The sequence below is a fragment of the Micromonospora sp. NPDC007230 genome (genome assembly GCF_042869115.1).
GTDB lineage: Bacteria > Actinomycetota > Actinomycetes > Mycobacteriales > Micromonosporaceae > Micromonospora.
The window spans coordinates 160756-270737 of sequence record NZ_JBIAFE010000003.1; the positions used below are offsets into that span (position 1 = coordinate 160756).

At 73.7% G+C, this 109982-nt stretch carries 116 protein-coding genes and 2 pseudogenes (1 of these 118 running past the window's edge); 55 read left to right on the forward strand and 63 right to left on the reverse strand.

From position 1 onward, the window contains the following. Positions 1–184: 184 nt before the first annotated feature. On the forward strand, positions 185–868 hold the full coding sequence (locus tag ACFYML_RS05935) for a response regulator (RefSeq protein WP_387419517.1): 684 nt from the start codon (positions 185–187) through the stop codon (positions 866–868). 83 nt (positions 869–951) lie between these two features. On the opposite strand, the gene ACFYML_RS05940 is transcribed toward ACFYML_RS05935, so the two are convergent. Both ACFYML_RS05940 and dnaE read right to left on the reverse strand, forming a co-directional pair. Continuing rightward, positions 952–2121, reverse strand: a complete 1170-nt coding sequence (locus ACFYML_RS05940) for a YncE family protein (protein ID WP_387419518.1) — start codon at positions 2119–2121, stop codon at positions 952–954. A gap of 43 nt (positions 2122–2164) precedes the next feature. Then, positions 2165–5698, reverse strand: coding sequence for a DNA polymerase III subunit alpha (gene dnaE / locus ACFYML_RS05945; protein ID WP_387419519.1), 3534 nt, complete (start codon positions 5696–5698; stop codon positions 2165–2167). A gap of 184 nt (positions 5699–5882) precedes the next feature. Between dnaE and ACFYML_RS05950 the strand changes: the two genes are divergently transcribed. After that, positions 5883–6224: a PadR family transcriptional regulator gene (locus ACFYML_RS05950; protein WP_387419520.1), complete on the forward strand. Its 342-nt coding sequence runs from the start codon at positions 5883–5885 to the stop codon at positions 6222–6224. After that, entirely contained in the window at positions 6221–7165 is a 945-nt protein-coding gene (locus ACFYML_RS05955; RefSeq protein ID WP_387419521.1) for a permease prefix domain 1-containing protein, read from the forward strand. Before ACFYML_RS05950 ends, ACFYML_RS05955 begins: the two co-directional genes overlap by 4 nt. 52 nt (positions 7166–7217) lie before the next feature. Here the strand turns inward: ACFYML_RS05955 and ACFYML_RS05960 are convergent, their stop codons facing one another. Next, positions 7218–7787: a GNAT family N-acetyltransferase gene (locus tag ACFYML_RS05960; RefSeq protein WP_387419522.1), complete on the reverse strand. Its 570-nt coding sequence runs from the start codon at positions 7785–7787 to the stop codon at positions 7218–7220. A gap of 64 nt (positions 7788–7851) precedes the next feature. Here ACFYML_RS05960 and ACFYML_RS05965 point away from each other — a divergent pair, with 64 nt between their 5' ends. After that, positions 7852–8850: a hypothetical protein gene (locus tag ACFYML_RS05965; protein WP_387419523.1), complete on the forward strand. Its 999-nt coding sequence runs from the start codon at positions 7852–7854 to the stop codon at positions 8848–8850. A 79-nt stretch (positions 8851–8929) separates the two neighbouring features. On the opposite strand, the gene ACFYML_RS05970 is transcribed toward ACFYML_RS05965, so the two are convergent. The 9 genes from ACFYML_RS05970 to pgsA form a co-directional block, all read right to left on the reverse strand. Then, positions 8930–9325: a PIN domain-containing protein gene (locus tag ACFYML_RS05970; protein ID WP_387419524.1), complete on the reverse strand. Its 396-nt coding sequence runs from the start codon at positions 9323–9325 to the stop codon at positions 8930–8932. Continuing rightward, the gene (locus ACFYML_RS05975; RefSeq protein WP_073839675.1) at positions 9322–9534 is read right to left on the reverse strand and encodes a type II toxin-antitoxin system VapB family antitoxin; all 213 of its coding nucleotides are present in this window, start codon (positions 9532–9534) and stop codon (positions 9322–9324) included. Before ACFYML_RS05975 ends, ACFYML_RS05970 begins: the two co-directional genes overlap by 4 nt. Positions 9535–9657: 123 nt before the next feature. After that, positions 9658–10407 (reverse strand): YebC/PmpR family DNA-binding transcriptional regulator, encoded by a 750-nt coding sequence (locus ACFYML_RS05980; RefSeq protein WP_387419525.1) that lies wholly within the window; start codon positions 10405–10407, stop codon positions 9658–9660. Between the two features lie 286 nt (positions 10408–10693). Beyond that, on the reverse strand, positions 10694–11302 hold the full coding sequence (gene pdxT / locus ACFYML_RS05985) for a pyridoxal 5'-phosphate synthase glutaminase subunit PdxT (RefSeq protein WP_073839472.1): 609 nt from the start codon (positions 11300–11302) through the stop codon (positions 10694–10696). An 86-nt stretch (positions 11303–11388) separates the two neighbouring features. Beyond that, the gene (pdxS, locus tag ACFYML_RS05990; RefSeq protein ID WP_387419526.1) at positions 11389–12306 is read right to left on the reverse strand and encodes a pyridoxal 5'-phosphate synthase lyase subunit PdxS; all 918 of its coding nucleotides are present in this window, start codon (positions 12304–12306) and stop codon (positions 11389–11391) included. A gap of 148 nt (positions 12307–12454) precedes the next feature. After that, entirely contained in the window at positions 12455–12958 is a 504-nt protein-coding gene (locus tag ACFYML_RS05995) for a hypothetical protein (protein ID WP_387419527.1), read from the reverse strand. Between the two features lie 82 nt (positions 12959–13040). Further along, on the reverse strand, positions 13041–14201 hold the full coding sequence (locus tag ACFYML_RS06000; RefSeq protein ID WP_357446081.1) for a glycosyltransferase family 4 protein: 1161 nt from the start codon (positions 14199–14201) through the stop codon (positions 13041–13043). A 14-nt stretch (positions 14202–14215) separates the two neighbouring features. Then, positions 14216–15157: a phosphatidylinositol mannoside acyltransferase gene (locus ACFYML_RS06005; RefSeq protein ID WP_387419528.1), complete on the reverse strand. Its 942-nt coding sequence runs from the start codon at positions 15155–15157 to the stop codon at positions 14216–14218. Continuing rightward, positions 15154–15774 carry a phosphatidylinositol phosphate synthase gene (pgsA, locus tag ACFYML_RS06010; RefSeq protein WP_387419529.1) on the reverse strand — a complete coding sequence of 207 codons (621 nt, stop codon included), beginning with the start codon at positions 15772–15774 and terminating at the stop codon, positions 15154–15156. Before pgsA ends, ACFYML_RS06005 begins: the two co-directional genes overlap by 4 nt. A 252-nt stretch (positions 15775–16026) precedes the next feature. On the opposite strand from pgsA, the gene ACFYML_RS06015 reads away from it, so the two are divergent. Next, positions 16027–18189, forward strand: a complete 2163-nt coding sequence (locus tag ACFYML_RS06015) for an elongation factor G-like protein EF-G2 (protein ID WP_387419530.1) — start codon at positions 16027–16029, stop codon at positions 18187–18189. 184 nt (positions 18190–18373) lie between these two features. On the opposite strand, the gene ACFYML_RS06020 is transcribed toward ACFYML_RS06015, so the two are convergent. After that, positions 18374–19006, reverse strand: coding sequence for a hypothetical protein (locus ACFYML_RS06020; RefSeq protein WP_387419531.1), 633 nt, complete (start codon positions 19004–19006; stop codon positions 18374–18376). An 82-nt stretch (positions 19007–19088) separates the two neighbouring features. Between ACFYML_RS06020 and ACFYML_RS06025 the strand changes: the two genes are divergently transcribed. Then, positions 19089–19625 (forward strand): hypothetical protein, encoded by a 537-nt coding sequence (locus ACFYML_RS06025; protein WP_387419532.1) that lies wholly within the window; start codon positions 19089–19091, stop codon positions 19623–19625. A 75-nt stretch (positions 19626–19700) separates the two neighbouring features. Here the strand turns inward: ACFYML_RS06025 and ACFYML_RS06030 are convergent, their stop codons facing one another. The 3 genes from ACFYML_RS06030 to ACFYML_RS06040 all read right to left on the reverse strand — a co-directional run bounded on the left by ACFYML_RS06030 (position 19701) and on the right by ACFYML_RS06040 (position 23546). Beyond that, positions 19701–20258 carry an HIT family protein gene (locus tag ACFYML_RS06030; RefSeq protein WP_387419533.1) on the reverse strand — a complete coding sequence of 186 codons (558 nt, stop codon included), beginning with the start codon at positions 20256–20258 and terminating at the stop codon, positions 19701–19703. Between the two features lie 146 nt (positions 20259–20404). Next, positions 20405–22411, reverse strand: a complete 2007-nt coding sequence (gene thrS, locus ACFYML_RS06035; protein WP_387419534.1) for a threonine--tRNA ligase — start codon at positions 22409–22411, stop codon at positions 20405–20407. A 205-nt stretch (positions 22412–22616) separates the two neighbouring features. Beyond that, the gene (locus ACFYML_RS06040) at positions 22617–23546 is read right to left on the reverse strand and encodes an ADP-ribosylglycohydrolase family protein (RefSeq protein ID WP_387419535.1); all 930 of its coding nucleotides are present in this window, start codon (positions 23544–23546) and stop codon (positions 22617–22619) included. Positions 23547–23619: 73 nt separating this feature from the next. Between ACFYML_RS06040 and ACFYML_RS06045 the strand changes: the two genes are divergently transcribed. Next, the gene (locus ACFYML_RS06045) at positions 23620–24309 is read left to right on the forward strand and encodes a response regulator transcription factor (RefSeq protein WP_089155714.1); all 690 of its coding nucleotides are present in this window, start codon (positions 23620–23622) and stop codon (positions 24307–24309) included. A gap of 29 nt (positions 24310–24338) precedes the next feature. Further along, entirely contained in the window at positions 24339–25727 is a 1389-nt protein-coding gene (locus tag ACFYML_RS06050) for an ATP-binding protein (protein ID WP_387419536.1), read from the forward strand. Positions 25728–25975: 248 nt separating this feature from the next. On the opposite strand, the gene ACFYML_RS06055 is transcribed toward ACFYML_RS06050, so the two are convergent. After that, entirely contained in the window at positions 25976–27001 is a 1026-nt protein-coding gene (locus ACFYML_RS06055; RefSeq protein ID WP_387419537.1) for an adenosine deaminase, read from the reverse strand. After that, the gene (locus ACFYML_RS06060; RefSeq protein WP_387419538.1) at positions 26998–27828 is read right to left on the reverse strand and encodes a trans-aconitate 2-methyltransferase; all 831 of its coding nucleotides are present in this window, start codon (positions 27826–27828) and stop codon (positions 26998–27000) included. The genes ACFYML_RS06055 and ACFYML_RS06060 overlap by 4 nt, the downstream gene beginning before the upstream one ends. 84 nt (positions 27829–27912) lie before the next feature. On the opposite strand from ACFYML_RS06060, the gene ACFYML_RS06065 reads away from it, so the two are divergent. Together ACFYML_RS06065 and ACFYML_RS06070 are read left to right on the forward strand one after the other, a co-directional pair. Next, on the forward strand, positions 27913–28896 hold the full coding sequence (locus tag ACFYML_RS06065; protein ID WP_387419539.1) for an aldo/keto reductase: 984 nt from the start codon (positions 27913–27915) through the stop codon (positions 28894–28896). A 91-nt stretch (positions 28897–28987) separates the two neighbouring features. Then, a complete protein-coding gene (locus ACFYML_RS06070; protein ID WP_357446116.1) occupies positions 28988–29185 on the forward strand; it encodes a hypothetical protein in 198 nt (65 codons plus the stop codon). Positions 29186–29277: 92 nt separating this feature from the next. Here the strand turns inward: ACFYML_RS06070 and ACFYML_RS06075 are convergent, their stop codons facing one another. From ACFYML_RS06075 to ACFYML_RS06105, 7 genes are all read right to left on the reverse strand, one after another. After that, positions 29278–29481: a cold-shock protein gene (locus ACFYML_RS06075; protein ID WP_011905669.1), complete on the reverse strand. Its 204-nt coding sequence runs from the start codon at positions 29479–29481 to the stop codon at positions 29278–29280. Between the two features lie 290 nt (positions 29482–29771). Next, a complete protein-coding gene (locus tag ACFYML_RS06080) occupies positions 29772–30044 on the reverse strand; it encodes a DUF4235 domain-containing protein (RefSeq protein WP_387419540.1) in 273 nt (90 codons plus the stop codon). Then, the gene (locus ACFYML_RS06085) at positions 30041–30403 is read right to left on the reverse strand and encodes a DUF3618 domain-containing protein (protein ID WP_073839489.1); all 363 of its coding nucleotides are present in this window, start codon (positions 30401–30403) and stop codon (positions 30041–30043) included. The genes ACFYML_RS06080 and ACFYML_RS06085 overlap by 4 nt, the downstream gene beginning before the upstream one ends. Then, a complete protein-coding gene (locus ACFYML_RS06090) occupies positions 30400–30834 on the reverse strand; it encodes a phage holin family protein (protein WP_387419541.1) in 435 nt (144 codons plus the stop codon). Before ACFYML_RS06090 ends, ACFYML_RS06085 begins: the two co-directional genes overlap by 4 nt. A gap of 298 nt (positions 30835–31132) precedes the next feature. Beyond that, complete coding sequence (locus tag ACFYML_RS06095; RefSeq protein ID WP_387419542.1) at positions 31133–32326, reverse strand: mechanosensitive ion channel family protein; 1194 nt, start codon at positions 32324–32326, stop codon at positions 31133–31135. Between the two features lie 75 nt (positions 32327–32401). Beyond that, a complete protein-coding gene (locus ACFYML_RS06100) occupies positions 32402–33223 on the reverse strand; it encodes a DUF1206 domain-containing protein (RefSeq protein WP_387419543.1) in 822 nt (273 codons plus the stop codon). 63 nt (positions 33224–33286) lie between these two features. Continuing rightward, on the reverse strand, positions 33287–33652 hold the full coding sequence (locus tag ACFYML_RS06105; RefSeq protein WP_387419544.1) for a hypothetical protein: 366 nt from the start codon (positions 33650–33652) through the stop codon (positions 33287–33289). 75 nt (positions 33653–33727) lie between these two features. Between ACFYML_RS06105 and ACFYML_RS06110 the strand changes: the two genes are divergently transcribed. Next, positions 33728–34954, forward strand: coding sequence for a cysteine desulfurase-like protein (locus ACFYML_RS06110; protein WP_387419545.1), 1227 nt, complete (start codon positions 33728–33730; stop codon positions 34952–34954). Beyond that, a complete protein-coding gene (locus ACFYML_RS06115) occupies positions 34951–35238 on the forward strand; it encodes a GNAT family N-acetyltransferase (protein ID WP_387277705.1) in 288 nt (95 codons plus the stop codon). Before ACFYML_RS06110 ends, ACFYML_RS06115 begins: the two co-directional genes overlap by 4 nt. Positions 35239–35276: 38 nt before the next feature. Here ACFYML_RS06115 and ACFYML_RS06120 read toward each other — a convergent pair whose 3' ends face one another. Next, a complete protein-coding gene (locus ACFYML_RS06120; RefSeq protein ID WP_387277703.1) occupies positions 35277–36785 on the reverse strand; it encodes a glycoside hydrolase family 3 protein in 1509 nt (502 codons plus the stop codon). Between the two features lie 131 nt (positions 36786–36916). Between ACFYML_RS06120 and ACFYML_RS06125 the strand changes: the two genes are divergently transcribed. The 5 genes from ACFYML_RS06125 (at position 36917) to ACFYML_RS06145 (ending at position 40183) form a co-directional block, all read left to right on the forward strand. Continuing rightward, a complete protein-coding gene (locus ACFYML_RS06125; RefSeq protein ID WP_387277701.1) occupies positions 36917–37039 on the forward strand; it encodes a hypothetical protein in 123 nt (40 codons plus the stop codon). Positions 37040–37130: 91 nt separating this feature from the next. Continuing rightward, positions 37131–38081, forward strand: coding sequence for a TIGR03557 family F420-dependent LLM class oxidoreductase (locus tag ACFYML_RS06130; protein ID WP_387419546.1), 951 nt, complete (start codon positions 37131–37133; stop codon positions 38079–38081). 118 nt (positions 38082–38199) lie between these two features. Then, positions 38200–38391, forward strand: coding sequence for a hypothetical protein (locus ACFYML_RS06135; RefSeq protein ID WP_387419547.1), 192 nt, complete (start codon positions 38200–38202; stop codon positions 38389–38391). A gap of 75 nt (positions 38392–38466) precedes the next feature. Next, a complete protein-coding gene (locus ACFYML_RS06140) occupies positions 38467–38970 on the forward strand; it encodes a hypothetical protein (RefSeq protein WP_387419548.1) in 504 nt (167 codons plus the stop codon). 169 nt (positions 38971–39139) lie between these two features. Beyond that, positions 39140–40183 carry a helix-turn-helix domain-containing protein gene (locus ACFYML_RS06145; protein WP_387419549.1) on the forward strand — a complete coding sequence of 348 codons (1044 nt, stop codon included), beginning with the start codon at positions 39140–39142 and terminating at the stop codon, positions 40181–40183. Between the two features lie 206 nt (positions 40184–40389). On the opposite strand, the gene ACFYML_RS06150 is transcribed toward ACFYML_RS06145, so the two are convergent. The 8 genes from ACFYML_RS06150 to ACFYML_RS06185 are packed head-to-tail and all read right to left on the reverse strand — an operon-like array spanning position 40390 to position 49138. Then, the gene (locus ACFYML_RS06150; protein ID WP_387419550.1) at positions 40390–41376 is read right to left on the reverse strand and encodes a DNA topoisomerase IB; all 987 of its coding nucleotides are present in this window, start codon (positions 41374–41376) and stop codon (positions 40390–40392) included. Next, complete coding sequence (locus ACFYML_RS06155; protein ID WP_387419551.1) at positions 41360–42331, reverse strand: glycosyltransferase family 9 protein; 972 nt, start codon at positions 42329–42331, stop codon at positions 41360–41362. Before ACFYML_RS06155 ends, ACFYML_RS06150 begins: the two co-directional genes overlap by 17 nt. After that, positions 42328–43035, reverse strand: a complete 708-nt coding sequence (locus ACFYML_RS06160; RefSeq protein ID WP_387419552.1) for an SDR family oxidoreductase — start codon at positions 43033–43035, stop codon at positions 42328–42330. The genes ACFYML_RS06155 and ACFYML_RS06160 overlap by 4 nt, the downstream gene beginning before the upstream one ends. Continuing rightward, positions 43032–44537, reverse strand: a complete 1506-nt coding sequence (locus ACFYML_RS06165) for a PfkB family carbohydrate kinase (RefSeq protein ID WP_387419553.1) — start codon at positions 44535–44537, stop codon at positions 43032–43034. Before ACFYML_RS06165 ends, ACFYML_RS06160 begins: the two co-directional genes overlap by 4 nt. Positions 44538–44548: 11 nt before the next feature. Then, positions 44549–45235, reverse strand: coding sequence for an SIS domain-containing protein (locus ACFYML_RS06170; protein ID WP_387419554.1), 687 nt, complete (start codon positions 45233–45235; stop codon positions 44549–44551). Beyond that, a complete protein-coding gene (locus ACFYML_RS06175; RefSeq protein ID WP_387419555.1) occupies positions 45235–46452 on the reverse strand; it encodes a glycosyltransferase in 1218 nt (405 codons plus the stop codon). The genes ACFYML_RS06170 and ACFYML_RS06175 overlap by 1 nt, the downstream gene beginning before the upstream one ends. Further along, positions 46437–47411 (reverse strand): glycosyltransferase, encoded by a 975-nt coding sequence (locus tag ACFYML_RS06180; protein WP_387419556.1) that lies wholly within the window; start codon positions 47409–47411, stop codon positions 46437–46439. Before ACFYML_RS06180 ends, ACFYML_RS06175 begins: the two co-directional genes overlap by 16 nt. Further along, positions 47408–49138 carry an HAD-IIIA family hydrolase gene (locus tag ACFYML_RS06185; protein WP_387419557.1) on the reverse strand — a complete coding sequence of 577 codons (1731 nt, stop codon included), beginning with the start codon at positions 49136–49138 and terminating at the stop codon, positions 47408–47410. Before ACFYML_RS06185 ends, ACFYML_RS06180 begins: the two co-directional genes overlap by 4 nt. A gap of 145 nt (positions 49139–49283) precedes the next feature. Between ACFYML_RS06185 and ACFYML_RS06190 the strand changes: the two genes are divergently transcribed. Together ACFYML_RS06190 and ACFYML_RS06195 are read left to right on the forward strand one after the other, a co-directional pair. After that, positions 49284–49730 carry an SRPBCC family protein gene (locus ACFYML_RS06190; protein WP_387419558.1) on the forward strand — a complete coding sequence of 149 codons (447 nt, stop codon included), beginning with the start codon at positions 49284–49286 and terminating at the stop codon, positions 49728–49730. A 160-nt stretch (positions 49731–49890) separates the two neighbouring features. Beyond that, positions 49891–50658 carry a polyprenol monophosphomannose synthase gene (locus ACFYML_RS06195; protein WP_357441126.1) on the forward strand — a complete coding sequence of 256 codons (768 nt, stop codon included), beginning with the start codon at positions 49891–49893 and terminating at the stop codon, positions 50656–50658. A gap of 516 nt (positions 50659–51174) precedes the next feature. Here ACFYML_RS06195 and ACFYML_RS06200 read toward each other — a convergent pair. Then, positions 51175–52779 carry a phytoene desaturase family protein gene (locus ACFYML_RS06200; protein ID WP_387419559.1) on the reverse strand — a complete coding sequence of 535 codons (1605 nt, stop codon included), beginning with the start codon at positions 52777–52779 and terminating at the stop codon, positions 51175–51177. A gap of 72 nt (positions 52780–52851) precedes the next feature. Between ACFYML_RS06200 and ACFYML_RS06205 the strand changes: the two genes are divergently transcribed. Continuing rightward, positions 52852–54285: an aldehyde dehydrogenase family protein gene (locus ACFYML_RS06205; protein WP_387419560.1), complete on the forward strand. Its 1434-nt coding sequence runs from the start codon at positions 52852–52854 to the stop codon at positions 54283–54285. Between the two features lie 52 nt (positions 54286–54337). Here the strand turns inward: ACFYML_RS06205 and ACFYML_RS06210 are convergent, their stop codons facing one another. After that, positions 54338–54757: a ChaB family protein gene (locus tag ACFYML_RS06210; RefSeq protein ID WP_387277665.1), complete on the reverse strand. Its 420-nt coding sequence runs from the start codon at positions 54755–54757 to the stop codon at positions 54338–54340. A gap of 140 nt (positions 54758–54897) precedes the next feature. Here ACFYML_RS06210 and ACFYML_RS06215 point away from each other — a divergent pair, with 140 nt between their 5' ends. The 5 genes from ACFYML_RS06215 to ACFYML_RS06235 all read left to right on the forward strand — a co-directional run bounded on the left by ACFYML_RS06215 (position 54898) and on the right by ACFYML_RS06235 (position 57639). Further along, positions 54898–55875 (forward strand): YihY/virulence factor BrkB family protein, encoded by a 978-nt coding sequence (locus ACFYML_RS06215; RefSeq protein WP_387419561.1) that lies wholly within the window; start codon positions 54898–54900, stop codon positions 55873–55875. Between the two features lie 65 nt (positions 55876–55940). Beyond that, positions 55941–56357, forward strand: a complete 417-nt coding sequence (locus ACFYML_RS06220; RefSeq protein WP_387277661.1) for a DUF2795 domain-containing protein — start codon at positions 55941–55943, stop codon at positions 56355–56357. 55 nt (positions 56358–56412) lie between these two features. After that, positions 56413–56874 carry an SRPBCC family protein gene (locus tag ACFYML_RS06225; protein WP_387419562.1) on the forward strand — a complete coding sequence of 154 codons (462 nt, stop codon included), beginning with the start codon at positions 56413–56415 and terminating at the stop codon, positions 56872–56874. A 119-nt stretch (positions 56875–56993) separates the two neighbouring features. Next, a complete protein-coding gene (locus ACFYML_RS06230; protein WP_073839516.1) occupies positions 56994–57254 on the forward strand; it encodes a hypothetical protein in 261 nt (86 codons plus the stop codon). A gap of 172 nt (positions 57255–57426) precedes the next feature. Continuing rightward, entirely contained in the window at positions 57427–57639 is a 213-nt protein-coding gene (locus ACFYML_RS06235; RefSeq protein ID WP_073839517.1) for a hypothetical protein, read from the forward strand. On the opposite strand, the gene ACFYML_RS06240 is transcribed toward ACFYML_RS06235, so the two are convergent. Further along, entirely contained in the window at positions 57636–58085 is a 450-nt protein-coding gene (locus ACFYML_RS06240) for a hypothetical protein (protein ID WP_387419563.1), read from the reverse strand. The genes ACFYML_RS06235 and ACFYML_RS06240 overlap by 4 nt on opposite strands. Before the next feature lie 163 nt (positions 58086–58248). Between ACFYML_RS06240 and ACFYML_RS06245 the strand changes: the two genes are divergently transcribed. The 4 genes from ACFYML_RS06245 (at position 58249) to ACFYML_RS06260 (ending at position 63071) form a co-directional block, all read left to right on the forward strand. Next, positions 58249–58611 (forward strand): DUF6401 family natural product biosynthesis protein, encoded by a 363-nt coding sequence (locus ACFYML_RS06245; RefSeq protein WP_387419564.1) that lies wholly within the window; start codon positions 58249–58251, stop codon positions 58609–58611. Positions 58612–58734: 123 nt separating this feature from the next. After that, positions 58735–60867, forward strand: a complete 2133-nt coding sequence (locus ACFYML_RS06250) for a SpoIIE family protein phosphatase (RefSeq protein WP_387419565.1) — start codon at positions 58735–58737, stop codon at positions 60865–60867. A 41-nt stretch (positions 60868–60908) separates the two neighbouring features. Further along, positions 60909–61586, forward strand: a complete 678-nt coding sequence (locus ACFYML_RS06255) for an HAD family hydrolase (protein ID WP_387419566.1) — start codon at positions 60909–60911, stop codon at positions 61584–61586. 117 nt (positions 61587–61703) lie between these two features. Continuing rightward, positions 61704–63071 carry a cation:proton antiporter gene (locus ACFYML_RS06260; protein WP_387419567.1) on the forward strand — a complete coding sequence of 456 codons (1368 nt, stop codon included), beginning with the start codon at positions 61704–61706 and terminating at the stop codon, positions 63069–63071. Between the two features lie 21 nt (positions 63072–63092). Here ACFYML_RS06260 and ACFYML_RS06265 read toward each other — a convergent pair whose 3' ends face one another. From ACFYML_RS06265 to ACFYML_RS06280, 4 genes are all read right to left on the reverse strand, one after another. After that, positions 63093–64040, reverse strand: a complete 948-nt coding sequence (locus ACFYML_RS06265) for an NAD(P)/FAD-dependent oxidoreductase (protein WP_387419728.1) — start codon at positions 64038–64040, stop codon at positions 63093–63095. A 177-nt stretch (positions 64041–64217) separates the two neighbouring features. Then, the gene (locus ACFYML_RS06270; protein WP_387419568.1) at positions 64218–64718 is read right to left on the reverse strand and encodes a metallophosphoesterase family protein; all 501 of its coding nucleotides are present in this window, start codon (positions 64716–64718) and stop codon (positions 64218–64220) included. 124 nt (positions 64719–64842) lie between these two features. After that, positions 64843–65622, reverse strand: a complete 780-nt coding sequence (locus ACFYML_RS06275; RefSeq protein ID WP_387419569.1) for an SDR family oxidoreductase — start codon at positions 65620–65622, stop codon at positions 64843–64845. After that, complete coding sequence (locus ACFYML_RS06280; RefSeq protein WP_387419570.1) at positions 65619–67454, reverse strand: glycoside hydrolase family 15 protein; 1836 nt, start codon at positions 67452–67454, stop codon at positions 65619–65621. Before ACFYML_RS06280 ends, ACFYML_RS06275 begins: the two co-directional genes overlap by 4 nt. Before the next feature lie 103 nt (positions 67455–67557). On the opposite strand from ACFYML_RS06280, the gene ACFYML_RS06285 reads away from it, so the two are divergent. Further along, positions 67558–68145 carry a general stress protein gene (locus ACFYML_RS06285; protein ID WP_387419571.1) on the forward strand — a complete coding sequence of 196 codons (588 nt, stop codon included), beginning with the start codon at positions 67558–67560 and terminating at the stop codon, positions 68143–68145. 246 nt (positions 68146–68391) lie between these two features. On the opposite strand, the gene ACFYML_RS06290 is transcribed toward ACFYML_RS06285, so the two are convergent. Then, positions 68392–68979 (reverse strand): DUF1684 domain-containing protein, encoded by a 588-nt coding sequence (locus tag ACFYML_RS06290; protein WP_387419572.1) that lies wholly within the window; start codon positions 68977–68979, stop codon positions 68392–68394. 138 nt (positions 68980–69117) lie between these two features. Here ACFYML_RS06290 and ACFYML_RS06295 point away from each other — a divergent pair, with 138 nt between their 5' ends. Together ACFYML_RS06295 and ACFYML_RS06300 are read left to right on the forward strand one after the other, a co-directional pair. Next, a complete protein-coding gene (locus ACFYML_RS06295; RefSeq protein WP_387419573.1) occupies positions 69118–69600 on the forward strand; it encodes a MarR family winged helix-turn-helix transcriptional regulator in 483 nt (160 codons plus the stop codon). Positions 69601–69610: 10 nt separating this feature from the next. Continuing rightward, on the forward strand, positions 69611–70597 hold the full coding sequence (locus ACFYML_RS06300; RefSeq protein ID WP_387419574.1) for a pirin family protein: 987 nt from the start codon (positions 69611–69613) through the stop codon (positions 70595–70597). Between the two features lie 52 nt (positions 70598–70649). Here ACFYML_RS06300 and ACFYML_RS06305 read toward each other — a convergent pair whose 3' ends face one another. Together ACFYML_RS06305 and ACFYML_RS06310 are read right to left on the reverse strand one after the other, a co-directional pair. Beyond that, positions 70650–70778, reverse strand: coding sequence for a hypothetical protein (locus tag ACFYML_RS06305; protein WP_357441187.1), 129 nt, complete (start codon positions 70776–70778; stop codon positions 70650–70652). Positions 70779–71059: 281 nt separating this feature from the next. After that, entirely contained in the window at positions 71060–71800 is a 741-nt protein-coding gene (locus ACFYML_RS06310; protein WP_387419575.1) for a hypothetical protein, read from the reverse strand. A 344-nt stretch (positions 71801–72144) separates the two neighbouring features. On the opposite strand from ACFYML_RS06310, the gene ACFYML_RS06315 reads away from it, so the two are divergent. After that, a complete protein-coding gene (locus ACFYML_RS06315; protein ID WP_387419576.1) occupies positions 72145–72966 on the forward strand; it encodes a SigB/SigF/SigG family RNA polymerase sigma factor in 822 nt (273 codons plus the stop codon). Positions 72967–73113: 147 nt separating this feature from the next. On the opposite strand, the gene ACFYML_RS06320 is transcribed toward ACFYML_RS06315, so the two are convergent. From ACFYML_RS06320 to ACFYML_RS06330, 3 genes are all read right to left on the reverse strand, one after another. Continuing rightward, a complete protein-coding gene (locus ACFYML_RS06320; RefSeq protein ID WP_387419577.1) occupies positions 73114–73704 on the reverse strand; it encodes a GNAT family N-acetyltransferase in 591 nt (196 codons plus the stop codon). Positions 73705–73780: 76 nt separating this feature from the next. Next, the gene (locus ACFYML_RS06325; RefSeq protein WP_387419578.1) at positions 73781–75307 is read right to left on the reverse strand and encodes an APC family permease; all 1527 of its coding nucleotides are present in this window, start codon (positions 75305–75307) and stop codon (positions 73781–73783) included. A gap of 47 nt (positions 75308–75354) precedes the next feature. Then, the gene (locus tag ACFYML_RS06330; RefSeq protein WP_387419579.1) at positions 75355–75981 is read right to left on the reverse strand and encodes a GPP34 family phosphoprotein; all 627 of its coding nucleotides are present in this window, start codon (positions 75979–75981) and stop codon (positions 75355–75357) included. 144 nt (positions 75982–76125) lie between these two features. Here ACFYML_RS06330 and ACFYML_RS06335 point away from each other — a divergent pair, with 144 nt between their 5' ends. The 4 genes and pseudogenes from ACFYML_RS06335 to ACFYML_RS06350 form a co-directional block, all read left to right on the forward strand. Continuing rightward, on the forward strand, positions 76126–76968 hold the full coding sequence (locus ACFYML_RS06335; protein ID WP_387419580.1) for a helix-turn-helix domain-containing protein: 843 nt from the start codon (positions 76126–76128) through the stop codon (positions 76966–76968). 39 nt (positions 76969–77007) lie between these two features. Then, positions 77008–77205 (forward strand): DUF397 domain-containing protein, encoded by a 198-nt coding sequence (locus tag ACFYML_RS06340; RefSeq protein ID WP_387419581.1) that lies wholly within the window; start codon positions 77008–77010, stop codon positions 77203–77205. Positions 77206–77229: 24 nt separating this feature from the next. After that, positions 77230–78055: pseudogene (locus tag ACFYML_RS06345) on the forward strand (DEAD/DEAH box helicase); the annotation flags it as partial. A 68-nt stretch (positions 78056–78123) separates the two neighbouring features. Further along, positions 78124–79899 (forward strand): annotated as a pseudogene (locus tag ACFYML_RS06350) (ATP-dependent helicase C-terminal domain-containing protein); the annotation flags it as partial. A 6-nt stretch (positions 79900–79905) separates the two neighbouring features. On the opposite strand, the gene ACFYML_RS06355 reads toward ACFYML_RS06350, so the two are convergent. Continuing rightward, the gene (locus ACFYML_RS06355; RefSeq protein ID WP_387419582.1) at positions 79906–80631 is read right to left on the reverse strand and encodes a PP2C family protein-serine/threonine phosphatase; all 726 of its coding nucleotides are present in this window, start codon (positions 80629–80631) and stop codon (positions 79906–79908) included. A gap of 214 nt (positions 80632–80845) precedes the next feature. On the opposite strand from ACFYML_RS06355, the gene ACFYML_RS06360 reads away from it, so the two are divergent. Beyond that, a complete protein-coding gene (locus ACFYML_RS06360) occupies positions 80846–83452 on the forward strand; it encodes a glycoside hydrolase family 9 protein (protein ID WP_387419583.1) in 2607 nt (868 codons plus the stop codon). A gap of 199 nt (positions 83453–83651) precedes the next feature. Beyond that, on the forward strand, positions 83652–83972 hold the full coding sequence (locus ACFYML_RS06365; RefSeq protein WP_387419584.1) for a DMT family transporter: 321 nt from the start codon (positions 83652–83654) through the stop codon (positions 83970–83972). 132 nt (positions 83973–84104) lie between these two features. Here ACFYML_RS06365 and ACFYML_RS06370 read toward each other — a convergent pair whose 3' ends face one another. Then, positions 84105–84617: a GNAT family N-acetyltransferase gene (locus tag ACFYML_RS06370; protein WP_387419585.1), complete on the reverse strand. Its 513-nt coding sequence runs from the start codon at positions 84615–84617 to the stop codon at positions 84105–84107. Positions 84618–84689: 72 nt separating this feature from the next. On the opposite strand from ACFYML_RS06370, the gene ACFYML_RS06375 reads away from it, so the two are divergent. Genes ACFYML_RS06375 through ACFYML_RS06390 form a run of 4 tightly spaced genes read left to right on the forward strand, consistent with a single transcriptional unit; the run spans position 84690 to position 87312 of the window. Beyond that, positions 84690–85307 (forward strand): HAD family hydrolase, encoded by a 618-nt coding sequence (locus ACFYML_RS06375; protein WP_387419586.1) that lies wholly within the window; start codon positions 84690–84692, stop codon positions 85305–85307. A gap of 58 nt (positions 85308–85365) precedes the next feature. After that, positions 85366–85494 (forward strand): hypothetical protein, encoded by a 129-nt coding sequence (locus tag ACFYML_RS06380; protein WP_387419587.1) that lies wholly within the window; start codon positions 85366–85368, stop codon positions 85492–85494. Further along, positions 85494–86756, forward strand: coding sequence for an MFS transporter (locus tag ACFYML_RS06385; RefSeq protein WP_387419588.1), 1263 nt, complete (start codon positions 85494–85496; stop codon positions 86754–86756). Before ACFYML_RS06380 ends, ACFYML_RS06385 begins: the two co-directional genes overlap by 1 nt. Before the next feature lie 22 nt (positions 86757–86778). After that, a complete protein-coding gene (locus ACFYML_RS06390) occupies positions 86779–87312 on the forward strand; it encodes a GNAT family N-acetyltransferase (protein ID WP_387419589.1) in 534 nt (177 codons plus the stop codon). Between the two features lie 9 nt (positions 87313–87321). Here the strand turns inward: ACFYML_RS06390 and ACFYML_RS06395 are convergent, their stop codons facing one another. The 4 genes from ACFYML_RS06395 to ACFYML_RS06410 all read right to left on the reverse strand — a co-directional run bounded on the left by ACFYML_RS06395 (position 87322) and on the right by ACFYML_RS06410 (position 90932). After that, the gene (locus ACFYML_RS06395; RefSeq protein WP_387419590.1) at positions 87322–87579 is read right to left on the reverse strand and encodes a UBP-type zinc finger domain-containing protein; all 258 of its coding nucleotides are present in this window, start codon (positions 87577–87579) and stop codon (positions 87322–87324) included. Continuing rightward, positions 87579–89156, reverse strand: a complete 1578-nt coding sequence (locus ACFYML_RS06400; protein WP_387419591.1) for a Na+/H+ antiporter — start codon at positions 89154–89156, stop codon at positions 87579–87581. The genes ACFYML_RS06395 and ACFYML_RS06400 overlap by 1 nt, the downstream gene beginning before the upstream one ends. A 96-nt stretch (positions 89157–89252) precedes the next feature. Next, complete coding sequence (locus tag ACFYML_RS06405) at positions 89253–90665, reverse strand: NADP-dependent succinic semialdehyde dehydrogenase (protein WP_387419592.1); 1413 nt, start codon at positions 90663–90665, stop codon at positions 89253–89255. A 12-nt stretch (positions 90666–90677) separates the two neighbouring features. Then, on the reverse strand, positions 90678–90932 hold the full coding sequence (locus ACFYML_RS06410; RefSeq protein ID WP_387277600.1) for a DUF6343 family protein: 255 nt from the start codon (positions 90930–90932) through the stop codon (positions 90678–90680). A 209-nt stretch (positions 90933–91141) separates the two neighbouring features. Here ACFYML_RS06410 and ACFYML_RS06415 point away from each other — a divergent pair, with 209 nt between their 5' ends. After that, positions 91142–91756 carry an antibiotic biosynthesis monooxygenase gene (locus ACFYML_RS06415; protein ID WP_387419593.1) on the forward strand — a complete coding sequence of 205 codons (615 nt, stop codon included), beginning with the start codon at positions 91142–91144 and terminating at the stop codon, positions 91754–91756. Positions 91757–91775: 19 nt separating this feature from the next. Here ACFYML_RS06415 and ACFYML_RS06420 read toward each other — a convergent pair whose 3' ends face one another. The 3 genes from ACFYML_RS06420 to ACFYML_RS06430 form a co-directional block, all read right to left on the reverse strand. Continuing rightward, positions 91776–92510 (reverse strand): EcsC family protein, encoded by a 735-nt coding sequence (locus ACFYML_RS06420; RefSeq protein WP_387419594.1) that lies wholly within the window; start codon positions 92508–92510, stop codon positions 91776–91778. A gap of 31 nt (positions 92511–92541) precedes the next feature. Further along, positions 92542–92685: a hypothetical protein gene (locus ACFYML_RS06425; protein WP_387419595.1), complete on the reverse strand. Its 144-nt coding sequence runs from the start codon at positions 92683–92685 to the stop codon at positions 92542–92544. Positions 92686–92794: 109 nt separating this feature from the next. Next, positions 92795–93703 carry a peptidase M23 gene (locus ACFYML_RS06430; RefSeq protein ID WP_387419596.1) on the reverse strand — a complete coding sequence of 303 codons (909 nt, stop codon included), beginning with the start codon at positions 93701–93703 and terminating at the stop codon, positions 92795–92797. 436 nt (positions 93704–94139) lie between these two features. Here ACFYML_RS06430 and ACFYML_RS06435 point away from each other — a divergent pair, with 436 nt between their 5' ends. The 4 genes from ACFYML_RS06435 to ACFYML_RS06450 all read left to right on the forward strand — a co-directional run bounded on the left by ACFYML_RS06435 (position 94140) and on the right by ACFYML_RS06450 (position 96891). After that, on the forward strand, positions 94140–95060 hold the full coding sequence (locus ACFYML_RS06435) for a proteasome assembly chaperone family protein (protein ID WP_387419597.1): 921 nt from the start codon (positions 94140–94142) through the stop codon (positions 95058–95060). 93 nt (positions 95061–95153) lie between these two features. Then, positions 95154–95951 carry an exodeoxyribonuclease III gene (locus tag ACFYML_RS06440; RefSeq protein WP_387419598.1) on the forward strand — a complete coding sequence of 266 codons (798 nt, stop codon included), beginning with the start codon at positions 95154–95156 and terminating at the stop codon, positions 95949–95951. Positions 95952–96098: 147 nt separating this feature from the next. Next, positions 96099–96419: an antibiotic biosynthesis monooxygenase family protein gene (locus tag ACFYML_RS06445; RefSeq protein ID WP_387419599.1), complete on the forward strand. Its 321-nt coding sequence runs from the start codon at positions 96099–96101 to the stop codon at positions 96417–96419. Positions 96420–96474: 55 nt separating this feature from the next. After that, positions 96475–96891, forward strand: a complete 417-nt coding sequence (locus ACFYML_RS06450; RefSeq protein WP_387419600.1) for a hypothetical protein — start codon at positions 96475–96477, stop codon at positions 96889–96891. Between the two features lie 11 nt (positions 96892–96902). Here ACFYML_RS06450 and ACFYML_RS06455 read toward each other — a convergent pair whose 3' ends face one another. Continuing rightward, positions 96903–97577, reverse strand: a complete 675-nt coding sequence (locus tag ACFYML_RS06455) for a class F sortase (RefSeq protein ID WP_387419601.1) — start codon at positions 97575–97577, stop codon at positions 96903–96905. Between the two features lie 8 nt (positions 97578–97585). Further along, complete coding sequence (locus tag ACFYML_RS06460; protein ID WP_387419602.1) at positions 97586–98173, reverse strand: hypothetical protein; 588 nt, start codon at positions 98171–98173, stop codon at positions 97586–97588. 285 nt (positions 98174–98458) lie between these two features. Here ACFYML_RS06460 and trmB point away from each other — a divergent pair, with 285 nt between their 5' ends. From trmB to ACFYML_RS06480, 4 genes are all read left to right on the forward strand, one after another. Next, positions 98459–99163 carry a tRNA (guanosine(46)-N7)-methyltransferase TrmB gene (gene trmB / locus ACFYML_RS06465; protein WP_387419603.1) on the forward strand — a complete coding sequence of 235 codons (705 nt, stop codon included), beginning with the start codon at positions 98459–98461 and terminating at the stop codon, positions 99161–99163. 93 nt (positions 99164–99256) lie between these two features. Continuing rightward, entirely contained in the window at positions 99257–101761 is a 2505-nt protein-coding gene (locus ACFYML_RS06470; protein WP_387419604.1) for a DEAD/DEAH box helicase, read from the forward strand. A 120-nt stretch (positions 101762–101881) separates the two neighbouring features. Continuing rightward, positions 101882–102529 carry a hypothetical protein gene (locus ACFYML_RS06475; protein WP_387419605.1) on the forward strand — a complete coding sequence of 216 codons (648 nt, stop codon included), beginning with the start codon at positions 101882–101884 and terminating at the stop codon, positions 102527–102529. Positions 102530–102688: 159 nt separating this feature from the next. Further along, positions 102689–103693 (forward strand): endonuclease domain-containing protein, encoded by a 1005-nt coding sequence (locus tag ACFYML_RS06480; protein ID WP_387419606.1) that lies wholly within the window; start codon positions 102689–102691, stop codon positions 103691–103693. Positions 103694–103797: 104 nt separating this feature from the next. Here ACFYML_RS06480 and ACFYML_RS06485 read toward each other — a convergent pair whose 3' ends face one another. From ACFYML_RS06485 to ACFYML_RS06500, 4 genes are all read right to left on the reverse strand, one after another. Then, positions 103798–104742, reverse strand: a complete 945-nt coding sequence (locus tag ACFYML_RS06485) for an ABC transporter substrate-binding protein (protein WP_387419607.1) — start codon at positions 104740–104742, stop codon at positions 103798–103800. 36 nt (positions 104743–104778) lie between these two features. Next, a complete protein-coding gene (locus ACFYML_RS06490; RefSeq protein ID WP_073839698.1) occupies positions 104779–105624 on the reverse strand; it encodes an ABC transporter ATP-binding protein in 846 nt (281 codons plus the stop codon). A gap of 2 nt (positions 105625–105626) precedes the next feature. After that, a complete protein-coding gene (locus tag ACFYML_RS06495) occupies positions 105627–106697 on the reverse strand; it encodes a FecCD family ABC transporter permease (protein WP_387419608.1) in 1071 nt (356 codons plus the stop codon). A gap of 114 nt (positions 106698–106811) precedes the next feature. Continuing rightward, on the reverse strand, positions 106812–107858 hold the full coding sequence (locus ACFYML_RS06500) for a FecCD family ABC transporter permease (protein WP_387277570.1): 1047 nt from the start codon (positions 107856–107858) through the stop codon (positions 106812–106814). Between the two features lie 129 nt (positions 107859–107987). On the opposite strand from ACFYML_RS06500, the gene ACFYML_RS06505 reads away from it, so the two are divergent. Both ACFYML_RS06505 and ACFYML_RS06510 read left to right on the forward strand, forming a co-directional pair. Continuing rightward, on the forward strand, positions 107988–108920 hold the full coding sequence (locus ACFYML_RS06505; RefSeq protein ID WP_387419609.1) for a MerR family transcriptional regulator: 933 nt from the start codon (positions 107988–107990) through the stop codon (positions 108918–108920). Between the two features lie 37 nt (positions 108921–108957). Beyond that, positions 108958–109317, forward strand: a complete 360-nt coding sequence (locus ACFYML_RS06510; RefSeq protein ID WP_387419610.1) for a YciI family protein — start codon at positions 108958–108960, stop codon at positions 109315–109317. A gap of 6 nt (positions 109318–109323) precedes the next feature. Here ACFYML_RS06510 and ACFYML_RS06515 read toward each other — a convergent pair whose 3' ends face one another. Continuing rightward, positions 109324–109791 carry a cytidine deaminase gene (locus ACFYML_RS06515; protein ID WP_357441281.1) on the reverse strand — a complete coding sequence of 156 codons (468 nt, stop codon included), beginning with the start codon at positions 109789–109791 and terminating at the stop codon, positions 109324–109326. Positions 109792–109953: 162 nt separating this feature from the next. On the opposite strand from ACFYML_RS06515, the gene hrpA reads away from it, so the two are divergent. Next, positions 109954–109982, forward strand: partial view of an ATP-dependent RNA helicase HrpA gene (hrpA, locus tag ACFYML_RS06520; protein WP_387419611.1) — the 5' end (the start) only. Its footprint extends 4018 nt past the window's final position; 29 of the gene's 4047 nt are visible here — the first part of the coding sequence; the start codon lies at positions 109954–109956; its stop codon lies off the right edge, out of view.

Here is a 109982-nt window from a genome sequence, read left to right on the forward strand (position 1 = left end):
GAGCGAGCGCAGCGAGCGAATCATCAGGCTCAGTGCGGTGGAGCCTCATGCGACCGCGGAGCGAAGCGGAGCGGCCGCATGAGCGAGCGCAGCGAGCGAATCATCAGGCTCAGTGCGGTGGAGCCTCATGCGACCGCGGAGCGAAGCGGAGCGGCCGCATGAGCGAGCGCAGCGAGGCGGACGCATGACCGACATCCGGGTGCTGGTGGTGGAGGACGAGCCGCTGCTGGCCGAGGCGCACAAGGCGTACACCGAGCGGGTGCCCGGCTTCGTGGTGGTCGGGGTGGCGCACACCGCGCGGGAGGCGACGGCGGCGCTGCGGCAGCGGGGCGGTACGGGCATCGACCTGGTGCTGCTCGACTTCCGCCTGCCCGATCTGCACGGCCTGGACGTGTGCCGGGCCCTGCGGGCGGCGGGCAGCAGCGTCGACGTGCTGGCGGTGACCTCGGCGCGGGACCTGGCGGTGGTCCGCACCGCGGTCTCCCTGGGAGTGACCCACTACCTGCTCAAGCCGTTCACCTTCGCCGCCTTCCGCGACAAGCTGGAGCGCTACGCGGACTACCGGCGGCAGGCCCTCGCGGAGGGCGAGGTGGCCGCCCAGCACGAGGTGGACCAGATGTTCGCCACCCTGCGCGGTGCGGCCCGGCACACCCTGCCCAAGGGGTTGGACGAGCAGACCTTGCACCGGGTGCTCTCCGCGCTCGGCGGGGGCACCGGGCGGTCCGCGGCCGAGGTCGGCCGGGAGACCGGGATCTCCCGGGTCACCGCCCGGCGCTACCTGGAATACCTGGTGACCAGTGATCGCGCCGTGCGCGCTCCGCGTTACGGCACCCCCGGCCGCCCAGAGTTCGAGTACCGGCCGAGATGATCTGACGGAGTCGTTCGACGCGGCCGGGAACTGACGGACCGCCGGGCGGCCGGACCCGGCCGGCTGCCGCAGCCGGAGCGGCCCTACCGGATGTTCCCGGTGTGGCCGAGGGAGTAGCGGCCGGGTTGGGGCCAGATGGTGAGGCCGTGTGGGCCTCGGCCGACGGGGATTCGGGCTAGTAGTTTGCCGTTGTCGGTGTTCAGGACGTATACCTCGTCGTGGTAGCGGCCGGAGAGCCAGAGTTGTTTGCCGTCGGCGGAGAGGCCGCCCATGTCGGGGCTGCCGCCGCCGGGGATCCGCCAGGTTGTGGTGGGTTTCAGGGTGGTCAGGTCGAGGACGGTGACGCTGCCTTCGTCGCGGTTGGTGACGTAGGCCAGCCGGGCGTCGCGGCTGAAGTAGATGCCGTGGGCGCCTCGGCCGGTGCGGATGAACCCGGTCTGGCGGGTGGCTTGGCCGTCGAAGACGTACACGCCGTGGGCGTGCATGTCCGCGACGAGGAAGTGTTGCCCGTCGGGGGTGAGTCGGGTGTCCTGGGGCATGCCGTCGGAGGCTTCGGTGAGCCGGAAGTCACGCAGCTTGCGGAGGTTGGTGGTGTCCAGGACCAGCATCCGGTTGGCGAACTCGCAGCTGAACAGCATGGTCTTGCCGTCGGCGGTGTAGTCCATGTGGTTGATGCCGCCGCACTCGGGGAACCGGACCGACCGCACCCGCTGCCAGGTGCCCAGGTCGTAGAAGTCGAGCCGCTGGTACGCCTCGGCGACCACGATCGCCTGCTTGCCGTCGGGGGTGAAGTAGAGGTTGTAGACGTCTTCGAGCTTGCGGAACCCGCCCGGGTCGCCGGTGCGCGCGTCGATCGGGACCAGGCCACCGTTGGGGATCTGGCTGGAGGCGACATAGAGGGTGCGCAGGTCGTAGGAGGGCACCACGTGCTGCGGCTCCGGCCCGCCGGGGAACTTCCGCACCACCTTGAACGACGCCGGGTCGATCACCCACACGTCGTTGCTCTTCGTGTTCGGCACATACACCGCCGGCCGGTCCCCGCGCACCGCCGCGGCGAGCTGGCCGGGGCCGGCCGCAGCGTAGACGTTGCCCGCCGCCGGATAGCTCGGCATCCCCGACACCAGCGGCCCGAACGACCCACCCGCCGACGGGCTGGTCACCGCCTCCCGGGTGGGCGCCCGGTCGGTGCAGGCCAGCAGCCCGGCCGACAGAACCAGGACCGGGACGGCAGCCAACACCTGTCGGCGGGACACTCCACGACGATAACGGACAAAAGCTATCGAGTCGCCGGGAACGTCAGCTGACGTTGGCCGGGCCGAGGACGCTCTTCAGGTCGCCCATCAGCGCGGTGGTGGCCGCCACCCGGAACGGCCCGAGGCGCAGCGTGGTGGTCTTGCCGCCGTTGAGCAGCTTGACGTGCACCTCGGTGTCGCCGGGGTGCAGCACCAGGGTCTCCTTGAGCTTCTCCACCAGCGGCGGCGTGCAGCGGTGCACCGGGATGGTCAGCGTAACCGGCTTGTTCGCCGGGTTGCTGCTGATGTCGGGCATGGACATGTCCATCGCCATGATCCGGGGCGTGTCGTCCCGACGGTCCACCCGCCCCTTGACCACCACGATCGCGTCTTCGGCGATGTACTGGCCGATCACCTCGTAGGTGTTGGGGAAGAACAGCGTCTCGACACCACCGGCCAGGTCCTCCAGCGTGGCGGAGGCCCAGGCCCGGCCCTGCTTGGTGACCCGGCGCTGCACACCGGAGAGGATCCCGGCCAGGGTCACCACCGCCCCGTCGGGCACGGTCCCCTCCTCGGAGAGCGCGGCGATGGTGCAGTCGGCCGCCGCGCCGAGCACGTGCTCCAGGCCGAACAGCGGGTGGTCGGAGACGTACAGGCCGAGCATCTCGCGTTCGAAGGCGAGCTTGTCCCGCTTGTCCCACTCCCCTTCGCCGATGGTCGGCATCACCGTGGTGCTGCTGCCGGCGTCCGCGTCGCCGAAGCCGGCGCCGAAGAGGTCGTACTGGCCGACCGCCTCCTTGCGCTTGACGTCGGCGTACGCGTCGATGGCGTCGGCGTGCACGGCGAGCAGGCCCTTGCGGGGGTGGCCGAGCGAGTCGAACGCCCCGGCCTTGATCAGCGATTCGATGGTCTTCTTGTTGCAGACCACCGCGTCCACCTTCGACAGGAAGTCGTAGAAGTCGGCGTAGGCGTCCTTCTCCTCGCGGCACCGCATGATCGAGGTGACCACGTTCGCGCCGACGTTGCGGATGGCGGCCAGACCGAAGCGGATGTCCCGGCCGACCGGGGTGAACGGCCCGGCCGAGGTGTTCACGTCGGGCGGCAGCACCTGGATGCCCATCCGCCGGCACTCGGACAGGTAGAGCGCCATCTTGTCCTTGTCGTCGCCGACCGAGGTGAGCAGCGCCGCCATGTACTCGGCCGGGTAGTGCGCCTTGAGGTACGCCGTCCAGTACGACACCAGGCCGTACGCGGCGGAGTGGGCCTTGTTGAAGGCATAGCCGGCGAACGGGACGAGCACGTCCCACACCGCCTGGATCGCCTCGTCGGAGTAGCCGCGCTCGCGGCAGCCGTCCCGGAACGGGATGAACTCCTTGTCGAGGATCTCCTTCTTCTTCTTACCCATCGCCCGGCGCAGCAGGTCGGCCTGGCCGAGGCTGTAGCCGGCGAGGATCTGCGCGGCGCGCTGCACCTGCTCCTGATAGACGATCAGGCCGTAGGTGGGGGCGAGGATCTCCCGCAGCGGCTCCGCCAGCTCCGGGTGGATCGGCGTGATCTCCTGGAGGTTGTTCTTGCGCAGCGCGTAGTTGGTGTGCGAGTCCACGCCCATCGGGCCGGGCCGGTAGAGGGCGAGGACGGCGGAGATGTCCTCGAAGTTGTCCGGCTTCATCAGACGCAGCAGCGAACGCATCGGCCCGCCGTCGAGCTGGAACACGCCCAGGGTGTCACCGCGGGCGAGCAGCTCGTAGGCGGCCTTGTCGTCCAGCTGCAGGGCCAGCAGGTCCAGCTCCTTGCCGTGGTTGAGCTGGATGTTCTTGACCGCGTCGTCGATGATCGTGAGGTTGCGCAGGCCGAGGAAGTCCATCTTCAACAGCCCGAGCGACTCGCACGTCGGGTAGTCGAACTGGGTGATGATGGCCCCGTCGGCGTCCCGCCGCGTCAGCGGGATGTGCTCGATGATCGGCTCGGCGGACATGATGACGCCGGCGGCGTGCACGCCGGTCTGCCGGATCAGCCCCTCGATGCCCTTCGCGGTCTCGATGACCTTCTTGACGTCCGGGTCGGACTCGTAGAGGCCGCGGATCTCGCCCGCCTCGGCGTAGCGCGGGTGCTTCGGGTCGAAGATGCCCGACAGCGGGATGTCCTTGCCCATCACCGCCGGCGGCATCGCCTTGGTGATCCGGTCGCCCACCGCGTACGGGTAGCCGAGCACCCGGGCCGAGTCCTTGATCGCGGCCTTCGCCTTGATCGTGCCGAAGGTGGCGATCTGCGCGACCTTGTCCTCGCCCCACTTGTCGGTGACGTACCGGATCACCTCACCGCGCCGGCGCTCGTCGAAGTCGATGTCGACATCGGGCATCGAGACGCGCTCGGGGTTGAGGAACCGCTCGAAGATCAGGCCGTGCGGGATCGGGTCCAGGTCGGTGATGCCCAGGGCGTACGCGACCAGCGAGCCGGCGGCCGAGCCACGGCCCGGGCCGACGGCGATGCCCTGGCTCTTGGCCCACTGGATGAAGTCGGCGACCACGAGGAAGTACGACGGGAAGCCCATCTGCACGATGACGCCCAGTTCGTACTCGGCCTGGGCGACGTGCCCCTCCGGGATGCCGTTCGGGAAGCGGCGCTCCAGCCCCCGGAACGTCTCCTTGCGGAACCAGGACTCCTCGGTCTCCCCCTCGGGGATCGGGAACCGCGGCATCAGGTTGTGGAACTCGAACATCCCGGCCGGGTCGACCTTCTCGGCGACCAGCAGGGTGTTGCGGCAGCCCTGCTGCCACAGCTCGGACGAGTCGACCGCGCGCATCTGGTCGGCGGACTTGACGAAGTAGCCGCCGCCCTCGAACCGGAACCGGTTGGGGTCGGCGATGTTGCTGCCGGTCTGTACGCAGAGCAGCACGTCGTGCGCCTCAGCCTGCGCCTCGTGGGTGTAGTGCGAGTCGTTGGTGACCACCGGCGGGATGTCGAGCTTGTGGGCGATCTCGACGAGGCCGTCGCGGACCCGGCGCTCGATCTCGAGGCCGTGGTCCATGATCTCCAGGAAGTAGTTCTCCTTGCCGAAGATGTCCTGGTATGCGGCGGCGACCTTGAGGGCCTCGTCGAACTGACCGAGCCGCAGCCGGGTCTGCACCGCGCCGGACGGGCAGCCGGTGGTCGCCATGATGCCCTCGGCGTGCTCGGCGATCAGCTCCATGTCCATCCGGGGCCACTTGACGTAGTGGCCCTCCATCGAGGCGCGGGAGTTGAGCGTGAAGAGGTTGTGCAGCCCGTTCTTGTTCGCCGCCCACATGGTCATGTGGGTGATCGCGCCGTTACCCGAGACGTCGTCGCTCTTCTGTTCCGGGCGGCCCCACTTGACCCGCTGTTTGTGGAAGCGCGACTCCGGCGCCACGTACGCCTCGACGCCGAGGATGGGCTTGACGCCGGCCGCCGTCGCCTGCTTGTAGAAGTCGTTCGCGCCGTGCATGTTGCCGTGGTCGGTGATCGCCACCGCCGGCATGCCGAGCCGGGCCGCCTCGGCGAAGAGGTCCTTGAGCCGGGCCGCCCCGTCGAGCATCGAGTACTCAGTGTGCACGTGCAGATGCGCGAACGAATCGCCCATGCGTGGCGCCCCCCGGGGTGTGGATCAAGGCTGCGTCGGAGTCGACCGACTCACCCTACCCAGGTCGGCTGACCGGCTCCACCGTCCGCGCCGAGGGTGTTCCGGGTCTCTCTTCCGGCGGTCGCGTGCCGCACGATGATGTACGGGGTTGGAATAGTGTGCGCAACACAGTATCGTGTGCCGCATGGTGAGCGACGAGGTCCTCCGGACCCATCTTCAGGAGCTGCGGCGCGGCACGGTCGTGGTGGCGAGCCTGGTCGCCCTGCGCCGGCCCGACTACGGCTACGCGCTGCTGCAACGGCTGGGCGAGCACGGCTTCCCGGTCGACGCCAACACGCTCTATCCCCTGCTCCGGCGGCTGGAGGAGCAGGGGCTGTTGACCAGCGAGTGGAACACCGAGGAGAGCCGGCCGCGCAAGTTCTACCGCACCAGTGCCGACGGCGAGGCCGTGCTGGACCGCCTGCTGGACGACCTGACCGCCGTGCAGACCTCCGTCGCCGGCCTGATCGAAGGAGCGGACCGATGAGTTCCCTGACCGACCGGTACGTCACCGCCACCCTGCGTACGGTGCCGGCACCCCGTCGCGCGGAGATCGCCTCCGAGTTGCGGGCGTCCATCGCGGACATGATCGACGGCCGGACCGACGCCGGGCAGGACGCCGACACCGCCGAGCGGGAGGTGCTCACCGAGCTCGGCAACCCCGACCAGCTGGCGGCCCGCTACGCCGACCGGCGGCTGCAGCTCATCGGCCCGCGCTACTACCTGGTCTGGTGGCGGCTGCTGCGGACGCTGCTCACCTACATTCCCGCCATCGTGGGTGTCGCGACCGGCGTGGTGAAGGCGACGGTCGACGGCGAGCCCGGCGCGGCGATCGGCGCCGGGGTGGTCGGCGCGATGCAGACGGCGGTGCAGATCGCGTTCTGGCTCACCCTCGTCTTCGCCGTGCTCGAGCGCACCAACACGCCGCTGAACCTGCCCGAGTGGAGCGTCGACCAGCTGCCCGAGGCGCCGAAGGAGCGGCAGGTGCCGCTCGTCGACACCTGCGCCTCGATCGTGTTCCTGCTGTTCGCCATCGCGTTCTTCCCCTGGCAGCACTTCCAGCCCTGGATCTCGGGTGACGGCTCCCGACTGCCGATGATCGACCCGGCGCTGTGGAGCTTCTGGCTGCCCGTACTGCTGGCGGTGCTGGTCGCCGACATCTGCCTGGAGGTCGCGAAGTACCGGTCGGGGCGGTGGACCTGGCCGCTGGTCGCGGTCAAGACGGTGCTCGATCTCGCGTTCGCCGTGCCGCTCACCTGGCTGCTGCTCACCGACCGGCTGCTCAACCCGGAGCTGGTCCAGCGGTTCGAGTGGCTGCGTGAGGGCGGCACGCAGGACCTGGCGCGGGCGACCGTCCTGGTCACCGCCGTCATCGTCGTCCTGGGCTTCATCGACAGCGCCGTCAAGGCGCGGCGGCACGCCGCCTGAAGCGGTCTCGGCCCGGCGCGCACGGGGGCGCCGGGCCGAGCCGTGTTCCCGGTCAGGTGGCGGTCGAGCGGGCCCGCCACTCCCGGCCCAGCATGGCGTAGACCACCTCGTCGGTCCACTCGCCCTTGACGAACTCGTTCTCCCGCAGGTGCGCCTCGCGGCGCATGCCGAGCCGTTCCAGCACCCGCGCCGAGGCGCTGTTCCGGGCGTCGAGCCGGCCGACGATCCGGTGCAGGCCGAGGCCCTCGAAACCGAGCCGCAGCATCTCCCGGGCCGCCTCGGTGACGTACCCCCGGCCGGTGTGGTCCGGATGCAGCACGTACCCGATCTCGCCCTGCTGGTGCTCGCCGCTGGTCCAGGTCAGCAGCACGTCGCCGACCAGCTCGCCGGTCGCCGGCAGCACCATCGCGAGGTTCAACACGTCGCCCGGTGCGCGCACCGCGGTCCGCCCCCGCAGGCGCTCGATCGCCGCCGCGGCGGCGGCCTCGTCGTACGGCTCGTGGTAGAGGTAGCGGGTGACCTCCGGCCGGGAGCGGTAGGCGGTCAGGGCGGCGAGGTCGTCGGCGGTGAACGCGCGCAGCACGAGCCGGTCGGTGCGCAGCGGCAGGTCGGGGACGAGCATCCGGGAAGGGTACGGGCACGACCGGCGACCGGTCAGCTAGGTTTCGAATCGACAGGGAGTGGCCATGCGGATCCGGGGCATCGTCTACGACACGGGCGTCGAACTGCTGCCCGGCCGGCCGTCCCGGCCGGACTTCGACCCCGACCAGGTCCGCGCCGACCTGCGGGGGATCGCCACCGAGCTGCACGCCACCGCGGTACGACTCGTCGGAGAGAACCTGGACCGGCTGCGCCTGGCGGCCGAGGCCGCCGCCGAGGCGGGGCTGGCGGTCTGGCTCTCCCCCGCGCTGCCGGACGCCACGTCGGCCGCCGCCCGCCTCCAACTCGGCAGCTGCGCCGACATCGGGGAGCGGCTGCGTGCCCGGGGCGCCGAGGTGGTGCTGGTGGCCGGCTGGGAGTCGACCCTGTTCCTGCGCGGCATCGTCTCCGGGGCCACCACCACCGACCGGATGGCCACCATGACCAGCCCGCGCCGGCTGCTGTGGAGCACCGTGCGCCACGGCCCGTTCCCGTGGGCGCTCAACCGGCACCTGCGCCGGGCCGCCGCCACGGCGCGGTCCCGATTCCAGGGTCCGGTGGCATACGCCGCGCTCGGTTTCGAGAGGGTCGACTGGCGGCCCTTCGACCTCGTCGGGGTGGACCACTACCGCAGCGGGGAGTCGCCGGAGGCGTGGGCGGCGGCGATCGGGCGGTGGCGCCGGCCCGGCAAGCCGGTGGTGCTCACCGAGCTGGGCTGCGCCACGTACGCGGGCGCCGAGGCCCGCGGCGCGCTCGCCTGGACGGTGGTCGACCGGGACGCGGATCCGCCCCGGCTGCGCGAGCCGGTGGTCCGGGACGAAGGGGCACAGGCCGAGGAAATCGGTCGGCTGCTGGACGCGGCCGACGCGGCCGGGGTGGCGGGCGCCTTCGTCCACACCTACGCGTCGTTCAGCTATCCGCACCGGCCCGAGCCGGAGCTCGACCTGGACACCGCCGGCTACGGCCTGGTCGCGGTGCTGCCCGACGGCTCCGTACGCCGCAAGGCCGCCTTCGACGCGGTGGCCCGCCGGTTCGCCGCCGGCTGACGGCCCGCGGTCGAGGCGGTGGCCGCGCCGCCGCGGCCTCGCGGTCCGTCACGAGCGATCCGATCACCAGCGGCGAACGTCAGCTGATCCGCTCCTGGCTCAGTTGCGGCACGAGCCTGGCCGCGGTCTCGAAGTCGGCGTCCTGATGAAGTACGACCAACTTCAGGCGGATGGCGGTGGCGATCACCAGGTGATCCGCGACGGACAGGCCCTGGTGCGCGCTCTGGCTGGCGAGCTCCTGCCGCACCGCCCGCACGACCTGCCAGGCATCGTCGGGAACCGGAACCCACGGGTACAGGTCGCGCAGCCCCCGCTCAACCCGGTCGTAGGCCTTGGCGTCGGCGATAGTCAGGGTTTCCACGAGCACCGGGTCACAGATGGCGATCAGGCCACGGGCGGCGAGGTCGGACCAGCTCGAATCGACCTGACGACGGACCATGCGGACCAGAGCGCTCGTGTCGACCAGATACTTCACTGGTCGAGCTCGTTGAGCCGCTCGAAGTGGAAGCCCCCCTCGTCGGCGACCTCCTGAAGGTCGGCCAAGGCCCGCTGCCGGCGCTCGCGGCTGGACTCCACAGCCTGTCGGAGGGCCTCCGTCACCGTCTCCTTCTTGGTGGCGGTGCCGAGCGCAGCGGTCGCTTCCGCCAGAAGATCCTCATCGAGATCCAACAGAGTCTTGGCCATGAAATACACCTCCCGCACGATGATATATCCGGGAGGAGCGTATATCCAGACCCGGCGGGTGCCATGGTCTCGCGCCGGACGACGACGTCGCCCGGCGCAAACCGCACCCGGGTCACCGCCGGCTCAGCCGACGGCCGCCATGACCTCGTCGGAGACGTCGAAGTTCGCGTACACGTTCTGCACGTCGTCGCAGTCCTCGAGGACGTCGATCAACTTGAAGATCTTGCGCGCGCCCTCCTCGTCCAGCGGCACGCTGACGCTGGGCACGAGGGAGGACTCGGCGGACTCGTACTCGATGCCGGCGTCCTGCAGGGCGGAGCGCACCGCGATCAGGTCGCCCGGCTCGGAGACCACCTCGTACGCCTCACCGAGGTCGTTGACCTCCTCGGCGCCGGCGTCCAGGACCGCCATCATCACGTCGTCCTCGGTGGTGCCCGCCTTGGGGACGATCACCACGCCCTTGCGGGAGAACAGGTACGACACCGAGCCGGCGTCGGCGAACGAGCCGGCGTTGCGGGTCAGTGCGGTGCGCACCTCGGTGGCGGCGCGGTTGCGGTTGTCGGTGAGGCACTCGATGAGCAGCGCGACGCCGTTCGGGCCGTAGCCCTCATACATGATCGTCTGGTAGTCGGCGCCACCGGCCTCCAGGCCGGAGCCGCGCTTGACCGCGCGGTCGATGTTGTCGTTCGGGACCGAGTTCTTCTTCGCCTTCTGGATGGCGTCGTAGAGGGTCGGGTTGCCGGCCGGGTCGCCGCCGCCGGTCCGGGCCGCCACCTCGACGTTCTTGATCAGCTTGGCGAACATCTTGCCGCGCTTGGCGTCGATGACGGCCTTCTTGTGCTTGGTGGTCGCCCACTTTGAGTGGCCAGACATCTCATACCTCCGTTTGATGATCCACGCCTGCGTCGACTTCCCGCGCCGAATCCACGGTCAACCGGAACGGATGGTGCTGGCCGGGCGGCTCCGCGTGGACGGCTGCGGCGAGCGATGGCCCTGCCGAACCGCGGCAATCCTACCGAGACGGCGTCTCCGCATGTCACACCCGGCACCCGTGCCGGGGCGCGGCAGCGGGCCGGCGGGCCGCCCGGCCGTTGCCGGAGGACAGCAACCGCGGGCCGGTGAACCTGCCGGCGAGGGCAGGGAAGGGCTGCTCCCAGGCTCAGGCCGCGGCCCGGACCAGGTCCACGAAATAGCGGTGCACCCGCAGGTCGCCGGTGAGTTCCGGGTGGAACGAGGTGGCCAGCAGATTGCCCTGCCGGACCGCGACGATCCGGTCGGCCGCCGGCCCCTCGGTGACCCGGCCGAGCACCTCGACGCCCGCGCCGACCCGCTCGACCCACGGGGCCCGGATGAAGACGGCGTGGAACGGCTCGCCGTCGACCCCGTCGATCTCCACCGGCGCCTCGAACGAGTCGACCTGCCGGCCGAAGGCGTTGCGCCGGACGGTCATCCCGATGCCCTGGAAGCCCCGCTGGTCGGGGCGGCCGTCCAGCACCTCGGCAGCCAGCATGATCATGCCGGCGCAGGACCCGTACACCGGCATGCCGGCGGCGATTCGCTTGTCGATCGGCTCGCGCAGCTCGAAGATGTCGGCGAGCTTGCTGATGGTGGTGGACTCGCCGCCCGGGATGACGAGCCCGTCGACGGCGTCCAGCTCGGCCGGACGGCGCACCGGGCGGGCGTGGGCGCCGGCCCCGGCCAGCGCGGCGAGGTGCTCCCGCACGTCGCCCTGCAGGGCGAGCACCCCGATCACGGGTGTGTCGCTCATCGCGTCGTCGCTCCTTCGTCGTCGCGTCGTCGCGGACCGCCGGGCCCGCGGTTGCGGGGCGGGCCGGCCGGCCCGCCCCGCCGGGATCACCAGCCGCGCTCGGCCAGCCGGTGCGGCTGCGGGATCTCGTCGACGTTGATGCCCACCATCGCCTCGCCCAGGCCGCGGGAGACCTTGGCCAGCACGTCCGGGTCGTCGTGGAAGGTGGTGGCCTTCACGATCGCGGCGGCACGCTGGGCCGGGTTGCCCGACTTGAAGATGCCCGAGCCGACGAAGACGCCCTCGGCGCCGAGCTGCATCATCATGGCCGCGTCGGCCGGGGTGGCGATGCCACCCGCGGTGAACAGCACCACTGGCAGCTTGCCGGTCTCGGCGACCTCCTTGACCAGCTCGTACGGCGCCTGGAGTTCCTTGGCGGCGACGAACAGCTCGTCGGCCGGCAGCGACTGGAGGCGGCGGATCTCCTTGCGGATCTTGCGCATGTGGGTGGTGGCGTTGGAGACGTCACCGGTGCCGGCCTCGCCCTTCGAACGGATCATGGCAGCGCCCTCGGTGATCCGGCGCAGCGCCTCGCCCAGGTTGGTCGCGCCGCAGACGAAGGGGACGGTGAAGGCCCACTTGTCGATGTGGTTCTCGTAGTCGGCCGGGGTCAGCACCTCGGACTCGTCGACGTAGTCCACGCCGAGGGACTGCAGGACCTGCGCCTCGACGAAGTGGCCGATCCGGGCCTTGGCCATGACCGGGATCGAGACGGCGTTGATGATGCCGTCGATCATGTCCGGGTCGCTCATCCGGGACACGCCGCCCTGCGCGCGGATGTCGGCGGGCACCCGCTCCAGCGCCATGACGGCGACCGCGCCGGCGTCCTCGGCGATCTTGGCCTGCTCGGGGGTGACCACGTCCATGATCACGCCGCCCTTGAGCATCTCGGCCATGCCCCGCTTGACGCGGGCGGTGCCGACGACGGGGGTGGCGTTGGTGTTCGGGGAGGTGGATTCGGGCACGGGTCATCCTCCTTGGGCGTGCTCGGGGGTGGCTGCGAAAAATGCTACGACGGGGTGAACACCGATCCGACAGCCAATCAGACCCACGGTGGCCTGCTCTGTGGTCGCCGTCACGCCTGGTGGGCGCGGGGCGCGGGGGCCGGGACGGTCAGCCCGTGGTGACGTCGGCCCGGGTGGTGACGGTGGGGTCGTCGATGTCGAAGTACTGCGGCCAGTCGTGCCGGCGCCCCATCCGCAACAGGCGTACCAGGGGGCGGCCGCGGGCCGTCCGGGCGTCCCGGACCAGGTCGGTGTGCACCTGCCGGGCCAGGGCCAGCCGCCGGCTGGCCGCGATCACCGCCTCGCCGGCCGGGTCGTCCGGGTCCAGCTCGACCGCGCGCAGCTGCCGGGTGAGGTCGTTCTCGGCGGCCTCCCGCTCCTCGGGTACGGCGTCCAGGGCGATCCGGGCGGCCGCGTACAGCTCCACGCCGTAGCGCCGCTCGGCCAGCACGGCGGCGGCCGCCGCGCGGCGCAACAGGTGGGCGTCGAGCGCCCGGGTCGCGGACTCCGCGCGGGCCTGCAGCCGCTCGACCCGGCCGGCCGTCCAGATCAGGTACGCCGCGACGAGCCCGACGGCCAGGACCGTGCCCACCACCCACCACATGCCCGGCATCGTAGTGCTGCTCCGTTCCCGTCCGAACCGGCGCGGCCACCGGCCGACGCGCTCGTCACATCGACCCCACCGGCTGGCGGGCTCAGCCCAGCCCCACCCACTCCTGATCCATCACCCGGCCGTCGGTGGCCTCGATCGCCGCCGCGTATACCTCCACCACCCGGCGGGCCACCACGGGCCAGTCGAAGCTCGCCACGACCTGCTCGCCGCAGGCGGTCAGCGCCGCCCGCCGGTCCGCGTCGTCGAGCAGCCCGGCCACGGCGGTGCGCAGCGCCGCCGCGTCGCCGGTCGGGAACAGCTGCCCGGCCCGCCCGCCGTCCAGCACCCGACGGAAGGCGTCGAGGTCGCTGGCCACCACGGTGGTGCCGGCGGCGAGCGCCTCGGTGAGGATCATCCCGAAGGACTCCCCGCCGGTGTTCGGCGCCACGTAGAGGTGCAGGCTGCGCAGCATGCGAGGTTTGTCCGCCTCGGAGACCCGACCGAGGAAACTGACCCGGTCCCGCAGTTCGGCCGGGAACTGCCCGTAGAGGTCGTCCGGGTCGCCCGGCCCGGCCACCAGCAGGCGCAGCCCGGGCCGGTGCGGGGCGAGCGCGACGAAGGCGTCCCGCAGGATCGGGAAGCCCTTGCGGGGCTCGGTGAACCGGCCCAGAAAACCGAGCGTGCCGCCGGTGCCCGGTCCACACTCCCCCGGCCAGCCGGGCAGCGGCTCGACGCCGGCGAACTTCGCCACCGCCACCCCGTTGGGGATCTCCACCGCGCCGCCGTCCATGTGCTCGACCTGCACCTTGCGGGCCAGGGCGCTGACCGCGATCCGGGCGGTGATCCGCTCCAGCAGGATCTGCAGCACCCCCTGGGCCGCCGAGAGCACCCGGGAGCGGGTCATCGCGGTGTGGAAGGTGGCCACCACCGGGCCGCGCGCGCAGAGCACGGCCAGCATCGACAGGCTGGGGGTCAGCGGCTCATGCACGTGCAGCACGTCGAAGTCGCCCCGGGTGATCCAGCGCCGCACCCGCGCGGTGGAGACCGGGCCGAACGCGATCCGGGCCACCGAGCCGTTGTACGGCAGCGGCACCGCCCGGCCGGCCGGCACCACGTACGGCGGCAGCGGCGAGTCCTCGTCGGCCGGGGCCAGGACGCTCACCTCGTGCCCCAGCCCGATCAGCGCCTCGGCCAGGTCCATGACGTGGTTCTGCACCCCGCCGGGGACGTCGAAGGAGTACGGGCACACGATGCCGATCCGCATTTGCGCCCGCTCCCTCAGATGGTCCCGGCGCTGGCCGGCGGCGTTGCCGGGGCGCCCGTGCCGCCGTCGGTCGTCGCGCGCTGGTCCAGCCACATCCGCTGCAACATGTGCCAGTCTTCCGGATGCCGGGCGATGCCCGCCGCCAGACCGTCGGCAATCCGTTGGGTCAGCAGGCGGACCCGCTGGTCCAGCGGGCCACTGTCCGGATCGGGCAGCTCCAACCGGGCCAGGGCGCCGCAGGCGATCTCCGGCTCGTACCACATCGACGTCACGTAGAGCGGCGCCCCGGTCCGGATCGCCAGCAGGGCCGGGCCGGCCGGCATGCGGGTCCGGGCGCCGAAGAAGTCCACCTCCACCCCGCGGGCGGAGAGGTCCCGGTCGGCCAGCAGCGGCACCACCGTGCCCGCCCGCACCCGGTCCAGCAGCACGTCGAACGCCGGCCGGTCGCCGCCCCGGGTCGGCAGGATCTCCATGCCGAGGCCCTGCCGGAAGGCCAGGAACCGCTCGTAGACGGCCTCCGGCTTGAGCCGCTCGGCCACCGTGGTGATCGGCCAGCCGGTGGCGGCCACCCAGGCGCCCGCGGCGTCCCAGTTGCCGGCGTGCGGCAGCGCGATCACCGCGCCCCGGCCGGACGCCACGTCGGCGCCGAGCATGTCCGCACCCTCGAGGCGGAACCCGGCGAGGATCTCCCGGCGGCTCAGGGCGGGCAGCCGGAACGCCTCCATCCAGTACCGGGCGTACGACCGCAGGCCGGCGCGGACCAGCCCGTCCAGGTCCGCCTCGCTCACCTCCGGGCCGACCACCCGGCGCAGGTTGGCGCGGAGTCGGGCCGTACCCCCGCCGCCCTTGCGGTGCGCGCGGTCGGCGCCCGCCCGGAAGGCGGCGGCGACCACCGGCCGGGGCAGCGCCCGGGCCGCCCGCCAGCCGGCGACGAGGCCCAGCTCGGTGAGGTTCACTCGTGGCCGACCTGCTGCGCCTGCCGGTACACGTGGACCATGCGCTGCCCGACCGTGAAGATCGAGACCGCGGCGAGCAGCCAGAGCGCGATCGGCAGCGCCGGTGTGACGTTGAGGCCGGTGAGCAGGCCGCCCACCCCGACGATCAGCAGCCGCTCGGTGCGCTCGGCGATGCCCACGTTGGCGGTCATGCCCAGGCCCTCGGCGCGGGCCTTGACGTACGACACCAGCCCCCCGGCGGCCAGGCAGAGCAGCGCCGCCGCCACCCCCGAGTAGTGGTGCTGGGTGGCCAGCCAGTACGCGACCGCGCCGAAGACCGCGCTGTCGGCGATCCGGTCCATGCTCGAGTCGAGGAAGGCCCCGAACCGGGTGGAGCCGCCGCTCATCCGGGCCATCGTGCCGTCGAGCAGGTCGGTGAGCGCGAAGACCGTGACGATCAGCGCACCGGCGACCAGTTGGCCGCGGGCGCCGAAGCCGAGCGCGCCGACGAGCACGCCGAGGGTGCCGGTCACGGTGACCGCGTTGGGGGACACGCCCGCGCGGAGCAGCCCGCGCGCGACCGGCTCCACGACGCGGGTCATGCCCGCCCGGGCCGTCACTTGGAAGATCTTCGCCATGGCGGTCCCACGATAACGGCCGACGGCCGCGCACGACACGGCTGGTCGTCCCGACCCGCCAGGCAGGCTTGTGCCGGGTCGGCATCAGGTGTGAGATCGAGCGAGGGAGGTGAGCCAACTCACCGTCCCTCCGTCCGAGAACCCGTCGTCCAGGAGACCACCGGAGGATATCGCCGCGGTACCCGCTCGGGCCCGCTTCCCCGTCGCGCGCGGCGGTCGCCACCCACCACCGGCTGAGGGAGGTGCGCCGCGATGGCGCAGAAAAATCAGGAGAAGGGTGTCACCGGCGGCGCGCCGGTGGTGACCGAGCCCGGCAGGGTTCGCAACGTGGTGCTGGTCGGGCACTCGGGAACGGGCAAGACCACACTGGTCGAGGCCTTGCTCGCGGCCAGCGGCACGATCGGGCGGGCCGGCACTGTCACCGACGGCACCACGGTCTGCGACCACGATGCCGCCGCCGTCCGCCAGCAGCGCTCGGTGAGCCTCTGCTGCGCCCCGCTGCTCCACCGCGACGTCAAGGTCAACCTCCTGGACACCCCCGGGTACGCCGACTTCGTCGGCGAGCTGCGCGCGGGGCTGCGGGCCGCCGACGCCGCGCTGTTCGTGGTCTCCGCCGTCGACGGGATGGACGCCGCCACCGCCGCGCTCTGGGAGGAGTGCGCCGCGGTGGACATGCCCCGCGCCGTCGCGGTCAGCCGGCTGGACCACCCACGCGCCGACTTCGACGAGGCGGTGGCGCTCTGCCAGCGCGTCTTCGGCGACAACGTGCTCCCGCTCTACCTGCCGATGCTCGGCGACGACGGCGTGTCGGTCGTCGGCCTGATGGGGCTGATCACCCGGCGGGTCTTCGACTACTCGAACGGGTCGCCGGCCACGGTGCGGGAGCCGGATCCGGAGCACCTGCCGGCCATCCAGGAGGCCCGCAACGAGCTGATCGAGGGGATCATCGCGGAGAGCGAGGACGAGACCCTGATGGACCGCTACCTCGGTGGCGAGGAGATCGACACCGAGGTGCTCATCACCGACCTGGAGACGGCGGTGGCCCGGGGGCACTTCTACCCGGTGGTGCCGGTCTGCGCGGAGACCGGGGTCGGCCTGGACGTGCTGCTCGACGGCTTGGTGGCGGCGTTCCCGTCGCCGCTGGAGCACGAGCTGCCGGCGGTCACCGGGGTGGACGGCTCGCCGCGGCCGCCACTGGCCTGCGACCCGGACGGCCCGCTGGTCGCCGAGGTGGTCAAGACCACCGTCGACCGGCACGTCGGGCGGGTCTCCCTGGTCCGGGTCTTCTCCGGCACCCTCCGCCCCGACCAGGTGATCCACGTGTCGGGGCACGGCATGGCCGAGCGGGGCCACGCCGACCACGACGCCGACGAGCGGGTCGGCCACCTCTACAGCCCCCTCGGCGCGACGCTGCGCGAGGTGCCCGCCGCGGTCGCCGGGGACCTCTGCGCGATCACCAAGTCGGGCAGCGCGGAGACCGGCGACACCATCTCCGCCAAGGAGGAGCCGCTGCTCATCGCCCCGTGGGAGATGCCCGAGCCGCTGCTGCCGGTGGCGATCGTGGCGAAGAGCCGGGCCGACGAGGACGCCCTGGCCCGCAACCTCGCCCGGCTGGTGGCCGGCGACCCGACGCTGCGGCTGGAGCGCAATCCGGAGACCCACCAGCTGGTGCTCTGGTGCATGGGCGAGGCGCACGCCGACGTGGTGCTCGACCGGCTGCGCGCCGGCGGGGTGGAGCTGGAGACCGAACCGGTCCGAGTGGCGCTGCGCGAGACGTTCACCAGCGCCGCCCGGGGGCACGGGCGGCACGTCAAGCAGTCCGGCGGCCACGGCCAGTACGCCGTCTGCGACATCGAGGTGGAGCCGCTGCCGCGCGGCGGCGGCTTCGAGTTCGTGGACAAGGTGGTCGGCGGCGCGGTCCCGCACAACTACATCCCGTCGGTGGAGAAGGGCGTCCGGGCGCAGATGGAGCGCGGCCTGGTCGCCGGCTGTCCGGTGGTGGACCTGCGGGTGACCCTCTTCGACGGCAAGGCGCACAGCGTCGACTCCTCCGACGCCGCGTTCCAGACCGCCGGCGGCCTGGCCCTGCGCGACGCCGCCGAGAAGGGGCAGCCGACGCTGCTGGAGCCGGTCGACGAGGTGACCATCCGGGTACCCGACTCGTCGGTGGGCGCGGTGATGGGCGACCTCTCCGGCCGGCGCGGCCGGGTGCTGGGCACCGAACCGGACCCGGACGCCGAGGGACGGACGCTGGTCCGCGCCGAGGTGCCCGCCACCGAACTGCTCCGGTACGCGGTCGAGCTGCGCTCGATGACCGCCGGCACCGGCACCTTCCGGCGGGAGTTCGCCCGGTACGAGCCGATGCCCGCCCACCTCGCCGAGCAGGTCCGCAAGGAGCACACCGCCCGCTCCTGACCCCGGGGTCGCCGGCACGCCGTGCGCGCACTTTCGCGGGAAGGGTGGCCTCCCGGGCTGTGGAGGCCACCCTTCCCGCGAATCTGCGGCCAGCCCGGCGGCGCGCCGAGGTGCGCGGGGTCCGTCAGGGCGGGCGTCGGGCACCGGGGGCGGGAACGCCAGGGTGCCCGGGCACGGTGGACGGTCAGCGGGGCACGGCGTAGGCCAGCACGAGCGGGGTGGCCTGCCCCGGCCAGGCGCCGGTCAGGCAGGCGTCGGAGGGGGCCTCGCCGGGTACCGGCCGCCGGATGACGGCCAGCTCGACCGGGCCGGTCCGGATCACCGTGGGGTCGCCGTCGACCACCTCCCGGTGCGCGCCGACCACCGGCGGTTCGCCCGCGCCGGCCCGGCCGCCGGTCACGGTCATGTTCGGCGGATGGACCTCCCGGCGCCCGTCCACCTCGAAGTACTCCTCCGCTGGCCCGACGCCGGTCAGGACGGCAGCGGCCAGGGCCGGCGGGTAGACCGGGTCGGCGCAGGCGTCGTACACCCAGCGCGGGCCCAGCACGGAGTGCTCGGTGGTGCCGACCAGCCAGGCGTCGGCACCGGGCAGTGGCGCACCCCGGTAGGTGAGCGGCACCTGCAGGACGGGCCCGTCCCCGACCCGGACGAGCAGGGTCTCGATCCCGACCTCGCCGGCCGGGTCGTCGAAGCGGTAGGTCGCCACCCGGGTGGCGTCGGCGCCCGTCGTACCCGCGAACCACGGGCGGCCGGGCAGCCAGGCGGCGAGCAGGTCGAGCTTCGACGGGCGCAGTTCCGCGCGGTGCAGCAATGCCATGCGGGAGATCGTACTGTCGAAGGGAGGCGCGCCGGCATTTGCCGATCCTGGCGCCGAGGCACTACCGCGGCCTGGAGGAACCATGGGCACGGCGGCGGAACAGCTCCATCGGGCGACGGACGGACCACCGACGCCCCGCTGGGTGGCACCCACCTTCGCGGTGCTGGCGCTGCTCACCCTGCCCTGGATCGGCTACCTGGCCCTGACGCTGCCCCGGCACGCCGTCATCGTGCACTACCGGGCCGCCTGGGTGGGCTTCGACCTGGGGCTGACGGCGATGCTGGCGTTGACGGCGGTACAGGCGTACCGAGGGCACCGGCAGGTCGCCCTGGCGGCCAGCGCCACCGCGACCATGCTGGTGGTGGACGCCTGGTTCGACGTCATCACCACCCCCGCCGGGCCGGACCTGGCGCTGTCGGTGCTGCTGGCCGCACTGGTCGAGCTGCCGCTGGCCGCGGTCTGCGTCTGGATCGCCCGGCACGGCGACCGGATGATGGAGCGGCGGCTGCGCCAGCTCACCGTCCGCGCCGCGCTCGCCACCGACCGGGCCGAGGCGGCCGAGCGGACGGCCACCAGTGCGCGTCGCCGGCCGCGCCGCGGCCGCGGCCGGACACGCTGACGGCCGTTACCGACCGACTCCAGCCGCACCGGCACGCCGGCCGGACCCACGCCCGTCGGCCCGCCGCGCTCCGGATCAGGCGGGCCAGGCCTTGGCGAGCAGGTCGCGGGTGTCGGCGAGCAGCTGGGGCAGCACCTTCGTCCGGCCGATGACCGGCATGAAGTTCGCGTCCCCGCCCCACCGCGGCACCACGTGCTGGTGCAGGTGGGCGGCGATACCGGCGCCGGCCACCCCGCCCTGGTTCATGCCCAGGTTGAAGCCGTGCGCGTTGGAGACGTGGCGGACCACCCGCATGGCGTCCTTGGTGAACGCCGCCAGCTCGGCGGTCTCCGGCGCGTCCAGCTCGGTGTAGTCGGCCACGTGCCGGTAGGGGCAGACCAGCAGGTGCCCCGGGTTGTACGGGTAGAGATTGAGCACCACGAAGACGTGCTCGCCCCGGGCGACCACCAGGCTCTCGTCCGGCGGCAGGCCGGGGGCCAGGCAGAACGGGCAGCCGGCGGGCTTCTCGTAGCCGCCCTCGGGCCGGTCCTCGCCCGAGATGTAGGTCATCCGGTGCGGCGTCCAGAGCCGTTCCAGCCCGTCCGCCAGACCATTGTCGGTGCCGTTCTCGAAGTGCCGATCCGCCCCAGTCACAGCGCCGATCCTACGGTCACCGCACCCCGATCAACCCGGGTGCCTGGTCGCCGGTGCCGAGCGCCAGACGCGGCGAATGGCGGTGCCCCGGCATCGGCACACCGCCATTCGCGGCACGTCACGCCCGGCCGCCGCCGGGCCGGCGATCAGCTCTCCGCCGACGGGCCCGAGTTGGTGCGGGAGTTGACCACGTCGAGCACGTGGGTCACCGCCTCGGCCATCGGCACACCGTTGCGCTGCGAGCCGTCCCGGTAGCGGAACGAGACCGTGCCGGCGGCCACGTCGTCGTCACCGGCGATCACCATGAACGGGATCTTCTGCTGCTGGGCGTTGCGGATCTTCTTCTGCATCCGGTCGGTGCCGGAGTCCACCTGGGCGCGGATCCCCTCGGCGCGCAGCGCGGCCACGAAGCCGTGCAGGTAGTCGGTGTGCTCCTCGCGGATCGGGATGCCGATCACCTGCACCGGGGCCAGCCAGGCCGGGAAGGCGCCCGCGTAGTGCTCGGTGAGCACGCCGAAGAAGCGCTCGATCGAGCCGAAGAGGGCCCGGTGGATCATCACCGGCCGCTGCCGGCTGCCGTCCGCCGCCTGGTACTCCAGCCCGAACCGCTCCGGCTGGTTGAAGTCGACCTGGATGGTGGACATCTGCCAGGTGCGGCCGATCGCGTCCTTGGCCTGCACCGAGATCTTCGGGCCGTAGAACGCCGCGCCGCCCGGATCCGGCACCAGGTCCAGCCCGGAGGCCTCGGCAGCGCTGCGCAGGGCCTCCGTGGCCTCCGCCCAGTCCTCGTCCGAGCCGATGAACTTCGGCGAGTCGTCCCGGGTGGACAGCTCCAGGTAGAAGTCGTCCAGGCCGTAGTCGCGCAGCAGGTCGAGCACGAAGGTGAGCAGGGTGGTCAGCTCGCCCGGCATCTGCTCGCGGGTGCAGTAGATGTGCGAGTCGTCCTGGGTCAGGCCGCGGACCCGGGTCAGGCCGTGCACCACGCCGGACTTCTCGTACCGGTAGACCGTGCCGAACTCGAAGAGCCGCAGCGGCAGCTCCCGGTACGACCGCCCGCGCGCCCTGAAGATCAGGTTGTGCATCGGGCAGTTCATCGCCTTGAGGTAGTAGTCCGCGCCCTCCAGCTGCATGGGCGGGAACATCGTGTCGGCGTAGTAGGGCAGGTGACCGGAGGTCTCGAAGAGCTGCGCCTTGGTGATGTGCGGGCTGTTGACGAACTCGTACCCGGCCGCCTCGTGCCGGCGACGCGAGTAGTTCTCCAGCTCCCGCCGGATGATGCCGCCCTTCGGGTGGAAGACCGCCAGGCCCGAGCCGATCTCGTCGGGGAAGCTGAACAGGTCCAGGTCCGCGCCGAGCTTGCGGTGGTCGCGCCGGGCGGCCTCCTCCAGCAGCTTCAGGTACGCCTTGAGCTCGTCCCGGGTCGGCCACGCGGTGCCGTACACCCGCTGCAGCTGCGGGTTCTTCTCCGAGCCGCGCCAGTATGCGGCGGCCGAGCGCATCAGCTTGAACGCGCCGATCAGCCGGGTGTTCGGCAGGTGCGGGCCGCGGCACAGGTCCGACCAGCAGACCTTGTCCTCGGCGGCGGCGAGGTTGTCGTAGATGGTCAGCTCGCCGCCGCCCACCTCCATCACCTGCGAGGAGTCGAGCCCCTCCCCCTTGACGTCGATCAGCTCCAGCTTGAACGGCTCGTTGGCCAGCTCGGCCCGGGCCTCGTCCAGGCTGTTGAAGCGGCGCCGGCGGAACCGCTGCCCGGACTTGACGATCTCCTGCATCCGCTTCTCGAGCTTGGCCAGGTCGTCCGGCTGGAACGGCTTGTCGACCTGGAAGTCGTAGTAGAAGCCGTTCTCGATCGGCGGCCCGATGCCGAGCTTGGCCTCGGGGAAGACGTCCTGCACCGCCTGGGCGAGCACGTGCGCGGTCGAGTGGCGCAGCACGTTCAGCCCGTCCGGCGAGTCGAGGCTCACCGGCTCGACGGCGGTCTCCTCCGCCGGCTTCCAGTCCAGGTCACGCAGCACGCCCTGCGGGTCGCGGACCACCACGGTCGCCTTCGGGCCCGTGGTGGGCAGCCCGGCCGCCGCCACCGCGTCGGCCGCCGTCGTCCCGGCGGCGACGACGACGGGGTCGGCCACGACGGGGGTACGGGGTGCGGACACGGTGACTCCTGTCGTCGATGGGTTCGAATGTGCCGGGTACCGGCCCCTGCGATGCTATCGGTCGCCCTTTCCGCACCGTCGGCGACGCCGCGCTGTCCCGATCCGTGGCCTGGGCGGCGGCGCGGCGCTCGGCTGGCTGCTCGGCCGCCGGCGGCCCGTGGGCGCCAGGCGCGGATCTTGTGGCGCGCGGTGGGTGCGGGTGAGGTCAGGTGTGGGCGGGGAGCCAGTCGGGCAGGGGTTCGCGGGCGGCGAGCCAGCCGTCCGGCACCCCGCCTGGCGTGCCGATCCCGGTGTACGCGGCGACCACCCCGCCGACGATCGCCGCCGTGGTGTCCACGTCCCCGCCCGCCTCGACGCAGACCCGGATCGCGGTCGGGTAGTCGCCGAGGTGGGTGGCGGCGACCCAGAGGGTGAACGGGACGGTGTCCTGCGCGGTGACCCGGGAGCCGTTGCCGAGCGCGTCGACCACCGCGTCGGCCGACTGGCCGAGCAGCTTGGCGGCCCGGCGTACGCCCCGGTGCACCTCGCCGGCCGGATCCAGGGCGCCGGCCACCGCATTGAGCAGCCGGGCCGGTTCGGGGCGGTCCCCGTCGAGCCGGGCCCGGGCGGCCAGCGAGGCGGCCACCGCCACCGCGATCGACCCGGCGATCCCCTCCGGGTGGGCGTGCGTCACCTCGGCGGAGGCGCGGGCCTGGTCGGCGGCGCGGCGGATCGAGTCGGCGTACCAGGCGCCGAGCGGGGCGACCCGCATGGCGGCGCCGTTGCCGCAGGAGCCCTGCCCGTCGAACGCGGACGCGGCGGCCACCGGCCAGGGCGTACCGGTGCGGATCAGCCGCAGGATGGTCACCGCGCCCGGACCGTAACCGCGGTACGGCTCGCAGTACTCGGCGAAGGCGAGCGCCAGCGCGTCCGGGTCGATCCGCCCGGTGCCGCCCAGCGCGGCCACCACGGAACAGGCCATCTCGGTGTCGTCGGTCCAGGACCACGGCGGCGCGGGCAGCCGGCCGGCGGCGAGGTCCGCGGGGTGCCGGCCGGGGACGAAGAACTGGGAGCCGAGAGCGTCGCCGACCGACAGGCCGGCGAGGGCGTCGCGGGCGAGCGCCAGGCGGGTGTCGGGGAAGAGGGTGAACGTCATCGTCGTCCCAGCTTGCCCGGTTCCCAGATGCGCCGCAACGCGATCAACTTGCCACGCCGAGTACGGTGCTGACGTGGCAACCGTCCTCCTGGTCGAAGACGATCACGTCGTACGCGGCGCCATGCTGCGCTCCCTCACCGACCGGGGGCACGCCGTGCACGCCGTCGGCACGGCGCTGGACGCACTGCGCCGGGTCGCCGCCGAGACACCCGACCTGGTCGTGCTCGATCTCGGCCTGCCCGATCTGGACGGCTCGGACGCGCTGCGGATGCTGCGCGGGATCACCGACGTGCCGATCATCATCGCCACCGCGCGGGACGACGAGCAGTCCGTGGTACGCCTGCTGCGGGCGGGCGCCGACGACTACATGGTCAAGCCGTTCACCGGCGCCCACCTGGACGCCCGGATCACCACGGTGCTCCGCCGGGCGGGCCGGGCCAGCCGTACCGTCCAGCCGGCCGTGCACACGGTGGGTGGCCTGCGGGTGGACGTCGGCGAGCGCAGCGCGGTGCTGGACGGGGAGCCGCTGGCCCTGACCCGTAAGGAGTTCGACCTGCTGGCGTATCTCGCCGCGCGTCCCGGCCGGGTAGTGTCCCGGCGCGAACTCTTGGAGGAGGTATGGCGGCAGCCCTCGGTCGGCGAGGACCAGACCATCGACGTTCACCTATATTGGCTGCGCCGCAAAATGGGCGAGTCCGCAGCGAAGCCGCGCTACCTGCGCACCGTGCGGGGGGTCGGCTTCCGGCTGGTGGCGCCGGACTGAGGCCGGCGCTGGCCTGGCTCACGGCCGGCATGTGCAGCCTCGTCGCGCTCGCCTTCCTCGTTCCGCTCGGGATCACCCTCGGCGACCAGGCGCGCGACGACAAGCTGGCCGACGCGGCCCGGCGCAGCGCCCTGGTCACGGGCGCGCTCGCGGCCAGCACCGACCCGGAGGTGGTCCGGCGGGCGGTGGCGGCGGCCGGCGACGAGCGCGCGCCACGGCCGGTCGTACACGGGATCGGCGCGGACGAGTCCGGCGGTCGGGCCGACGCCACGGCGCTGGACCGGGCCGGCACCGGACGCCGCTCGGTGGTCACCGACGTGCCCGGCGGCGTGTTGCGGCTCGACCCGGTGGTGCTCGGCGACAAGATCGCCGTGGTGGAGGTCTTCGTCCCCGAGACGGTGCTCGACGAGGGCTCCGTCGAGCGGTGGCTGCTGCTGTTCGCGGTGGCCGTGGCGCTGGTCGGGGCCGCGGTGATCGTGGTCGACCGGGTGGCCGCCCGCGCGGTGGACGCCACCGGCGAACTGGTCAAGGCGGCGCTCGCGGTCGGCGACGGTGACCTCGGGGCACGGGTCGACCCGACCGGCCCGCGGGAGCTGGCCGAGGCCGGGCACGCGTTCAACCGGATGGCGGAGCGCCTGGTCGCGCTCCGCGCCGACGAGCGCGAACTCGTCGCCGACCTGTCCCACCGGCTGCGTACCCCGCTGACCGCGCTGCGGCTGGACGCCGAGGCGCTGGAGTCCGACGACACCAGCATCGGCACGTTCAGCGCGGCGGAGCTGGACCGCCGCCGGGGCATCCGGCGGATCCGCCAGGCGATCGCCACCCTGGAGGGCGAGGTCGACCAGCTGATCAAGACGACCCGCAAGGCGGTCAGCCAGGAGACCGGCCCGGCCACCTGCGACGCCAGCGAGGTGGTCCGGGACCGGATGATCTTCTGGGCGGCGCTGGCCGGCGACCAGAACCGCCCGCACCGGGTGGTCGGCGCGCAGCTGCGCATCCCGGTCCCGGTGCCCCGGGCCGAGCTGGCCGCCGCGCTCGACGCGGTGATCGGCAACGTCTTCCGCTACACCCCACAGGGCACCGCCTTCGAGGTGGCGGTCAGCCGGCGGGACGGGTGGGTGGCGCTACGCATCGACGACGCCGGCCCGGGCATCGCCAACCCCGACCGGGCGCTGCGCCGGGGCACCAGCGACCAGGGCTCCACCGGGCTGGGGCTGGACATCGCCAAGCGGGTGGCGCTGCAGGCCAACGGGTCGGTCAGCATCGACCGGGCCCGGCTCGGCGGGGCCAGCGTGGTGATGCTGCTCGCCGACCCCGAGGCGACGCCCCGGCCGGTCAACCGGTTCGGCCTGGTGGGGCGGATGGCGCGGGACGCCCGGGAGCAGAAGACCGGCCGCCGCTGGCGGCGCCCGCGCTGAGGCGCTGGTTGTGCGCCGGCGCAAGTCTTCCTTAGGACTGGATTAACGGCGGTCGACTTGCCCTCGTGGGCTGCCAGGATCAGAAGCCGAACCCATCGGTTCCGTCGGCCGGGACGCCCCGTCACACCATCCGGCCGGTGGGGCCGTGCGCGCGGCGGGAGTCGGTCCCCCCACATCCGCTCCCGCCGCGCGCCACTCCCCGTCGCGTCGCACCGCACCCCGGCTTGACCTGACCGCGGCCGGTGCGCTCAGCGCGTCGCGGTCGCCAGGTACGCGTCGATCTCGCCACTGATCCGGGCCTGCTCCGTGGGCTCCAGGAACGCGGCGGTGACCGCGTTACGGGCCAGCGCGGCGAGCCCGTCCGGGCCGAGGTGCAGCAGCCGGGCGGCGACCGCGTACTCGTCGTTGAGGGTGGTGCCGAACATGGGCGGGTCGTCGGAGTTGACGGTGACCAGCACCCCGGCCTCGACGAACTGCGGCAGCGGGTGCTCCTCGATGCTCGCCACCGCCCGGGTGCGGACGTTGGAGGTGGGGCACACCTCCAACGGGATCTGCCGCTCGGCGAGGTAGGTGAGCAGCTCCGGGTCGAGCGCGGCGGAGACGCCGTGGCCGATCCGCTCCGCGCCCAGCTCCCGCAGCGCGTCCCAGACGGTCTCCGGGCCGGTGGTTTCGCCGGCGTGCGGCACCGAGCGCAGCCCGGCCGCCCGGGCCTGGTCGAAGTACGGCTTGAACTGCGGCCGCGGCACCCCGATCTCGGGCCCGCCCAGGCCGAAGCTGATCAACCCGTCCGGCCGCTGCTCCAGCGCGATCCGCAGGGTCTCCTCGGCGGCCGGCAGCCCCGCCTCGCCGGGTATGTCGAAGCACCAGCGCAGCGCGATGCCGAAGTCCGCCTCGGCCCGCTTGCGGGCGTCCTCGATCGCCTCGCAGAACGCCGGCGCCGGGATCCCCCGCCGCACGTGCGAGTACGGCGTGACGGTCAGCTCGGCGTACCGGACCTGCTGCCGGGCCAGTTCGCGGGCCACCTCGTGGGTCAGGATCCAGACGTCCTCGGGGTCGCGGATCAGGTCCACGACGCTGAGGTAGACCTCGATGAAGTGGGCGAAGTCGCGAAAGGCGAAGTAGTCGGCGAGCCGCTCCGGGTCGGCCGGGACCGGGCTGCGCCCCTCGTGCCGGGCGGCCAGCTCGGCGACGATCCGGGGCGAGGCGGAGCCGACGTGGTGCACGTGCAGCTCCACCTTGGGCAGTCCGGCGATGAACGTGGGCAGGTCGGTCACAGATTCTCCTCGCCGCGGGCGCCGGTACGGGCGACCACGAAGATCCGGCGGAACGGGAAGTACACCTGACCCTGCCGCACCGGGTACGCCTGCGCGAGCCGCACCCCGAGCTCGGCGCGGAAGTCGGCCCAGCCGGCGGCGTCGAGCGCGGCCCGGACCGGGCGCAGCGCCGTCCCCTCCATCCAGCTCAGCACCGGGTGGTCCGCGCCCGCGGCGGCGGGAAGCAGGTGCACGTAGGTAGTTTCCCAGGCGTCGACCGCGCAGCCCGCACCGGCCAGCAGCGCGGCGTAGTCGACCGGGTCGTCGACGGGCGCCTCGCGCAGCAGCGGGGCGAGCGTGTCCCGCCACCGGTCCCGCCCGGCCACCTCGCGCAGCGCGCGGTGCGACGAGGCGGCGAAGTTGCCGGGCACCTGGACCGCGAGCCACGCGCCGGACGGCAGCTCGGCGGCCCATCGGGCGAGCAGCTCCTGGTGGCCGGGCACCCACTGGAGCACCGCGTTACAGACGACCACGTCGACGTCCGGCTCTGGCCGCCAGGAGCGCACGTCCCTGACCGAGAAGGTGACCGCTTCGGCCAGGGTGCCGGTCGCCGCCAGGCTGCGGACCCGGGTCTGGGCGCGGGCCCGCGCGATCATCTCGGCGGAGGAGTCCAGGCCGGAGATCCGGCTGTCCGGCCAGCGGCCGGCGAGGGTCGCGGTCAAGGTGCCCGGGCCGCAGCCGAGGTCGACGACCGCGCGGGGCCGCTCCGCCGGGACCCGGGCCAGCAGGTCGTGGAACGGCCGGGACCGCTCGTCGCCATAGCGCAGGTAGGTGCTGGGATCCCACATGACGGCCTCCAAACCGTACGTACGTCTTGTTAGACCCTACGGCCCGCCGCGAGAACCGGCAAGCCGCTCACTAGGCTCTCCGGCGTGGAACAGCGCAGCTTCGACCGGCTCGGCCGGCAGGTTGGCATCGTCGGACTCGGCGCCTGGCAGCTCGGTGCCGACTGGGGTGAGGTCAGCGAGAGCACGGCGATGGCGGTCCTCGCCGCCGCCGTGGACGCTGGGGTCACCTTCCTGGACACCGCCGACGTGTACGGCGACGGCCGCAGCGAGCAGCTGATCGGCCGGTTCCTGCGCGAGCGCCCCGGGCACGGGCTGACCGTGGCCACCAAGATGGGCCGACGGGTGCCGCAGACGCCGGAGGCGTACACCCTGGACAACTTCCGGACCTGGACCGACCGGTCCCGGGCCAACCTCGGGGTGGACACCCTCGACCTGGTACAGCTGCACTGCCCGCCCACCGCGGTCTTCGCCGACGACCAGGTCTTCGACGCGCTGGACACCCTGGTCGCCGAGCAGCGCGTCGCCGGGTACGGGGTCAGCGTCGAGACCTGCGAGCAGGCGCTCACCGCCATCGCCCGCCCCGGGGTGGCCAGCGTGCAGATCATCCTCAACGCGGTCCGGCACAAGCCCCTGGACCGGGTGCTGCCCGCCGCCGCGGCGGCCGGGGTCGGCATCATCGCCCGGGTGCCGCTGGCCAGCGGCCTGCTCTCCGGGCGGTACGACGAGCACACCACCTTCCCCGCGAACGACCACCGCACCTTCAACCGGCACGGCGAGTCGTTCGACGTCGGCGAGACCTTCTCCGGGGTGGACTACGACCTCGGCCTGGCCGCCGTACGCCGGCTCGCGCCGCTGGTCGGCGCGGACCGGACGATGGCCCAGTTCGCGCTGCGCTGGATCCTCGACCAGCCCGGCGTCACCGTGGTCATCCCCGGCGCGCGCAACGCCGAGCAGGCCCGGCGCAACGCCGCCGCGGCCGACCTGCCGCCGCTGACCGAGGGGGAGCTGGCCGCCGTCCGCGAGACCTACGACGAGCTGATCCGGCCGCAGGTGCACGGGCGGTGGTGACCCGGCCCGTGGGCGGCCTCGGCGCGGCGTCGCCGCGGACCGCCGCCGGCGGGCATCCTGGAGTCGGGCAGGCGTCGTCGGAGGGGGAACGATGAAAGGCTGGTTCCGGCTCACCCTGGGGCTGCTGGCCGTCGTGCTGGGTGCGGTCTGGACGCTGCAGGGACTGGGCTACGTGGACGGCAGCATGATGACCGGCGAACGGATCTGGGTGGTCATCGGCCCGATCGTCGTCCTGATCGGACTCGTCGTGCTCTGGTACGGGTTGCGGGCCCGGCGCCGGCGTACCTGAATCCGAGGAACGCGTCCAGATGCGGAAAGCCCCGCGTCCCGGAAGCGGGAAGCGGGGCTTCGTGCCGGCCGGCGCGGCCGGCAATTCGTCGCTCAGAGGGGGCGGACCTGCTCGGCCTGCGGACCCTTCTGACCCTGGGCGATCTCGAACTCCACCCGCTGGTTCTCCTCCAGCGTGCGGTAGCCGCTGGTCTGGATGGCCGAGAAGTGGACGAACACGTCAGCACCCCCGCCGTCGACGGTGATGAAGCCGAAGCCCTTGTCAGCGTTGAACCACTTCACGGTTCCCTGCGCCATGTGTATCTCCTTCTAAAACTGGCGGCCGAGCACGCCGTGCGGCCGGTTGGCCGTTTTCGAGCAGCGGCGCCTGAGGCGGCCCCCGGTGAAGGAGACTTCTCTCAACCCACGCGTCTCTCAACAGCGTGAGACAGCAAACCACGTACGCAAAAACTCTGCACAGCCTACCCGACGAAATTCTCCGACATGTGACCTGACGGTTGTCAAAGGTCCACTGGCCGGGCTGTGCGAGCCGTGCGAAAGGCCCCCTTCCCGCGCTGGCGAAAAGAGGGCCTGCCGTGCGTAACTGATCAGTCGGGCCAGTGGCCGGTGAGCCGGCGTACGCCGACCGCCCCGCCCCGGGCCACCGCCGAGTGGACGACCGCGAAGATGGCCCCCTGCAACGCCGCGGCGGCCAGGATCTCGCCCCAGCCCCGCTCCTCGTCGGTGGCGCTCGGCGCGTCGCCCTCGCCCGCCGCGATCCGCCAGACCTGCCGGAAGATGGCCCCGGCGACCGTACCGGCGGCCACCCCGAGCAGCACCCCGACGGGCTTGTACGCCACCTTGCCGATCCTGTTGCTCACCTACGCCTCCCGCGCACGATCAGCAGCACCACCACGGTCGCCACCGCGCCGGCCGCGACGGCCGCCCAGGGCGCGACCGCCCTGCCCTTCCCGGACGCCCGGGCCCGGGCGATCCGGGCCTTCCCGGCCGCCTGCTCCCGGGCGAACCGGGACTTCGCCGTCGCCTGCCCGCGCACCCGAGCCACGGCCTGGGCGGCCTGCTCGCGCACGCGTCCCTTCGCCTGCTCGGCAGACTCCCGCAGCCGGGCCTTCACGTCGGCCCGGGCGGCCAGCAGCTCCATCGTCTCACCGAGTTCCACCCGCGTGCGGCGGATCTCCTCACGGAGCGCCTCCACATCGCCGCGTCCGTTGCCGGTCATCCCCGTCTCCCGTCCTTCACCGCGGCGGCGACGGTGTCGACGTCCGCCCGGACACTGCGGACCGTCGCCTCCGGCACCGGTGGGACGGCACGGCTGACCTGCGTCTTGCCCACCAGGGCGAGAGTCCCGGCGAGCAGGAAGAGCGCCACGGCCACGATCAGGGCGGCCAGCCACGCGGGCAGGACCAGCGCGAGCGCCAGGATCACCGTGGCGACCAGCGCCCCGGCGCCGTAGAGGGCCATCACCCCGCCGCCGCCGAACAGGCCGATCCCGATGCCGGCGTGCTTGCCCTTGCGGGTGAGTTCCACCCGGGCCAGCGCCAGTTCGTCCCGGACCAGGCGGGAGACCTGCTCGGTGGCCCGCTGGATGAGCTCCGCGGTGGACGGCTCGCTCCCGTTCCGGGACGTGCTGCGACTCGCGACGTCAGCCATGCTGTCCTCCTTTCATCATCCCCGCGCTGTATGCCCGAAGTCGCCGGCCGTCAATCCTGCGCGGAGAACGGCCGGTCGGCCCGGCCGCGCACCACCGGACGTCGGGCCGCCGGGATGGCGAGCCCGAGCCGGGGCGTGCGCCGCGGGTCCCCCGAAACGCGCCGGACAAACGCAGCGGGCGGAATGTCTTGCGCGGAGGCGACGCCCCGGTGGCTGCCCCGGGCACCGAGGTCGCCGCCCGCGGACGCGAGGGAGCCCCCGGCACCGGGGGCGGCCGGGGGCTCCAGGAGCGGTCCGGTCAGCGGTGGGCGTCGACGGGCTCCTCCGGGCCGACGAAGACCTCGCTGCGGGCCTCGCCGTCATCGCTTCCGCCGAAGACCCGCGCGTCGTCGGGCACGTCTTCGGGCAGCCGGGGGGCCGGTCGCCGGGACCGCACCGCCTGCCACGGCAGCGCGCCGGAGGCGTCGCCCACCTCGGTACGCAGCCGGGGCAGCGCGGCCGGGCGCTGGTCGCGTACCCAGGCCACCAGGTGCTCGCGGACCAGGCAGCGCAGGTCCCACAGGCTGCCGGCGTCGGCGGCGCTGACCAGGGCCCGCACCTTGACCAGGCCGCCGGTGGCATCGGTCACCTGGAGTACGCAGACCCGGCCGTCCCACAGCTCGGTGCTCTCGCAGAGCCGGCGCAGCTCCTCCCGCATCGCCTGGACCGGGATCGCCCAGTCCACGTCGAACTCGGCGGTGCCGAGCACGGCCGCCTCGGTACGGGTCCAGTTCTGGAACGGGGTGCGGGTGAAATAGGAGGTGGGCAGGATCAACCGCCGGTCGTCCCAGATCTGCACCACCACGTAGCTGAGGGTCAGCTCCTCGATCCGGCCCCACTCCCCCTCGACCACCACCACGTCGTCGAGGCGTACCGCGTCGCTGAAGGCGAGCTGGAGGCCGGCGAAGACGTTGCCCAGCAGGCTCTGGGCGGCCAGCGCGGCGACCGCGGCCGCCACACCCGCGGAGGTCAGCACGCCGGCACCGATGCCCCGGACCGCGGGGAAGGTCATCAGCATGACGCCCACGGTCAGGATGACGATCACCGCGATGGTGAGCCGGCGGAGCATCACCACCTGGGTCCGCACCCGGCGGGCGTGCCGGTTGTTCGGCACGTCCACCCGGAACCGGGCCAGCGCGGTGTCCTCGATCACCACCAGCAGCGAGGCGACCAGCCAGGCCGCGGCGACGATCACGGCCAGCACCAGGACGTGCAGGACGACCTGACGCCACGGGCTGCCGACCGCGTACAGGGTGCCGAAGCGGACGCCGAGCTGCCCGGCGAACACGGTCGCGGCCACCTGGAACGGGCGGTGCGAGTGCTCGGTGAGCTCGGTCATCAGCACCGAGCGCCGGCCCAGCCGGCGGGCCACCCGGTGCACCACCTCGACCAGCAGCAGAGCGGCCGCCGCCGCGGCGAGCGCGGCGACGGCCGTTCCGACGTAGCTCTGCACGGATCTCTCTCCCTCCAGCCGGGCACGCTCGGGCAAAGGGCCCATAATGCCCGACGGCCCCGGTATCGACCAGGATCAGACCCGCCGGTATCGGGACTGGAGGAAGCAGTAGACGCCGAAGGCGGCGATGCCGAGCGCCGCGAGGGTGAGCAGCACCGGCCCGTACGACTGGTCCCGCAGGATACGCAGGGCGGCGTCGAGGCCGCGGGCCTTCGCCGGGTCGTACTTCACCGCGGCCACCACGATCAGCAGGCCGGCGATGGCGAAGACCGCGCCCCGGGCGGCGTACCCGGCCATGCCGAGGCGGCGGGCCAGGGTGTGCGCCCTCGGGGTCAGCTGCCCGATCTTGAGATTGCGCTCGAACTTCTTCTTCAGCCCGTACCCGATCATGCCGACGCCGACGGCGGCGAGCACCAGGCCGGCCAGGCCGACCAGCCACCGGCCGCCGGTGCCGGCCATCAGCCTCGCGGTGAGCGCCTGCTGCTGGTCGGCGGCGTTGGCGCTGGCGTCCTGGAAAACCTTGACGGCGGTCCAGGCCAGCCAGCCGAAGACGACGGTACGCACCACGGACGCGATCCGCTCGAACAACCGGTCCCGGCCGCGCAGGCCCCGGTGGCCGATGGCCGCCTCGAACGCCTGCCAGATCGCCATGGCGAACATGCCGATCGCGATCGCCACCAGCAGGAACTTGCCGAGCGGCTGAGCACCCAGGGTGCGCAGCGCGCCGTTCTGGTTGCCCTCCTCACCGGAATGACCGAAGGCGATCTGGAGCGCGAGCCAGGCGAAGAGGAGGTGCAGGATCCCGTAGCCGACGAAGCCGGCCCGGGTCAACAGTTCGAGCCACCGGCTGTTGGCGGCCCGGACGGCGGTGGCGCCGGCGTTCCGGGTGAGTGACATGGCGGCACAATCTCCCGCCGCCATGATCTCCAAACGTCGGCCACCACCGCCCGTGGCCGCGGGTCAGCCGTTGGGGTTACGGGCCACCCGGATGGCCACCTGGTCGGCGGTGACGCTGTCCAGGGTCACCTGGAAGCCGCCGGCCTCGGTGGCCTGCTGGCCGGTGGTGAGCGAGAGCTGCTCCCCGGCCACCTCCACGGTCACCTGGTCACCCTGGACGCCGACCAGCTTGGCCTCGACGCCGAAGAGACTGGCGCTGGCCTCGACGCCCCGGTCGAAGGTGACCGTGCAGGCGTCCAGCCCACAGTCGGTGTCGGCGCCCTCGGAGCTGCAACCGGCCAGCAGCGCGACGCCGAGCGCGAGGCCGGCCAGCAGGCCGCCGGCGCGGCGGACGGGGGTCAGTGCGGGGGAAACGTGTCGGTTCGTCACCGTGCCAAGGGTACGAGACGATCGCCACGCCGCCACCGGCGTGTGATCGTTTCCGGCGGGCGTTAGGGTCCCGCCATGCCGTTCGACATCGCCCGCACCCGGGCCGCCTACCCCGCGCTGACCGAGGGCTTCGCCCACTTCGACGGTGCCGGCGGCACCCAGACCGCCCAGCCGGTGATCGCCGCGGTCGCCACCGCGATGCGGGCCGCGACGGGCAACCGGAGCAGCGCCTTCACGCCCGGCCGGCGGTCGCTGGAGCTGGTCGCCGCCGCCCGCTCGGCGGTGGCGGACCTGCTCGGCGCCCAGCCTGAGGGGGTGGTGCTCGGGCCGAGCGCCACGGCGCTGACGTACACCCTGGCGCGGACGCTCGGCGCGGGCTGGCGCCCGGGCGACGAGGTGGTCGTCTCCCGGCTGGACCACGACGCCAACGTCCGGCCGTGGGTGCAGGCGGCCGAGGCCGCCGGGGCAACCGTGCGCTGGGCCGAGTTCGACCCGGCGACCGGCGAGCTGCCCGCCGGCCAGTACGCCGACCTGGTCGGCGAGCGCACCCGACTGGTCGCGGTGACCGCCGGCAGCAACGCCATCGGCACGGTGCCCGACGTCGCGGCGATCGCCAAGACCGCGCACGCGGCCGGCGCGCTGGTCTGCGTGGACGGAGTCCACGCGGTGCCGCACGGCCCCACCGACCTGACCTCGCTCGGCGCGGACTTCCTGGTCACCAGCGCCTACAAGTGGTCGGGGCCGCACCTGGCGGCGATGGTCGCCGACCCGGACCGCTGGGCGACGCTGCGGCCGGCGAAGCTGCTGCCCTCCTCCGACGCGGTCCCGGATCGGTTCGAGTACGGCACGCCGAGCTTCCCGCTGCTGGCCGGGGTGGCCGCCGCGGTGGACCACCTGGCCACCCTGGACCCCACGGCGACCGGCAGCCGCCGGGACCGGGTCCGGGCCGGGCTGGCCGCCGCCCAGGCCCACGAGGAGACGGTCTTCGAGCGGCTGCTCGCCGGCCTGGCCGAGCGGCCGGCGGTCACCGTGTACGGCTCCCCGGCCCGGCGCTGCCCCACGGTGTCGTTCCGGCTGGCCGGGCTGGGCCCGGCGGAGACGGCGGCGGCGCTGGGCGCGGCCGGCGTCTGCCTCTCCTCCGGCGACTACTACGCCTACGAGTACTTCCGCACCATGGGGTTGCGGGACAGTGGCGGCGCGGTCCGGGCCAGCGTCTACCACTACAACACGGCCGAGGAGGTGGACCGGTTGCTGGCCGAACTGGACCGGCTGGCCGACGCCGGGGAGACAATGGCCGGGTGAGCTATCTGGTCGAGGACGACCCCGCCAAGCGTCGGTTCGAGATCCTGGTCGACGACGCGCTGGCCGGGTTCACCGCGTACCTGCCGCGCAACGGCGTGCTGGTCCTGACGCACACCGAGGTGGACGAGCGCTACCGGGGCATGGGCGTGGGCGCGGCGCTGGTCCGGGGCACCCTGGACCAGCTCCGCGAGCGCGGCGACCGCATCGTGCCGCAGTGCGCCTTCGTCGCCAGGTTCATCGAGCGCCATGCCGAGTACGCCGACCTGGTGGTCGCCGCGCCGTAGGCCCCGGCCGGGTGGCGGCCGGCCCGGCCACGCCCGGATCAGCGGGTGCCGGCGAGGAGTTCGGCGGCGGCGTACCCGGCCGCCCGGGTGGCGCCGTGGGTGGCCACGTGCACCGCGCCGGTGACCAGCTCGGGGACGCCCAGCTCGACCACCACCGCGTCGGGGCGGGCCGCCAGCGCGCGGTCCACCGCCGCCCGCATCCAGTCGTGCCGGTGCAGGTCCCGCACCACCAGCACCAGGGGGCGGCCGACCGCCCCGCCGGCCGGGTCGGCCGGGGTGTCGCCCTCGGCGTACCGGACGGTGGTGGTGCCGGCGACGAGCGCGGTCAGCGGTGCGGCGATCCCCCACGGGGTCTCCGCGCCGATGGCGATGTTGCGGGGCGGGGCGAACTCCACCACGTGCGCCGGGCCGGCCAGCGGTAGCACCCCGGCCCCGGCCGCCCCGGTGACCACGCGCACCGCCCGGCGCGCGGCGGCCAGCCCGATCGCCGAGCCGTTGCCGGCGTGGGCCACCGGCGGCCGGTCGGCGCGGGCGGCGACCGTCCAGGCGGCGAGCTGGCCGACCCGCTTCGCCGCCTCGGCCAGGCGCTCCTCGGGCAACTGGCCGGCCACCACGGCGGCGACGATGGCGTCGCGCAGCTCCGCCGCGTCCGCCTCGGCGGCCCGCTCCCCACCCACGCAGATGGCGTCCGCCCCGGCGGCGAGGGCGCGCACGGCCGCCCCGGCGAAGCCGTAGCGGTCGGCGACCGCCCGCATCTCCACCGCGTCGGTCACCACCACCCCCTGGAAGCCCAGCTCATCGCGGAGCAGCCCGCCGAGGATCCGGGGGCTCAGGGTGGCCGGCAGCTCCGGGTCCAGCGCCGGCACCAGCAGGTGCCCGGTCATCACCGCCTGCGCCCCGGCGGCCACCGCCGCCCGGAACGGGGCCAGCTCGACCGCGTCCAGCCGGGCCCGGTCGCCGTCGATGCGGGGCAGGTCGTGGTGCGAGTCGACGTGGGTGTCGCCGTGACCGGGGAAGTGCTTGGCGCAGGCGGCCACCCCGCCGGCCTGGAGTCCGCGTACCCAGGCGGCGGTGTGCCGGGCCACCAGGGCCGGGTGGGCGCCGAACGAGCGGACCCCGATGACCGGGTTGGCCGGGTTGGAGTTGACGTCGGCGTCCGGGGCGTAGTTGAGGCCGACTCCCAGGGCGGCCAGCTCGGCGCCCAGGTCGCGGGCGACCTCCTCGGTCAGCTTCGGGTCGTCGACCGCGCCGAGGGCGAAGTTGCCGGGTCGCGAGCTGCCCCGGGCGGACTCGATCCGGGTGACGTCCCCCGCCTCCTCGTCGATCGCGACGATCACGTCGGGCCGCTCGGCACGCAGCGCCGCGGTCAGGCGGGCGAGCTGATCGTGGTCGACGACATTGCGGGCGAAGAGGACCACCGAGCCGAGCCCTGCGCCGAGCCACCGGCGGATCCAGGCCGGCGGGGTGGTGCCGACGAATCCGGGTTGCAGGACGGCCGCGGCGAGACCCGCCAGGTCTCCGGTCGCTCCCTCGATCCGCGCGCTCACACGTACCCCCGTCTCCCCCACGACCCGCCGCCTCCGGCGGTGGTGTCATGGTCACATCGCCTCCCGAAATAGTCAACAATCCTTACTGTTAGCGCCTGGCGCACCCCGGCACGCCATGGGAGAGTGCGACCATGCACCCCGCGCTGCTCGCCGACGCCACCACCGCCGCGGACATTCCCGGCGTACGCCTGCTCGGCCTGATGGTGGGCGGCGTGCTCCTGCTGCTCGCCATCCGCGCGATGTTCCGCCGCTGATCGCCGGAGCCCGCGGCGTTCGCGCGCCAGCTTCCCGGGTACGGCTCTCGTCGTCCGTACGGTGCGCCCGGCACCCGGCGAGGGAGATGTGATGAAGATCGGCTACTTCCTGTCCAGCGAGGAGTACGGCCCGGCGGAACTGCTCGCCCAGGCACGCGCCGCCGAGCAGGCCGGCTTCGCGGCGCTGTGGATCTCCGACCACTACCACCCCTGGCTCGACGTGCAGGGCCAGAGCTCCTTCGTCTGGTCCACGATCGGCGCGCTCAGCCAGGTCTGCTCGCTGCCGGTGACCACCGCGGTCACCTGCCCGATCATGCGAATCCACCCGGCGCTGATCGCCCAGGCCGCGGCCACCAGCGCGGTGCTGCACTCAGGCCGGTTCGTGCTCGGCGTCGGCACCGGCGAGGCGCTCAACGAGCACATCCTCGGCGGCCCCTGGCCGCAGCTCGACCTCCGGTTGGCGATGCTGGAGGAGGCGGTCGAGGTGATGCGCAAGCTGTGGCGCGGCCGGTTCGTCAACCACTACGGCGAGCACTACACGGTGCAGCACGCCCGGATCTACACGTTGCCGGACACTCCCCCGCCGGTCTACCTGTCCGGCTTCGGTCCGAAGTCGATCGACCTGGCCGCCCGGATCGGCGACGGCTACATCAGCACCAAGCCCGACGCCGACCTGGTCCGCCGGTTCCGGGACGGCGGCGGCGGCGACAAGCCGTGCCAGGCCGGCTTCAAGGCGGCGTACGCCGAGAGCGAGGACGAGGGCGCTCGGCTCGCGTACGAGAAGTGGCCGAACGAGGCAATGCCCGGCGAGCTGTCCCAGGTGCTCCCCTCGCCGCGGCACTTCGAGCAGGCCGCGCAGCTGGTCAAGCCGGAGATGATGAAGCAGTCGTTCGTCTGCGGCAAGAACCCGGACGCCCACCTGGAGATGATCGACAAGTTCGCCACGGCCGGCTACGACGAGCTCTACGTGACCAACACCGGCCCGCACTGGCAGGGCCTGCTCGACCTCTACCAGCGCGACGTGCTGCCCCGGCTGCGCTGAGCCGGGCGGCATGATGACGCACCCGATCAACCCGGCGTCCGCCCCGAGTCGACGAGCAGGCGCGTCAGACACCCGGTCCGGTTTCGCCCGTGATCGACGGGGGTACCTCCGACCACTGATGAAACCGTCCACGCTCAACGAGCGGCACCGCCCCGGCGAGCAGGAGTTGCGCGAACTCGCCGCGCTGCTGCGCTCGCAGCCGCGGAGCCGGGCGGAACTGCGCGAGCTGACCGGCCTCGGGCCGGGCAAGCTCGGCCAGTATCTGTCGCTCGAGCAGGTGGGCGAGGTCTGTGGACACTGCGACAACTGACGCTGGACTAGCCTGACCCGGGCACGCCAGGCGTGCCCGTCGACACACGACCACCACGGCGAAAGGGGCTTGATCGTGATCGAGCAGCCGGCGTACACCGGGTTCGGTTTCTCCGACGACGAGTGGGGGCTGCTGGTCGGGCTGCCGCAGTCCGTCCTCACCGCGGCGAGCGCGGCGGAGTCCGACGGCGCCCGACGCACCATGGCCGAGAACGCCGCCGGGCTGGAAACCATCGCGGCCGGACGCGAATCGGCCAGCCGGCTGGTGGCCGCCGTCGCCGGCGAGGTCGTCGCCCGGGTGGGTGACCCGGAGATCGGCGCGGAGCTGCCGGTGATCGAGCCCGCCGACCCGCCGGCGATGATCGACGACGTGCTCGCCCGGGCCGCGCAGGCGTCGACGCTGCTGGCCGCCAAGGTGGACGAGGGGCAGGCCGGGGCCTACCGGCACTGGCTGGTGGAGATCGCCGAGCAGGTGGTGGGCGCCGCCGCCAGCGGCGGCCTGCTGGGCCTCGGCGGCGACGCGGTCAGCGACTCGGAGCGCCACTTCCGGGACCGGCTGGCGCAGGTGCTGAACGACTGATCGGGGGCGCGACCCCGCGCCCGGCCCGGTACACCGGCCGATGCCGACGGACCTAGCAGGTGAAGTTATCCTCGTCAATGACGGATATCAGACGCCCCACGACCGCAGACTGTGGCCTCCGTGGGGCGTCGTCATGGATGGAGGGTGACCGAAACACGGGGGTCGTGGCATGGAAATGATGCTCAACCGGATGATTCTCGACACCGAGCGGGTGCCCGCAGCCGATCGCTTCGGGCTGTGGCTGGACATGCTCGCCGACTCGCCCGCACCCCTGCGGGTACGCACCGAGCACGCCGACGACTTCGTGGCGCGGGCGGACACCATCGACCTGGGCCGGATGCGGCTGGTCCGCTACCGCTACCCGTCGCTGGACTGCGTCCGGAGCCGGAAGCTGATCCAGCGCTCCGACCCGGACTACTACGTGCTCGCGCTGACCCTCACCGGCACCGGCACGGCGGACCAGGCGGGCCAACGGAGCGAATGCCGCCCCGGCGACTTCACCTTCTACGACTGCTCCCGGCCGCACGAGGTCAGCCACCACGGCGAGCACCACGGGCTCGCGCACCCCAGCTCGATCGTGGCCTTCATCCCGTACGACGCGCTGCCGCTGCCCCACCGCCGGCTCGCCGCGCTGTTCGCCGGCCGGATGCCCGGCAACGAGGGGATCGGGGCGCTGCTCGCCGACTACCTCATCCGGATCACCGGCCACCCCGAGCAGTACCACGCGGCCGACGCCGAACGGCTGGCCGGCATCGGGCTCGACCTGGTGTCCATGATGCTCGGCCGGCACCTGGTGTCCGAGGACGCGGTGCCCACCGAGGTCCGCCGCCAGGCGCTGCTGGCCCAGGTGCGCTCCCACATCCGCCAGCACCTGGGGGACGCCACGCTGAGCCCGCAGTCGATCGCGGACGCGCACCACATCTCGGTGCGGTCGCTGCACCGGCTCTTCGAGGCCGAGGAGACCACGGTGGCGGCGTACATCCGGGACCAGCGGCTGGAGCGGTGCCGGCGCGACCTCGCCGACCCGGCCCTGCGCGACCGGCCGATCCAGCTGATCGCGGGCCGCTGGGGCTTCCGGGACAAGGCCCACTTCAGCCGCGCCTTCCGGGCCGCGCACGAGGAGACTCCCCAGGCGTACCGGGTGCGGCACCTCGAACAGGCACGCATCGTCAACAGTCCGGCGTCCGTAATCAACTCGCAGCGGACATACTGATCCCGGGCCGGCAGCCGGGAGACCGGCGCGGCCCACTGGTAACGGGGGGCCGTGGCGAGGCGCCCGCGACAGGTCGTCGCGGGCGGCCGCCCGGTGCCGGCGCCTCCGCGACCCTCGCGGACCGGCCAGTTCCCCCGCCGGCCGTCGACGGCCACGCCGGATTCCGGCCCCGTCCATCTCCCCCCAGGACCTCACGACGGGGCCGGTCAGGCCGCCTCCTCCAGCAGCGCCAGCACGGCCTTCTCCACCGCCTGCCGCGGCGTCGCCGGCTCCACCGGGACCACCACCCCGTCGTGGTAGAGGTCCACCACCCGCGGGTCCACGTAGGACGTGCGGGCCACGGTGGGCGTGTTGCCGAGCAGCTCGGCGACCGAGCGCATCACCGCGGCGACCGCCCGCTTCCGGGCCGTCGCGGAGCGCTGGGCGCCGGCCGTCGCCAGCTCGGTGGCGGCCAGCACCGTGGCGTGCCAGGTACGGAAGTCCTTTGCGGTCATCTCCCCGCCGCTGGCGTCCCGCAGGTAGTCGTTGACCTCGTCGCTGCGTACGTCCCGCCAGAGCCGGCCGTCCCAGTAGCCGAACAGCCGCTCCTCGGCCCGCCGCCGGCGCCGCAGGCTGGTCAGCACCCGGCACAGCTCGGCGTCCTCGATCCGGCGTACCTGCTCGATGCCGCCCTTCGCCGGGAACTCGAAGACCACGCAGCCGTCCCGGGACCGGGCGTGCTCGGGGCGCAGGGTGGCGACGCCGAAGGTGGGGTCGTCACCGGTGGCGTACTGGTCGCTGCCGACCCGGAAGGTGCCCATGTCCAGCAGCCGGGCGACGGTGGCGAGGACGCGTTCCCGGCGCAGCCCGCGCAGCGCCAGGTCGTGGTCCACCTGGTCGCGCAGCACCGGTAGCCGGTGCGCCACCTCGAGCACGTGGTCGAACTTGGCCTCGTCGCGCTTCTGCCGCCACTGCGGGTGGTAGAGGTACTGCTTGCGCCCGGCCGCGTCGATGCCGGTGGCCTGGATGTGCCCGTTCGGGTACGGCGAGATCCACACGTCCCGCCAGGCCGGCGGGATGACGAGATCGCGCAGCCGAGTTAGCTCGTCGGGGTCGCGAACCGGCGCGCCCTCCGGGTCGACGAACAGCCAGCCCTTGCCGCGCCGCCGGCGTCCGTACCCCGGCCGGCCCGGATCGCTACGCCGTAATCGCACCGGAGACTCGCATCGCCCGTTCCGCCTCGTCCACGGCGGCCAGCACCTCGTCCACCTGAATGACCGCCAGAGTCGGGTGGCTTTCTACCCCGACGCCGGCCCGCCAACCCCGGTCGAGCCCGGGGCGGCGCGTGACGTCGAGCACCCGGTGCCGGGGCCGGTCCGGCGGCGGCCCCCAGTGCGCCGGCGGCACCGGCCCGAAGAGCACCACCGACGCGGTGCCGTACCCGGTGGCCAGGTGGGCCACCCCGGTGTCCCCGCTGACCACCAGCCGGGCGTCGGCGACCAGGGCGGCCAGCTCGGCCAGGTCGGTCCGGCCGGCGAGCACCGCGTCCGGCGTCAGCCCGGCGTCCCGGGCGATCCGGGCGGACAGGTCCCGCTCGCCGGTCGAACCGGTGAGCATCACCCGGTGCCCCCGGTCGGCGAGGGTCCGGGCGAGCGCCGAAAACCGCCCCGCCGGCCAGCGCTTCGCCGGGATCTTGCTCCCCGGGTGCAGCACGGTGACGCCGGCCGGCATCCCGGCGGCGGGCGGGCGACGCAGCGCCAGGTCGCCCGGGTCGGTCGGCAGGCCGTACCAGTCCAGCAGCCGGCACCAGCGGCGGACCTCGTGCTCGTCGCCGTCCCACGGCGGGCCGTCACCGTGCCCCGCCTCGGCGTTCGCGAAGGCGAGCAGCCGGCCGGGCCGGGCGGCGGCGAGCATCCGGTGCGACTGCGGGCCCCGCCCGTGCAGGTTGACCGCCACCTCCGGCGGCGGGCCGGGCCAGGCCGGGTGATCCGCCAGCCCGTCGGTGGGCAGCACCCGGTCAATCCCGCCGACCAGGTCGGCCAGCGGCGCCAGCCAGGCCGGCGCGGCCAGCACCAGCTCGCGGTACGGGAAGCCGGCCCGCAGGCCGCGCAGCGCAGGGACGGCGGTGGCCAGGTCGCCGACGCCGAGCGCCCGGAGCACGAGGATCACGGGTACGAGGATTCCTGCTCGGCGCAGACCACCATCTCCCGTACGGCGCAGCCGACCGGCTGGGAGAGGGCGAACATGATCGCAGCGGCGGTGTCGGCGGGTTCGTTGAGCGCCGCGTCCGGGCCGGGCCGGTACTGCGCGTCCCGCTCGTCGAAGAACGCGGTGCGCATGCCGCCGGGGATGAGCAGGGTGACACCGACCGCGCCGGCCAGCTCGGCGGCGAGCGCCCGTGTGAAGCCGACCACCCCGAACTTCGCCGCGCAGTACGCGGTGGCGTCGCTGACCGCCTTCACACCGAGGGTGGAGGCGACCGTGACGATGTTCCCCCGGGCGGCTTCCAGATACGGCAGCGCGGCCCGGATCACCGCGGCCGTGGCGAGCAGGTCGACCGTGACGATCCGTTCCCAGGTCTCCCCCGGGATGTCGGCCAGCCGGCCCGGCATGTCCATGCCGGCGGCGGTGACCACGGCGTCCAGCCCGCCGGAACGCTCGGCCAGATCCCGGGTGGCGGCCTCGGCGGCCCGGGTGTCGGCCAGATCGCACTCGATCCACGGAACCCCGTCCGCGGGGCGCTGCCGATCCAGCACGAGGGGACGGCCGCCGGCGCGGGCCACCGCGGTGACCACCGCGGCGCCCAGCCCGCTCGCGCCGCCGGTGACCAGGACAGTGGGGCCGGCTCCGGGTGGACTGCTGCGCTCGCTCATCGTGCCCCCTCCGCCGTCGGCCGGATGACCGCCGCCCGCGCCGGGCCGCCGGTGCCGGGCGGGACGCCGCCGCCCGGCGGGAGGGCGGAGCCCCGACCGGCGCGGGCCGCCGCGATCATGTCGCTGGTGGACCGCCCGTCCAGATAGGGCACGACCACCGTGTGCCCGCCCCAGCGGGCCAGGATCTCCGCCTCGGGCAGGGTCTCCGCGCCGCCACCGCTGGCGTAGTCGCCGCCCTTGACCCAGATGTCCGGCCGCAGCCAGGAGAGCGCCGCGTGCGGCGTCGGCTCGTCGAAGATCACCACCGCGTCCACGCAGCCCAGCGCGGCGAGCAGTCGGCTGCGGTCGCCCTGCGGCACGACCGGGCGCTCGGGGCCCTTCAGGCCGGCCACGCTGGCGTCGGAGTTGAGGCAGACGACGAGGCAGTCGCCGAGCTGCCGGGCCGCCTGGAGGGTCGCCACGTGCCCGGCGTGCAGCAGGTCGAAGCAGCCGCCGGTGGCGACCACCGTGCCGCCGGCGGCCCGCACCTCGGCGACCACCGCACCGGCGGCGTCGGCGCCGATCCGGTCCCCGCCGCCGGAGACCACCACCGGTGAGGCGTCCCGGACCGGGGCGGGCAGCGCGGTGCCCACTCCCCCACCGGCCACGTACGCGGATGCCTCGGCGACGGCCGCCTGCACCGCCTCGGAGACGAGCGCGCCCCCGGCCAGGGCGAGGGCGGCCGTGGCCGCGAACCGGTCCCCCGCCCCGCAGGTGTCCCCCTCCGCGCTGGCCGGCGCGGGGACCACCAGCGGGGTCGAGCCGGCGTGGCAGAGCAGCGCGCCCTCCCCGCCCATGGTCACCGCGACCGCGCCGGCCTGCCAGCGCTGGCGCAGGGCCTGGGCGCTCCGGGACGCGGTGACCAGGCGGGACGCGCCCGGCCGCACCTTCGCCAGCTCGCGCGCCTCCGCCTCGTTCGGGGTAGCCAGGTGCACCCCGGGCACCGCCTCCGGCCCACGCGGGTGCGGGTCCCACACCACCGGCGCGCGGGTGGCGGCGAGCGCCGCCCGCAGCGCCGGATCCCGGGCGACGCCCCGGCCGTAGTCGCTGACCAGCACCACGGCGGCGTCGGCGAGCAGCCGCAGCACCACCTCGCTCGGCTCACCGGGCTCGCCGGCCGGCCCGCCGCGGTCGTGCCGCAGCAGCACCCGGCCGCGGGCCCGCAGCCGGATCTTCTCCGGGGTGGACCCGGCCAGCGGCAGCGCGTACAACTGCACGCCGGCGGCGGCGAGCAGCGTGCCGAGCCGGGCCCCGCCGGCGTCGTCGGCGACCGCGGTGACCAGCGCGACCTCGGCGCCCTCGGCGGCGGCGAAGACCGCGGCCAGGCCGGCGCCGCCGGGGCGGTCGACGTACGTGCCCTCGTCGAGCACCGGCACCGGGGAGTCCGGGCAGAGCCGGTTCACCGTGCCCTCGACGTCCCGGTCCAACAGGGTGTCGCCGAGCACCACCACGGGTCCCGTCACGTTCGACCTCCTCATCGGGCCTGCACCTCCCGGCCGGTGTCGTCACCGAGCACCACCTCGACGCCGGTACGCACCGGGCCCGACCCGGCCGCCGTCCGCGCGGCCAGCGCCGCCGGCAGGGCCCGATCGACGTACTCGCAGAGCACGTGGGTGGCGACCAGGTGCAGCTCCTGCACCACCTGGCTCTCCGGCGAGTCGATGGCGAGGACTTCGTGGCAGGTGTCGGCGAGTGGGTTGGGTGTCGGGCCGGTGAAGGCCCAGCAGCGCAGTCCGGTCTCGCGTGCGGCGTGGGCGGCGGTGAGGAGGTTGGTGCTGGTGCCGCTGGTGGTCAGGAGCAGGAGGATGTCGTCGGGTCGGCCGTGGGCGCGGACCTGGCGGGCGAAGACCTCGTCGTAGCCGTAGTCGTTGCCGATGGCGGTGAGGGCGGAGGTTTCGGCGTGCAGGGCGATGGCGGACAGGGGTTCCCGGTCGTCGCGGAGTTTGCCGACGAGTTCGGCGGTGAGGTGCTGGGCCTCCGCGGCGCTGCCCCCATTGCCCGCCACCAGCAGCCGCCCGCCGCCGGCCAGCCGGTGCGCCAACTCCCCGCCCCAGCGGGCCAGCAGCTCCTCCGACTGCCGGAACGGCAGCAACGCGGCGGCCAGGTGCGTCAGGTGGTCCTCCAGCACCGTTGCGCCGACCACGGGTCCGGGCGCCGTCATCAGGCGACCACCCGGGTGGGTCGACGCACGGTGGCCACCTGGCCGTACACCTCCGCCAGCCGCTCGGCGGTGCTCGACCAGGAGTAGCGGGTGCGGGCCCGGTCCAGGGCCGCCGTGGCGTAGGCGAACCGGCGGATCCGGTCACCGAAGAGTCGGCGGATCGCCGCACCGAGGGCCGCCGGGTCCCGGGCGGGCACCAGGTCGCCGGTCCGTCCGGGCACCACCGTGTCGGTCAGCCCGCCGACCGCGGTGCCGATCACCGGTACGCCGCAGGCCATCGCCTCCAGCGGGGTGAGTCCGAACGGCTCGTACCAGGGGGCGGCCACCAGCACGTCCGCCGACCGGTACCAGCGGCCCATCTCCTCCCGGGGCACCGCGCCGATCAGCTTGACCCGGTCGGCGACCCCGCAGGACTCGGCGAGCGCCCGCAGCCGCCGCGCGTACGGGTCGGTCTCCAGCAGCCCGGCCGGTGGTCCGCCCACCACCACGCACTCGGCGTCGGGGACCAGCGCGGTGGCCCGGATGACGTCCTGGAAGCCCTTGCGTTCCACCAGTCGCCCCACGGTGAGGATGCGCGGCCGGTCGCCGTCCCGTTCGGCGACCGGGCCGAGCGGGGCGAAGGTGCTCAGGTTCACCCCGGACGGGACGACGGTCATCCGGGACCGGGGCACCCCCAGCCGGACCAGCTCGGCGACCTCGTCCTGGCACTGGGCCACCACCCGGTCGACCGAGCGGCCCAGCTTGCGCTCGTGCTCGATCCGGCCTGGCGGGCTGGTGTCCTGCGCGCCCTGGTGGCGCCGCTTCACGGTGCCGAGCGCGTGGTACGTCTGCACCACCGGCACCCCGGTCCGCCGGCCGGCGGCGAGTGCGGCGAGACCGCTCATCCAGAAGTGCCCGTGGACCACCTCCGGCTGCCAGTCGCCGGCCCGCCACCGCTCGGCCAACCACTCCCCGAACGCGGGCATGTACGGCAGCAGGTCGTCCTTGGCGACCGGCTCGGCCGGTCCGGCGGGCACGTGCACCACCTCGTAGCCGTCCGCGGTGCGGACCGTCACGGGCAGGTCGACGGCGTCGCGCCGGGTGTAGACCCGGACGTCGTGGCCGGCGGCCGCGAGCGCGGCGGAGAGCTCCGCGACATGCGTGTTCTGGCCACCGGCGTCCTCCCCGCCGAGGACGGCGAGCGGGCTGGCGTGCTCCGAGATCATCGCGATGCGCATACTTCCTCCTCCAGCAGCCGGTCCCAGTCGGCGAGGAAACGCTCCAGGCCGTAGCGCTGCCGTGCGGCGCTGCGGGCCTCGGTGCCGGCCCGGCGGGCCGCCGCCGGGTCGTCCACGAGGCCCCGGGCCGCCTCCAGCAGCACGTCGACCCGGGTGGAGAGGGCGCCGGCGGACGGTGGCACCGCCTCCACGGCTTCGGTGGTGGCCAGCGCCACCACCGGCATACCCATGGTCATCGCCTCGATCAGGCTCAGTCCGAGGGATGTCCACCGGCACAGGTGCAGGTATGCCCGTCGTCGGGCGAGTTCGGTGTGCATGGCGTGTTGTGGCACGTCGTCGTGGCTGGTGAGCCGGTCGGGTGGTAGTGCGAGGTGGTGGGCCAGTCCGGTTACGCCCATGCCGTAGACGTCCAGCGGGGCGATCTCGGCGAAGCGGGGGAGCAGGTCGGTGCCGGTGACGCGCCAGCGGCGTACCGGTTCGTTGATGACCACGGCCAGGCGGTTCAGCTCGCCGGTCCATTCGACGGCCGGTGGGAGCACTCCGTGTTCGATGACTGTGGTGCGGGTGTTGCCGTTGTCCCAGAACAGCTCGTTGAAGTGGGTGACGTGGGCGATGGTCAGGTCGTCCCGGTCGGCCATCGGGTGGCGGGTGTTCGGCACGTCGCCCTTGGGGGTGTTGTGCTCGACGTAGATCGCCGGCACGTCGCGGCCCACCCGGCGGCCCAGCCACTCGCAGGCCAGGTCGAATTCCTCGGGGCGCTGGAGCAGCACCAGGTCCACCTCGGACCGACGCAGCTGCTGGGGAGTCACCTCGACGGCGTTGTCCGGCCACCGGTAGGTCCGCGCCCGCCCGAGGCCGTACGGACCCCGGTCCGGCGTGACCGGCACCAGATAGCGGTGCTTGCCGTGGACGAACGACGTGGTCCACGACCCGTGCACGTGCCACACCAGGATGTTCATCTGCCCACCCCGCCGGTTCGGGTGGCCACCGGGCCGGCGAGGACGGACTCCGACGCGTCGGCGGGTACGCCGAGCAGCCGCAGCGCCTCCAGCACGCGCCCCGGCTCCACGGCCGACAGGCACGGGTGCCCGGGGACCGGGCAGCGGGTGGCCCGGGTGTCCCGACACGGCGCCCCGGCGTCGCCGAGCCGGACGGTCGGCACCCGGTACGGTCCCCACTGCCCGAACGGGACGGTGGGGGCGAAGAGGCTGACCACGGGCACGCCGAGCGCGGCGGCCAGGTGCGCCGGCCCGGTGTTACCGACCACCAGGGCGCCGGCCCGGGCGATGACGGCGGCCAGTTCGTCGAGTCCGGTACGCCCGCCCAGGTCAACGCCGCCGGCGGCGGCGACCCGCGCGGTCAGGTCCCGTTCGTCCGGGCCACCGGTCACCACCACCCGGTACCCGGCGGCGCTGAGCACCCGGACGATCCGGGTGGCCAGCTCGGGCGGGCAGGCCCGGGTCTCCACGGAGGAGCCCGGGTGCAGCACGACATAGCCCGGCTCGCCGGCCCCGGCCGGGACGGGCGGCAGCCGGTCGGTACGCAGTCGTAGTCCCGGTTCGTCGTCGGTGGGGAGGGTGTATCCGGCGGCGGCGGCGAGGGAGAGGGCTCGTTCGGGTTCGGGTATGCCGGTGGGGACGTGGTGGCGGATGTCGAGCAGGGTGCCGGGGTAGTCGTCGCTGATGGCGCTGATGCGGGGTATGCCGGCGATGCGTAGGAGAAGGGCGAGGGGTAGGGGGGACTGGTGGAAGGAGGTGAAGATGATTGCTTCGTCGGCGTGGGTGGTGGTGAGGCGGGTGGTGAGGTGGTGCATGTCCTGTGGGTCGACGGGTTGGGGGTCGCCGTCGATCCAGGGCAGTGGCCATTCGATGATCTCGTCGATGCCGGGTAGCAGGTCGGCGGCTGCCCGGCCTTGTGGCCCGCAGAGCAGTACGACGCGGTCGGCGCCGGCCGCGACGGCGCGGATGCCGGGGCCGGTGACCAGCACGTCCCCGGCCGCGTCGCTGCGGGCCACCAGGACGGCGCCCCGCCGTGGCGGGGACCCGGGGGCGGCCACCAGCCGCACCCGGCGCAGGATCTCGGTCGCCGCCTCCGGCAGGTCGCGGGCGACCGTGGGCGCGGCAGCCACCTCAGCCGCCCGGGTGGCCGGGGTGGGGACCAGGATGCCGGCCGCGCCGGCCGCCGCGGCGGCGGTCATGTCGGCGCCGATGTCGCCGACCAGCACGCACCGGGTCGGCGTGGTGCCCAGCGCCCGGGCGGCGGCGTGCACCAGACCCGGCGCCGGCTTGCGGCAGGCACAGCCGTCCGGCTCGCCGTGCGGGCAGATCTGCCAGCTGTCGAAGGGGCCGAGCAGTTCCTCCACCCGGGCGTGGACGGCGTGCATCTGCCGCTCGGTGAAGTAGCCCCGGGCCAGGCCGGACTGGTTGCTGACCACGGCCAGACGCAGCCCGGCCGCGCGCAACCGGTCCAGCGCCTCCCGCGCACCGGGCACCGGGCGGACCTTCTCCGGGTCACCGTTGTAGGGCACGTCCTCGACGAGCGTGCCGTCCCGATCCAGCAGCACTGCGTCGTACAGGCCGGACGGGAACCGGTCAGCACCCGGGTCAACCCGGGCTGACCTGCACTGATCCCGCTCGTGGTCCCGTCGCACGGGCGGCGGGTTCCCGACCCCCCGAAGAGTAAACATCAACTTCGGCGGAGCCGCCTCCGCCGGTGCTGCCACGGCCGGTGCCTCCCGCACTCCGCCGGCCCGGTCCGGCGATACCCGTCGCCCCCGAGAAGCTAACCCGGAGTCGTCGTTAGCCGTGGCGGAGGCGGGGTACGGGGTTGGCGTGGCGATTGTGGAGAAAGTGATCGACGCACCCCCGCAGCAGGTCTTCGCCGTGCTCGCCGACGGGTGGACGTACAGCGACTGGGTGGTCGGCACGTCGCACGTGCGGGGGGTGGACGACAGTTGGCCGCAGGTCGGCAGCCGGCTGCACCACCGGGTCGGACCCTGGCCCTTCTCGCTGCAGGACTGCTCCCACGTGCTGGCCTGCGAACCGGCGCACCGGCTCGTGCTCCGCGCGAGGCTGTGGCCGGCGGGCGAGGCGATCGTCGACTTCACCCTGGAACCGCTCGACGGCGGCCGGACCCAGGTCCGCTTCCGCGAGGACTTCGCCGCCGGGCCGTTGCGCTGGGTCTGGACCGGGCTCAACGGCCTGGTCCTGCGTCAGCGCAACAAGGAGATGTTGAACCGGCTCTCCGACATCGCCACCAGGCAGAAGACGATGCGCTGACGCCACCCGCGGTGACCGCCGGTCGGCACGGTCGGTTCCGCCGGCCCGCAACCCCCGAAACGGCGCTTCCGGCCCGCCGAGCGGGCGTCTGTGCGGACCTGGCGCGGGCGACTGGCTACCCTCTCAGGTGAACCATGTCGGCCGACCGAGGATGTCCGTGATGATCGAACCCGTGCAGTTGCCCGCCCCGTGGCGCGACGCACGCCTGACCGTCGTCGTTCCCACCTACAACGAGGCGGGCAATCTCCCGGTGCTGGTCGAGCGGCTCCTCGCCCTGCCGCTGCCCGGATTGAAGGTGCTCGTCGCGGACGACAACTCACCGGACGGGACCGGCGAGGTGGCCGACAAACTGGCCATCGAGCACCCGGACCGGGTGCTCGTGGTGCACCGCCCGGGCAAGGAGGGACTCGGCCGGGCGTACGTGGACGGGATCGGGCGGGCGCTCGCCGGCGACGCCGAGTTCGTCGCGCAGATGGACGCGGACCTGTCGCACCCGCCGGAGGCCCTGCCCGGCATGCTCGGCGCGCTGCTCTCCACCCAGGCCAGCGTGGTCATCGGCTCCCGGTACGTGCCCGGCGGCGAGTTGGACGAGAACTGGCCGCTCTACCGGCGTGCGCTCAGCGGCTGGGCCAACCTCTACGTGCACACCCTGCTGCGGGTGCGGATCCGCGACCTGACCGCCGGCTTCAAGATCTGGCGGGCCGACGCGCTGCGGGACATCGGGCTGGACCGGGTGCAGTCCAACGGCTACAGCTTCCAGGTGGAAATGCACTACCTGGCCACCAAGCTGGGGCACACCATCCTGGAGGTGCCGATCCGCTTCGAGGAGCGCCGCGACGGCGCCTCGAAGATGACCACCGCCACCAAGATCGAGAGCGCGCTGATGCCGTTCATGCTGCGGGCCCGGCACCGCAACCTGCCGGACTGACGGCAGCGATCCACCATCTCCAGCCTCACGCTGCGTCATCGTGACGCAGCGTGAGAACTCTCCCGCTGCCCACGGCGCCTGCCGCCCGCCTTTGCTCTGCAGCCATCCACGCAACACCGCGATGACCTGGGATATTGCATCAGCGGCCACTGTCGCCCGACTTCGCTTCATGTACCGACCGTGACCGCTGCGTATCTGGCTGCAGAGCAAAGGCAACGCGCGGCATAGTACCGGCAGGCCACATGGCTCACGCACCGTGATCGCGCGCCGCTGCCCGCACACCGCCGCGCCGACGAACCGTCGCCGCCGGCGGGCCGAGTGCGCCGTGGGCGGCGAGCGCACCCGTTCCCGGCCGCCGAACTTCGCGGCCACCGGCACGGTGAGCACGCACGGGTGCGCGCCGAGCTTTCCGAGTCCGGAGCACGCCGAGCACGCGGACCGCCGAGCACGCCGAGCACGGCGGAGTCGAGCACGCCGAGCACAAAACGCCGTCGAACACACCGAGCACGGCGGGCGTCAGCGGTAGACCGCCCGGTGCGCCGCGCCGATCGCGCCCGCGTACAGGCCGCCGGTGAGCGCGCGGTCGCGCGCCAGGGCGGCCCGCGCGGCGTTCGCGCCGGGCGCGCCGTGCACGCCGCCGCCCGGATGCGCCGAGGCACTGGCCAGGAAGAGCCGGTCCACCGGGGTGTCCGCGCGCCCCAGGCCGGGGATCGGCCGCAGGAAGAGCTGCTGGTACGCGGCCGCGGTGCCGCCGGCGAGCGCGCCGCCGACCAGGCTGGGATCGCCCGCCTCCAGCTCGGCCGGGCCGGCCACGTGCCGCCCGACGATCAGCGAGCGGAACCCGGGTGCGGCGTCCTCCAGCACCTCCTCCATCCGCGCCACCTGTGCGGCGAGTTCCTCGCCCCGCCAGTCGTGCCGGAACGGCAGGTGGGTGTAGGACCACAGCGACTCGGTGCCCGGCGGGGAGTGGCTCGGATCGGCCACCGACATCTGCCCGACCAGCAGGAACGGGTCCCGGGGCACCTCGCCGCGGGCCAGCGCCGCCGAGTACGTGGTGAGCCCGTTCAGGTCGGCGCCGAGGTGCACCGTGCCGGCGCCGGCCACCGCCCGGTTGCGCCAGGGCACCGGCGCGGACAGCGCCCAGTCGACCTTGAGCGTGGAGCCGTCCCACCGGAAGTGGGCCAGGTCCTCGACGAGGCGGGGCGGCAGCGCGGCCGGGCCCACCAGGTCCAGGTAGAGCGCCGGGGCGGGCACGTCCGCGAGCACCGCTCGCCGGGCCCGCCAGCTGGCGCCGCCGACCGTGCGGACACCCATGGCCCGCCCCCGGGCGGTGAGCACCCGGTCGACCCGGGCGCCGTAGTCGATCCGGCCGCCCCGTTCGACCAGCCGGGCCACCAGCGCGTCGGTGATCTTCTGGGCGCCGCCGACCGGCACCGGCCAGCCGACCTGCTGGCCGAGCATGGCGAGCAGCCACCCGTACACCCCGGAGCCGGCCTCGTCGGGCGACAGGTCGGTGTGCAGCGCGCAGCCGGCGAGCAGCGCCGGCCCGCCCTCGCCGGCGAAGAGCTCGTCGCCGAGCCTGCGGACCGGTACGACGAGCCGCCGGGCCAGCCGCAACGCGCCCGACAGGTGGAGCCGGCGCAGCAGGGTCAGCCCGCCACGGACCGGCGGGAAGGGGCTGGTGATGACGCCGAGCATCGGCTCGGCCACCTCGCACCAGGCCGCGTACGCCTGCCGCCAGCTGTCCCCGTCGCCGGGGGCGAACGCCGCCAGCGAGGCCGCGGTCACCTCCAGGTCCCGGTTAACCACCGCCGCCCGGCCGTCCGGTAGCAGATGGGCCAGCACGTCCGGGGCGTGCGTCCAGGCCAGCCCGTACCGTTCGAGGCCGAGCCGGCGCAGCACCGGGGAGGCGTAGCCGAGCGGATAGAACGAGCTGTAGAGATCGCTGAGGTAACCGGGGGCGGTGACCTGGGCCGAGCGGACCGCCCCGCCCGGCGCCTGGGTGGCCTCCAGCACCAGGACGTCCCAGCCCGCGTCGGCGAGCAGGTTGGCGGCCACCAGACCGTTGTGGCCGGCGCCGATGACCACAGCGTCCGCGCTCTGCGCGCCGGGCGGGCTCATCCGATCCGCCTACCCGGCCGGTTACCGGGCAAAACGCGTTTGCCTCGGCCGGGTCGGGGCATCCACCGCCGCATGTACACGGTTGCGCAACTCATAGGTGGAGTGTGGGGCGCGGGTGGTGAGGGGGGCGAACTGGTCGTACGTGATCCGGCCGACGACTCCCCGGTGGCCACCGTGCCGGTGGCGACGGCGGACGAGGTCGCGAAGGCGGTCGAGGCCGCCCGGGGCGTGGCGGCGGACTGGGCGGTGACCGACCCGGCGGAGCGGGCGGCGGCGCTGCACCGGGCGGCGGACGCGGTCGAGGCCGCCGCGGAGGAGCTGGCCCAGGCCACCACGGCCGAGATGGGCAAGCCGCTGGACGACGCCCGCGGCGGCGTGACGGCCGGCATCGGCACCCTGCGCCAGTACGCGGAGCTCGGCCCGCTGCGCGGCGGGCGGACGCTGCACGGCGGACACGTCGCCCTCGACTTCATGACCCCCGAACCGCGCGGCGTGGTCGCCGCGATCACCCCCTGGAACGACCCGGTCGCGGTCTCCTGCGGCCTGCTCGGCGCGGCCCTGGTGACCGGAAACGTCGTGCTCTACAAGCCCAGCGAGCGCACCCCGGCCACCGGCTGGCTGCTGGCGCGGGCCCTCGACGCCGCGCTGCCGGCCGGGGTGCTGTCCCTGCTCACCGGTGGGGCCGAGGTGGGCGCGGCGCTGGCCGGCCAGGACGTGGACGTGGTGGCCCACGTCGGGTCCACCGCCACCGGCCGGGCGATCGCCGCCGCCGGCGCCCGCACCGGCGCCAAGGTGCTGCTGGAGAACGGCGGCAGCGACCCGCTGGTGATCGACAATGGGGTGGATCCGGTCTGGGCGGCCGATCAGGCCGCGCTGGGCTGCTTCGCGAACGCCGGGCAGATCTGCGTCGCCGTGGAACGCATCTACGTGCACCGGGACGTGGCCGAGGACTTCGTCGACGCGCTGATCCAGCGGGCGGAGGCGCTGACCGTGGGCCCCGGCCGGGAACCCGGTACGCAGCTCGGGCCGCTGGTGGACCGGCGGCACCGGGACCACGTGCACGGGCAGGTCACCGCGGCGGTGGCCGAGGGGGCGCGGCTCCGCACCGGCGGAGAGCTCCCGGACGGCCCGGGGGCGTTCTACCCGGCCACGGTGGTGTCGGACTGCCGACACGAGATGGTGCTGGTGCGGGAGGAGACGTTCGGCCCGGTCGCCCCGGTGGTCGTGGTCGACTCGTTCAGCGAGGGGCTGCGCTGCGCCGCCGACTCGCCGTACGGGCTGGCCGCCACGGTGCTGACCGGCTCGATGAGCCACGCCCACCGGGCTTGGCGGGAGCTGCCGGTGGGCACCGTCAAGGTGAACGCGGTCTTCGGGGGCGCGCCGGGCGGCGCCGCGCAGCCGCGCCGCGGCAGCGGCCAGGGCTTCGGGTACGGCCCGGAACTGCTGGACGAGTTCAGCACGGTGAAGACGGTGCACATCGAGGCGCCGGGCGGCGGCCACTGGTGACCGACCTGGAGGGTGGCTGTCCGAGGGACAGCCACCCTTTCCGGTGGTGCGGTCAGCGGCCGCGGGACTTGGCGCTCTCGCGGGCCTTGGTGGTCTCGCGGGCGTTCGCCTTCTGGATCGCCTTGACCAGTTCCGGCTTGGTCATCCGGGACCGGCCGGGCACGTCCAGCTTCTTGGCGACCTCCATGAGGTGCTCCTTGGGCGCGTTGGCGTCCACTCCGGCGGCGGTGGGTGCCCGCCGCGCCGGGCCACCTCCGGCGGCCTGGCGGTCGCTCGGGCCCTTGCGTCCCTTGGGCTCCCAGTGGTCGCCGACCTTCTCGAACTCGTGCTTCACCGCGGCGAACGCGGTGCGGTGCGCCCTCTGTCCCTCGCCGTACGTCTCCACGGCCGAGTCGTGCGTCTTCTCCCAGGTCCGCTGCGCCTTCGCCGGGGAGCGCCGCAGCGTGCTGGGCAGTACCTCGCGCCCGGGCATCTCGTCCTCCTCCGTCTCGATGGGTTCCTATGACCGTTCCCCCGCGTTCCGGCCGCAAACCGCCACCCGGTTTGTCGATTTCCGCGCCGGGGTACCGCCGGGCCACGCGCGACGGGCGCGCCCGGGTCGAGGAGGCGGTCATGGCGGCGACGACGGAGCGGGCGGTCCCGGCCCGGAAGCAGGCCCGGATACCCCGCCGGGTACGCCAGCTGAGCTGGGCGACCTGGCGCGGGGTGCTGGTCGGCAGCGGGCGGAACTTCGTCAAGGACAACTGCGCCGACTGGGCCGCGGCGTTGACGTACTACGGAGTGCTGGCGCTCTTCCCCGCGACCGTCGTGGTGGTCGCCCTGGTCGGTCTGGTCTCCGACGGCGAGCGGACCGTCGACACGGTGATCGGCCTGGCGCGGGAGATCGGCGCCGGGTCGGTGGTCGGCAACGACGGCTTCGTCAGCGTGGTCCGCGGCGTGGTGGAGCAGCAGGGCTCGGCGAAGGTGCTGCTCAGCTTCGGTCTGCTCGGCGCACTCTGGTCGGCGTCCGGGTTCATCGGCGCGTTCACCCGGGCGTCCAACGCCGTCTACGGCGTCGCGGAGGGGCGGCCGTTCTACCGGCTGCGCCCGCTGCAGATCGGCCTGGCCGGGTTGTCGCTGGTGCTGCTCGCGGTGGTCGCCACCGGGCTGATCGTCAGCGGCCCGGTCACCGACGCGGTCGGCGACCGGCTGCACGCCGGCGGCCTGGCCCGCACGGTGTGGACGGTGGCGAAGTGGCCGCTGCTCGCCCTGGTGGCGATGGCCCTGCTGTCGCTGCTGTTCTGGATCGCCCCGAACGTCCGGCAGCCCCGGTTCCGCTGGCTCACGCCGGGCGGCGCCCTCGCTCTGCTGGTCTGGGTGCTCGCCTCGGCCGGCTTCGGCCTCTACGTCGCCAACTTCGGCTCGTACGACGTCACGTACGGCAGCCTCGGCGCGGTCATCGCCTTCCTGGTCTGGCTCTACCTGTCCAACTGCGCCCTGCTGCTGGGCGTGCAGGTCAACGCGGAGCTGCAGCGCGGCCGGGTGCTGCAGACCGGCGCCACCGACCCGGGCGAGCCGGTGCTGCCGCCCCGCGCGCCGGCCGATTCGTGACCGGATGACCGGCTCTGCCGGCCACCCCCGGTTTACCGGCGGTCCCCTCGGGCATGTCTGTCGGCATGGAACGTGGCAGCAGCAAGCACTCACCCAGGGTCGACGACAACATGAGCCAGGACGTCAGCGGCCTCATCCAGGGTCCGGGGGCCGGTGGCTCGCGCGTCGAGGAGTCCCGCCAGCCGGAGCCGGCGGGTGAGGACCAGCCGGAGCCGAAGACGCTCACGGCCGGCGCGAGCCGCGGCGGCAACCCGCAGGGGATGAGCATGGACGATGTCGAGGCGCGCAGCCGCCTCGGCCGGTTCATCACCATGACCGCGCTGCCTGGGGACCGCGACGCGCTGGTGGCCAACGCGCGGGAGAACCAGGCGCCGGCGGACATCGTGGCCGCCCTGGAACGCCTGCCCGACGGCACCCGTTACCAGACGATTTCCGAGGTGTGGGCCGCACTCGGGCACAAGAACGAGACGACGCGCTGGTGAGCGGATCGGCCCACGTTCCGTGCGACGACACCGGCGGGAACAGGAGGATTCGACGATGAGCGGCGTGATGGAACACGTGGACGTGTCCGTTCCGATCCGCACCGCCTACGACCAGTGGACGCAGTTCGAGGAGTTTCCGCACTTCATGGAGGGCGTCCAGGAGGTCCGGCAGCTCTCCGACACGCTGACGCACTGGACGGTCGAGATCGGCGGCGTGAAGCGCGAGTTCGACGCCGAGATCACCGAGCAGTTGCCGGACGAGCGGGTGGCCTGGCGGTCCACCGGGGGCACCCAGCAGGCCGGTGTGGTGACCTTCCACCGCCTCGACGAGGGGAACACGCGGGTCACCCTGCAGATGGAGTTCGAGCCGCACGGCGTGGTCGAGCAGGCCGGCGCCAAGCTCGGCGCGGTGGACCGCCGGGCCAGGGGCGACCTGGCGCGGTTCAAGCAGTTCATCGAGCGGCGCGGCCAGGAGACCGGCGCGTGGCGCGGCACGGTCGAGCGACCCACCCCCTGACGTCGCGCTCCCGGACACGACAGCTCCGATGGCCGCCGGTAGGTTCCGGCGGCCATCGCCGTGCCCGCCGCCGGCCGGCCGGGCCGTTTGCGATCACCGGGTCCGGGTACCGCTGGGGAATGACCGACAAAGACAGGCACGTGTGGCGCGACGAGGATCGCACCTCCCTACACGAACTCGACCGGGCGATCGCCCGGTCGACCGTCGACGGGCAGGGCGACGACGTCACCGGCAACGACGCCGGCGAGGAGTCCGCGTTCGGCCATGGGCCCGAGGCGGTGGACCGGGGCGCCGGCCCGGAGGCCGAGCGCCGGGAGATGACCGACGCGGACCGGGCGTACCGGCCGTCGACCACCGGCCGGACCGGCCCCGACGCGTGAGCCCGCCTCCGGGCGTCGTGAGGCGCCCGGAGGCCGACCCGTCCGACGGTGACGCACGGTTCGCCCGAAACGACAAGAAGTGAGGTACGGACGGTCGGGAAAAACGGACAGCCCATCCAGAATCGGCCGAACGGGGGACGGCGATGTTCCCGTCCCACGTAAGACTTTTCGGATGCAACAGGGCACCGGCTTCCTCACCACCCGTCAGCGTCGCCTGGCCTGGCTGGGCTTCCTGCTCGTCGCCGCCCAGGCGCCCGTCGCCGCCAAACTGGTGGCCGACAGCTCGTGGCTGTTCAGCCTCGTGGTGGCGCTCATGGTGGCGACCGTGATCATCGCCGACGACGCCATGCGGCGCCGGCCGGCGGACGCCCGCTCGTCCGACTAGCCCTCCGCGCCGGGCCGCGCCTCGTGTCCCGGCCGCCCCCGGGTGCGCCGGCGTTCCTTCATCTCCGCCTCGTAGAGGTGCCGCCGGCCGCCGACCAGCTCGTCGCGGGCCCGGCGGTCCAGCTCCCGGAACAGCGCGTAGTAGCCGTCGTCGAAGTCCTCGACGAGCTGGAAGGTCCAGCGCCCGGCGATCACGTTGCGGCCGAGCAGGTCCTGCTCGATCCGGTCGGCGATCCCGTCGTGACCGGCGGACCGGAACAGCGCCACCGCGTCGTCCAGCATCAGGTCGGCGTGGCCGATCAGCTGGTGCACCGAGTAGAAGTGCCCCCGGGCCCGCTCCACGCACTCCAGGGCCTCGCTGAGCTTGCCGAGCGCCTCGACCGTGGTGTCACTCACGCCCGCCGGGCGCTGGTGCGCCTCGTCCGGTCCGTCCGCCTGCTGTGCCAATTCCGCTCCTCCACGGGTCCGCCGCACGGTTCGCCGGTCTTTCATCTGCCCCCTGGCGGCCGGCTCAATCCCGGCGGGCGGGACCGGACAGCGCCCGGTGGACCCCGGCATCGGCCGGTCGGCCGAGGTCGCCGCGGTCGCCGCGCGGTTAGCCTCGGTCACCATGCGCGTGCCGAACAACCGAGTGGTGTCCCGCTCCGCGGCGGAATCCGCGCGGTCCACCCTCGTCAGGCTCACCGCCTCCGTCGGCTCCGCGGGGCTCACCGCGGCCGCCGCCAACCCCGGCCTGCTCGCCGCGGTCGACCAGCACGCCGCCGCCGTACGCGACAGCCTGCAGGGCGACGGCCGGGCGCTGACCGTGGCCGCGCTGGCCGGGTACGCCGAGGGGGTCCGCGCCGCGGCGCTGGAGCACGGCTGGCGGCCACCGGTCGAGCCGATCGACTGGGCGCAGCCGGACTGGCTGCTCACCCGCCTGCTCGCCGTCTGTGCCCTGGCCCGCTCGCTGGACCGCCGGCACCTGGACTGAGAGCCGCCCTCCCCAGATCGGTCTACGGCTCTGACCTGCGAGCCTGCGTACCGGGCGATTCGGCGGCCCGGCCCGCCGCGCGTGATCGAAACCGGTACGGCACTCTCCGGATAGGCTGCGGTCATGCCAGGCACGCTCGGGCGGGTTCCCACGCCATCAGCCCCCACCTCGGGGGCGCCCATGGGCTCGGGCGCCGCCGCGTCCCCCGCCGGGGCGGCGCACTCGTGGGCCGGCACGCCGCTCGGCGCACCCGAGCAGTGGGACCCGGCCGTCCGCGCGGTGGTCGACCTCGTGCTCGCCTCGCCCGTGCCGATGGCCCTGCTCTACGGCGAGGACCTGGTCCTGCTCTACAACGAGGGGTACGCCGAACTGATCGGCGCGCGGCATCCGGAGGCGCTCGGGCGGCCGGCGGCGGAGGTGTTCGCCGACATCTGGCACGAACCGGATGCCGGGGAGGTGATCGGGCGGGCATACCGGCAGGGCGAGCCGTTCCTGGAACGGGAGGCCGTGCTGCCGGTCGACCGGCACCGGGCCGGGGCCGCCGAGCCACCGGTGTTCACCCGCGGCTATTCGCCCGTCCGGGACAGCGCCGGCCGGATCATCGGCGTGCTCAGCGTGGCCGCGCAGACCACCCACGTCACCCAGCAGTTGCAGAGCCTCAGCGACTTCGCCGCCGCGCTCTCCGGCACCCTCACCCTGGACGACGTCGCCCGGGTCACCCTCCGCTACTGCCTCGACTCGTTCGACGCCGACCGGGTCTCCTTCATGGTCGACGACGGGTCGGCCTGGCGGATGGTCCGCCGGGTCCGCGGCGAGTTGCTGGACGAGGCCGACGAGCGGCTGCCGCCGCTGTGGCGCCGGATACCGGCCGAGTCGCCCGTCCCGATCGTGGTGACGTCCCGCAGTGGCGTGCCCGTGTTCACCACCGACGGACAGCCGCTGCGGGACACCGCGGCGGACCGGCACGACCAGAAGATCCGGTCGCTCGCCGCCCTGCCGCTGCGCTCGGCGGTGATCCGCGGCGCGGTCACCGTGGGCTACGAGTCCCCGCACCTCTGGTCGCCGGCGGAGCGCGCGCTGCTCGCCGCGTCCGCGGAGCTGGTCGGCCAGGCCGCCGAGCGGGCCCGCCGCTTCGAGACCCAGCACGGCACGGCCCAGTTGCTCCAACGCAGCATGCTCCCCGAGCAGCTACCGGACCTGCCCCGGCTGCGGATCGCCGCGCGGTACGACCCCGGCGTGGACGGCAACGCCGCCGGGGGTGACTTCTACGACGCGTTCCTGCTGCCCAGCGGCGCGCTCGGGGTGGTCCTCGGCGACGTGGCCGGACACGACGTGCAGGCCGCCGCCCGGATGGGGCAGGTCCGCGCCGCGCTGCGCGCGCTGGCGCTCACCGACCCGCGCCCGGACGCCGTGCTCGCCGGCCTGGACCGGCTCGTTGCCAGCCTGGGCGCCGAGCGCGGGACGCAGGAGCTGTTCGTCACCGTGGTGTTCGGGGTCATCGACACCGACCGGGAGCGAATCACCCTGGCCAGCGCCGGCCATCCCGCCCCGTTGATCCGGCGCGGCCCGCCGGTGGGCGGTCCGGCGGCCGAGTACGTCGAGGTACCCCCCAGCCCGCCGCTGGGGCTGGGCCACCAGTCGGGGACGGCCAGCGTGGCGTTTCGACCCGGCGACACCCTGCTGCTGTACAGCGACGGGGTGGTGGAGCGGCGCGGCCAGGACCTCGGTGCCGGGCTGGCCGGGCTGGCCGCGGCGGTGACGGCGGCGACCAGCGGTGACCCCCGGGCGCTTTGCGCGGTGGCCACCGCCGCGGTGGCCGGCACGACGGAGGACGACGTGGCGGTGCTCGCCGTGGAGCACGCGGTCAAGCCGAGCCGCTCGGCCAGCATGGCGGTGCCGGCGGAGCCGACCGCGCCGAGCCGGGTCCGGCACTGGTTGACCGCCCAGCTCGTCGAGTGGCAGGTGCCCGAGTCGGTGGTCGGCGCCGCCGTGCTGTGCACGAGCGAGCTGACCACGAACGCCCTGCTGCACGCCGGGACGGCCGCCCGGGTGGAGATCGACCTGACCGCGGAACGGCTGCTGGTCTCGGTGGCCGACTCGGGCACCCGGGGTCAGGTGACCCGGGCCCAGACCGACACCCTGAGCAGCCGGGGGCGCGGGCTGGGGCTGATCGAGGAGCTGAGCGACGCCTGGGGCACCGACCCGACGGTGCGCGGGTCGACCGTCTGGTTCGAGATCCTCATTCCCGCGACCTGAGTCGCGCGTCGGCGACGGCGCGGGCGGGTAGGAGGGGAGTCATGCCAAGCGACAACCGCCGAGGTGTCCTCTTCGACGTGGACGGCACCCTGGTCGACACCACATACCTGCACACGGTGAGCTGGTGGGAGGCGCTGCGGCAGGCGGGCCACCGGGTACCGATGGCCACCATCCACCGGTCCATCGGCATGGGCTCGGACAAGCTCCTCGACCACCTGCTCGGGCCGGAGCGCGACCGGGACGCCGACCGAAAGCTGCGCGACGGGCACGACGTGATCTACGCCGAGTACTGGGAGCGGTTGACACCGCTGCCACGGGCGGTGGACCTGCTGCGCGCCTGCGCCGCGCGCGGGCTGCGGGTGGTGCTGGCCACCTCGGCGGCCGAACCCGAGGTGGCCGCGCTGAGGGCCGCGCTCGACGCGGACGACGTGATCGACACCGTCACGTCCTCGGCCGACGCGCGGGAGAGCAAGCCGGCTCCGGACATCCTGGTCGCGGCGCTGGACCAGTCCGGGCTGGCCGCCGAACGCGTGGTGTTCGTCGGCGACTCGGTCTGGGACGTCGTGGCGGCCGGCCACCTGGGCATCCCCTGTATCGGCCTGACCTGCGGCGGCACCAGCCGGGCGGAGCTGGCGGCGGCCGGCGCGGTGGCGGTGTACGACGACCCGGCGGCGCTGCTCGAGGGGCTCGGTGAGAGCGCCCTCGCGGCCCGGGGCTGAGACCGACGGGACGGTGGCGGGACGCACCCGGGACAAGCCGGACCCGGAGGCATGGCGGACCGGATTACGGGGCACTGGTGACCACCTGGCCGCCGCGGGCGGCGGGAGGGTGGTGCCGTGGAACCGGTGGATGTCGCGATCGCGCTGCTGGGCGCCGGTGCGCTGCTCGCGGGGGTGCTGCCGCGGGTCCTGGAACGCCGGCCGCTGTCCATGCCGATCGCCTTCCTCGGGCTCGGCATGCTGGTGTTCCTGCTGCCCACCGGGCTGCCGACGCCGGACCCGCTGCGTTGGCCGGAGGTCACCACCCACCTCACCGAGATCGGCGTGATCGTGGCGCTGATGGGCGCCGGACTGAAGATCGACCGGCCGCTGAGCCCGGTCCGCTGGGCGTCGACCTGGCGACTGCTGGCGATCGCCATGCCGTTGTGCATCGCGGCGGTGGCGCTGCTCGGCTGGTGGTGGGCGGGCCTGGTGCCGGCGGCGGCGCTGCTGCTGGGCGCCGTGCTCGCCCCGACCGACCCGGTGCTCGCCGCCGACGTGCAGGTGGGCGAGCCGACCGACGTGGAGGATTCCGAGGATGAGGTCCGCTTCGCCCTCACCTCCGAGGCCGGGCTGAATGACGGCCTGGCCTTTCCCTTCGTCTACGCGGCCATCGCCATCGCCACCACCAGCCTCGCCCCGGCGGACTGGCTGGCCCGCTGGTTCACCGTGCACGTGCTCTATCAGATCGCCGTCGGTTTCGCCGGTGGGCTGCTGATCGGCTGGCTGCTCGGCAAGCTCTTCTTCCGGGCGCCGAGCCAGTTGCGGCTCGCCCGGCACGCCGAGGGCTTCCTCGTGCTGGCCGCCACCTTCCTGGCGTACGGGCTGGTGGAGGTGGCCGGCGGATACGGCTTCCTGGCCGTGTTCGTGGCCGCCCGGGCGATCCGGGCCGCCGAGCGGACCCACGAGTTCCACTCCGTGCTGCACGACTTCGCCGAGCAGGTCGAGCGCCTGCTGACCGTGCTGTTGCTGCTGCTCTTCGGCGGTGCGGTGGTCGGCGGCCTGCTCGCCCCGCTGACCTGGCCGGCGGCCGTGGTCGGGCTGGCCCTGCTCCTCGTGATCCGGCCGCTGTCCGGGTGGCTGTCGCTGCGCGGCGCCCCCGGCCGGCCGGCCGAGCACTGGGTGATCGCCCTGTTCGGCATCCGCGGAGTCGGCTCGTTCTACTACCTGGCCTACGCGACCAGCAGGACCGACTTCCCGCAGGCCGAGCTGCTCTGGGCGACGGTCGGCCTGGTGGTGATCGTCTCGGTGGTGGGGCACGGCATCGCGGCCACCCCGGTCATGCAGTTGCTCGACCGGGCGGGCGAGCGGAGCCACGACGCCCCAGCGCGGGACCGGGCGCCCGAACCCACGCTGGACGCCGTCCCCGCTGACCGGGGGCTGCCAGCAACTTCGGGGAGGTTGCCGGCTCAGCGCGCCGGGACGCAGCAACCTCCCCGAAGGTAGGCGGATCTTGACCGGGCCCGGTCAGCGGCGGTCGGTGCGCAGCCGGGTCGCGAGCGCCCGGCCGAGGTCGCGGCCGGAGCGCCAAGCGCTCTGCACCCGAGGCCGCCCGAACGCGTCCCCGGCAACGCCGATCCCGTCGTCGTCCAGGTGGTAGGTGCCGTCACCGCCGTCGGTGGGGGTGGCGTACGTCCAGCGGTGCACGTGCACCAGCTCGGCCGGCTCGGGCAGGCCGAGCAGGTCGCGGACCGCCTCCTCGATCGCCGAGCCGGCGGCGGTGGGCTGCAGCAGGTGCCCCGCGGCGAACTCGGGGGTGGTGTGCGCGACCAGCACGGGCGCGGCGTCGCCTCGCCGGTCGCCGTCGTCGCAGACCAGACGCAGCAGCGGGTGGCCGTTGACGAAGGCGCCCCGGAAGTCGGGCCAGCGGCGGGCCGGGAAGCGCAGCACCGCGGCCAGCGCCGACGACCAGCGCTGCGTGGCCACCGCCCGGGTCGCCGCCACAAGCGCGGGGTCGAGCAGCAGGGCCGCCTGTGGGCCCGGCATGGCCAGCACCGCCGCCTCGCACGCCCGGCCGTCCACCCGCGGCCCCGGTGCCAGGGTCATCACCAGCCGGTCGTGCACCACGGTGAGGTCCCGGGCCAGGTGTTCGACCAGCGAGTGCAGCCCGTGCGGGGCCGCCCAGCGCACCGGCCCGGCGACCTCGCGCCGCCCCTCCGGGCCGTACGCGATCAGGGTGTCGGTCCACGGCCGGATCAGGCCGGCGGCCCGCCAACCGTCGACGACCTCGGCGAAGTCCGGGTCGTCGACGGTGAGGTAGGCGGCCCCCAGGTCGGCGGGGCGGCCGTCGAAGCGTTTGCTGGCCATCCGCCCGCCGATGGCCCGGGCGCGCTCGCGGACCTCCACCGGGATGCCGGCCCGAATCAGCTCGTTCGCGCAGGCCACCCCGGCGATGCCCGCGCCGACCACCACCACACCCGCCTGGTCCGCCGCCACCCCATGATCGTAAGTGGCGGGCGGCGTGCCGGCCTCCGGACCGGAGGGCTGGCCGAGGCCCTCGCCGACGATCTCACGGACCCGGGCGGCGGCCTCCCGGGCACGGTTCGGCATCCCGCCGGATCGACGAGCTCCCCCGGTCGCGGTCGGTGCGAGTCAGCGCGGGGGCAGGCGGTGCAGCTCCACCCGGTCGAGCCGGCCCGCCGCCACCCGGGCGGTCAGGTACGTCGCGTACGGCTGGGCCCGACGGTCGGTGGGTGAGCCGGGGTTGAGCAGGCGCAGTCCGTTCGGGGCCACGCTGTCCCACGGGATGTGGGAGTGCCCGAAGACGAGCAGGTCGCAGTCGGGGTAGGCGGCCGCGCAGCGCTCCTCCCGGCGGGTCTTCGGCCCGGTCTCGTGCACCACCGCCACCCGCAGCCCGGCCAGCTCGACCCGGGCCACCTCGGGCAGCCGGGCCCGCAGCGGCGGCCCGTCGTTGTTGCCGTAGACGCCGATCAGTCGGCGGGCCCGGGCCGCCATCGCATCGAGCAGCGACACGTCCACCCAGTCGCCCGCGTGCAGCACCACGTCGGCGGCGTCGATCGCCGCCCAGAGCGCCGGCGGCAGGTCCCGCGCCCGCTTCGGCACATGAGTATCAGCGGTAACGACCAACTCCACCCCGCGATCCTCCCCCACCCCGCCCGTCTCCGCGTCGGTCATGAGGTTGGCGGCACTCGGGGAGATCCACTTCGCCGCCAACCTCATGATCGCCGGCGCGGGCGGGGCGGGGCGGCGGGTGGGGTCAGGCGCCCTGGCCCTGGTTCTGCATGAGGCCACCGTCGATGAAGTACGTCGACCCGGTCACGTAGTCGGCGTCGTCGCTGGCCAGGAAGACCGCCACCTTGGCGATCTCCTCCGGCTTCGCGGCCCGCTTCCAGGGGATGCTCTGCACCTGCTCCTCCAGGTACCTCGGGTCGTCGATGGCCCGCTGGTTGAACGGGGTGAGCACCATGCCGGGGCCGATGTTGTTGACGTTCATGTGCATCGGCGCCACCTCGAGGGCCAGGCTCTTGGCCAGCTCCAGCATGCCGCCCTTGCTGGCGTCGTAGTCGGAGCCGCCGGCCCGGGCCACCTCCTGGTGGATCGAGGTGATGTTGATGATCTTCCCGTGCCCGCCCTGGTCCCGCCGGTGCCGGACGAAGCGGCGGCAGCAGAAGAACATCCCGTACAGGTTGGTCCGGATGCACCGGTCCCAGGTCTCGGTGTCCAGGTCCGCCACCGGAATGCCGGAGGCGTCGACGCCCGCGTCGTTCATCAACACGTCCAGGGTGTCGAACTCGGCCAGCGCCTCTTCGAACATCGCCTCCACCTGGTGCTCCACGCTGATGTCGCCCTGCACCACCATGGCCCGCCGGCCAGCCTTCTCGATCTCCGCCTTGGTGTGGTTCGCCCCGGCGTGGTCGTGGAGATAGTGCACCACCACGTCGGCGCCCTCCCGGCCGAACTCGATGGCGGTGGCCTGGCCGATGCCCGAGTCCGAGCCGGTGATCAGGGCGGTCTTTCCCGCCAGTCGTCCGGTCATCCGCGCGCTCCCTCCGTGGTCGCCGTACCGGTCGGCACGGCCTCCCGCTCGAACCGTTCGGCGGCCTCGGTGATATGGCCCGCGGCGTTGATCAGACCGATGTGCGAGAAGGCCTGCGGGAAGTTGCCGAGTTGCTCGCCGGTGGCCTGGTCGATCTGTTCGGCGTACAGGCCGAGGTCGTTGAGCCGGGCGGCGAGCTGCTCGAACAGCCGCCGCGCCCGGTCCAGCTCGCCGGCCTCGGCGAGGCAGCTCACCAGCCAGAACGAGCAGATCACGAAGCCCGCCGGGTCGGTGTCCCAGCGCCGCAGCAGGCCGTCGCGGGAGAGCCGGCGCTCCACCGCGTCCATCGTCGACCGCATCCGCGGGTCGTCGGCCGGCAGGAAACCGACCAGCGGCATGATCAGCACGGAGGCGTCCAGCTCGTCCGAGTCGAACGCCCCGGTGTACGCGCCGAGCCGGTCGTTCCAGCCCCGGGTGAGCACCGCCTGGCGCACCTCGTCCCGGGCCGCCGCCCAGCGAGCCACGTCGGCGTCGTCGCCGATCCGCCGCCCGAAGCGCACCGCCCGGTCCAGCGCGGTCCAGCACTGCACCTTGGACGACACGTAGTGCCGCTCGGCGTCGCGCGCCTCCCACATCCCGGCGTCCGGCCGGTGCCAGTCCCGGACCGCCCGGTCCGCCAGGGCGTGCAGCAACTGGCGGACCTCGGGGGACATCGGGTCCAGGTAGTGCCGCATCAACCAGGCGGCGTCGAGGATCTCGCCGAGCACGTCGGTCTGCCGCTGCCGCCACGCGTCGTTCCCGATGAAGACCGGCCGACTGCCGGCGTACCCGGAGAGATGGTCCAGCTGGTGTTCGGTGACGTCCCGCTCCCCGTGCACGCCGTACATGATCGGCACCGGCTCGTCGCCGATCCGGCCCATGGCCCGGGACACCCAGGCGAACTGCCGGTTGGCCTCGTCCGGACAGGCGGCCCGCCAGAGCGCCTGGAGGGTGAGGCTGAAGTCGCGTACCCAGACGAAGCGGTAGTCGTAGTTGCGGTCACCGCCCAACTCCTCGGGGAGCGAGGTGGTGGCCGCGGCGACCACCGCGCCGCTGGGCTGGTAGATCATCCCCTGCACCACTATCGCGCTGCGCCGCACCTGCTCGCGATACTCGCCCTGGTACTGGTCGCGATGCAGGTCGGCCCAGGACCGCCACCCGGCGACCGTGTCGGCCACCACCCGGTCGGCGTCGGGCACCTCGGGTGGACGGCCGGAGTAGGTGTCGGCGTGGCCGAGCGTGAAATGGTGGCGGCTGCCGGCACGAGCGGTGAACCGCCCGGTGGCCTCGCCGTCCCCGAGGTCCAGCGGAACGTTGGCCCGCAGGTTCAACCGGCAGGTGCCGGCGGTGGCCTGGATCTGCCCGTCGGATTCGGTGAGGTACGCGCTGACCCGCCCGTACTCGAAGCGGGGCTGGTACTGCACCCGCATCGGGACCTCGCCGGTGAGTCCCTCGACCAGCCGGGCGAGAACACGCGGTGAACGCAGTCCGATCTCGTGGCCGCACGCCCCGGACTCCAGCGCCAACGCGTCGGTCACCGCCACGGAGCCGGTCCGGGTAGTGAAGACGGTACGCAGCACGAGCGTGTCGTCCAGGTAGGACCGTTCCGTGGTGAAGTCGTCCTCGGGGCGAATGCTCCAGTGCCCGGCGCGGTCGTCCAGCAGCCGCCCGAAGACGGAGGGCCCGTCGAAGCGCGGCGGGCACCACCAGTTGACCGCACCGGCCTGGTCGACCAGTGCCGCGCTGAGACCGTCCGCCAGGAACCCGTGCTCGGCTATCCGCCCGCTCTCCACGACTCCTGCCTACCCGGCTGGACCGGCGGCATGTGCGGCGACGGCCCCGGCGTTACCGCCCGTCATGGGTGGGAAACCGGGCGGTCGACGAAGGAGGACGCTCATGACCAGACCCTCGACTCCGTCCCCGGCCTGGCGGCCCGGGATGCCGGGCGGCTCCAACCTCCCGTCCGGCCCGGGCGGTCAACCGGCCGCGCCGAGCGGGGACGGCCACGGGCCGGAGACGGGTCCACCGACCGTCACGATCGGCACGTACCCGGACTATCCGTCCGCCCAGCGCGTCGTGGACTATCTGGCCGACAACCGGTTCCCGGTGGAGCATGCGGCGATCATCGGCACCAACCTCACCCTGGTGGAGACGGTGATGGGCCGGATGACCACGGGCCGGGCCGCGCTGATCGGCGCGGGGACCGGCGCCTGGTTCGGGCTCTTCATCGGCCTGCTGTTCGGCATCTTCACCGCCGGGAGCTGGCTCGCGGTGATCGTGGTCGGGTTGGTGATCGGCGCGATCTGGGGTGCCGTGTTCGGCGCGGTGGCCCACGCGATGACCGGGGGCCAGCGGGACTTCACCTCGGCCAGTTCGCTGCGCGCCAGCCAGTACGCCGTGACCGTGCACGCCGACCTGGCCGACCAGGCCCGGCAGTTGCTCGGCCGGATGCACCTGACGCCCACCGGCGCGACCGCCCGGTAGCCGACCGGCACCAGCCGAGAGGGCCCCGCGCGGGCCCTCTCCTCAGTCTGTCGACAGGTCCGGCCGGTGCTCCCGGATCCACCGCTCCACGTCCGACTTCCGCCACTCGTCCACCGCTTCCTCGCCTGGACCGCCCCAAAAACCCGCAACCTCCCCCAGGTTGATCATGAGGTTAGCGGCACTCGTGGAGATCAAACTCCACGCCAACCTCATGATCAACGCTAGAAACGGACACCGAGCCAGGTGTCAGGTCCGGTATGCCAGTTCCCCTGCCCGGATCGGGACGTCGAGGCGGTTCTCCGGCGGGGCGAGGGGGCAGGCCCAGCGGTCGTCGTACGCGCAGCTCGGGTTGTAGAGGTAGTTGGCGTCGAGGCGGACGCGCTCGCCGGGCAGCACGGTCAGGCCGCGCCCGAAGGTGCCCTTCACCGTGTCGGTCAGGTAGCGCCCGCCGCCGTAGGTCTCGGCGCCGCAGGTGGCGTCGCGCAGGGGCACGAACAGCCCACCCCCGTACGCCTCGATCCACCACACGGTGAGCGGGCCCCACGGGGTCTCGGCAACCGCGACCCGGCGGTACCGGACGACCCCGTCGGGCCCGCCGGTGTCGATGGTCTCCGCGCCTGAGGCGGGCCGCAGCGGCGCCTCGACCACGGCCGCCGGATCGGGCGGAAGCCAGCGCAGCCCGGGGAAGCCGGCCCGGTCGGCGGCCGGCAGCGGGCTGCACGGGTGCGAGCGGAACAGGTCGTCGCGGGCGGCCCGGAACCCGGCCAGGTCCAGGTCGGAGAGGTAGAGCCGGGCCACCCGCTCCCGCCAGTCGAGCAGGTCGAGATCATCCACCCCCCGACCCTAGCCCGGGCAGCGGCGTCCGGATCTGATTCAAATTCCAAACTCCTTCCCAGAACCACTCGCTGTCGCGCCGCTCACACACACTCCACGGCGCTTGTTTAAATTTGAAGTAGTGCTACTCTCATACCCGTGACCGAGAGCCTGAACCCCGAGCGGATGACCGCCTGGCGCGCCTACATCGAGGCGAGCCAGCGGCTCTTCACCCAGCTCGAGGACGACCTGCGCGCCGACAGCGAGCTGAGCTTCGCCGACTACCACGTGCTGGTCCTGCTCTCCGAAGCGACGGGGCAGCGGCTGCGGATGGGCGAGCTGGCCAGCCGGCTGGTGTTCTCGCCGAGCCGGCTGACGTACCAGATCTCCTCGATGCAGAAGCGCGGCCTGGTCGCCCGGCAGTCCTGCCCGGAGGACCGACGCGGCAGCGAGGCCGTGCTGACCGCGGCCGGCCTGCTGGCGCTGCGCGAGGCCGCGCCGCACCACCTGCGCTCCGTGCGCACCCACCTGATCGACGACCTCGACGACGCCGAGGTCGCCTGCCTCACCCGGGTCTTCGAGCGGCTCGGTCGGCGCCTGCGCGCCGACCGCGGCGCGTCGTCCACCCCGGCCGACAAGTAAGGAGCCCGCGATGCCCGCCATCACCGTCGACGACGTCCTCGTCCTGCCCCGCCTGCCGCAGCTGGACGAGTCCACCGCCTTCCGTCCGGTCCGCCGGCTGACCACCGCCCCGAGCGGGTACGAGGGCGAGGGCTTCCCGGTCCGCCGGGCCTTCGCCGGCGTGCCGCTGACCGAACTGGACCCGTTCGTCCACCTCGACCAGATGGGCGAGGTCGACTACGCGCCGGGTGAGCCGAAGGGGACCGCCTGGCACCCGCACCGCGGCTTCGAGACGGTGACCTACATGATCGACGGGATCATGGACCACCAGGACTCGCAGGGCGGCGGCGGGACCATCACCGACGGCGACACCCAGTGGATGACGGCCGGCAGCGGCCTGCTTCACATCGAGGCGCCGCCGGAGCACCTGGTGATGAGCGGCGGCCTCTTCCACGGCCTCCAGCTCTGGGTCAACCTGCCCCGAGTGGCGAAGATGGACCCGCCGCGCTACCAGGACATCCGCGGCCGGGAATCGGCGCTGCTGACCACGCCCGACGGCGGCGCGCTGATCCGGGTGATCGCCGGGGAGATCGCCGGGCACCGGGGCCCGGGCTCGACCCACACCCCGATCACCATCGCGCACGTGACGCTGCAGCCCGGCGCGGAGCTGAGCCTGCCCTGGCGGCCGGACTTCAACGCGCTGGTCTACGTGCTGGCCGGCCGGGGCACGGTGGGCAGCGACCGCCGCCCGATCCACCTCGGCCAGCTCGCGGTGCACGGCCCGGGCGACGCGCTGCGGGTCACCGCCGACGCGAAGCAGGACGGCAACACCCCGGCGCTGGAGCTCTACATCATGGGCGGGCAGCCGATCCGGGAGCCGGTCGCGCACTACGGCCCGTTCGTGATGAACACCCGGGACGAGCTGGTCCAGGCGTTCGAGGACTTCCAGGCCGGCCGGCTCGGCGTGATCCCCGCCGGGCGGATGCCGCATACCGACGGCGAGGGCTCCCGGCCCTGACCGATCCGGGCAGCACGGGCGTCCCGGGGCAACCCGGGGCGCCCGCCGGCGCTCAGGAGACGGCGAAGATGCCGGCCACGCCGAGGATCACCATCACCAAGACCGCCACCAGCGCACCCCGCTCCCCCTCCACCGCCGGCGCGCGGTGCTCGGTCACGGTGTTCGTCGTCTCGGCGGACATGGTGCGGCCTCCTCCGTGGGGCGGTACAGGGTCGCGGCGGGACCCACGGGAGGGGCGGCCGACCAGGGGCGGTCAGCTCGCGGGGCCGTCTCGGGGGGCCTACCGTGAGGTCGGGGTCGACCTCGGGAGGCTGGAACGTGGCGATGTGGGACTGGTTCCGCACCGCACAGGAACGTGCCAACCCGGGATCTGTGTTACCCATCTGGACGAGCGGAAACCTCGCCGAGCCGCTCATTCACGGCGCTGCCCACTTTGACCGGCTGGTCTGCGAGGTGGCAGCGCTAAAGGCCGGTGACCACCTGTGCTTCACCGACTGGCGCCGGCCGGAGGCCGGTGGCGGCCGGCGGCTGGTCCAGCGCGACCGGCAGCGCCGGGTACGCGAACGACACCCGGGGCGAGTACAGGCCGCCGCAGATGGTGAGCGGGTTGGCCGGGCGTAACGGATAGACCGGGTGTGCCGGGACGAGGAACTCCACCGACTCGACCTCGAACGGGGTCACCGGTTCGGCCACGTACGGGAATTCGGCGCTGAGCAGCCCGCCGCCCCAGGCGGTCAGGTAGCGGTGGTGCCCGCTGAACACCCGGCAGCCGGTGCCGCCGACGCGGGCGATCGTGCGGATGAGCGCGGCCCCATCCGCGTGGGTCTCCGCGGTCAACTGCTCGCCGCGCAGGTCGAGCCAGGTCTGCCCGGGTGTCGCCGGGACGCCCCGGGCGGCGGAGTAGTCGCGGACCCGGGGGCTGGAGGCGAAGTAGTGAATCCACAGGCCGCCGGGGGTGTCCCCCGCGGCCGGCGGCTCGATGCCGTCGAGCGCGACGCCGAGGTAGGTGAGGGAGTACGCGCCGAGGCCGGAGGTCTGCGCCGCGTCGTCCACCACGTACTGACAGAGGAACACCTGGCGGTCGGGGCTCGGACACACCCCGGCGGGCAGTACCGCCGCGACCGCGTCGGGGTCCGCCGGGAGCCAGCTGAACTGCAGCATCCGGGCGTTGAGGACGAGTTGCGGAGCGGCGGGGTCGAGCACGGGGCGCCTCCGTATACGGCTACCCCGTGACGCTACGGGCGGTCTCGTCAGCGCGACAACGACCGAAAGTCGGCAATGCGAGCTGATTGTCGGCTTCTCCGTTGACCGCTCGGTTGAGCTGCACCGACGAAGCGGACACCCGAAACGGGCTCGTACTGCGGGCCGCCGCCGGCCCGCTATGTCCCGTTGCAGCCAGATAGGGCAAGTAAATCCCAAAAGCACATCGTACTTTCGGCTAGATTTCTTCCGGACGATCGGGTTACGGTGGCTCCCGAACGTACGAACTGAAGCTGAACCGACGCGTCACGCCTTTCCTTCGCGGACGAGGTGCAGGGAGGACCACCATGACCGCGCACACGATCAGCGAGCAGGCGACCACACCGTCCACCACCGGGAAGCTCGACCCGGGCGCGCTCACCGACAGCGCCGCCGACCTGCTCAACGCGATGGCGGCGCTGCCCGCCAACCACCCGTCGCGCCCCGCGCTGCGCGACCGGGCGATCGAGGCCTGGCTGCCGCTCGCAAACCACCTCGCCCACCGCTACAGCGGCCGGGGCGAGCCCACCGACGACCTGGCGCAGACCGCCGCCGTCGGGCTGATCAAGGCGATCGACAAGTTCGACCCCTCCCGGGGCGTCGACTTCGCCGGCTACGCCATCCCGACCATCATCGGCGAGCTCAAGCGGCACTTCCGCGACCGGACCTGGGACATCCGGGTGCCCCGGCGCCTCCAGGAGCTGCGGCTGGCCATCTCCGACGCCAACAGCGCGCTGCTGCAGACCCTCGGCCGCTCGCCGACGGTCGCCGACATCGCCGCCCACCTCAACCTCACCGAGGAAGAGGTGCTGGAGGGCCTGGAAGGCGCCCGCGCCTACAACGCGGTGTCGCTGTCCACCCCGACCGGCGACGGCGACCGGGCCACCGAGCTGGGCGACCTGCTCGGCGGCGAGGACGGCGAGTTCGAGCTGGCCGAGCTGCGGGTCGCCCTGGGCCCGGCGCTCGCCACGCTGGACGAGCGGGAGCAGAAGATCCTCACCCTGCGGTTCTACGGCAACCTGACCCAGTCCCAGATCGCCGAGCAGATCGGCGTGTCCCAGATGCACGTGTCCCGGCTGCTGGCCCGGGCGCTGACGAGGCTGCGCGGGCAGCTCGACGGAGCGTACTGACGGGTGGACGACGGTGGTCGGGCCGGCGGGCCCGACCACCGTCGCGTCCACGCGGCCCGGTCGGCGGTTCGCCGACCGGGCCGTACCCGGTTTCCCGCACGTCGACCCGGGCCGCGTGGACAGCCGCGCACCGGCGGCGCGCACCGCTCAGCCGACCGGGTCGCGCCACATCGGATAGAAGGGGGCGCCGTCGGGAACGCGGAACGGCTCGGCGGCCCGATAGCCGTGCCGGGCGTACAGGTCGCGGCTGCGCTCGCTGCTCGCCTCCAGGTATGCGGGCACGCCTTCGGCGTCGAGCAGGCCGTGATGGTGCCGCAGCAGCGCGTTGCCCAGGCCCCGCCCCTGGCGTTCCGGCGCGACCGCCAGAAACGCCAGATGGTGGTGGTCGGCGTGCGGGTGGTGCGCCTCGAACAGCTCGTCGAGGTGCTGGAACCGCGGCGTCCACTCGCCGCAGGCGGCGGCGAGCCGGGCGTCGTAGTCGGCCGGCGGCGGGACCGGCTCGCCGGTCTGCGGGAACCAGACCGCGATGCCCGCCCGGTCCGCGGTGCCGTGCACGATCCCGTGCAGCATCGCGTGGTCGACCAGGATCTCGAAGTTGTCGGCGAGCACCGCCTCCCGCTTCGCCTCGTCCGGCACGAGCCACCGGGTGACGGCCAGCAGCCGGAAGGCCCGGGCGATCCGCTCAGCGACCGACCGGGTCTCCGCCGGGCCGAGCCGCTCGATCTGACGCTCGCTCATGCCGTCACCTCGCTCCGCTCGGCGCCGCCATGAGGCACCACAGCACTGCACTGACGATTCGCTCGCTGACGCTCGCTCATGCCGTCACCTCCGCCCCGGCCGGCGGCGTCACCTCGTCGGCCGTCCGCGGCGCGTCGACGACGGCGCTCTCCGCGCCCAGCCCGATCCGGGCGTACACGGCCGGCCGGGTGCGGCGCAGCACCAGCCCCCAGAGCAGGCCGAGCAGCGCCGCCACCGGGTAGACCGCCGGGATCACCCAGCGCAGCGGCGAGTCCGGGGCGACCCCGAGCAGGATGGCGAAGTTGTCCACCGCGACCACGATGACGGCGACCAGCGCGATCGCGGCGAGGGCGGGGGCGATGACCCGCCGCCACAGCGTCTCCTCGGTGCGGGTCCGGGCGAAGAAGGCGATCACCGCGACCGCGGTGGCGGTGATCAGCAGCAACACCCCGAACCCGCCGCCGGTGCCGCCCCAGAAGAACAGCTGCACCAGCGGGTCCCAGCCGGCGGCCGCGTAGAGGACGATCACGACCAGGCCGAGGGCGCTCTGCGCCAGGGAGGCGGCCCGCGGCGCCCCGGTGAGCGGCGAGGTCTGCCCGAACAGTGCCGGCAGCACCCGCTCCCGGCCGAGCGCGAAGGCGTACCGGGCGGTGGTGTTGTGGAACGAGATCATCGCTGCCAGCAGCGAGGTGAGGAAGAGCGCCTGGCCGATGGTCACCGCGGTGTCGCCGAGGTGCGCGCCGGCGAGGTTGAAGATGAGCCCCGTGCTCTGTTCCCGGGACGCGTCGACGATCCGGTCCGGCCCGGTGGCGACGGTCATCGTCCAGGCCGAGAAGGCGTACAGACCGGCGATGATGGCTACCGACAGGTAGGTGGCCATCGGGACGGTCCGCTTCGGGTCCTTGCTCTCCTCGCTGAACACCACCGCGGACTCGAAGCCGGTGAAGCCGGTCGTGGCCAGCACCAGGATCGCGCCGACCCCCGGCACCAGCAGATTGTCCGGCGACAGGGTGGCGAAGCTGACCGAACCGCCGGCCGGGTGGGTGACCTGCGCCAGGTCGAAGACGAGGATGACCGCGATCTCGGCCAGCAGCAGCACGGCGAGCACCAGGCCGTTCACGTCCACTCGGAGCACGCCCAGCATCGCGACCAGCGCCCAGGCGACCAGGGCCACCACCCACCAGGCGGGTGAACTGCCGAAGAGCTGGTCCAGCACCGGCTCGGCGGCCGCGCCGATCGCGCCGTAGAGCCCGACCTGCAGCGCGTTGTACGCGATCAGCGCGACCCACGCCGCACCGACCCCGGCGGGCCGACCGAGCCCACGGGCGATGTACGCGTAGAACGCGCCGGCATTCGTCAGCCGGCGGGCCATCGCCACATAGCCGACCGCGAAGAGGGTGAGCACCACCGCGACCGCCAGGAACGCCAGCGGGATGCCGGTGACGCCGGTGACGGCGTACCCCGTGGTGACCACGCCGGCCACCACGGTCAGCGGGGCGGCGGCGGAGAGGACGAAGAAGACGACCGACGGTATGCCGAGCCGGCCGCGGGCCAGGGCCTCGGAGACGTTGCTGGGACGCTCGACGGTGGCTGCAGGGGGCATGGGGGCTGCTCCGGTGGAGGGGAGGAATGGGGGCGGTGACCCGGAGGTCAGGGGATGCCGCGCAGCACCGCGGCACCGACGGCGGCCTCGGTGTGCCCGACCAGTTCCTTCAGCGGCGCGGGCAGCGTGGGGATGAGCCCGCTCAGCCGGTGGTGGGCCTGCGGTCCGGCGCTGAACAGCACCTCGCGGGTCAACCCGGTGGCGGCGACCAGGCCGAGCAGCAGGGCGTCCGGCACGGCGATGGGCTCCGGGCGTTCCAGCAGGGTCCACAGCCGGGCCGCCGGCCAGGCGGCCGCGTTCAGATCGACCGGAACGTAGCTGAGGCTCGTCCGCAGGAGACGACGGTTCTCCTGCCGGCGCAGCACCCCGGCGCGGGCCAGCCGCTCGCCGACCGTGGCCACGCCAGTCTGGGCCAGGAAACTGAGCCAGGTGCGGACCGCCCGGTGCTGGGCCTCGCCGATCAGCTGGTCGAGCACGGTGTGCGCGAGCGCGTCGGCCGGCGGCCGGCGGTCGAGCACGGTGATCAGTCCGGAGGCGACGGTGATCCGTCGAAAGAGGATCAACTCGCCGAGGAGGCCAGCGGCGAGGCCGAGCCCCGTCGCGGCCGGATGCAGTCTGGCCTTGCCCCGGCTGTCGTTGTGCGCGATCAGGAAGAACTCGTCAGCGATGAGCAAACGAGCCTCCCGGCTGTCCACAGGTGACGGCTGATACCGGGAAGAGAATGCACCGCAAAGCTCCGGGGATGCAACTCCCGAATTCCACGGTTGCAGTCCGCGCCCGGCGTGAGCTGCGGATCTTGGCGTGCCAAACTCGACGGCGTGACCGCCAGTCCCACCGTTCGTCGCCGCCGCATCGCCCGGGAACTCCGCCAACTGCGCGAACGCGCGGGGATGACCCTCGACGTGGCCGCGCGCCAGCTCGACATGTCGAAGAGCAACCTCTCCCGCATTGAGAACGCGCAGATCGGCATCAAGCCGCGGGACGTCCGGGCCGCGCTCGCGCTCTACCAGGTGACCGGCGCGGACGCCGAGGCGCTGATCGAGATCGCCCGGGGGGCGCAGCAGCGCGGCTGGTGGCAGAACTACAGCGACGTCCTGCCGGAGTGGTTCGAGTTCTACGTCGGGCTGGAGGCCGAGGCGGCGACGCTGCGGACGTACGAGGCCGAGGCGGTGCCGGGGCTGCTGCAGACCGAGGCGTACGCCCGGGAGATCTACCGGGTCACGGCGGGCGAGGAGGGCGTCGAGCGCAAGGTCGCCGCCCGGCTGCGCCGGCAGGAGGTGCTGCACCGGGAGGCGCCGGTCCGGCTGTCGGTGGTGCTCAACGAGGCGGTGCTGCTGCGCGCCGTCGGCGGGCCGGCGGTGATGGCCGATCAACTCACCCACGTGGCACGGCTCGCTCAACTACCCAACGTAACCATCCATGTACTTCCATTCGGTGCCGGTGGTCACCCGGCGATGAGCACCTCCTACGTCATCCTCGGCTTCGCCGATGCGGCCGACGCCTCCGTGGTCTACCTGGACAACCTCACTATGGGACTGGCTCTTGAGGAGCTTGCACAGGTGCAAAGGTATAGCCTGCTGCATGAGGAGCTGTGCCGGATGGCACTGGATCCGGCGGCATCATTGGCCCGTTTGGAGGAGGCTTCTCGTAACTTTGCGTGACCGCTCGGCGGCACGCCGACTGAAGAAGAGGTAACGGGGATGAGGCTCGACCTGTCGGGGACGGGCTGGCGCACCAGCACGCGTAGCAGCGGCAACGGCAACTGCGTGGAGGTCGCCGCCGTGGGCGGTCGGATCGCCGTGCGGGACAGCAAGGACCGCCCCGGGCCCGTCCTGGTCTTCGGGCCGGCGGCGTGGGCGGCCTTCGTCGCCGGCGTGGACGGGGTGCGCCCGGCCTGACGCGCCGGATGCGAGAGTGGACCGGTGCTCTCCGACGTAGCCCTCGACCTGCCGGTCCGGTCGGTGCTGCCGGCGCTGGTCGAGGCGCTGCGCGCGGCCGGCACGGCGGTCCTGGTGGCGCCGCCCGGCACCGGCAAGACCACCCTCGCCCCCCTCGCGGTGGCCGACGCGGTCCCGGGCCGGGTGGTGATCGCCCAGCCCCGCCGGGTGGCCGCTCGGGCCGCCGCGCACCGGATGGCCGCCCTGCTCGGCGAGCACGTCGGCGGCCGGATCGGGTACGCCGTCCGGGGCGAGCGCCGGGTCGGTCCGCAGACCCGGGTCGAGGTGGTCACCACCGGCCTGCTGGTCCGGCGGCTGCACCACGATCCGGAACTGCCCGGCGTCGGCGCGGTGCTGCTCGACGAGGTCCACGAGCGACAGCTCGACGCCGACCTGGCCCTGGCCTTCGGCGTCGAGGCCCGGGGCGCGCTCCGGCCCGACCTGTGGCTGCTGGCAATGTCGGCCACCCCGCAGGCGGAGCGGTTCGCCGCGCTGCTGGGCGGGCCCGACCGGCCCGCGCCGGTGGTGCGGGCCGATGCGGCCCTGCACCCGGTGACCCGGATCTGGGCGCCCCCGCCCCGGCCGGTCGCCGCGCCGGGCGCGGGCCGGGTCGCGCCGGCGCTGCTGGACCACGTGGCCGCCACGGTACGCCGGGCGCTGCGCGAGCAGACCGGGGACGTGCTGGTCTTCCTGCCCGGCGCCGGCGAGATCGCTGCCGTCCGCACCCGCCTGGCCGACCTGCCCGACTCGGTGGCGGTCCTGCCGCTGCACGGCCGGCTGCCCGGGGCGGCGCAGGACGCCGCGCTGCGGCTGCCGGCGGCCCGGCCCGGGGACATCGCGCCGCCAGGCGCAACGGCGGCGGACCGCGCAGCGCGGCCGGACGCCGCGCCACGCCCCGGAACGGTCGACCGGCGCCGGGTGGTGCTGGCCACTGCCGTGGCGGAGAGCAGCCTGACCGTGCCCGGAGTGCGGGTGGTGGTGGACGCCGGCCTGAGCCGGGTGCCCCGGACCGACCTGGCCCGGGGCTTGGGCGCGCTGGTCACCGTGCCGGTGTCCCGCGCGGCGGCCACCCAGCGGGCCGGCCGGGCCGGACGGGAGGGCCCGGGCGCGGTCTACCGGTGCTGGTCCGAGGCCACCCACGCCCGGCTCGCCCCGCAGCCGGAGCCGGAGATCGCCACCGCCGACCTGACCGGGTTCGCGCTGGAGCTGGCCGCGTGGGGTGACCCGGACGGGGCCGGGCTGGCGCTGCCCGACCCGCCGCCGCCCGCCGCCCTCACGGTCGCCCGGGAGACCCTCACCACGCTGGGCGCGGTCGACGCGGACGGCCGGATCACCGGCCGGGGGCGGGCCATCGCGGCGGCGGGCGCGCACCCGCGGCTGGCCCGGGCGCTGCTCGACGGGGCGGAGCGGGTCGGCGCCGACCGGGCCGCCGAGGTGGTCGCCCTGCTCGCCGACGAGACACTCGCCGGCGCGGGGGACGATCTGACCGCGCTGTGGCGGCGAATGCGGGGCGGCACGGACCAGGCCGCCACCGCCCGCTGGCGCGCCGAGGTACGCCGGCTCCGCGCCACCCTGGCGACGGACAGCGCGCCAGCCGATCGCCCCCGGGCTGCGGCCGCCCGTGCCGACCGGGATCACCGCCGGCCGGCCGCGGACACCACCGGCCAGCATCTCCCCGATGACCTGGCGGCCGGGCTGCTGGTGGGCCTGGCGTACCCGGAGCGGCTGGCCCGGGCGCGCCGGGCCGGTGGGTCCGCGTACCTGATGGCGGGCGGGACCGCGGCGGAGTTGGCGGCCGGGTCGGGGCTGGCCGGCTCGGCCTGGCTGGCGATCGCGGTGGCCGACCGCTCCCCCGGCGCGCCGACTGCCCGGGTGCGGCTCGCCACCCCCGTCGACGAGGCGACCGCCCGGGAGGCCGGCGGTCCCCTGCTCCGCGCCGACCGGGAGGTCGGCTGGTCCGGCGGGGATCTGGTGGCCCGGGAGGTCGTCCGGCTCGGCGCGATCGAGCTGGTCGACCGGCCCCTCGCGGCGCCCGACCCGGAGCTGGTGGCCGAGGCGGTGCTCACCGGGCTGCGCCAGGCCGGGCTGGGCCTGCTGACCTGGACGCCGGAGGCGACCGCGCTGCGCCGGCGGCTGGCGTTCTGCCGGCAGGCGCTCGGCGTCGAGTGGCCGGACGTGTCCGACGGGGCGCTGCTCGACGACGCGGCCGCCTGGCTGGCTCCGGAGCTGGCCGGCGCCCGGCGCCGGGCGGACCTGGCCCGCATCGACGTCGCGGCGGCACTGCGCCGGCTGCTCGACTGGCGGCAGGCGGCCCGGCTCGACGAGCTGGCACCGGAACGGCTGCCGGTGCCCAGCGGCTCCCGGATCCGGGTGGACTACGCCGACCCGGCCGCCCCGGTGCTGGCGGTCAAGCTGCAGGAGACCTTCGGATGGCGGGACGCGCCGCGGATCGCCGACGGCCGGGTGCCGGTGCTGCTGCACCTGCTCTCCCCGGCCGGCCGGCCGGTCGCGGTCACCGCCGACCTGGCCTCGTTCTGGCGGGTGGGCTACCCGCAGGTGCGGGCGGAGCTGCGCGGACGCTACCCGCGGCACCCGTGGCCGGAGGATCCGACCACTGCCGAGCCGACCCGGCGGGCCGCGCCGCGCCGGCGCTGACCCCGGCTACTCGTCCACCACGTCGGCGATCACCACGGTCACGTTGTCCGGGCCGCCGGCCCGCAGCGCCAGGTCGATCAGCTTGCGAGCGCACGCCTCCCGGTCGGGATACTCGCGGAGCACCTCGGCGAGGGTGTCCGGACGGACCACGTTGGAGAGGCCGTCGCTGCACAGCAGCCAGCGATCGCCGGCCCGGGGCACCATCGTCGCGTACGTCGGGGAGACCTCGTCACCCTGCAACGCCTGGGTCACCACGGCCCGGCGGGGGTGGCTGCTCGCCTGATCCGGGGTGATCACGCCCTGGTCGACCAGCATCTGCACGAACGTGTCGTCCCGGGTGACCTGCTTGAGCACGCCCTCGCGGAACAGGTACGCCCGGGAGTCGCCGACGTGGGCCAGGGCCAGGCAGCTTCCGGTGCGGGCGAAGAGCAGTGCGGTGAGTGTGGTGCCCATGCCCTGGCGTTCCGGGTCCTCCACGACGGCTTGGCGTATCCGCGTGGTGGCCAGCTCGATGCCGCTCTGGAGGGCGGCGACCAACGCGTCCTCTGGGGTCTCCACGTCCAGCGGGCCGACCGCGTCGATGGCGATCTGGCTGGCCAGGTCACCGGCCGCCATGCCGCCCATGCCGTCGGCCACGGCGACCAGCCAGTTGCCGGCGTGCTGGGCGTCCTGGTTGCCACTGCGGATCAGCCCACGGTCGCTCGCCCCCACGGAACGAAGCTTCAGGGTCATGGGAGGCAGCCTGCCAGGCGAAGGCAGCAGTTGTCTCTAGGAGATCAGGATGATGCCGGCGTGGCGCGGCGAATCTCACTGTCGCGCGCGGTGGGTAGCCATCGGCCCGGATCAATTGACAGTGGGCGAAGGTGCTGGAAACATCGAGTGATAGCTGGGAGCGCTCCCAGCTCTTCGCGCCTCACCCCACTCCCCCAGCGCGGAAGGAACCTCCGTGATCCCACACCGACGCCGCCTCGCGGCGCTCGCCGCGGCCATCACCCTGATACTCACCGGCGCCACCGCCGGCGCGGCTTACGCCGAGCCCCCGGACGCCCCCGAACAGCTCCGCAACGGCGACTTCAGCGCCGGCACCAGCCCCTGGTTCTCCTACGGCACCGGGGACCTCACGGTCGTCGACGGGCGGCTCTGCACCACCGTCCCCGGCGGCCTGGCCAACCCGTGGGACGCCGGCATCGGCCAGGACGCCGTGCCACTCATCGCGGGCGCCGAGTACGAACTCTCCTTCGACGTCTCCGCCACGCCGGGGGCGGCCCTCAAGGCGGTGCTCCAGCTCGGCAGCGCGCCCTACACCACGTACGCCAGCGTCGACGCCACCGCGACCGGCACCGCGCAGCACGTCGCCAGGACGTTCACCGCCCCGGCCGACAACCCCGGCGCCCAGCTCGTCTTCCAGGTCGGCGGCAGCCCCGCCGCGCAGACCTTCTGCCTGGACAACGTCTCGCTGCGCGGCGGCGAGGCGGCCCCGCCGTACGAGCCGGACACCGGGCCGCGGGTCCGGGTCAACCAGGTCGGCTACCTGCCCGGCGGCCCGAAGAACGCCACCGTGGTCACCGACGCCACCGACCCGCTGCCCTGGCAGCTCAGGTCGGCCGCCGGAGCCGTGGTGGCCAGTGGCGAGACCGCCCCGCGCGGGGTGGACGCGGCGTCGGCGCAGCGCGTGCACACCGTCGACTTCTCGTCGTTCCGCACCCCGGGCACCGGCTACACACTGGTCGCCGACGGGGAGGCCAGCCACCCGTTCGACATCTCCGGCACGCTCTACGACCGGCTGCGGGTCGACTCGCTCCAGTTCTTCTACGCCCAGCGCAGCGGCACCCCGATCGACGGCGACCTGATCGGCGCCGGGTACGCCCGCCCGGCCGGGCACCTGGGCGTCGCGCCCAACCAGGGCGACACCGACGTGCCCTGCCAGCCCGGCGTCTGCGACCACCGGCTGGACGTGCGCGGCGGCTGGTACGACGCCGGGGACCACGGCAAGTACGTGGTCAACGGCGGGATCGCCACCTACCAGCTGCTGAGCGCGTTCGAGCGCACCAAGACCGCGGAGACCGCGGCGGGCGGCGGGGCGCTCGGCGACGGGACGCTGCGGGTGCCCGAGCGGGGCAACATGGTGCCCGACATCCTCGACGAGGCCCGCTGGGAGCTGGAGTTCCTGCTGCGCATGCAGGTGCCCGCCGGCCAGCCGCTCGCCGGGATGGCCCATCACAAGATCCACGACCGGAACTGGACCGGGCTGCCGCTGGCCCCGCAGGACGACCCGCAGCCGCGTGAGCTGCACCCGCCGTCCACCGCGGCCACCCTCAACCTGGCCGCCGTGGCCGCCCAGTGCGCCCGGCTCTTCGCCCCGTACGACGCCGCCTTCGCGGCCCGGTGCGGCAGCGCCGCGAAGACGGCGTACGCGGCGGCGAAGGCGCACCCGGCGCGCTACGCGTCGCCGGCCGACGGCAACGGCGGCGGCGCGTACGACGACTCGAACGTCACCGACGAGTTCTACTGGGCGGCCGTCGAGCTCTGGCTGACCACCGGGGAGCAGGCGTACCTGACCGACCTCACCACCTCGCCGCTGCACACCGCCGACCTCTTCGCCGCCGCAGGCGCGTTCGGCTGGCAGAGCGTGGCCGCGCTGGGTCGGCTCGACCTGGCCACCGTGCCGAACGCGCTGCCGGCCGCCGAGCAGTCCCGGATCCGCACCTCGGTGACCGCCGCCGCCGACCGCTACCTGGCGACCCTGCGCGGCCAGGCGTACGGGCTGCCGCTGCCCGGCGAGGCCGGCGCGTACGTCTGGGGCGGCAACAGCAACATCATCAACAACGCGATCGTGCTCGCCACCGCGTTCGACCTGACCCGGGACGCGAGGTATCGGGACGGCGCGGTGCAGGCGGCCGACTACCTGCTCGGCCGCAACGCGCTGAACATGTCCTACGTGACCGGCTGGGGCGAGCAGAACGCGCACCACCAGCACAGCCGGATCTTCGCCCACCAGCTCGACCCGGACCTGCCGAACCCGCCGGACGGCTCCCTCGCCGGCGGCCCGAACGCCGCCCTCCAGGACCCGTACGCGGCCAACCTGCTGGCCGGCTGCCAGCCGATGTTCTGCTACGTCGACGACATCAACTCGTACTCGACCAACGAGGTGGCGATCAACTGGAACTCCGCGCTGGCCTGGCTGGCGTCCTTCCTGGCCGACCAGCGGGACGCGGCCGCGGTGGCGGCCCCGACCTGCGCCGTCACGTACACCACGCACGGCAGCTGGCCGGACGGCTTCAACACCCAGGTCATCGTGCGGAACACCGGCGCGTCCGCCGTCGACGGCTGGAGCCTGCGGTGGGCGTTCACCGGCGACCAGCAGGTGCAGAGCTTCTGGTCGGCCCGGGTCAGCCAGTCCGGGGCCACGGTGACCGCGAAGAACGAGGCGTGGAACGCGAAGATCGCCCCGGGCGGCACGGTGACCTTCGGCCTGATCGGCGCCACCGCCGGCGGCCCCAACCCCACCCCCAACCTGATCACCCTCAACGGAACGGCCTGCGCCCGGTCCTGAACCGCCGCCGGGTGGTGGCACCAACCTCGGGAAGGTGCCACCACCCCGCGTGGACCGCGCGACTCCCGAAATTGTCGCCTGGTCAGCTGATCAGACGACGACCCTGTAGGGGACGGGGCCGCAGCCGTGGCAACCGCCGGAGTTCGTCGGCGTACTGCGGGCGGCCCGCCGCTCCCGGCCCGCCCGGTACCGTCCCCGCATGGCGTACCTGTTTCTGCTGGCCGCGATCACCGCCGAGGTGATCGGCACCAGCCTGCTCAAGGCCACCGATGGCTTCACCCGGCTCTGGCCGACGCTCGGCCTGGCGGTGGGGTACGTGTCGTCGTTCGGGCTGCTCGCCCTGGCGGTGAAGGAGATCCCGGTCGGCGTCGCGTACGCGATCTGGTCCGGCCTCGGCACCGCGGCGATCATGGCGATCGGCGCGACCTTCCTGGGCGAGCCGCTCAGCGTCGCCAAGGTGGCCGGCGCCGGTCTCGTGATCGCCGGGGTGGTGGTGCTCAACCTCGACGGCGCCCACTGAACAAACCCGGTGGACGCGCCACGGCACGTACGCGATGGTGGCGGTCATGGACCCGGGCGAGCCAAGGAACGCTGCCTGGTCTCCTGCCTGGCCACCGAACGCCTCGTCACCGGGGCGCCCGGATGACGCCGACTAGGCGACGGGCCGACGCATCGCGATCCGCTCGGCCGGGTCCAGCCCCAGCGCCGCCTCGGCCGCCAGCAGCCCGGCCAGTCCCGGCGTGACCTCCGCGCCGGTCAGCTCCCGGAATCCGCATCGCCTGTAGTACGGCCCGTTCCACGGCACACTCCGGAAGGTGGTCAGGGTCAACGCCGGCAGCCCACGCGCGACGGCCCACCCGGCCACGTGGTCGAGCAGTCCCCGCCCGATCCCCCGCCGGGCGTACGCCGGCTCGACGCTGAGCTGCTCGACGTGCGCGCAGCCGTCCACCAGGTCGACCACCACGAACGCGCCCGGCCGGTCCCCCGTGTTCACCGCCACCCAGACCCGGCCGGCCCGCTGGCGGTCGGCGAGCACGTCCAGCGGCAGCGGTGGCATGTCGGCGACGTCGGCCATCCCGACCTCCCGGAACGGCGCACCGGAGGCCACCTCGATCCGCTGCACCTCGGTCAACTCGTCGGCCCGGGCCATCCTGGTTCGTTCCACAGCGCCGGAGCCAACCAGAGCGGAGGCCGCCCCGGCCAGCGCTTTTCCAGCTCCGCGCCGTAGGCTGCGGCCATGCTGCTGCCCCTGCCGCCCGGCGACTTCCGCGCGTACCTGTTCGACTGCGACGGCACCATCGCCGACTCGATGCCGCTGCACTACGCGGCGTGGTGCGCGGCGCTGGACGAGTGGGGCTGCGAGTTCCCCGAGGAGCTGTTCTACGCCTGGGGCGGCCGGCCCATCGCCGACATCGTCGCCACGCTCAACGAGCGGCACGGGCTGGCCATGCCGGTCGACACGGTCGTGCGGCGCCAGGAGGAGCTGTACGAGCGGTCGCTGCCCGACCTGACCGCCGTGCCGGAGGTGCTGGCGCACATCGAGGCCGACCACGGGCGGATCCCGTTCGCGGTGGTGTCCGGCAGCACCCGGGCGGGGGTCACCGCCTCGCTCACGACGCTGGGTCTGCTCGACCGGTTCGAGGCGCTCGTGTGCGCCGGGGACTACGCGCGGCCCAAGCCCGACCCGGAGGCGTTCCTGCTCGCCGCGCAGCGGCTCGGCGTGGCCCCGGCGGACTGCCTGGTCTTCGAGGACACCGAGCTGGGCATCCGGGCCGCGACGGCGGCGGGCATGGCGGCGGTCCGGGTGCCGGCGCCCTGGGAGCGGGCCGGGAGGATAGGCGCCCGTCCGATGTGACCGGTGTCGCGCATTTCGGGGCCACCGGTCCCGCCCGGCCCTGCCTAGGGTCGGCAGCATGACCGCCAACGGGGACGCCACCATCCATCCGGACGCCGTGCGCGCCGCCGCACCCCGGGCCGGGCGGGTGACCAAGGGCATCGACGACATGGTGTCCGCGGCCGTGCCGGGGACGGATCTGCGCTGATGGGTGCCGGGGTCTCGCCGATCCCGCCGCCGGGACCGCTGCGCACCCTCTCGCTGGCCACCCTGGCCAACACCGTCGGCTCGGGGTTGTGGCTGGCCGGCGCCGCGCTCTACCTGACCCGCGACGTCGGGCTCTCCCCCACCTCGGTCGGTGCCGGGCTCACCGTCGCCGGGCTGGTCGGGCTCACCGCAAGCGTGCCGCTCGGCGCGCTGGCCGACCGGCGGGACCCACGTACGCTGCGCGCGGTCCTGCAGCTGGGCCAGGCCGCCGTCGCCGCCGCGTACCTGCTGGTCGGCTCGTTTCCGGTGTTCCTCGCGGTGGCGGTACTCGACGCGCTGCTCACCTCCGGCAACCTGGCAGTCCGCGCCGCGCTGGTCGCCGCGGTGGCCGGGCCACAGGGCCGGGTACGCGCCTTCGCCACCCTGCGCGCGGTCGCGAACCTGGGCATCGCCGTGGGGGCCGGGCTGGCCGGGCTCGCGCTGGCCGCCGACACCCACCGGGCGTACCAACTGCTGGTGGTCGGCGACGCGGTCACCTATCTGCTGTCGGCGGCGCTGTTGCTGCGGCTGCCGGCCTGCCCGCCGGCGGCCGGTGACCGGGCGGGCGGGCGGCCGCGCCGGGGGCGGGCGCTGCGCGACGGGCGGTTCCTCGCGGTGAGCGGGGCGTCGGCCGTACTCAGCCTGCACTGGACGGTGCTCACCCTGGTGGTGCCGCTGTGGACGGTGAGCCGGGCCGGTGCGCCGCCGCTGGTGGTGTCGGCGGTGCTGCTGACCAACACGGCGCTGTCCGTGCTGCTCGCGGTGCGGCTGGCCCGCGGCGCGGACGACGCCGTCGGGGCGGCCCGGTCGATGCGCCGCGCCGGGCTGGTGCTGGCCGTGGCGATGCTGCTGTACGCGGTGACCGCCGGCCTGCCGCCCGCCGCGTCGGTCGCGCTGCTGCTGGTCGCCACCGCGGTCTACACCGCCGGTGACCTGTGGCACGGCAGCGCCGGGGCGGGCCTGGCGTACGCGCTGGCCCCGCCGGACGCGATCGGTGCCTACCAGGGGGCGGACGGGCTGCTCGCCGGGCTGTCCCGGGCGCTCGGCCCAGCGTTGCTGGCGCTGCTGGTGCTCGACGGTGGGCCGCTCGGCTGGGTGGCGGTCGCCGCGCTCTTCGCCGTGGTCGGCCTGGCCACCCCGGCGCTGACCCGGTGGGCCCTGGTCACCCGACCGACCCCCGACGCGGCGGGCGCGGCCCGCACCCCGGCCGGTCATGCCGGCTGACCGGTGTAGCAGCATGGCCGGCATGACGGACCAACCGACCCTCACCATCCGCCCGGGCGGGCCCAGCGACGCCCGCACCGTGCTGCGGCTGCTCGACACCGCCACAGCCTGGCTGGCGGCGCGCGGCCGGACCGGCCAGTGGGGCACCGAGCCCGCGTCAGCCGACCCGCGCCGGATCGCCCAGGCCGACGCGTGGGCGACCAGCGGCGGGCTCTACCTGGCCGAACTCGGCGACACCCCGGTGGGTGCCCTGGTGGTAGGCGCGGCCACCGAGTACGTGCCACCGGCCACCGAGCCGGAGCTGTACGTGACCCTGCTGGTCTCCGACCGGGCGTACGCGGGCCACGGGATCGGGGCCCGGCTGCTGGCGTACGCGGCGGAACTGGCCCGCGACCGTGGCCTGGCGCTGCTGCGGGTGGACTGCTACGGCGGCGACGACCGGGCGCTGGTCGGCTTCTACGAGAGCTGCGGCTTCACCGCCACCGACCCGTTCACGGTCGACCGGCCGGGCCGCCCGCCGTGGCCGGGCCAGGTGCTGGAACGGCGGCTCGGCTGACGGGCGCGCTCAGCCGATCTCCTCGTCCACGAAGCACCAGCGCCACGACTCCCCGGGCTGGACCGAGCGCATCACCGGGTGCCCGCTGGCCTCGAAGTGCTTCGTGGCGTGCTGGTACGGCGAGGAGTCGCAGCAGCCGACGTGCCCGCAGGCCAGGCAGGATCGCAGGTGCACCCAGTCGGCGTTGCCGATGGCCACGCAGTCCGGGCACTCGGTCATGGTCGCCGGCGCCGCGTCGCCCGCCTCGGCCAGGTGCGCACAGCTCATCAGTCACTCTCCCGTCGCAGCAACGACTCCTCCAGGTCCAGGTCGCGATAGGCGCGGACCAGCACCTCCTGGGGGATCTTCCCGGTGTCGCGGGCGGCCCGGAAAACCTCCCGCTCGGCATCGATCATCTCCTGCCGCAGCCGACCGTACGCCTCCGACGGGGTCTCCTTCGCGGTGCCGCCCAGCTGTTCCCAGGCCAGGTTGGTGCGGCTCTGCACCAGCCCGCGCAGCCGCTCGACGACCGCCGCGGGCGCCCCCTCGGCCAGCTTGTCCAGGCGTTCGCGGGCGGCCCGGCCGGCCTGCTGCTGCACGGCGGCGGCGGAGAGGGCGTCCTGCACCGGGTCGTCCGGCGGCAGCTTGGCCCGGCGGGCCACGGCCGGCAGGGTGGCGCCCTGCGCGACCAGGGTCACCACGATCACCGCGAAGGCGAGCCAGATGAACAGCTGCCGCGGATAGGCGCGCCCGCCGGCCAGGGTGAGCGGCAGGGCGAGCGCGGCGGCGAGGGTGACCACGCCGCGCATCCCGGCCCAGCCGATGACGATCGGGAACTGCACCGGCGGCGCCGGGTCCCGCTGGCGGACCCGGGGCACCAGCCGGCCCAGATAGGTGGCCGGGAAGATCCAGACGAACCGGGCCAGGAAGACGGCGAGCAGCACCGCAGCCGTGATCCCGACCAGGAAGCCGAGCGGCTCGTCCAGGCCGCGCACCACCTCGCGCAACTGGAGCCCGACCAGCAGGAAGACCAGCCCCTCCAGCAGGAACCGGATCAGCCGCCAGAACGCGTCGACCTGGAGCCGGGAGGCAGCGGACATCAGCAGCGGCATCTTGTGGCCGATGCCCAGCCCGGTCACCACCACCGCCATGACGCCGGAGGCGTGGATCTCCTCGGCGGCGAAGACCACCGCGAACGGCACGATCAGCGACAGCGCGTTGTCCAGCACCGGGTCGGTGATCCGCTTGTGCAGGAAGCCGAAGACCACCACGCCGAGCAGCCCGATCAAGACCCCGCCGCCGGCGGCCACCAGCACCTCCCGGGCCACGTCCCCGACGCCGATCCCGCCGGTCGCCGTGGTGGCCGCGACGATCGCCACCCGCAGCAGCACCAGCGCGGTGGCGTCGTTGACCAGGCTCTCCCCCTCCAGGATGGTCACGATCCGGCGGGGCAGACCGACCCGGCGTGCCACCGCGGTGGCGGCCACCGCGTCGGGCGGCGCCACCACCGCACCGAGGGCCAGGCAGATCGAGTACGGCAGGTCGGGCCGGAACATGTGCACCACGGTGCCCACCACGAACGCGGAGAAGATGACCAGCCCGACCGCGAGCAGCAGGATCGGCCGCAGGTTGAGCCGGAACGCGGGCACCGACGTCTCCAACGCCGCCACGTAGAGCAGCGGCGGCAGGATGCCCACCAGCACCAGGTTCGGGTCGAGCCGGACGTGCGGGAAGCCCGGCACGAAGGAGAGCGCGAGGCCGAGCACGACCAGCAGGATCGGCGCGAGCAGACCCAGCCGCCGGGCCAGCGCCGCGCCGAACGTCGCGATCGCGAGGAAGAGCACGACCTCGATGAGAGGTTCCATGAGGTAGGAGCCTAGGCGGCCCCGGTTACCGGCGTGATCACGCCGAAGTTCGGAATTCCACGGCGGGGGCGGTAGCGGCCCCCACCGCGGTCCCGGCTACTCGGAGTGCGCGCCGGCGCCGGGCCCGACCTCGCCCTCGCCGAGCCAGACGGTCTTGATGTTGCAGAACTCCCGCATGCCCAACGCCGAGAGCTCCCGGCCGTAGCCCGAGTTCTTCACCCCGCCGAACGGCAGCTGGGGATAGGAGGTGGTCATCCCGTTGAGGAACACGTTGCCGGCGTCCAGGTCGGTGGCGAAGCGCTCCTGCTCGGCCGGGTCGGTGGTCCAGGCGTTCGAGCCGAGGCCGAAGTGGGTGCCGTTGGCGACCTCGATCGCCTCCTCGTAGGACGACACCCGGAAGAGGCCGGCGACCGGGCCGAAGACCTCCTCGGACCACATCCGCATCTCCGGCCGCAGGTCGGTGACCACGGTCGGGGGGTAGTACCAGCCGTCCCCGGAGGGCAGCTCGCCGCCGCACAGGACGCGCGCGCCCTTGTCCATCGCGTCCCGCACCTGGGCGTGCACCTCGTCCCGGCCCCGGTCGGTGGCCAGCGGGCCGACGTCGGTGCCCTCGTCCATCGGGTCGCCGACCGTCAACGCCGCCATCCGCGTGGTGAACTTCTCGGCGAAGGCGTCGAAGGCGTCGGTGTGCACGATGAACCGCTTGGCGGCGATGCAGGACTGGCCGTTGTTCTGGCAGCGGGCGGTGGTGGCCACCTCGGCGGCGCGGTCCAGGTCGGCCGAGGGCATCACCACGAACGGGTCGCTGCCGCCCAGCTCCAGCACGGTCTTCTTCAGCTCCCGACCGGCGATCCGGGCGATCGAGCGGCCGGCGACCTCGCTGCCGGTGAGGGTCGCCGCGCGGACCCGCGGGTCGCTGAGGATCCGGTCCACCGCCTCCGAGCCGACCAGCAGGGTGGTGAACGCGCCCTCGGGAAAGCCGGCCCGGCGGAACAGGTCCTCCAGGTAAAGGGCGGCCTGCGGCACGTTGGAGGCGTGCTTGAGCAGGCCGGTGTTGCCGGCCATCAGGGCCGGCGCGGCGAACCGCATCACCTGCCACAGCGGAAAGTTCCACGGCATCACCGCGAGCACCGGCCCGATCGGCTGGTAGCGGACATAGGCCCGCTTCGCCTTGACCGCGCCGGCGTCGGCCGGCTCGTCGGCGAGCATCTCGGGGGCCTTGGCGGCGTAGAACCGGCAGGCCGCGGCACACTTGGTCACCTCGGCCCGGGCCGCGGCGTACGTCTTGCCCATCTCGGTGGTCATCAGCCGGGCGGTCTCGTCCCGCTCGGCCTCGAGCAGCTCGGCTGCGGCGATGAGCCACCGGCCGCGCTCGGCGATGGTGGTGCCGTGCAGCTGCCGGAAGGCCAGATCGGCCCGCTCGATGGCGGCGTCGACCTGTTCGTCCGACATCGGGTCGTACGTCTTGAGCACTTGTCCGGTGGCGGGATTGGTGGTGGCGATGGACATGGCGGGCTCCTGTCACTCGAACAGTGAGTGCCGCACGCCCGGTTCCTCACGGCGGCGGGCGGCGCGACGGCGCTGGATGACGACCAGGTCGACCACGGCCACGACGGCGAGGAGCGCGCAGACGACGCCCAGCCAGACCACGTGGGCCCAGAACGCCACCACCGCGAAGAAGGTCATGATCACCAACCCGAAGGTGGCGAGCACGAGCCGCAGGTTCAACGCGCTGTACGCGGCGTTGATCCGGCGGCGCGGCTGTGATCGCGTCATTCCTTCGGGCTACCCCGGCACGGACGGGGCTAACCGAGCCGCCGCCGCCCGCCGGATGCCGGTTCTGCGAAGCCCCCGGTCCCGAGCGGAGATGACTTGGTGATGCCGGCCACCGGACGGGTGTGCCGCGGATGCGAGCGCCGGTGGGTCGCGTTACACCCCTACGCCGCGACCGGGCCGATCCGGACGGCGGCGGGAAGGATGGGGGCATGACCATGATCCAGGCGGTGCCGGTGACCGTCGCCGTCGCCCGACGCGCCGATCCCGCGCGTACCGGCGAGATGGTGGCGTGGATGCGGGCCGGCACGGCGCTGGCGGAGAGCTTCCCCGGCTTCCTCGGCGCGGGTTTCGTGCAGAGCGCGCCCGGGTCGCCCGAGTGGCATGTGATGTACCGGTTCGCCGACGACGAGACGCTGCGCCGCTGGGAGGAGTCGCCGCAGCGGCACTGGTGGCTGAGCTCGGCGCAGGGCATCGTCGAGCACACCCGGGTCGAGCGCCGCACCGGCATCGAGGGCTGGTTCGACCCGCCGGTGGACCACGTGGTGGAGACGATCACCGGGGCCGAGGCCGCGCCGGCCGGGCCGCCCAGCCCGCCCCGATGGAAGCAGGCCGTGACCATCTGGCTGGCGTTCTTCCCGCTGAGCCTCACCGCGACCCTGCTCACCGCCCGGTTCATCGCCGACGTGCCGCTCGCGGTGCGGACGCTGCTGATGACGCTCTGCCTGACCCCGCTCATGACCTATCTGGTGCTGCCCCGGATCACCCGGGTCCTGCACTGGTGGCTGCACGGCCACCCCGCTCCGTGGCGGCGGCCAGCACGCTGACGTGAACGAGCCGTCCCGGTCAGGGTTGGCGCTGCTCCGGCAGGCGCCGCGCGCCGCCCCGGTAGAGGGCCCGGGACCGGTCGGCGAGGTCCCTGGTGGCCGACGAGTTGGCCCAGGTGCCGAGGATGATCGCGGCACCGGGGACCAGCTTGGCGAAGAACCGCTTGGCCGCGCGTACCCCGGCCATCCGGGCCAGCCGTACGCCCAGCTGGAGCATCACCTTGCCGAGCGGGCGCTCCCCGGCCATGCCGAACAGCGCCCCGGCGCGCTCCCGCCCCGCGGCCACCCCGAGCGCGAGCCGGGCGCTCTCGGCGACCTTGTGCACCTTCTGCAGCACGAGCAGGTCGGCGGCCCGGTCGGGATGCGTCGGATCGACGCCGTACGCGGCCGCCACGTGCAGCACCAGCCGGGCCTGGGTCCAGGCCAGCACCCCGACGTCGATCACCGCGCCGGGGAGCCCGGCCGCCCCGGAGACCGCACCGGAGAGCCGGGCCCGGTTGACGAACCTGCGGACCGCCTGGTCGGCCAGCTCGTCGGCGACGACGTCGGGGCGCAGCGCGCGCTCCCGGGCGGCCCACTGCGCCGCCTCCGGCCCGAGCCGGCGTACGGCCTCCAGGGCCAGATGCTCAGGGGCGTACTGCGGATCGTCCCGCATCCGGTCCCAGAGCGTGGCCGGCAGCGCGTCGGAGGCGTCCTGCGGCGCGGCCGGCGGCGTGGGAACGGTGGACCCGCCGTCGACGGGTGAGTCGGTCACGAGGGGCTCCCGGTGGTCGAGGGCGTACGGGTCAGCGACGGCGGGACAGCCGGGTGAGCAGCTGCCTGAGCCGGCGCTGGTTCTGCGGCTTGGCCAGCTCGCGCCGGCCACGCTCGACCAGTTGCTGACCCCGGGGCGACCGCAGGAAGGCGGCGATCCGTTGCAACGGTGACATGGCGTCCTCCTGTCCGCGGTCCCACATCATGTGTACTCGGGACCGACAAGCTACCGGTACCCGAGCCGACCTTCCGGCAAGCGTCCACAGTGGTCGGCGACTCGCCCGGTCAGCTCAGGATCGCGTCGACGACCTCGGTGGCCCGCCACTCGTGCTGGGCGTACGCCCAGGGGAACGCGGAGACCTGCACGGCCTGGGCGGCATCGGTGAGCGCCATGTCCTGCCAGCCCGGGATCTGCACCAGCGCGGCGAGGAACTGCCTCGTGGCGTACGCGGGCTGCATCAGGTCGCGCACCGCGCCCCAGCCGCTGCTGGGGCGCTGCTGGAACAGCCCGACCGAGTCGTGGTCCCAGCCGATGGCCTGGTGCGGGTAGTTCTGCGACTCGGGCAGCACGCCGCTGGCGTAGTTGTAGAGGTTGCTCTCCTGCATGGCCGTGGCCACCGCGATGATCAGGCCCCGGCGGGGCACGCCCATGGCCCGGCCGGCCTGGACGATGGCCTTGGCGTTGTCCATCTGGTCCTGGTCCAGTCCGGCCACCGGCACGATCCGCTTGGGCTTCGGCTTGGGCTTCGGCTTCTTGGTGGCCGGGGTGGTGTCCGGGTTGGCGGTCGAGGCGACCGGGGTGGGGGTCGAGGCGGCGGGGGTGGGGGTCGAGGCGGCGGGGGTCTCGCGGGTCAGGCCGCGGGAGGCGGCGTCGGCGGCCGCCCGCTGGGCGACCTCCTCGGACGGCGCGGGGGTGGCCGAGCCGTCGACCGCGTCGGCGCCGACCTGGCTGACGCCGAGCAGGCCGAGGCAGCAGACCGCGCCGGTGGCGACCGCCAGCTTGGTGCGGCCAGGCCGGGGGGCGAGGGGGTTAGCGGCGTCCCCGAAGCGGGTACGCAGGAAGCCGAAGGGGAAGCGTCGGGGGGCGGCCGGCTCCAGAGAACCGGTTGACCGAACGGTGGAGTTGGTATCGTCCGAACGGTCAGCCGAACCGCCGAGGCCGTGATGGTCGTCGAAGGTGCCGTCGTCACGCATTCGACGAGGCTAGGCAGAAGGACCACTGATCACCCAGGGTGATCTGGTGGCCCTCGTCACACTTTGCCCCGCCCAAATGGGGCGTGCAGCCCGGGCCGACATCAGGACGGGCCAACCCTCGCAGAACGGTAGAACCTCCGGCCGGCGACGAGGCGGGTGGCCCCGGGCAGGAACCTCGCCGACGCCCGCAGGCCCGCCCACGATCGACTAACTCGTCCTTTCGGCCGACCCTCCATTGGGCCGTTTCCCGGACGATGGAGCAAGATCAGCGGATTCGCCCCGATCTGCTCCCCACCGTCGCCGAATCGTGATCATTATTTCGGGGTGCAGCCGGCCCGTAACGGAATGGACCACGCCAGCCGGTACGTTTTGCCGAACGGGATGGTCGTGCCCGCACGGCACACCCGTACGCGCGTTCTCAGGGAGGTCCGAACCGGTGCTCGACCCACACGAGCTCTACGAACTCAGCGACGATCTGCCCGACTTCGGGCAACCCGTGCTGATCCAGGCGCTCACCGGCTTCGTCGACGCCGGCAGCGCCACCCGGCTGGCCCGGGAGCAGCTGCTCACCTCCCTTGAGGCGCGGCCGGTGGCCCGCTTCGACATCGACCAGATGTTCGACTACCGCTCCCGCCGGCCGGTGATGACCTTCGCCGAGGACCACTGGGCCGACTACGACGCCCCGGCGCTGGAGCTGCACCTGCTGCGCGACGACGACGAGACCCCGTTCCTGCTGCTCACCGGCCCGGAGCCGGACCTGCAGTGGGAGCGCTTCGTGGCCGCGGTCGCCGGCCTGGCCACCCGGCTCGACGTCCGGCTCACCGTCGGGCTCAACTCCATCCCGATGGCGGTGCCGCACACCCGGCCCAGCGGCGTCACCGCGCACGCCACCCGGCGCGAGCTGATCGCCGGCTACGAGCCGTGGCTCCAGCGGGTCCAGGTGCCCGGCAGCGTCGGCCATCTGCTGGAGTACCGCCTCGGCGAGCAGGGCCGCGATGCCCTCGGCTTCGCCGCGCACGTGCCGCACTACGTCGCCCAGACCGAGTATCCGGCCGCCGCCGAGGCGCTGCTCGCCGCGGTGTCCCGCAGCACCGGGCTGCTGCTGCCCCGAGACGGCCTGCGGGCCGCCGCAGAGGTGGTCCGGGTGGAGATCGACCGCCAGGTCGCCCAGACCGAGGAGGCGGCGACCCTGGTCCAGGCCCTCGAGGAGCAGTACGACACGTTCGCCCGGGGCCGCGGCCAGAAGAACCTGCTGGCCGCCGAGACCGGCCCGCTGCCCACGGCCGACGAGCTCGGCGCCGAACTGGAGCGTTTCCTCGCCGAACAAACCCGCCCAGGAGACACCCCGGAACGCTGACCCCGGCAGCCGAACAGACCCGACCCACGAACCAGCGAGACACCCCGGAACGCTGACCCGGCGCGGCGGCCGGTGATACGGCAGGCTGGACCCATGCGCCTGGCGACCTGGAACGTCAACTCGGTGAAGGCCCGGCTGCCCCGGCTGCTGGACTGGCTGGCCACCACCAAGCCCGACGTCGCCTGCCTGCAGGAGACCAAATGCCCCGATGGGGCGTTCCCGGTCGCCGAGGTGGGCGAGCTGGGCTACGAGGCGGCCAGCCACAGCGACGGCCGGTGGAACGGGGTGGCCATCCTGTCCCGGGTCGGGCTGGCCGACGTCGCGGTCGGCTTCCCCGGCGAGCCGGGGTTCCCCCTGCCCGAGGCCCGGGCCCTCTCGGCCACCTGCGACGGGCTGCGGGTCTGGTCGGTGTACGTGCCCAACGGCCGGTCCCCCGACGACCCGCACTACGCGTACAAGCTGGCCTGGCTGGCGGCGCTGCGGGACGCGTTGGAGCCCGAGCTGGTCGGCGCCCTGCCGCTGGCCGTCTGCGGCGACTTCAACGTCGCCCCGACCGACGCCGACGTCTGGGACCCGACGCTCTTCGTCACCTCCACCCACGTCACCCCGGCCGAGCGGGCCGCCCTGGCCGCGCTGCGCGACCTCGGGCTCAGCGACGTGGTGCCCACCCCGATGAAGGGCCCGCACCCGTTCACCTACTGGGACTACCGGGCCGGCATGTTCCACCAGAACAAGGGCATGCGGATCGACCTGGTGTACGCCTCCGCGCCATTCGTCCGCGCGGTCCGCTCCGCGTACGTGGATCGGGAGGCGCGCAAGGGCAAGGGCCCCTCCGACCACGCGCCGATCGTGGTCGACGCGGACCTGGTGCCGGCCGTCGAGACGTTCTGAACTCGGCGGCCCGGCCAGCCCGGCGCTGCCGCCCCGGTCGGCGAGGTTGCGGTGACGGCGGGTCCGGGATGCCGCCACATCCCCGAAGTGGTGTCCGACGGCCCGCGCGGCGCGGTCAGGCGGCACCCGGCTGGTTAGGGTGAAGGCATGGCAGTGGTGAAGATCAACGCGATCGACGTCCCGCCGGGCGCGGGCGAGGAGCTGGAGAAGCGGTTCGCCGCCCGGGCCGGCGCGGTGGAGAACTCCCCGGGTTTCCTCAGCTTCGAGTTGCTCCGCCCGGTCGCCGGAGAGAACCGCTACTTCGTCTACACCCGTTGGGAGTCCGAGGCGGCGTACCAGGCGTGGGCGCAGGGGCCGTCCCGGGCCGCGCACGCCGGTGGCGCGGGCGGCGAGCCGCGCAAGCCGGTCGCCACGGGGGCCACGCTGCTGGAGTTCGAGGTGGTCCAGCAGGTCCCCGGCAAGGGCTGACCCCGGCAGCGGCCGGTGGTCGGAACCGGTTGACCGGGCGCGGCATGATGCCGGCATGACGCGTCCACCGGTGCGCAGTCGCCTGCTCGGCTGGCTGGTCGGTTCGGCCGTGGGTGGCCTGCTGCTCGCGCTGCCGGACACCGGGCCCCGGGTGTTCTCGTTCAGCCGTACGCACGGGCCCTCCGCGGCGGACCTCGTCGGGATGGTCGTCGTGGTGGTCGCGTGGCTGCCGGTCGGCTGGCTGATCTGGCGGCACCGGCGGGCCCTGCCCGGCCGGACCGGCCGGCTGGCGGCCGGCCTGGCGCTGGTCGGCGTCGCGCTGCTGGCCGTCACGATCCGCGCCGACCTCGGGCTGTGGTGGCTGCTCGCAGTCACGCTGCTGGTGGCCGCCCAACTGATCGCGCTCGCGTCGATCGCCCGCCGGTCCCCCGCCGGTGGCGGCGACGCGGCCGATGCCCCGGCACCGGGCTGATCGGGCGACGGTCAGGTTTCGCGGGTGCCGGCCAGCGAGGCGAAGGCGATGACGTTGTCCGCGTAGCCGGCCCGCCCGCCGAGCCACTCGCCGCCGCAGGTGATCAGGCGCAGCCCGGGCGGCCCGTCGTTGCCGTAGACCCGGTCGGCGGGGAGGTTGGCCTTGTCGAAGTGCTCGACGGTGTCGACCGTGAAGGTGACGACGCTGTGGTCGGCGCGGGTCACTTCGATCCGGTCCCCCGGCTTGAGCTCGCGCAGGTGATAGAAGACCGCCGGGCCGCTCTTCGTGTCCACGTGCCCGACGATGATCGCCCGGCCCGGCTCGCCCGGGACCGGGCCGCGGTCGTACCAGCCGGTCTGGTTGTGCTGGCTCAGCGGCGGTACGTCCACCGAGCCGTCCTTCGCCTGCCCGACCGGCGTGATCGGTGCGGTCACCTTGATCGCCGGCACGGCGAGGCTCACCGGCCGGCTGGCCGTCGCCGGCGCCCGCGCCGATTCGTCGGCGCGCTGCGTCGGCCCGGCGGTCGCGTCCACCCAGTCGAACGGCGCGGCGGTGCGGCCCAGCCCGGCTCCGGTGGCGAAGACCCCGGCCAGCACCAACACCACGGCGAGCGGCGTGGACCACGGTCTACGCCCCGTGCCGGTCGCCGACCGGGCGGCCGGCTGGGGGGCGGGGTGCGCGGTCATGGCGAGCCTCAGCGGCGGGCCATCCGGGGCCGGCGGGCGGCCGCCACGCCGACCACCGCACCGGCGACGGTCAACGCCAGCCCGACCGGCACCAGCAGCCCACCGAGCCCGATCCCGGCCGTGCCGCCGAACCCGGTCGCCGGCCCGCGGCTGGGCGGCGCGGCGGTACGGCTGGGCGTGGCCTTGACCACCTGGAGCATGGTCGACGCGGTCTGCCCGCTGGGGCACTCCAGCTTGACCCGGTAGTTGCCCGGTCGGGTGCGCTCCCGGACCATCGGCGAGGCGGTGAGCAGCCCGCGCTGCGGCTGCACCTGGACCCGGCCGAAGGCGTCGGAGACCACGATCGCCGGCACCGAGTTGTCCCGGCAGCTCGCGCGGATGCCGACCAGGAAACCAGCCTGCACCGTGCTCGGGGTGACCTCGACGAAGACCAGGTCGACCGGTTGCCGCTGGCCCTGATCCGGCGGATCGGTCGGCCCGGCGGCGAGCGCGCCGGGTGACGGGGCGGCCAGGGCCGGGACCGCGCCGAGCAGCGGGGCGGCGCACGCGGCGGCGGCCACGATCAGCATCGCCCCGCGTCGCGTGACTGACACCATGACCCCTTTCGCGCTCCGACAACTCCCGCTCGGCGCGTCTGACGCCGCGCCACGACCAGGAGCCGTCGTCCGACAATCCCGCTCGGCGCGCCTGACGCCGCGCCACGACCAGGAGCCGTCGTCCGACAATCCAGCTCGGCGCGTCTGACGCCGCGCCGCGACCTGGAGCTGTCGCGTCGGCGGTGTCGGTCGGCGGGCCGCCCGTCCTGCCGTGGATGAATCCTCTCACCCCCGGTCGCACATCACATCCGTTCCGCGGCGGCGGTCGCGTACGCTCGGTTCGCTGTGACCACCACCGACCAGAACGCCACCCCGCCGGCCCACGCCGCCCGCATCCGTACCTTCCATCCACGCCGCGGCCGGATGAGCGACCGGCAGCGCGACGCGCTGGCGCGGCTCTGGTCCGCGTACGGCCTGGAGATCGCCGACCTGGACGGGCCGTTCGATCCGACGGCGCTGTTCGGGCGGCGGGCGCCGCTGGTGCTGGAGATCGGTTCCGGCATGGGCGACGCCACCGCCGCGATGGCGGCCGCCGACCCGGACCGACACTATCTGGCGGTAGAGGTGCATACGCCCGGAATCGCCAACCTGCTGGAACTGGTCGAGCGGCACGGGCTGGCCAACGTCCGGGTGGCCCGGGGCGACGCGCTGGACCTGGTCCGGGCGATGCCGGCGGGCTCGCTGGACGCGGTCCACGTCTTCTTCCCCGACCCGTGGCCGAAGGCCCGCCACCACAAGCGACGGATCATCCAGCCGGCGCACGTGGCGCTGCTGCGCGCCCGGCTGGCCCCCGGCGGCACGCTGCACTGCGCCACCGACTGGGCCGAGTACGCCGAGTCGATGCGCGAGACGCTGACCGCCGACCCGGAGCTGGTCGACGTGCACGGCGACTACGCCCCCCGCCCGGCGCACCGCCCGGTGACCAAGTTCGAGCGCCGCGCGCTGATCGCCGGCCGCCCGATCTTCGACCTGGTCCACCGCCGGCGCTGAGCCGGTGCGCAGTCCCGCTCGGCGCGGCGGCCGGCGGCCTCGGGGCGGCCCGGTTGGCGCGGCGGGCCATGATCCAGGCACCATGGAGCGGCTATGACCCTCACCGCCGCGCTGCCGAAGAGCGCCGACCCCGACACCCTCTACGACGCGTTCGCCGGCTGGGCGTCCGAGCGCGGTCTCGACCTCTACCCCCACCAGGAGGAGGCGGTCATCGAGATCGTCTCCGGCGCGAACGTGATCATGAACACGCCCACCGGCTCCGGCAAGAGCCTGGTGGCGATCGCGGCGCACTTCGCGGCCCTGGCCGATGATCGGACCACCTTCTACACCGCGCCGATCAAGGCCCTGGTGTCGGAGAAGTTCTTCGCGCTTTGCGAGATCTTCGGCGCGGAGAACGTGGGCATGCTCACCGGCGACGCGAGCGTGAACGCCGACGCCCCGATCATCTGCTGCACCGCGGAGATCCTGGCCAACCTCGCGCTGCGCGAGGGCACCCGGGCCGACGTCGGCCAGGTGATCATGGACGAGTTCCACTTCTACGCCGAGCCGGACCGGGGCTGGGCCTGGCAGGTGCCGCTGATCGAGCTGCCGCAGGCGCAGTTCATCCTGATGTCCGCCACGCTCGGCGACACCACCCGCTTCGTCGACGACCTGACTCGGCGTACCGGGCGGCCGACCGCCGTCGTCCGCTCGGCCGAGCGGCCGGTCCCGCTCCTCTTCTCGTACGCGATGACCCCGCTGCACGAGACCCTCGAGGAGTTGCTGGAGACCAAGCAGGCCCCGGTGTACGTGGTGCACTTCACCCAGGCCGCCGCGCTGGAACGCGCCCAGGCCCTGATGAGCGTGAACGTCTGCACCCGGGCCGAGAAGGACATGATCGCCCAGGCGATCGGCAACTTCCGGTTCACCTCGGGCTTCGGCAAGACGCTGTCCCGGCTGGTGCGGCACGGCATCGGCGTGCACCACGCCGGCATGCTGCCCAAATACCGCCGCCTCGTCGAGACCCTGGCCCAGGCCGGGCTGCTCAAGGTCATCTGCGGCACCGACACGCTCGGCGTCGGCATCAACGTGCCGATCCGCACCGTGCTCTTCACCGGCCTCTCGAAGTACGACGGCACCCGCACCCGACTGCTCAAGGCCCGCGAGTTCCACCAGATCGCCGGCCGGGCCGGACGGGCCGGCTTCGACACCCTCGGCCGGGTGGTGGTGCAGGCCCCCGAGCACGTCATCGAGAACGAGAAGGCCCTGGCCAAGGCCGGCGACGACCCGAAGAAACGGCGCAAGGTCGTCAAGAAGAAGCCGCCGGAGGGCTCGATCGGCTGGGGCGAGCCGACGTTCCAGCGCCTCGTCGAGGCCGAGCCGGAGCCGCTCACCTCCAGCTTCCAGGTCAGCCACTCGATGCTGCTCAACGTCATCGGCCGGCCCGGCGACGCGTTCGCCTCGATGCGGCACCTGCTCACCGACAACCACGAGGACCGGGCCGCCCAGCGGCGGCACATCCGGCGGGCCATCGCCATCTACCGGGCGCTGCGGGCCGGCGGTGTGGTCGAGGAGCTGCCCGAGCCGGACGAGCAGGGCCGCCGGGTCCGGCTCACCGTCGACCTCCAGCTCGACTTCGCGCTCAACCAGCCGCTGTCGCCGCTCGCCCTGGCCACCATCGAGCTGCTGGACCGGGAGTCCCCGTCGTACGCCCTCGACGTGCTGTCGGTGATCGAGTCGATCCTCGACGACCCCCGCCAGGTGCTCTCCGCGCAGCAGTTCAAGGCCCGTGGCGAGGCGGTCGCCGCGATGAAGGCCGAGGGCATCGAGTACGAGGCCCGGCTGGAACTGCTCGACGAGGTGACCTGGCCCAAGCCCCTGGCGGAGCTGCTGGAGAACGCGTACGAGATGTACCGCCAGGGGCACCCCTGGGTCGCCGACCACCAGCTCTCCCCCAAGTCCGTCGTCCGGGACATGTACGAGCGGGCGATGACCTTCCCGGAGTACGTGCAGTTCTACGGCCTGTCCAGGTCGGAGGGGCTCGTGCTGCGGTACCTGGCCGACGCGTACAAGACGCTGCGGCAGACGGTGCCCGAGGACGCCAAGACCGAGGAGCTGGTCGACCTGATCGAGTGGCTGGGCGAGCTGGTCCGCCAGGTCGACTCCAGCCTGATCGACGAGTGGGAGCGGCTGCGCAACCCGTCCGACGTCGCGGAGGTCGCCGCGTCGCTGGACGACCGGCCGCCGGCGGTCACCCGCAACGCCCGGGCGTTCCGGGTGCTGGTCCGCAACGCGCTGTTCCGCCGGGTCGAGCTGGCCGCCCTGCGCCGCTGGGATGAGCTGGGCGAACTCGACGGCGCCTCGGGCTGGCACGCGGACGCGTGGGCGGACGCGCTGGAGCCGTACTTCGAGGCGTACGACGAGATCGGGGTCGGGCCGGACGCCCGCGGGCCGGCGCTGCTCATGATCGAGCAGGGCCGGGAGCGGTGGTCCGTACGCCAGATCCTCGACGACCCGGAGGGCGACCACGACTGGGGCATCAGCGCCGAGGTCGACCTGGCCGCCTCGGACGAGGCGGGTGCCGCCGTCGTGCGGATCACCGCCGTCGGGCAGCTGTAACTGTTTTCTTTTCAGGGGCCGTCCGGGATGCCCGGGCGGCCCCTTTCGTTCCCTGGGCGATGTCAGTCCCGTCGATTAGAATGTATGTACTAATCGAGCCGCTGACCTGGGAGGATGCTCGTGAACGCGCCCACCTCCACCGCCCCTCTCACCCCCTACGCCACCCTCCTCGGTTTCACCCGGTACGTGGACCGCACCGGGCCCACCAAGGCCACCTTCGTCGGGGGCCTGCGCCGCCAACGGGCGAGCAAGTCCGGCTTCAACCCGCACGGGCAGTTCGTCAAGGCGCTCAAGGCCGACGTCGCCTTCCACACCGGCGGCACCCACCTGGCCCAGGTCGCCGACCTGGTCAAGCCCCGCTGGCGCCCGCTCTACGAGGCCCTCGTCCCGGGCGCGACCAGCTGGCTGCACTCCCTCGGCGAGCCGGCGGGCGTCGACCTGGCGCAGACCCGCGACGCCCTGGCCATGCTGGGCGACCTCCCCGTCAAGATCAACCCACAGTTCGGCGTCCGATACGCCGACGGCCGCGCCGAGGCGATCCGCCTGCACTTCGACGAGGCCCCGCCGAGCGAGGAGGCCACCCTGGCCACCCTGCACCTGATGGCCCGGCACATGGACGCGGTCCTCCCGCACGCCGAGCCGGTCCTGGTCGACGTCCGACGCGGCGAGGCCCACCGCATGTCCGCCGAGGTCAAGCCGGACCAGGTCGAGCAGTGGCTGGCCGGTGAGGCGGCCGCCTTCCGCGCCATCTGGTCCACCGCCGCCTGACCCCTCCACGTCCTGCAAGATCGCGCTCGATCCAGGAAGTAGTGGCCTCCACCGCCCGGGAGGCCACTACTTCCACGTTTGAGCACGATCTCGACGAGCGGCGTACGGGGTTATCCACAGGGGCGGCGCCGACCGCAGGATGTGGGGCAGCTTGGGTGGATGCCAAAGTCTCCTCGTCGGCCGCCCCAACTGCGCGGCCGGATCTTCCGCGGCTCCGTGGCGGTGAGGGTGGGCTTGCTGACCCGCAATGATCTGCGCAGCTCGGCTTGGCGGCCAATCTTTCGCGACGTCTACGCCGACGCGCAGCTGAGTCTGACCCATGCCGACCGGTGCGCCGCGGTGATTCGCTGGCTGGTCCCCCAGGGCGCCGCCATCGCCGGCCGTTCCGCCGCCGCCCTCTACGGCGTCGGGCAGGTCGGCCCCGACGAGCCCGTTGACGTGCTCACCCCCAAACCGCCCGTCGCACTGGCGGCACCGGTCTCCGCGCCGGCCCCACGTCCTGCAGGCGTGCCGACCTCCACCCATGAGGCACCGGCACCAGCCGGAACCTGGCGCCGGCGCGGGCCGATGGCCGGTCTGTGGGTGCACCACGCCGAGGTGGAGGCGAACGACGTGGTGGACCGGGCCGGCATCCTGCTGACGTCACCGGCACGTACCTGCTGGGACCTGGCCCGCTGGCTTGAGGTGGTCGAGGTGGTAGTGCTCATCGACGGCCTGCTGGCCCGCGGGCTCACCGACCCGGCCACGCTGCGGGAGTATGCGCTGGCCAGGGCCGGAAGACGGGGCTGGCGGTCGCTGCTGCGCGCCGTCGATCTCGCCGATGCCGGCGCGGAGTCGCCGCAGGAGTCCCGCACCCGCGTGCGCCTGGTGCTGGCCGGCCTGCCCTGGCCCGAGACGCAGTGGGTGGTGTCGCATCAGGGGCGCTTCGTCGCCCGGCTCGATCTGGCCTGGCCCGAGTTCAAGGTCGCGGTCGAATACGACGGCCGCTGGCACGACGATCCCGAGCAGTTCCACCGGGATCGCCGACGACTCAACCGGCTGCTCGGGGCGGAGTGGATCGTCCTGCACGTGACGGCGAAGCGCCTCCGCGACGACTTCGACGGCATCCTCGCCGAGGTCCGGACGGCGCTCCGCGCTCGCGGTTGGCGCACGCCGCAGACGTAAAGATCATGCTCGAACACGGAAGTAGTGGCCTCCACGTGCGGGCGAGGCCACTACTTCCTGTGTCGAGCAGGATCTTGGGCGCGGATCGTGCGGCCGGGCGGCGCTCAGGCGGAGAGGTACTTGTCGAGGTCGTCGAGGATCTTGTTGGCGGCGGTGACGCCGATGCCGGTCATCCACGTCTCGTCGGAGACCACGTGGGCCTTGCCCGCCTGCACCGCGGAGAGGCCCTGCCAGAGGCTGCCGGCGGTGACCTTCGCCTGTTCGGCGGCGGCCTTCTCGCCGTACGCGGTCACGAAGATGACGTCGCCGTCGACCTCCTTGACCCGCTCGGGGCTGACCTGGTCGAAGCGCTTGTCCTCCTTGGCGTCGAGGCGCTGCCGCGCGGGGCGGCCCAGCCCGGTGTCGCCGATCACGATGCCGGAGAACGACTCCGGGCCGTAGACCCGGATGTTGCCGGGCATGAAGCGCACGATGGAGATCTCCCGCGAGGCCGCGTCGCCGAGCTTGGCACCGAAGTCCTTGGCCCGCTTCTCATACGCCGCCAGAAGATCGCGAGCCGGCTGCTCCTTGCCCAGCGCCTTACCGTCGAGGAGGAAGTTCTCCTTCCACGTGATGCCCACCTTCTCGGTGAAGACCGTCGGTGCGATGGCGGACAGCTCGTCGTAGAACTTCTCCTGGCGGAACTTGCTGCCGAGGATCAGGTCGGGCTTGAGCGCGTTGATCGCCTCCAGGTCGGGCTCGGTGAGCACGCCGACCTCCTTGATGCCGGCGAGCTTCTCCGCGCCGAAGTAGGTGGGCCAGCTCTTCGCCTCGCCGGCGGTCGCCGCGCCGACCGGGGTGATCCCGAGCGAGAGCGCGGTGTCGATCTTGTCGGTGTCGAGCACCACCACGCGCTTCGGTTCGGCCGGCACCTTGGTGGTGCCCATCGCGTGGGTGATCTCCCGGGTCTCCCCGGTTGCCGCACCGGGGACGGGGTCACTCTTCCCGCAGGCGGTGAGGCCGACGCCGAGGGCGAGGGCCGCGGTGAGGGCGGCGGCGAGACGACGCATCAGGGTCCTTTCGTGGAGATACGGGTCGACGCGCGCTCAGGCGTCGCCGACGGAGGAGCCGGCCGGAGCCGGTGCGCCGGCCGGCGCGGCGGCCGGCACGGGCGAGGTGTGGGTGAGGGCGGGCACCACCAGCGGTGCGCCGGTGACCGGGCAGGGCACGACCACGCAGTCGAGCCCGAAGACCTCCCGGACCAGGTCGGCGGTGAGGATCTCGCGCGGCGGTCCGGCTGCGACCACCGCGCCGGCGCGCATCGCGACCAGGTGGTCGGCGTACCGGGCGGCCTGGTTGAGGTCGTGCAGCACGGCGACGACCGTCCGGCCGCGTTCGGTCCGCAGCCGGTGCAGCAGGTCCAGCACCTCGACCTGGTGGGCGAGGTCGAGGAAGGTGGTCGGCTCGTCCAGCAGCAGCGCCTCGGTGTCCTGGGCGAGGGTCATCGCGATCCAGACCCGCTGGCGCTGCCCGCCGGAGAGGGTGTCCACCGGCCGGTCGGCGAGCCCGGCGACGTCGGCCATGGTCATGGCCCGCTCGACGGCCCGCTCGTCCTCCGCCGACCACTGCCGCCACCAGCGCTGGTACGGCTGCCGGCCCCGCCCGACCAGGTCCGCGACGGTGATCCCCTCCGGCACCAGCGGGCTCTGCGGCAGCACGCCGAGCCGGCGGGCCACCTCCCGGGTGGGCAGGTCCCGGATCACCGCGCCGTCGAGCAGCACGCTGCCGCGGCGCGGGGTGAGCAGCCGGGCCATCGTGCGCAGCAGGGTCGACTTGCCGCAGGCGTTCGGGCCGACGATGACGGTGAACGCGTCGCCGGGCAGGTCCAGGTCCAGCCCGTCCAGGACCGTCCGGCCCTCGTAGCCGACGACCAGGTCGCGGGTGGAGAGCATGGTCACGACCCCCTCTTCCGGGTCCGGAGCAGCAGGAACATCAGGTACGGCCCGCCGATCGCGGCGGTGAGCACGCCGGCCGGGAGCTGGGTGGGGGCGAACAGGCGGCGGCCGGCGAGGTCGGCCAGCACCAGCAGCAGCGCCCCGAGCAGCGCCGCGCAGAGCAGCGGCGGCCGCTCCGCCCGGACCAGCCGGCGGGCCACCTGCGGGGCGACCAGGGCGACGAAGTCCACCGCGCCGACCTGGGCGGTGACGGTCGCGGCGATCAGCACCCCGGTGGCGGCCAGCCCGATCCGCCGGGCCACCGGCCGCAGCCCGATGCCCCGGGCGGTGTCGTCGTCCAGGGCGGTGCTGCGCAGCGCCCAGCCGGCCCAGGCCAGCACGGGCAGCAGCAGGGCGAGTGTGCCGCCGATCCAGGCCGCCTCGGTCCACCCCTTGCCGGCCAGCGTGCCGATCAGCCAGACCTGGGCGCGCAGCCCGTCGATCGGGTCGGCGGTGAGCATGACCACCTCGATCAGCGCCCGGAACGCGAACGCCACCGCCACGCCGGCCAGGACGAACCGCTGCGCCGCCAGCCCGTGCCGGGCGCCGAGGGCGAACACCAGGACCGCCGCGACCAGGCCACCGAGCAGCGCGGCCGGCGCCACCAGGACGGCGGCCGCGCCGCCGGTGAGGGCCACCGTCGCGGCGAGCCCGGCACCCTGGGTGACGCCGATGACGTCGGGGCTGACCAGGGGGTTGCGGGCCACGCTCTGGATCAGGGTGCCGGCCACCCCGAAGGCGGCCCCGGCGAGCGCCGCGAGCACCGCGCGGGGCAGTCGCAGGTCGAGCACCACGAGGTCGTACGGGGTGCTGGCCCCGGAGAGCGCACGCAGCACGTCGGCCGGGGCGACGTACGGGGTGCCGAGCGAGAGGCTGAGCACGACGGAGCCGGCGAGCAGCAGGAACAGCGTGCCGGCGACGAGCACCGGACGGCGGCGGACCTGGACGGTCACCGGCCCGATCCGCAGCAGCGACCGTCCGGGCAGCGCGACACTCGACGCGCCCCGGGCTCCGGCTTGGATGAAAGTCACGGAGCCTCCTCAGTTCGCGACTGCGGGGCTCGCAAACCCGGCTCACTCCTCGCGCTCACGGAGCCTCCTCAGTTCGCGACTGCGGGGCTCGCAAACCCGGCTCACTCCTCGCGCTCACGCGGTCACCACGCGGGCGCGGCGGACCAGGACGGCGAGCAGCGGGGCGCCGATCAGGGCGGTGACGATGCCGGCGGGTACCTCGCCGGGCGGGGCGACGAGCCGGCCGAGGATGTCGGCGCCGAGCACCAGGGCCGGCCCGAGCAGCCCGGCGACCAGCAGGGTCCACCGGTGGTCGGCACCGACCAAAGCCCGGGCCAGGTGCGGCACGGCCAGCCCGACGAAGGCGATCGGTCCGGCGGCGGCGACGGCGGCGCCGGTGAGCAGCACGCCGGCGACGCCGGCGCCGAGGCGGACCAGGGCGATCCGGTGGCCGAGGCCGCGGGCCACGTCGTCGCCCAGGGCGAGCGCGTCGAGGCCCCGGGCGACCAGGGCGGCCAGCACCGCCCCGACGACGACGAACGGGAGCACCTGCCCGGCGACCCCGACGTCCCGGCCGGTGAGGCCGCCGACCACCCAGAACCGGTACTCCTCGAAGGTGCGGGCGTCGATGCTGAGCAGCGCGTACACGACGGCGCCGAGACTGGCGTCGAGGGCCGCACCGACCAGCGCGAGGGTGACCGGGCTGGCGCCCTCGCGGGTGCGGTTGGCGACGGCGAAGACCAGCAGGCCGGCGAGGAACGCCCCGGCGATGCCGAACCAGACGTACCCGGTGAGGGTCCCGACGCCGAAGACTGCGATGGCCAGCACCACGCCGAAGGACGCGCCGGCGCTGATCCCGAGGATGCGCGGCTCGGCGAGCGGGTTGCGGGTGACGGCCTGGAAGAGCACCCCGGCGACGGCCAGCGCCAGCCCGACCACCAGTCCCAGGGCGGTACGCGGCAGCCGCAGTTCCCGGACGATGATGCTCGCCTCGCCGCCGTCCGGGGCGGTCAGCGCGGCCCACACCTGGTCGACGGGGAGCGGGCGGCTGCCGAGCGCCAGGCTGGCCAGCAGCGCGACGGCGAGCAGGAGCGCCGCCACCAGGGTGACCGCGAGACGGCGGCTGACGCCTCGGCGGGCCGGGGTGTCGGCCCGCTCGGGCCGGACGGCGACGGTGGTCACGGACGAAGTTCCCTCTCGGCTTAGGTTCGCCTTACCTTAGCCGACGAAGTTAGGTGAACCTAACTCGGGATCGTCGATCTTCAGACGACAGGTTGCGCCTCCCGTGGGGGGAGACGCCAGGGTGGGGGTATGAACGGCGACGCGCGCTACTCGATCGGCGAACTGGCCCAACGGAGCGGCCTGACGGTCAAGACAATTCGGTTCTACTCCGACCGCGGGATCGTGCCGCCGACCGACCGTGGCCCGACCGGCCACCGCCGCTACGGCCTGGACGCCGTCGCCCGCCTGGACCTCGTCCGCACGCTGCGCGACCTCGGACTGGACCTGGCCACGATCCGCCGGATCGTGGACCGGGAGGTCTCGCTGCCGGAGGTCGCCGCGGCGCACGCCGACGCACTGGCGGCACAGATCCGGGTGCTGCGCCTGCGGCGCGCGGTGTTGACGGCGGTGGCCCGACGCGGGTCCACACCCGAGGAGATGGCGCTCATGCACAAGCTGGCCAGGCTCTCCGCCGACGAGCGTCGGCGGCTGATCGACGAATTCCTCGACGCCGCCTTCGCCGGCCAGGCGGGCAACCCCGCGTACGCGGGGATCAGGCGCTCGCTGACCCCCGACCTGCCTGACAACCCAGACGACGACCAGGTCGAGGCCTGGGTGGAGCTGGCCGAAATGTCCCAGGACCCGGGCTTCCGGGCCAGCCTGCGGCACCTGGCGGAGCAGCACGCGGCGGACCACGCCGACGCGCCGGGCGTACGCCGCGACGCGGTGGCGTTGGCCCGGGCCGAGGTCGAGGAGGCGTTGGCCGCCGGCGTCGACCCGGCCTCGCCCCGAGCCGACCGGGTCGTCGCCGCGCTCACGAGCCGGTACGCGAAGCTATGTGGCCGGCCCGACGACGTCGACCTCCGGCGGCGGCTGTTGGACCGGCTGGACGCCGCGAACGACCCCCGCCGGGAGCGCTACCTGCACCTGCTCTCGGTGGTCAACGGCTGGCCGACGACCGAGAGCCTGGCGCCGGTCCTCGACTGGTCGATCCGCGCGCTGCGGACCCGGACCTCGGCGTAGCCCCTTTTCGACTGGTTTGCGCTCCTACCCTGGGGGCATGCGATTCGACCAGCACACCGTCGTCCTCCTGGTCCGCCCCGACGACCCGCCCGAGCTGCCCCGGGACGCGGCCGACCGGTTGCAGGACGCGCACCTGGCCCACCAGGCCGGGCTGGCGGAGCAGGGCGCCCTCCTCGCCGCCGGCCCGTTCCTCGGCGGCGACGACGAGCGGATCCATGGCTTCGCCGTGCTCTCCGTGGACCCGCAGATGGCCCGCGAGCTCTTCGCCAACGACCCCGCCGTACGGGCCGGGCGGCTGGTCGCCCAGGTGATGAGCTGGCTGGTGCCGGAGGGCAACCTGCGCTTCGAGCAGGTGCCGGTCCCCCGGTCGATGCTGGAGGTGGCGTCGGGCGACTGACCCGGCTCAGTCTTCCGGGGCCTGGCGGCTGCCCGGCACCACCGGCATCGGCCACACCCCGGTCCGCGGCACGGCCGGCACGTCCAGCTGGTGGTCCGACCAGACGTACGTCTCGGGCAGCAGATCGGTCACCGGGACCGCGCGCAGCCCGTCCGGCGGGCCGACGATCACCTTGATCGACGGGAAGTAGTCGGCGAGCACCTGCCGGCAGCGACCGCACGGCGCGAGAACGCCCCGATTCCGGTCCCCCACCGCGACGATGGTCTCCAGGTCACCGGCGCCCTGCGTGGCGGCGGCACCGATCGCCACCAGTTCCGCGCACGGTCCGCCGGTGAAGTGGTAGACGTTCACCCCGCTGAACACCCGACCGTCGGTGCTTCGCACGGCGGCGGCGACGGTGTGGTTGTCACTGCGGCAGCGCAGCTTGGCAACGGCCATGGCGGCCTGCACCAGCGCCCGGTCGGTGTCGCGCATGATCATCCCGTCCGTCGTCAACCTCGATCGGCGGCCACTTTAGCCCGACGACCCGGCCCAACCTGGGACGGCACGCGCGGGACGTGGTCGGGGCGCGGCACCCCGGCCCGGCCGGTAACCCGGGAGCGCTGCGCCCGACGGCTGCCTATCCTTGGCGACGACATGCAGAATCCAGCCGCACCCGCCGCACC

Coding starts and splice junctions, on each gene's coding strand:
- ACFYML_RS06060 (WP_387419538.1), bottom strand. CDS start 27,828: ATGTGGGATCCCAGCACCTACCTGCGCTATGGCGACGAGCGGTCCCGG.
- ACFYML_RS06195 (WP_357441126.1), top strand. CDS start 49,891: ATGATCGAACCCGTGCAGTTGCCCGCCCCGTGGCGCGACGCACGCCTG.
- ACFYML_RS06210 (WP_387277665.1), bottom strand. CDS start 54,757: ATGCCCGGGCGCGAGGTACTGCCCAGCACGCTGCGGCGCTCCCCGGCG.
- ACFYML_RS06450 (WP_387419600.1), top strand. CDS start 96,475: ATGACGCGTCCACCGGTGCGCAGTCGCCTGCTCGGCTGGCTGGTCGGT.
- ACFYML_RS06430 (WP_387419596.1), bottom strand. CDS start 93,703: ATGCGTGACGACGGCACCTTCGACGACCATCACGGCCTCGGCGGTTCG.
- ACFYML_RS06145 (WP_387419549.1), top strand. CDS start 39,140: ATGGAAATGATGCTCAACCGGATGATTCTCGACACCGAGCGGGTGCCC.
- ACFYML_RS05950 (WP_387419520.1), top strand. CDS start 5,883: ATGGTGAGCGACGAGGTCCTCCGGACCCATCTTCAGGAGCTGCGGCGC.
- ACFYML_RS06485 (WP_387419607.1), bottom strand. CDS start 104,742: ATGCGTCGTCTCGCCGCCGCCCTCACCGCGGCCCTCGCCCTCGGCGTC.
- ACFYML_RS06160 (WP_387419552.1), bottom strand. CDS start 43,035: ATGAGCGAGCGCAGCAGTCCACCCGGAGCCGGCCCCACTGTCCTGGTC.
- ACFYML_RS06070 (WP_357446116.1), top strand. CDS start 28,988: ATGAAAGGCTGGTTCCGGCTCACCCTGGGGCTGCTGGCCGTCGTGCTG.
- ACFYML_RS06410 (WP_387277600.1), bottom strand. CDS start 90,932: ATGACGCGATCACAGCCGCGCCGCCGGATCAACGCCGCGTACAGCGCG.
- ACFYML_RS05935 (WP_387419517.1), top strand. CDS start 185: ATGACCGACATCCGGGTGCTGGTGGTGGAGGACGAGCCGCTGCTGGCC.
- ACFYML_RS06340 (WP_387419581.1), top strand. CDS start 77,008: ATGAGGCTCGACCTGTCGGGGACGGGCTGGCGCACCAGCACGCGTAGC.
- ACFYML_RS06185 (WP_387419557.1), bottom strand. CDS start 49,138: ATGTTTACTCTTCGGGGGGTCGGGAACCCGCCGCCCGTGCGACGGGAC.
- ACFYML_RS06400 (WP_387419591.1), bottom strand. CDS start 89,156: ATGGAACCTCTCATCGAGGTCGTGCTCTTCCTCGCGATCGCGACGTTC.
- ACFYML_RS06480 (WP_387419606.1), top strand. CDS start 102,689: ATGCCAAAGTCTCCTCGTCGGCCGCCCCAACTGCGCGGCCGGATCTTC.
- ACFYML_RS06085 (WP_073839489.1), bottom strand. CDS start 30,403: ATGACCGGCAACGGACGCGGCGATGTGGAGGCGCTCCGTGAGGAGATC.
- ACFYML_RS06110 (WP_387419545.1), top strand. CDS start 33,728: ATGCCGTTCGACATCGCCCGCACCCGGGCCGCCTACCCCGCGCTGACC.
- ACFYML_RS06455 (WP_387419601.1), bottom strand. CDS start 97,577: ATGACCGCGCACCCCGCCCCCCAGCCGGCCGCCCGGTCGGCGACCGGC.
- ACFYML_RS06175 (WP_387419555.1), bottom strand. CDS start 46,452: ATGCGCATCGCGATGATCTCGGAGCACGCCAGCCCGCTCGCCGTCCTC.
- ACFYML_RS06415 (WP_387419593.1), top strand. CDS start 91,142: ATGACCATGATCCAGGCGGTGCCGGTGACCGTCGCCGTCGCCCGACGC.
- ACFYML_RS06100 (WP_387419543.1), bottom strand. CDS start 33,223: ATGTCACTCACCCGGAACGCCGGCGCCACCGCCGTCCGGGCCGCCAAC.
- ACFYML_RS06470 (WP_387419604.1), top strand. CDS start 99,257: ATGACCCTCACCGCCGCGCTGCCGAAGAGCGCCGACCCCGACACCCTC.
- ACFYML_RS06255 (WP_387419566.1), top strand. CDS start 60,909: ATGCCAAGCGACAACCGCCGAGGTGTCCTCTTCGACGTGGACGGCACC.
- ACFYML_RS06300 (WP_387419574.1), top strand. CDS start 69,611: ATGCCCGCCATCACCGTCGACGACGTCCTCGTCCTGCCCCGCCTGCCG.
- ACFYML_RS06490 (WP_073839698.1), bottom strand. CDS start 105,624: ATGCTCTCCACCCGCGACCTGGTCGTCGGCTACGAGGGCCGGACGGTC.
- ACFYML_RS06000 (WP_357446081.1), bottom strand. CDS start 14,201: ATGCGGATCGGCATCGTGTGCCCGTACTCCTTCGACGTCCCCGGCGGG.
- ACFYML_RS06325 (WP_387419578.1), bottom strand. CDS start 75,307: ATGCCCCCTGCAGCCACCGTCGAGCGTCCCAGCAACGTCTCCGAGGCC.
- ACFYML_RS06510 (WP_387419610.1), top strand. CDS start 108,958: ATGCGATTCGACCAGCACACCGTCGTCCTCCTGGTCCGCCCCGACGAC.
- ACFYML_RS05995 (WP_387419527.1), bottom strand. CDS start 12,958: ATGCCGGGCATGTGGTGGGTGGTGGGCACGGTCCTGGCCGTCGGGCTC.
- pgsA (WP_387419529.1), bottom strand. CDS start 15,774: ATGGCGAAGATCTTCCAAGTGACGGCCCGGGCGGGCATGACCCGCGTC.
- ACFYML_RS06460 (WP_387419602.1), bottom strand. CDS start 98,173: ATGGTGTCAGTCACGCGACGCGGGGCGATGCTGATCGTGGCCGCCGCC.
- ACFYML_RS06230 (WP_073839516.1), top strand. CDS start 56,994: ATGACCGACAAAGACAGGCACGTGTGGCGCGACGAGGATCGCACCTCC.
- ACFYML_RS06075 (WP_011905669.1), bottom strand. CDS start 29,481: ATGGCGCAGGGAACCGTGAAGTGGTTCAACGCTGACAAGGGCTTCGGC.
- ACFYML_RS06090 (WP_387419541.1), bottom strand. CDS start 30,834: ATGGCTGACGTCGCGAGTCGCAGCACGTCCCGGAACGGGAGCGAGCCG.
- ACFYML_RS06245 (WP_387419564.1), top strand. CDS start 58,249: ATGCGCGTGCCGAACAACCGAGTGGTGTCCCGCTCCGCGGCGGAATCC.
- ACFYML_RS06320 (WP_387419577.1), bottom strand. CDS start 73,704: ATGAGCGAGCGTCAGATCGAGCGGCTCGGCCCGGCGGAGACCCGGTCG.
- ACFYML_RS05975 (WP_073839675.1), bottom strand. CDS start 9,534: ATGGCCAAGACTCTGTTGGATCTCGATGAGGATCTTCTGGCGGAAGCG.
- ACFYML_RS06235 (WP_073839517.1), top strand. CDS start 57,427: ATGCAACAGGGCACCGGCTTCCTCACCACCCGTCAGCGTCGCCTGGCC.
- ACFYML_RS06180 (WP_387419556.1), bottom strand. CDS start 47,411: ATGAACATCCTGGTGTGGCACGTGCACGGGTCGTGGACCACGTCGTTC.
- ACFYML_RS06200 (WP_387419559.1), bottom strand. CDS start 52,779: ATGAGCCCGCCCGGCGCGCAGAGCGCGGACGCTGTGGTCATCGGCGCC.
- ACFYML_RS06125 (WP_387277701.1), top strand. CDS start 36,917: ATGCACCCCGCGCTGCTCGCCGACGCCACCACCGCCGCGGACATTCCC.
- ACFYML_RS06390 (WP_387419589.1), top strand. CDS start 86,779: ATGACGGACCAACCGACCCTCACCATCCGCCCGGGCGGGCCCAGCGAC.
- ACFYML_RS06050 (WP_387419536.1), top strand. CDS start 24,339: ATGTGCAGCCTCGTCGCGCTCGCCTTCCTCGTTCCGCTCGGGATCACC.
- ACFYML_RS06130 (WP_387419546.1), top strand. CDS start 37,131: ATGAAGATCGGCTACTTCCTGTCCAGCGAGGAGTACGGCCCGGCGGAA.
- ACFYML_RS05955 (WP_387419521.1), top strand. CDS start 6,221: ATGAGTTCCCTGACCGACCGGTACGTCACCGCCACCCTGCGTACGGTG.
- ACFYML_RS06215 (WP_387419561.1), top strand. CDS start 54,898: ATGGCGGCGACGACGGAGCGGGCGGTCCCGGCCCGGAAGCAGGCCCGG.
- ACFYML_RS06365 (WP_387419584.1), top strand. CDS start 83,652: ATGGCGTACCTGTTTCTGCTGGCCGCGATCACCGCCGAGGTGATCGGC.
- ACFYML_RS06225 (WP_387419562.1), top strand. CDS start 56,413: ATGAGCGGCGTGATGGAACACGTGGACGTGTCCGTTCCGATCCGCACC.
- ACFYML_RS06275 (WP_387419569.1), bottom strand. CDS start 65,622: ATGACCGGACGACTGGCGGGAAAGACCGCCCTGATCACCGGCTCGGAC.
- ACFYML_RS06015 (WP_387419530.1), top strand. CDS start 16,027: ATGGCGCAGAAAAATCAGGAGAAGGGTGTCACCGGCGGCGCGCCGGTG.
- ACFYML_RS06170 (WP_387419554.1), bottom strand. CDS start 45,235: ATGACGGCGCCCGGACCCGTGGTCGGCGCAACGGTGCTGGAGGACCAC.
- dnaE (WP_387419519.1), bottom strand. CDS start 5,698: ATGGGCGATTCGTTCGCGCATCTGCACGTGCACACTGAGTACTCGATG.
- ACFYML_RS06375 (WP_387419586.1), top strand. CDS start 84,690: ATGCTGCTGCCCCTGCCGCCCGGCGACTTCCGCGCGTACCTGTTCGAC.
- ACFYML_RS06315 (WP_387419576.1), top strand. CDS start 72,145: ATGACCGCGCACACGATCAGCGAGCAGGCGACCACACCGTCCACCACC.
- ACFYML_RS05980 (WP_387419525.1), bottom strand. CDS start 10,407: ATGTCTGGCCACTCAAAGTGGGCGACCACCAAGCACAAGAAGGCCGTC.
- ACFYML_RS06425 (WP_387419595.1), bottom strand. CDS start 92,685: ATGTCACCGTTGCAACGGATCGCCGCCTTCCTGCGGTCGCCCCGGGGT.
- ACFYML_RS06395 (WP_387419590.1), bottom strand. CDS start 87,579: ATGAGCTGTGCGCACCTGGCCGAGGCGGGCGACGCGGCGCCGGCGACC.
- ACFYML_RS06355 (WP_387419582.1), bottom strand. CDS start 80,631: ATGACCCTGAAGCTTCGTTCCGTGGGGGCGAGCGACCGTGGGCTGATC.
- ACFYML_RS06385 (WP_387419588.1), top strand. CDS start 85,494: ATGGGTGCCGGGGTCTCGCCGATCCCGCCGCCGGGACCGCTGCGCACC.
- ACFYML_RS06040 (WP_387419535.1), bottom strand. CDS start 23,546: ATGACGTTCACCCTCTTCCCCGACACCCGCCTGGCGCTCGCCCGCGAC.
- ACFYML_RS06025 (WP_387419532.1), top strand. CDS start 19,089: ATGGGCACGGCGGCGGAACAGCTCCATCGGGCGACGGACGGACCACCG.
- pdxT (WP_073839472.1), bottom strand. CDS start 11,302: ATGAGCGACACACCCGTGATCGGGGTGCTCGCCCTGCAGGGCGACGTG.
- ACFYML_RS05965 (WP_387419523.1), top strand. CDS start 7,852: ATGCGGATCCGGGGCATCGTCTACGACACGGGCGTCGAACTGCTGCCC.
- ACFYML_RS06515 (WP_357441281.1), bottom strand. CDS start 109,791: ATGCGCGACACCGACCGGGCGCTGGTGCAGGCCGCCATGGCCGTTGCC.
- ACFYML_RS06020 (WP_387419531.1), bottom strand. CDS start 19,006: ATGGCATTGCTGCACCGCGCGGAACTGCGCCCGTCGAAGCTCGACCTG.
- ACFYML_RS06405 (WP_387419592.1), bottom strand. CDS start 90,665: ATGTCCATCGCCACCACCAATCCCGCCACCGGACAAGTGCTCAAGACG.
- ACFYML_RS06205 (WP_387419560.1), top strand. CDS start 52,852: ATGTACACGGTTGCGCAACTCATAGGTGGAGTGTGGGGCGCGGGTGGT.
- ACFYML_RS06220 (WP_387277661.1), top strand. CDS start 55,941: ATGGAACGTGGCAGCAGCAAGCACTCACCCAGGGTCGACGACAACATG.
- ACFYML_RS05960 (WP_387419522.1), bottom strand. CDS start 7,787: ATGCTCGTCCCCGACCTGCCGCTGCGCACCGACCGGCTCGTGCTGCGC.
- ACFYML_RS06135 (WP_387419547.1), top strand. CDS start 38,200: ATGAAACCGTCCACGCTCAACGAGCGGCACCGCCCCGGCGAGCAGGAG.
- ACFYML_RS06380 (WP_387419587.1), top strand. CDS start 85,366: ATGACCGCCAACGGGGACGCCACCATCCATCCGGACGCCGTGCGCGCC.
- ACFYML_RS06250 (WP_387419565.1), top strand. CDS start 58,735: ATGCCAGGCACGCTCGGGCGGGTTCCCACGCCATCAGCCCCCACCTCG.
- ACFYML_RS06505 (WP_387419609.1), top strand. CDS start 107,988: ATGAACGGCGACGCGCGCTACTCGATCGGCGAACTGGCCCAACGGAGC.
- ACFYML_RS06440 (WP_387419598.1), top strand. CDS start 95,154: ATGCGCCTGGCGACCTGGAACGTCAACTCGGTGAAGGCCCGGCTGCCC.
- ACFYML_RS06285 (WP_387419571.1), top strand. CDS start 67,558: ATGACCAGACCCTCGACTCCGTCCCCGGCCTGGCGGCCCGGGATGCCG.
- ACFYML_RS06305 (WP_357441187.1), bottom strand. CDS start 70,778: ATGTCCGCCGAGACGACGAACACCGTGACCGAGCACCGCGCGCCGGCG.
- ACFYML_RS06445 (WP_387419599.1), top strand. CDS start 96,099: ATGGCAGTGGTGAAGATCAACGCGATCGACGTCCCGCCGGGCGCGGGC.